This is a genomic window from Sphingomonas sp. SORGH_AS_0438, from assembly GCF_031453475.1.
In the GTDB taxonomy this organism is placed as follows: Bacteria; Pseudomonadota; Alphaproteobacteria; order Sphingomonadales; family Sphingomonadaceae; genus Sphingomonas.
In genome coordinates, this window is sequence record NZ_JAVIZS010000001.1 from 3,067,222 (window position 1) to 3,181,286 (window position 114,065).

The 114,065-nt window shown below is 67.5% G+C and carries 110 protein-coding genes, 2 tRNA genes and 3 pseudogenes (2 of these 115 only partly in view); 59 read left to right on the forward strand and 56 right to left on the reverse strand.

The genetic code is table 11. The features are described from left to right. The 6 genes in view from QE452_RS14390 to QE452_RS14415 are tightly spaced (at most 55 nt apart) and all read right to left on the reverse strand, a layout consistent with a single transcriptional unit that may run on beyond the window. A protein-coding gene (locus QE452_RS14390) for a glycosyltransferase family 2 protein (protein ID WP_309659556.1) crosses the window boundary here: on the reverse strand, positions 1-511 show its 5' portion. Its footprint begins 350 nt before the window's first position; 511 of the gene's 861 nt are visible here — the first part of the coding sequence; its start codon is at positions 509-511; its stop codon lies beyond the left edge, outside the window. Further along, positions 508-2,064: a hypothetical protein gene (locus QE452_RS14395; RefSeq protein ID WP_309659555.1), complete on the reverse strand. Its 1,557-nt coding sequence runs from the start codon at positions 2,062-2,064 to the stop codon at positions 508-510. Before QE452_RS14395 ends, QE452_RS14390 begins: the two co-directional genes overlap by 4 nt. A 55-nt stretch (positions 2,065-2,119) precedes the next feature. Then, positions 2,120-3,712 carry a right-handed parallel beta-helix repeat-containing protein gene (locus tag QE452_RS14400; protein ID WP_309659554.1) on the reverse strand — a complete coding sequence of 531 codons (1,593 nt, stop codon included), beginning with the start codon at positions 3,710-3,712 and terminating at the stop codon, positions 2,120-2,122. 24 nt (positions 3,713-3,736) lie between these two features. Further along, positions 3,737-4,819 carry a glycosyltransferase gene (locus QE452_RS14405; protein WP_309659553.1) on the reverse strand — a complete coding sequence of 361 codons (1,083 nt, stop codon included), beginning with the start codon at positions 4,817-4,819 and terminating at the stop codon, positions 3,737-3,739. Positions 4,820-4,868: 49 nt separating this feature from the next. After that, positions 4,869-5,855, reverse strand: a complete 987-nt coding sequence (locus QE452_RS14410; RefSeq protein ID WP_309659552.1) for an NAD-dependent epimerase/dehydratase family protein — start codon at positions 5,853-5,855, stop codon at positions 4,869-4,871. A 50-nt stretch (positions 5,856-5,905) separates the two neighbouring features. Further along, the gene (locus tag QE452_RS14415) at positions 5,906-7,021 is read right to left on the reverse strand and encodes a hypothetical protein (protein ID WP_309659551.1); all 1,116 of its coding nucleotides are present in this window, start codon (positions 7,019-7,021) and stop codon (positions 5,906-5,908) included. A 248-nt stretch (positions 7,022-7,269) separates the two neighbouring features. Between QE452_RS14415 and QE452_RS14420 the strand changes: the two genes are divergently transcribed. From QE452_RS14420 to QE452_RS14430, 3 genes are read left to right on the forward strand one after another with little or no spacing between them, the layout of a single operon-like run. After that, positions 7,270-8,346, forward strand: a complete 1,077-nt coding sequence (locus tag QE452_RS14420) for a glycosyltransferase (protein ID WP_309730311.1) — start codon at positions 7,270-7,272, stop codon at positions 8,344-8,346. A gap of 4 nt (positions 8,347-8,350) precedes the next feature. Then, positions 8,351-8,914, forward strand: a complete 564-nt coding sequence (locus tag QE452_RS14425) for a DapH/DapD/GlmU-related protein (protein ID WP_309659549.1) — start codon at positions 8,351-8,353, stop codon at positions 8,912-8,914. Between the two features lie 8 nt (positions 8,915-8,922). Next, on the forward strand, positions 8,923-10,068 hold the full coding sequence (locus QE452_RS14430; protein ID WP_309659548.1) for a glycosyltransferase: 1,146 nt from the start codon (positions 8,923-8,925) through the stop codon (positions 10,066-10,068). On the opposite strand, the gene QE452_RS14435 is transcribed toward QE452_RS14430, so the two are convergent. The 9 genes and pseudogenes from QE452_RS14435 to QE452_RS14475 form a co-directional block, all read right to left on the reverse strand. After that, positions 10,058-11,281 (reverse strand): hypothetical protein, encoded by a 1,224-nt coding sequence (locus QE452_RS14435; RefSeq protein WP_309659547.1) that lies wholly within the window; start codon positions 11,279-11,281, stop codon positions 10,058-10,060. The genes QE452_RS14430 and QE452_RS14435 overlap by 11 nt on opposite strands. Positions 11,282-11,287: 6 nt before the next feature. Then, positions 11,288-13,387, reverse strand: a complete 2,100-nt coding sequence (locus QE452_RS14440; RefSeq protein ID WP_309659546.1) for a polysaccharide biosynthesis tyrosine autokinase — start codon at positions 13,385-13,387, stop codon at positions 11,288-11,290. Between the two features lie 119 nt (positions 13,388-13,506). Beyond that, positions 13,507-14,214 carry a polysaccharide biosynthesis/export family protein gene (locus QE452_RS14445; protein WP_309659545.1) on the reverse strand — a complete coding sequence of 236 codons (708 nt, stop codon included), beginning with the start codon at positions 14,212-14,214 and terminating at the stop codon, positions 13,507-13,509. Continuing rightward, complete coding sequence (locus tag QE452_RS14450) at positions 14,211-15,680, reverse strand: O-antigen ligase family protein (protein ID WP_309659544.1); 1,470 nt, start codon at positions 15,678-15,680, stop codon at positions 14,211-14,213. The genes QE452_RS14445 and QE452_RS14450 overlap by 4 nt, the downstream gene beginning before the upstream one ends. A 96-nt stretch (positions 15,681-15,776) precedes the next feature. Beyond that, positions 15,777-16,007, reverse strand: coding sequence for a hypothetical protein (locus QE452_RS14455; RefSeq protein ID WP_309659543.1), 231 nt, complete (start codon positions 16,005-16,007; stop codon positions 15,777-15,779). Between the two features lie 119 nt (positions 16,008-16,126). Next, positions 16,127-16,577: pseudogene (locus QE452_RS14460) on the reverse strand (IS701 family transposase); the annotation flags it as partial. A gap of 302 nt (positions 16,578-16,879) precedes the next feature. Further along, the gene (locus QE452_RS14465; RefSeq protein ID WP_309659542.1) at positions 16,880-17,260 is read right to left on the reverse strand and encodes a hypothetical protein; all 381 of its coding nucleotides are present in this window, start codon (positions 17,258-17,260) and stop codon (positions 16,880-16,882) included. Between the two features lie 31 nt (positions 17,261-17,291). Next, positions 17,292-17,894 carry a hypothetical protein gene (locus QE452_RS14470; RefSeq protein ID WP_309659541.1) on the reverse strand — a complete coding sequence of 201 codons (603 nt, stop codon included), beginning with the start codon at positions 17,892-17,894 and terminating at the stop codon, positions 17,292-17,294. Beyond that, on the reverse strand, positions 17,895-18,032 hold the full coding sequence (locus QE452_RS14475) for a hypothetical protein (protein ID WP_309659540.1): 138 nt from the start codon (positions 18,030-18,032) through the stop codon (positions 17,895-17,897). Positions 18,033-18,111: 79 nt separating this feature from the next. Between QE452_RS14475 and QE452_RS14480 the strand changes: the two genes are divergently transcribed. Further along, a complete protein-coding gene (locus QE452_RS14480) occupies positions 18,112-18,567 on the forward strand; it encodes a hypothetical protein (RefSeq protein ID WP_309659539.1) in 456 nt (151 codons plus the stop codon). Positions 18,568-18,719: 152 nt separating this feature from the next. On the opposite strand, the gene QE452_RS14485 is transcribed toward QE452_RS14480, so the two are convergent. Then, positions 18,720-19,313: a hypothetical protein gene (locus QE452_RS14485; RefSeq protein WP_309659538.1), complete on the reverse strand. Its 594-nt coding sequence runs from the start codon at positions 19,311-19,313 to the stop codon at positions 18,720-18,722. 513 nt (positions 19,314-19,826) lie between these two features. Here QE452_RS14485 and QE452_RS14490 point away from each other — a divergent pair. From QE452_RS14490 to QE452_RS14510, 5 genes are all read left to right on the forward strand, one after another. Beyond that, on the forward strand, positions 19,827-20,141 hold the full coding sequence (locus QE452_RS14490; RefSeq protein WP_309659537.1) for a hypothetical protein: 315 nt from the start codon (positions 19,827-19,829) through the stop codon (positions 20,139-20,141). A 594-nt stretch (positions 20,142-20,735) separates the two neighbouring features. After that, positions 20,736-21,128 (forward strand): hypothetical protein, encoded by a 393-nt coding sequence (locus QE452_RS14495; protein ID WP_309659536.1) that lies wholly within the window; start codon positions 20,736-20,738, stop codon positions 21,126-21,128. A 166-nt stretch (positions 21,129-21,294) separates the two neighbouring features. Continuing rightward, a complete protein-coding gene (locus QE452_RS14500) occupies positions 21,295-22,920 on the forward strand; it encodes an RNA-directed DNA polymerase (protein WP_309730314.1) in 1,626 nt (541 codons plus the stop codon). A 300-nt stretch (positions 22,921-23,220) separates the two neighbouring features. Next, positions 23,221-23,294, forward strand: a tRNA-Gly gene (locus QE452_RS14505). 63 nt (positions 23,295-23,357) lie between these two features. Next, positions 23,358-24,326 (forward strand): cell wall hydrolase, encoded by a 969-nt coding sequence (locus tag QE452_RS14510; RefSeq protein ID WP_309659534.1) that lies wholly within the window; start codon positions 23,358-23,360, stop codon positions 24,324-24,326. A 1-nt stretch (position 24,327) separates the two neighbouring features. On the opposite strand, the gene QE452_RS14515 is transcribed toward QE452_RS14510, so the two are convergent. The 3 genes from QE452_RS14515 to QE452_RS14525 all read right to left on the reverse strand — a co-directional run bounded on the left by QE452_RS14515 (position 24,328) and on the right by QE452_RS14525 (position 25,926). Further along, on the reverse strand, positions 24,328-24,561 hold the full coding sequence (locus QE452_RS14515) for a hypothetical protein (protein WP_164523622.1): 234 nt from the start codon (positions 24,559-24,561) through the stop codon (positions 24,328-24,330). Positions 24,562-24,717: 156 nt separating this feature from the next. Continuing rightward, entirely contained in the window at positions 24,718-25,359 is a 642-nt protein-coding gene (locus QE452_RS14520) for a PEPxxWA-CTERM sorting domain-containing protein (protein WP_309659533.1), read from the reverse strand. A 481-nt stretch (positions 25,360-25,840) separates the two neighbouring features. After that, positions 25,841-25,926 (reverse strand) — tRNA-Tyr (locus QE452_RS14525). A 179-nt stretch (positions 25,927-26,105) separates the two neighbouring features. Between QE452_RS14525 and rlmB the strand changes: the two are divergent. The 5 genes and pseudogenes from rlmB (at position 26,106) to QE452_RS14550 (ending at position 32,978) form a co-directional block, all read left to right on the forward strand. After that, a pseudogene (gene rlmB, locus QE452_RS14530) lies at positions 26,106-26,871 on the forward strand (23S rRNA (guanosine(2251)-2'-O)-methyltransferase RlmB). A gap of 92 nt (positions 26,872-26,963) precedes the next feature. Further along, positions 26,964-29,681, forward strand: a complete 2,718-nt coding sequence (locus tag QE452_RS14535; RefSeq protein WP_309659694.1) for an ATP-dependent DNA helicase — start codon at positions 26,964-26,966, stop codon at positions 29,679-29,681. After that, entirely contained in the window at positions 29,678-30,214 is a 537-nt protein-coding gene (locus tag QE452_RS14540) for a histidine phosphatase family protein (protein ID WP_309659531.1), read from the forward strand. Before QE452_RS14535 ends, QE452_RS14540 begins: the two co-directional genes overlap by 4 nt. Before the next feature lie 52 nt (positions 30,215-30,266). After that, positions 30,267-32,405 carry a PBP1A family penicillin-binding protein gene (locus QE452_RS14545; protein WP_309659530.1) on the forward strand — a complete coding sequence of 713 codons (2,139 nt, stop codon included), beginning with the start codon at positions 30,267-30,269 and terminating at the stop codon, positions 32,403-32,405. A gap of 252 nt (positions 32,406-32,657) precedes the next feature. Beyond that, positions 32,658-32,978, forward strand: a complete 321-nt coding sequence (locus tag QE452_RS14550) for an SMR family transporter (RefSeq protein WP_309659529.1) — start codon at positions 32,658-32,660, stop codon at positions 32,976-32,978. 123 nt (positions 32,979-33,101) lie between these two features. Here the strand turns inward: QE452_RS14550 and map are convergent, their stop codons facing one another. Together map and QE452_RS14560 are read right to left on the reverse strand one after the other, a co-directional pair. Beyond that, entirely contained in the window at positions 33,102-33,881 is a 780-nt protein-coding gene (gene map / locus QE452_RS14555) for a type I methionyl aminopeptidase (RefSeq protein ID WP_309659528.1), read from the reverse strand. A gap of 1 nt (position 33,882) precedes the next feature. Then, entirely contained in the window at positions 33,883-34,086 is a 204-nt protein-coding gene (locus QE452_RS14560) for a ParD-like family protein (RefSeq protein WP_125995821.1), read from the reverse strand. Between the two features lie 119 nt (positions 34,087-34,205). Between QE452_RS14560 and QE452_RS14565 the strand changes: the two genes are divergently transcribed. After that, complete coding sequence (locus QE452_RS14565) at positions 34,206-35,207, forward strand: beta-eliminating lyase-related protein (RefSeq protein WP_309659527.1); 1,002 nt, start codon at positions 34,206-34,208, stop codon at positions 35,205-35,207. Continuing rightward, a complete protein-coding gene (locus tag QE452_RS14570; protein ID WP_309659526.1) occupies positions 35,204-36,115 on the forward strand; it encodes an EamA family transporter in 912 nt (303 codons plus the stop codon). Before QE452_RS14565 ends, QE452_RS14570 begins: the two co-directional genes overlap by 4 nt. On the opposite strand, the gene QE452_RS14575 is transcribed toward QE452_RS14570, so the two are convergent. Continuing rightward, positions 36,025-36,864 carry an NAD(P)-dependent oxidoreductase gene (locus QE452_RS14575; RefSeq protein ID WP_309659525.1) on the reverse strand — a complete coding sequence of 280 codons (840 nt, stop codon included), beginning with the start codon at positions 36,862-36,864 and terminating at the stop codon, positions 36,025-36,027. The genes QE452_RS14570 and QE452_RS14575 overlap by 91 nt on opposite strands. After that, entirely contained in the window at positions 36,861-39,455 is a 2,595-nt protein-coding gene (pepN, locus tag QE452_RS14580; RefSeq protein ID WP_309659693.1) for an aminopeptidase N, read from the reverse strand. The genes QE452_RS14575 and pepN overlap by 4 nt, the downstream gene beginning before the upstream one ends. A gap of 105 nt (positions 39,456-39,560) precedes the next feature. Between pepN and QE452_RS14585 the strand changes: the two genes are divergently transcribed. Further along, positions 39,561-41,294: a M28 family metallopeptidase gene (locus tag QE452_RS14585; RefSeq protein WP_309730317.1), complete on the forward strand. Its 1,734-nt coding sequence runs from the start codon at positions 39,561-39,563 to the stop codon at positions 41,292-41,294. A 306-nt stretch (positions 41,295-41,600) separates the two neighbouring features. Here QE452_RS14585 and QE452_RS14590 read toward each other — a convergent pair whose 3' ends face one another. Beyond that, entirely contained in the window at positions 41,601-42,407 is an 807-nt protein-coding gene (locus QE452_RS14590; protein WP_309659523.1) for a crotonase/enoyl-CoA hydratase family protein, read from the reverse strand. A gap of 110 nt (positions 42,408-42,517) precedes the next feature. On the opposite strand from QE452_RS14590, the gene QE452_RS14595 reads away from it, so the two are divergent. Further along, positions 42,518-42,958 (forward strand): PaaI family thioesterase, encoded by a 441-nt coding sequence (locus QE452_RS14595; protein ID WP_309659522.1) that lies wholly within the window; start codon positions 42,518-42,520, stop codon positions 42,956-42,958. Next, complete coding sequence (locus tag QE452_RS14600) at positions 42,955-43,338, forward strand: PaaI family thioesterase (RefSeq protein WP_309659521.1); 384 nt, start codon at positions 42,955-42,957, stop codon at positions 43,336-43,338. The genes QE452_RS14595 and QE452_RS14600 overlap by 4 nt, the downstream gene beginning before the upstream one ends. Positions 43,339-43,347: 9 nt before the next feature. Here QE452_RS14600 and mscL read toward each other — a convergent pair whose 3' ends face one another. Further along, positions 43,348-43,779 (reverse strand): large conductance mechanosensitive channel protein MscL, encoded by a 432-nt coding sequence (mscL, locus tag QE452_RS14605; protein WP_309659520.1) that lies wholly within the window; start codon positions 43,777-43,779, stop codon positions 43,348-43,350. Positions 43,780-43,885: 106 nt separating this feature from the next. Here mscL and QE452_RS14610 point away from each other — a divergent pair, with 106 nt between their 5' ends. The 4 genes from QE452_RS14610 to QE452_RS14625 are packed head-to-tail and all read left to right on the forward strand — an operon-like array spanning position 43,886 to position 46,549. Further along, the gene (locus tag QE452_RS14610) at positions 43,886-44,479 is read left to right on the forward strand and encodes a LemA family protein (RefSeq protein WP_309659519.1); all 594 of its coding nucleotides are present in this window, start codon (positions 43,886-43,888) and stop codon (positions 44,477-44,479) included. Positions 44,480-44,484: 5 nt separating this feature from the next. Further along, positions 44,485-45,378: a TPM domain-containing protein gene (locus QE452_RS14615; protein WP_309659518.1), complete on the forward strand. Its 894-nt coding sequence runs from the start codon at positions 44,485-44,487 to the stop codon at positions 45,376-45,378. Next, entirely contained in the window at positions 45,378-46,049 is a 672-nt protein-coding gene (locus QE452_RS14620; RefSeq protein ID WP_309659517.1) for a hypothetical protein, read from the forward strand. Before QE452_RS14615 ends, QE452_RS14620 begins: the two co-directional genes overlap by 1 nt. Beyond that, complete coding sequence (locus QE452_RS14625) at positions 46,043-46,549, forward strand: NUDIX hydrolase (protein ID WP_405052804.1); 507 nt, start codon at positions 46,043-46,045, stop codon at positions 46,547-46,549. Before QE452_RS14620 ends, QE452_RS14625 begins: the two co-directional genes overlap by 7 nt. A gap of 132 nt (positions 46,550-46,681) precedes the next feature. On the opposite strand, the gene QE452_RS14630 is transcribed toward QE452_RS14625, so the two are convergent. Both QE452_RS14630 and hrpB read right to left on the reverse strand, forming a co-directional pair. After that, positions 46,682-46,963 carry an ETC complex I subunit gene (locus QE452_RS14630; RefSeq protein ID WP_309659515.1) on the reverse strand — a complete coding sequence of 94 codons (282 nt, stop codon included), beginning with the start codon at positions 46,961-46,963 and terminating at the stop codon, positions 46,682-46,684. Positions 46,964-46,973: 10 nt separating this feature from the next. After that, on the reverse strand, positions 46,974-49,412 hold the full coding sequence (gene hrpB, locus QE452_RS14635) for an ATP-dependent helicase HrpB (protein ID WP_309730320.1): 2,439 nt from the start codon (positions 49,410-49,412) through the stop codon (positions 46,974-46,976). A gap of 754 nt (positions 49,413-50,166) precedes the next feature. Here hrpB and QE452_RS19120 point away from each other — a divergent pair. Next, positions 50,167-50,277 (forward strand): annotated as a pseudogene (locus tag QE452_RS19120) (PEPxxWA-CTERM sorting domain-containing protein); the annotation flags it as partial. Between the two features lie 128 nt (positions 50,278-50,405). Further along, entirely contained in the window at positions 50,406-51,344 is a 939-nt protein-coding gene (locus tag QE452_RS14645; RefSeq protein ID WP_309659512.1) for a cation diffusion facilitator family transporter, read from the forward strand. Positions 51,345-51,374: 30 nt separating this feature from the next. On the opposite strand, the gene QE452_RS14650 is transcribed toward QE452_RS14645, so the two are convergent. Both QE452_RS14650 and QE452_RS14655 read right to left on the reverse strand, forming a co-directional pair. Next, positions 51,375-52,046 (reverse strand): thymidylate kinase, encoded by a 672-nt coding sequence (locus QE452_RS14650; RefSeq protein WP_309659511.1) that lies wholly within the window; start codon positions 52,044-52,046, stop codon positions 51,375-51,377. Then, the gene (locus QE452_RS14655; protein WP_309659510.1) at positions 52,043-52,345 is read right to left on the reverse strand and encodes a chorismate mutase; all 303 of its coding nucleotides are present in this window, start codon (positions 52,343-52,345) and stop codon (positions 52,043-52,045) included. Before QE452_RS14655 ends, QE452_RS14650 begins: the two co-directional genes overlap by 4 nt. A 109-nt stretch (positions 52,346-52,454) precedes the next feature. On the opposite strand from QE452_RS14655, the gene QE452_RS14660 reads away from it, so the two are divergent. Next, complete coding sequence (locus tag QE452_RS14660; protein WP_309659509.1) at positions 52,455-53,465, forward strand: polyprenyl synthetase family protein; 1,011 nt, start codon at positions 52,455-52,457, stop codon at positions 53,463-53,465. Between the two features lie 194 nt (positions 53,466-53,659). Then, on the forward strand, positions 53,660-55,027 hold the full coding sequence (gene mgtE / locus QE452_RS14665; protein ID WP_125995950.1) for a magnesium transporter: 1,368 nt from the start codon (positions 53,660-53,662) through the stop codon (positions 55,025-55,027). Positions 55,028-55,046: 19 nt separating this feature from the next. On the opposite strand, the gene QE452_RS14670 is transcribed toward mgtE, so the two are convergent. Next, positions 55,047-55,364 carry a 2Fe-2S iron-sulfur cluster-binding protein gene (locus QE452_RS14670; protein ID WP_309659692.1) on the reverse strand — a complete coding sequence of 106 codons (318 nt, stop codon included), beginning with the start codon at positions 55,362-55,364 and terminating at the stop codon, positions 55,047-55,049. Positions 55,365-55,424: 60 nt separating this feature from the next. On the opposite strand from QE452_RS14670, the gene QE452_RS14675 reads away from it, so the two are divergent. Further along, positions 55,425-56,054, forward strand: coding sequence for a DNA-3-methyladenine glycosylase 2 family protein (locus tag QE452_RS14675; protein ID WP_309659508.1), 630 nt, complete (start codon positions 55,425-55,427; stop codon positions 56,052-56,054). Between the two features lie 30 nt (positions 56,055-56,084). Here the strand turns inward: QE452_RS14675 and QE452_RS14680 are convergent, their stop codons facing one another. The 4 genes from QE452_RS14680 to QE452_RS14695 all read right to left on the reverse strand — a co-directional run bounded on the left by QE452_RS14680 (position 56,085) and on the right by QE452_RS14695 (position 60,054). Next, the gene (locus tag QE452_RS14680; protein ID WP_309659507.1) at positions 56,085-56,765 is read right to left on the reverse strand and encodes a PEPxxWA-CTERM sorting domain-containing protein; all 681 of its coding nucleotides are present in this window, start codon (positions 56,763-56,765) and stop codon (positions 56,085-56,087) included. Between the two features lie 75 nt (positions 56,766-56,840). Beyond that, on the reverse strand, positions 56,841-57,692 hold the full coding sequence (nudC, locus tag QE452_RS14685) for an NAD(+) diphosphatase (RefSeq protein ID WP_309659506.1): 852 nt from the start codon (positions 57,690-57,692) through the stop codon (positions 56,841-56,843). Further along, positions 57,689-58,987: a serine hydrolase domain-containing protein gene (locus tag QE452_RS14690; protein ID WP_309659691.1), complete on the reverse strand. Its 1,299-nt coding sequence runs from the start codon at positions 58,985-58,987 to the stop codon at positions 57,689-57,691. Before QE452_RS14690 ends, nudC begins: the two co-directional genes overlap by 4 nt. Positions 58,988-58,992: 5 nt before the next feature. After that, complete coding sequence (locus QE452_RS14695; RefSeq protein WP_309659505.1) at positions 58,993-60,054, reverse strand: A/G-specific adenine glycosylase; 1,062 nt, start codon at positions 60,052-60,054, stop codon at positions 58,993-58,995. A gap of 26 nt (positions 60,055-60,080) precedes the next feature. Here QE452_RS14695 and QE452_RS14700 point away from each other — a divergent pair, with 26 nt between their 5' ends. From QE452_RS14700 to QE452_RS14715, 4 genes are all read left to right on the forward strand, one after another. Further along, positions 60,081-60,650 (forward strand): DciA family protein, encoded by a 570-nt coding sequence (locus QE452_RS14700; RefSeq protein WP_309659504.1) that lies wholly within the window; start codon positions 60,081-60,083, stop codon positions 60,648-60,650. Continuing rightward, positions 60,650-61,327: a thioredoxin domain-containing protein gene (locus QE452_RS14705; RefSeq protein ID WP_309659503.1), complete on the forward strand. Its 678-nt coding sequence runs from the start codon at positions 60,650-60,652 to the stop codon at positions 61,325-61,327. The genes QE452_RS14700 and QE452_RS14705 overlap by 1 nt, the downstream gene beginning before the upstream one ends. A 15-nt stretch (positions 61,328-61,342) precedes the next feature. Further along, positions 61,343-62,086, forward strand: coding sequence for a thioredoxin domain-containing protein (locus QE452_RS14710; protein WP_309659502.1), 744 nt, complete (start codon positions 61,343-61,345; stop codon positions 62,084-62,086). A gap of 97 nt (positions 62,087-62,183) precedes the next feature. After that, entirely contained in the window at positions 62,184-63,929 is a 1,746-nt protein-coding gene (locus QE452_RS14715) for a chloride channel protein (protein WP_405052805.1), read from the forward strand. Between the two features lie 25 nt (positions 63,930-63,954). On the opposite strand, the gene QE452_RS14720 is transcribed toward QE452_RS14715, so the two are convergent. After that, on the reverse strand, positions 63,955-65,205 hold the full coding sequence (locus QE452_RS14720) for a putative DNA modification/repair radical SAM protein (RefSeq protein ID WP_309659500.1): 1,251 nt from the start codon (positions 65,203-65,205) through the stop codon (positions 63,955-63,957). A gap of 234 nt (positions 65,206-65,439) precedes the next feature. Further along, entirely contained in the window at positions 65,440-68,826 is a 3,387-nt protein-coding gene (locus QE452_RS14725) for an AAA family ATPase (protein WP_309659499.1), read from the reverse strand. A 116-nt stretch (positions 68,827-68,942) separates the two neighbouring features. Here QE452_RS14725 and QE452_RS14730 point away from each other — a divergent pair, with 116 nt between their 5' ends. Continuing rightward, a complete protein-coding gene (locus QE452_RS14730) occupies positions 68,943-70,352 on the forward strand; it encodes a UdgX family uracil-DNA binding protein (protein ID WP_309659498.1) in 1,410 nt (469 codons plus the stop codon). Positions 70,353-70,500: 148 nt separating this feature from the next. Next, positions 70,501-71,049: a hypothetical protein gene (locus QE452_RS14735; RefSeq protein WP_309659497.1), complete on the forward strand. Its 549-nt coding sequence runs from the start codon at positions 70,501-70,503 to the stop codon at positions 71,047-71,049. Between the two features lie 7 nt (positions 71,050-71,056). Here the strand turns inward: QE452_RS14735 and QE452_RS14740 are convergent, their stop codons facing one another. Beyond that, on the reverse strand, positions 71,057-71,854 hold the full coding sequence (locus QE452_RS14740; protein WP_309659496.1) for an aldo/keto reductase: 798 nt from the start codon (positions 71,852-71,854) through the stop codon (positions 71,057-71,059). A gap of 88 nt (positions 71,855-71,942) precedes the next feature. On the opposite strand from QE452_RS14740, the gene QE452_RS14745 reads away from it, so the two are divergent. Further along, on the forward strand, positions 71,943-72,578 hold the full coding sequence (locus QE452_RS14745; RefSeq protein ID WP_125995961.1) for a DedA family protein: 636 nt from the start codon (positions 71,943-71,945) through the stop codon (positions 72,576-72,578). Here QE452_RS14745 and QE452_RS14750 read toward each other — a convergent pair. The 6 genes from QE452_RS14750 to QE452_RS14775 form a co-directional block, all read right to left on the reverse strand. Continuing rightward, positions 72,526-73,983, reverse strand: a complete 1,458-nt coding sequence (locus QE452_RS14750; RefSeq protein ID WP_309730323.1) for a hypothetical protein — start codon at positions 73,981-73,983, stop codon at positions 72,526-72,528. The two genes, QE452_RS14745 and QE452_RS14750, sit on opposite strands and share 53 nt — an antisense overlap. A 74-nt stretch (positions 73,984-74,057) precedes the next feature. Next, positions 74,058-74,363, reverse strand: a complete 306-nt coding sequence (locus tag QE452_RS14755) for a flagellar protein FlgN (RefSeq protein ID WP_125995962.1) — start codon at positions 74,361-74,363, stop codon at positions 74,058-74,060. Then, the gene (gene flgM / locus QE452_RS14760) at positions 74,350-74,646 is read right to left on the reverse strand and encodes a flagellar biosynthesis anti-sigma factor FlgM (RefSeq protein WP_309659494.1); all 297 of its coding nucleotides are present in this window, start codon (positions 74,644-74,646) and stop codon (positions 74,350-74,352) included. The genes QE452_RS14755 and flgM overlap by 14 nt, the downstream gene beginning before the upstream one ends. A gap of 69 nt (positions 74,647-74,715) precedes the next feature. After that, positions 74,716-75,231 (reverse strand): flagella basal body P-ring formation protein FlgA, encoded by a 516-nt coding sequence (locus QE452_RS14765; protein WP_309659493.1) that lies wholly within the window; start codon positions 75,229-75,231, stop codon positions 74,716-74,718. Continuing rightward, entirely contained in the window at positions 75,228-75,719 is a 492-nt protein-coding gene (locus QE452_RS14770) for a flagellar motor protein MotB (RefSeq protein WP_309659492.1), read from the reverse strand. The genes QE452_RS14765 and QE452_RS14770 overlap by 4 nt, the downstream gene beginning before the upstream one ends. Further along, positions 75,716-76,348: a MotA/TolQ/ExbB proton channel family protein gene (locus QE452_RS14775; RefSeq protein WP_309659491.1), complete on the reverse strand. Its 633-nt coding sequence runs from the start codon at positions 76,346-76,348 to the stop codon at positions 75,716-75,718. Before QE452_RS14775 ends, QE452_RS14770 begins: the two co-directional genes overlap by 4 nt. 349 nt (positions 76,349-76,697) lie before the next feature. On the opposite strand from QE452_RS14775, the gene flgB reads away from it, so the two are divergent. The 13 genes from flgB to QE452_RS14840 all read left to right on the forward strand — a co-directional run bounded on the left by flgB (position 76,698) and on the right by QE452_RS14840 (position 87,374). Next, the gene (gene flgB, locus QE452_RS14780; protein WP_309659490.1) at positions 76,698-77,042 is read left to right on the forward strand and encodes a flagellar basal body rod protein FlgB; all 345 of its coding nucleotides are present in this window, start codon (positions 76,698-76,700) and stop codon (positions 77,040-77,042) included. Positions 77,043-77,045: 3 nt separating this feature from the next. Continuing rightward, on the forward strand, positions 77,046-77,453 hold the full coding sequence (gene flgC, locus QE452_RS14785) for a flagellar basal body rod protein FlgC (RefSeq protein ID WP_125995968.1): 408 nt from the start codon (positions 77,046-77,048) through the stop codon (positions 77,451-77,453). 2 nt (positions 77,454-77,455) lie between these two features. Continuing rightward, positions 77,456-78,139, forward strand: a complete 684-nt coding sequence (locus QE452_RS14790) for a flagellar hook capping FlgD N-terminal domain-containing protein (protein WP_309659489.1) — start codon at positions 77,456-77,458, stop codon at positions 78,137-78,139. Between the two features lie 23 nt (positions 78,140-78,162). Then, positions 78,163-79,431: a flagellar hook protein FlgE gene (locus tag QE452_RS14795; RefSeq protein ID WP_309659488.1), complete on the forward strand. Its 1,269-nt coding sequence runs from the start codon at positions 78,163-78,165 to the stop codon at positions 79,429-79,431. Positions 79,432-79,455: 24 nt separating this feature from the next. Beyond that, positions 79,456-80,205, forward strand: a complete 750-nt coding sequence (locus QE452_RS14800; protein ID WP_309659487.1) for a flagellar basal body rod protein FlgF — start codon at positions 79,456-79,458, stop codon at positions 80,203-80,205. 10 nt (positions 80,206-80,215) lie between these two features. Then, positions 80,216-81,004, forward strand: a complete 789-nt coding sequence (gene flgG / locus QE452_RS14805) for a flagellar basal-body rod protein FlgG (RefSeq protein WP_125995972.1) — start codon at positions 80,216-80,218, stop codon at positions 81,002-81,004. A 15-nt stretch (positions 81,005-81,019) separates the two neighbouring features. Further along, entirely contained in the window at positions 81,020-81,697 is a 678-nt protein-coding gene (locus QE452_RS14810) for a flagellar basal body L-ring protein FlgH (protein ID WP_309659486.1), read from the forward strand. Between the two features lie 56 nt (positions 81,698-81,753). Further along, entirely contained in the window at positions 81,754-82,848 is a 1,095-nt protein-coding gene (locus tag QE452_RS14815) for a flagellar basal body P-ring protein FlgI (RefSeq protein WP_125995974.1), read from the forward strand. After that, on the forward strand, positions 82,845-83,168 hold the full coding sequence (locus QE452_RS14820; protein WP_309659485.1) for a rod-binding protein: 324 nt from the start codon (positions 82,845-82,847) through the stop codon (positions 83,166-83,168). Before QE452_RS14815 ends, QE452_RS14820 begins: the two co-directional genes overlap by 4 nt. A 9-nt stretch (positions 83,169-83,177) precedes the next feature. Beyond that, positions 83,178-84,515 (forward strand): flagellar hook-associated protein FlgK, encoded by a 1,338-nt coding sequence (gene flgK, locus QE452_RS14825; protein ID WP_309659484.1) that lies wholly within the window; start codon positions 83,178-83,180, stop codon positions 84,513-84,515. Continuing rightward, on the forward strand, positions 84,515-85,417 hold the full coding sequence (locus tag QE452_RS14830; protein ID WP_309659483.1) for a flagellar hook-associated protein 3: 903 nt from the start codon (positions 84,515-84,517) through the stop codon (positions 85,415-85,417). The genes flgK and QE452_RS14830 overlap by 1 nt, the downstream gene beginning before the upstream one ends. A 183-nt stretch (positions 85,418-85,600) precedes the next feature. Further along, on the forward strand, positions 85,601-86,464 hold the full coding sequence (motA, locus tag QE452_RS14835; protein ID WP_125995976.1) for a flagellar motor stator protein MotA: 864 nt from the start codon (positions 85,601-85,603) through the stop codon (positions 86,462-86,464). A 1-nt stretch (position 86,465) separates the two neighbouring features. Next, the gene (locus QE452_RS14840) at positions 86,466-87,374 is read left to right on the forward strand and encodes a flagellar motor protein MotB (RefSeq protein ID WP_309659482.1); all 909 of its coding nucleotides are present in this window, start codon (positions 86,466-86,468) and stop codon (positions 87,372-87,374) included. A gap of 28 nt (positions 87,375-87,402) precedes the next feature. Here QE452_RS14840 and QE452_RS14845 read toward each other — a convergent pair whose 3' ends face one another. The 4 genes from QE452_RS14845 to QE452_RS14860 all read right to left on the reverse strand — a co-directional run bounded on the left by QE452_RS14845 (position 87,403) and on the right by QE452_RS14860 (position 92,153). Next, positions 87,403-89,394, reverse strand: a complete 1,992-nt coding sequence (locus QE452_RS14845; RefSeq protein ID WP_309659481.1) for a TonB-dependent receptor domain-containing protein — start codon at positions 89,392-89,394, stop codon at positions 87,403-87,405. Between the two features lie 140 nt (positions 89,395-89,534). Then, positions 89,535-89,663 (reverse strand): hypothetical protein, encoded by a 129-nt coding sequence (locus tag QE452_RS14850; RefSeq protein WP_309659480.1) that lies wholly within the window; start codon positions 89,661-89,663, stop codon positions 89,535-89,537. 362 nt (positions 89,664-90,025) lie between these two features. Next, the gene (locus QE452_RS14855; protein WP_184114550.1) at positions 90,026-90,439 is read right to left on the reverse strand and encodes a MerR family DNA-binding transcriptional regulator; all 414 of its coding nucleotides are present in this window, start codon (positions 90,437-90,439) and stop codon (positions 90,026-90,028) included. Then, positions 90,411-92,153, reverse strand: coding sequence for a long-chain fatty acid--CoA ligase (locus tag QE452_RS14860; RefSeq protein ID WP_309730326.1), 1,743 nt, complete (start codon positions 92,151-92,153; stop codon positions 90,411-90,413). Before QE452_RS14860 ends, QE452_RS14855 begins: the two co-directional genes overlap by 29 nt. 132 nt (positions 92,154-92,285) lie before the next feature. Here QE452_RS14860 and QE452_RS14865 point away from each other — a divergent pair, with 132 nt between their 5' ends. The 8 genes from QE452_RS14865 (at position 92,286) to QE452_RS14900 (ending at position 101,617) form a co-directional block, all read left to right on the forward strand. Then, positions 92,286-93,422 carry a thiolase family protein gene (locus tag QE452_RS14865; RefSeq protein ID WP_309659477.1) on the forward strand — a complete coding sequence of 379 codons (1,137 nt, stop codon included), beginning with the start codon at positions 92,286-92,288 and terminating at the stop codon, positions 93,420-93,422. Position 93,423: 1 nt separating this feature from the next. Beyond that, complete coding sequence (locus QE452_RS14870) at positions 93,424-95,751, forward strand: 3-hydroxyacyl-CoA dehydrogenase NAD-binding domain-containing protein (RefSeq protein ID WP_309659476.1); 2,328 nt, start codon at positions 93,424-93,426, stop codon at positions 95,749-95,751. Positions 95,752-95,762: 11 nt separating this feature from the next. Beyond that, complete coding sequence (locus QE452_RS14875; RefSeq protein WP_309659475.1) at positions 95,763-97,559, forward strand: acyl-CoA dehydrogenase C-terminal domain-containing protein; 1,797 nt, start codon at positions 95,763-95,765, stop codon at positions 97,557-97,559. Between the two features lie 230 nt (positions 97,560-97,789). Beyond that, positions 97,790-98,230, forward strand: coding sequence for a DUF2147 domain-containing protein (locus tag QE452_RS14880; protein ID WP_125995983.1), 441 nt, complete (start codon positions 97,790-97,792; stop codon positions 98,228-98,230). Positions 98,231-98,277: 47 nt separating this feature from the next. After that, on the forward strand, positions 98,278-99,579 hold the full coding sequence (locus QE452_RS14885; RefSeq protein ID WP_309659474.1) for a porin: 1,302 nt from the start codon (positions 98,278-98,280) through the stop codon (positions 99,577-99,579). Positions 99,580-99,750: 171 nt separating this feature from the next. Continuing rightward, entirely contained in the window at positions 99,751-100,116 is a 366-nt protein-coding gene (locus tag QE452_RS14890; protein WP_309659473.1) for a hypothetical protein, read from the forward strand. A gap of 75 nt (positions 100,117-100,191) precedes the next feature. Beyond that, positions 100,192-100,479 carry a DUF3297 family protein gene (locus QE452_RS14895; RefSeq protein ID WP_309659472.1) on the forward strand — a complete coding sequence of 96 codons (288 nt, stop codon included), beginning with the start codon at positions 100,192-100,194 and terminating at the stop codon, positions 100,477-100,479. A gap of 34 nt (positions 100,480-100,513) precedes the next feature. Next, a complete protein-coding gene (locus QE452_RS14900; protein WP_309730551.1) occupies positions 100,514-101,617 on the forward strand; it encodes a DUF1176 domain-containing protein in 1,104 nt (367 codons plus the stop codon). Positions 101,618-101,671: 54 nt separating this feature from the next. Here QE452_RS14900 and egtD read toward each other — a convergent pair whose 3' ends face one another. From egtD to gluQRS, 5 genes are read right to left on the reverse strand one after another with little or no spacing between them, the layout of a single operon-like run. Then, entirely contained in the window at positions 101,672-102,649 is a 978-nt protein-coding gene (egtD, locus tag QE452_RS14905; protein ID WP_309659471.1) for an L-histidine N(alpha)-methyltransferase, read from the reverse strand. Continuing rightward, a complete protein-coding gene (egtB, locus tag QE452_RS14910; RefSeq protein WP_309659470.1) occupies positions 102,650-103,900 on the reverse strand; it encodes an ergothioneine biosynthesis protein EgtB in 1,251 nt (416 codons plus the stop codon). A 37-nt stretch (positions 103,901-103,937) separates the two neighbouring features. Continuing rightward, complete coding sequence (locus tag QE452_RS14915) at positions 103,938-104,510, reverse strand: cob(I)yrinic acid a,c-diamide adenosyltransferase (RefSeq protein ID WP_125996024.1); 573 nt, start codon at positions 104,508-104,510, stop codon at positions 103,938-103,940. Position 104,511: 1 nt separating this feature from the next. Further along, on the reverse strand, positions 104,512-104,742 hold the full coding sequence (locus tag QE452_RS14920; protein WP_125996023.1) for a twin transmembrane helix small protein: 231 nt from the start codon (positions 104,740-104,742) through the stop codon (positions 104,512-104,514). Positions 104,743-104,751: 9 nt separating this feature from the next. After that, positions 104,752-105,603, reverse strand: a complete 852-nt coding sequence (gene gluQRS, locus QE452_RS14925) for a tRNA glutamyl-Q(34) synthetase GluQRS (protein ID WP_309659689.1) — start codon at positions 105,601-105,603, stop codon at positions 104,752-104,754. 86 nt (positions 105,604-105,689) lie between these two features. Between gluQRS and QE452_RS14930 the strand changes: the two genes are divergently transcribed. The 3 genes from QE452_RS14930 to ppc all read left to right on the forward strand — a co-directional run bounded on the left by QE452_RS14930 (position 105,690) and on the right by ppc (position 109,500). Beyond that, the gene (locus tag QE452_RS14930; protein ID WP_125996022.1) at positions 105,690-106,256 is read left to right on the forward strand and encodes an HNH endonuclease; all 567 of its coding nucleotides are present in this window, start codon (positions 105,690-105,692) and stop codon (positions 106,254-106,256) included. Between the two features lie 54 nt (positions 106,257-106,310). After that, positions 106,311-106,712, forward strand: coding sequence for a hypothetical protein (locus tag QE452_RS14935; RefSeq protein WP_309730329.1), 402 nt, complete (start codon positions 106,311-106,313; stop codon positions 106,710-106,712). Positions 106,713-106,821: 109 nt separating this feature from the next. After that, positions 106,822-109,500, forward strand: a complete 2,679-nt coding sequence (ppc, locus tag QE452_RS14940) for a phosphoenolpyruvate carboxylase (protein WP_309659468.1) — start codon at positions 106,822-106,824, stop codon at positions 109,498-109,500. Between the two features lie 318 nt (positions 109,501-109,818). Here ppc and QE452_RS14945 read toward each other — a convergent pair whose 3' ends face one another. The 4 genes in view from QE452_RS14945 to QE452_RS14960 are tightly spaced (at most 48 nt apart) and all read right to left on the reverse strand, a layout consistent with a single transcriptional unit that may run on beyond the window. Then, entirely contained in the window at positions 109,819-110,223 is a 405-nt protein-coding gene (locus tag QE452_RS14945) for an acyl-CoA thioesterase (protein ID WP_309659467.1), read from the reverse strand. Continuing rightward, positions 110,220-110,777, reverse strand: coding sequence for a DedA family protein (locus tag QE452_RS14950; RefSeq protein ID WP_309659466.1), 558 nt, complete (start codon positions 110,775-110,777; stop codon positions 110,220-110,222). The genes QE452_RS14945 and QE452_RS14950 overlap by 4 nt, the downstream gene beginning before the upstream one ends. Beyond that, the gene (locus QE452_RS14955) at positions 110,774-112,846 is read right to left on the reverse strand and encodes a S9 family peptidase (RefSeq protein WP_309659465.1); all 2,073 of its coding nucleotides are present in this window, start codon (positions 112,844-112,846) and stop codon (positions 110,774-110,776) included. The genes QE452_RS14950 and QE452_RS14955 overlap by 4 nt, the downstream gene beginning before the upstream one ends. Before the next feature lie 48 nt (positions 112,847-112,894). Beyond that, positions 112,895-114,065 carry the 3' portion of an ATP-binding protein gene (locus QE452_RS14960; RefSeq protein ID WP_405052806.1) on the reverse strand. The gene runs 467 nt beyond the window's last position, so the window shows 1,171 of its 1,638 coding nt (coding positions 468-1,638); the start codon falls outside the window, past its right edge; the stop codon is at positions 112,895-112,897.

Sequence of the window (114,065 nt, forward strand, 5' to 3'; positions counted from 1 at the left end):
CGTAATCGGTACAATCGATGAAATACCCCTCATCGAACAGGCCGATCTCTTCAACCGCCGCCAGGCTCAACGTCATCCCCGACGTCATCACCGCCTCTACCGGCCCATCGCCGATCCGGAGCAACGGAATTTCCTCCTGCGTCGAACGATCGATGTAGCGTGGTACGACCAGCGCCCGTTCGGCCTCACCGGCGAAGGTCGTGATCGCGTCGACGAAACCCGGCGCGATCCGGCTGTCCTGATCGAACAGACATACCCACTGACTCCCGCGTTCACGCACTTCGCGCAAGCCGGCATTCAGCGCCGCACCGAGGCCGGCATTGCGCCCGAGCTTGATGAGCGTCAATTCACCGGCGTTCGCCATTGCCTCGATCCCCGAAAGTTCGGCGGGAGACGATCCATTGTCGGCGACGACCACGTGGCCGCCCTCCGCTACGAGTGCGCGAAGATTACGTTCGACGTCGTCGTCGGGATGAAAGGTCACGACGATCGCACTGGTAACTCCGGTCATTCGCTACGCTCCGTGGGCGTTATTCGTCGGCGGAATTGCCGGATACCCGCCAGCGCCATGGAATGACCCGCCTGGCGCTCCGACGCCGTCAGATTGAAATAGACGACAAAGGATAGCGCTGCGCCGAGCACGACGATACCGATGCCCGCCGTGGCAGTGATCGACAGCGGATCATTCCAGAACAGGGTCGTCACTGCGATCATCGGCAGGATTGCCAGAAACGGACGACCGAGCGCCGCGGCGGTATAGGCCAGAGGCCGTGACATGATCGCTGTCGTTCGAGGCATGCTGATAAGGCACTGGCCCGCCACCCCGATCAGCGAGGCGAACAGGATCGCCATCGCTACGCCCGTGCCGCCCCACCAGCGCACCAGCACCAGGGACAGGATGATGCTGGTCACGCCTTCGATCAGGATGGCGGGGATGGTCTTCATGACCTGGCCAACCCCCAATACGGCAATTCGGTACGGATGCGTACTCAAGCCGACGAACTGAGCCAGCATTAGCAGCAATGCAGGTAGCCGAACCTGCTCGGCAAGTACCGGACCGATCCACAAGCGCAAGAAAAACGGGGTTATAATCATCAGCCCCGCCGTGAACAGCGCAAGGGAAATACTCGAGAACCGTGCGAAGCGAAGGAGCAGATCCCCCATCGCCACCGGATTATTGTCGACGCTGCGCCCCGATAACATTGGCAATGCCGCAGCCAGGATTGCGGCCTGCGGGATCAGCAACATGTTCGCATAAGCAAACGCCAATGAAAAAGCCGGCACAGCGGCAAAATCATAGATGCCGACGATCGGCAATGCGAGGCCGGACATGAGGATGCTCGACATCGTAACGAGGCCTACCGCACCGGAATAGCCGGCGAATTCACGCACGACCGTCGCCCGCACGGCCACCAGTCTTAATTTGACCGCGCCATGGAACCGGGACCAGAAACGAAGGTAGATCAGCGGCGCCATCAGCGTCGTCAGAGCGAAACACACAGCAAGACTGATCAGCGCGCCGCCAAATATAACCGCTAGGATCATCGCCACGCCATTGGCCAGTTTTGACAGCACAATGGCGACCGTGACGACATGGTTACGTTGATAGCCCAGAAACGCGCCCACGATCGTGACGCACGGAAGCGAAACGGCTAGTGCACCGACAATGATCACGGCGCTGAGTTGCGCGGTCGGCAGCAAAGCATGAGGGATGGATGGAAATACCACCCCCAGCATTGCCGCTGCCACCAGACCCAGCAGAAGGATGCTGAACGCCAGAATGATCAGGAATGCGAGAATACTCGACAGCGTGATACTCAGATCATCGCGATCCTCCCGCGCGACCGATCGCGCGGTGAAACGCGCCACCGTCGTCTGCATGTTGGTATCGACCATGGAATAATATGTGGCGATCTGCAGAAGCAGCATCCAGGTCGCATAGGCGTCGTTCGCCATATGATGAATCAGGAATGGCGGAACGACGAGCAATACCATCCAGTTGATGACATAGCGCGCCAGATTCCATGCCGCATTGGACGCGACCAGGCCTGCGGTGGCATGCACTTTCGAGGTCACGACAGTGTTTGCGTCCGGTGATGAGAGGCGACGTGGAATGTCGTCATTCGGCGAGCCCGATATTGCCGACGAACTGGGCACCCGATGTGTTGCCCAGCTTCAACACGCGGAGCGGCGCCCCGCGGACGATGTTGCCGCTGACGATGCCGCTGCCGCCATCGACCAGGCTCAGGCCGAAGCCGCGAACGTCCTTCAAATGATTGCCATCGATCAGATATTCGGAATTGCCCGCGCTTTCGATTCCTCCTTCGCACGAGCCGATGCTGTTCTGCCCCATTCGGACCGACGCACCCTGAACCGAAATGGCGAACCCCTTGGCACCGGAGATCCGGCACATCGCCACTTCGGCATCCGGACAGTCCTGGATACGGACTCCGTGCTGCCAGGGACCATCGATCCTATTGCCGACCAGTTGGACGTCACGGGCATTGGTAACCAGCAGGCCGCAGGGGGCGGCTTTTCCTACCGAACGGGTGATCGTGCAGACATTGTCGGAAATCACGACGCCCGACACATGGCCGCCCGCGCTTCGCACCTGGATGCCGTTAAAGTCACCCGAGGCCATGTCGATCATGTTGCCCGATACCAGCACATCGCGCAACGTGACCCCGCCTGTGGCATAAACCAGGATCGCGGCGCGGTCTGGTTGCCATTCGGCACCGGCACGGCTGTGACCGATCAGATCCTGCCGGAACGTGTTGCCGGAGACGATCGAATGGTCGCTCGAGCCCACCAGCCACAGTCCGTCCCACGTCCAGCCACGGCCATAGTTGCCGATGACCCGGCAATAGGGAATGCCTTCTACCGAATAACAGCGCCTGAACCGACCGGTGCCGTCTGGCGACGGTATCACCATATTGCCGATGATTTCCGATGCGGAATTGTTGTCCACGCCCGTGGCATCCAGTTCATAGCCCGGCAGTCGTTCGACATCGATACCGATCCGGCAGTCGTTCGGCACGCCGTTACGACCACTGGCCGCTTCGATCATGTTGGCGATGATCCGGGTACGTGCGCCGAAATCGGCAATGCCGTCGCCGCGATCCTCGCCCTTTCCTTCGCCGTACCGGCCCGCGCCGAGAACACGACAATGATTGAAGGCGAAGACATTGTCGTAGAATTCACCGGTCGGCGAAACCCCGACACACATCTGGAAATCGAGTATGGTGCAATTCAGCACGCGATTTCGATGGCCGAAGAGTTCGATGCCGAAACTCTGCAACCCATCCGCCGCGGCGATACGATCGGGGTTTTCCAGGTAGATCCCGTCGAGGATACAATCATTTGCCTCGACCGCCAGCAGCGTCTTGTTCACCAGCGCACCCGGGCGGGCGACAAGGCTTCCGCGCCCACTGATACGGGTGTTCGCCTGACGGACCGAGATGGTATCGGACACGGCAAATCGGCTGCCGGCTGGCAGGACCAACTCGCCGCCCTGTGCGAGCCAGCGCTGCAAGGCCTCGGTCGCGTCCCGCCGACCGGTGGGGTCTGCGCCGTGATCGACAGGTGACGCCCCTTTGGTCGCACCACCGGTACCGCTTGCCGCCGCAGGTTGAACCGATGCTCCCAACGCGCCGACCGTCGTCAGCATCGCGACCTTCTGCAGCATCGACCGCCGGGCCAAGGGATCGATCATGCGCCACACTCCGATTGAACCATCTCAGCCATGTAACACCTCGCTGTAGAGCCGGTCGAACGCATCAACCTGTCGATTGACCGAAAAGCGGGCCTCGAACGCCTGCCGCGCCCCCTGCCCCAGCGTGCGCAACCGCTCACGATCGAGCGTCGACAACAGCTTCGCGAACGCGTCTGGATCATTTGCATCGATGAGGATGCCGGTATCGGGCGTTACGATGTCGCGCATCAACTCGATATCGTTGGCAATGATCGGAAGGCCCGCGCGCATCGCCTCCAATGCGATCATCGGCATTCCTTCCCAGCGCGACGGCATCACCAGTGCATCGGCGGCCATCAGATAGGCGGTCAGGTCACTGCGTGTCGCCCAGCCCAACAGCCGGACGTTCGGCGGAACGCCATTAGCGGTCGGATCATAGTCGTCATCCGCCTCTCCCACGACATGGATGACGACCGCGGGATCGTCGCATCGCCGCGCCGCCTCAAGCAGCAGGTCCAGCCCCTTCTGGCGTGCGAAGCGACCGACGAACAGAAGATGCAGTCCATTTTCCTCACCCGGCGCGGCAAGTTCACGCGGAACGAACGCACCGGGTTCGGGGGCCATGCCGTTGGCGATTACGCGCAGCTTTTCCGGTGACAGACCAAAGGCCAGTGCGAGATCGCGCTCCTCGTTCGTCTCGTTCACCACCACATCGGTCACGCGCAGCAACATACGTTCCACCAGCGCATAGGCTCGACGCTTCCATGGCGCGACGTCCATCGCGAACGACCATGCGTGGGGGCAGTAGATCGTCGGTGTCCGACGGAATCCGATCCGGAAGGGCACACGGGTCGCCACTCCCCCGAAGGTACTGTGCGCATGGATAATGTCCGGCGAAAAATCGCGGACGGCATGCCTGACGGCGCCAGCCAGCCTCAGAGTCTTTCCTAGGCGTCCGACTTGCGCATCCTCGAAAGTTCGGCACACCGAGTTCGTCGTCGCGCTCAGATAGTTCATCTGGCTCGCAGGGGCGATGAGCCGGACATTGTCGCTGCCATAGCGCGCGATTTGGGCCGGGATGACTTCGTCGAGATGCGAAGCCAGCCCGCCCTTGACGATTTCCGTCACATGAAGAATTCTCATGCAGCCCTCAAAATAGGTTGGTTGTGCCGCTTGGTCAGTTGGACGCCGCGGTCGCCGGGGCAGCATCGATAAGGCCGATCGCGACGGCATAATCCCGAATGCCTTGCGGCAGCGGTCGGGATCGATGCAATCCCATGCCGCGCAGTCGATCGACGGCCAGCACCAGTCGCGGTACGTCGACGGCGCGTGGGGGACGGAAAGACAGTGGTATCTCGCGCCCGGTCACCTGCTCCACGATCCGGACCACGTCGAGGAGCGAATGCCCCTCCCCGCTACCGGCATTCACCGTTCCTTCGCAGCCACGCTCGATCAGGGCACGGGTAGTGGCAGTGAGATCATCGATATGAATATAATCGCGGACACTGGAACCGTCGCCCCAGACCTCCAATCCACGCTGTTCGGCAACGCGTCCGAACAGCACCGACACCAATCCCTGCGCGCCGTTCAGCGCCTGATGCGGTCCATAGGGGTTCGACGGCCGGATAATCAGGCTCCGCAACCCGCGTGTGCGTTGCAGAAAATGCAGATGTGTTTCCATCTCCAACTTGGACTGACCATAAAAGCTGATCGGTCCACACGGATCCGCCTCTGCGGCATTGTCGCCGGAGGGTATGCCGTAAACCGTGCCGCCAGAGGAGAAATACACCAGGCGGGTGCCTAGTCCCGCCAGCGCGTCCGCCAGACGCAATGCCGGGGTCAACACCGTTTCGCGCTCGACCAGATAGTCGGCGAGCGTACTGGACGGCTTCATGCCCGAAACGAGGTGGACCACTGCATCGATCCGTTGCTTCGTGATCAGGGCAACAAGATCATCCACATCGCCCAGCCCGATCGCGATCGGCCGCGTACCGGCAGGCACCCGATCGGGGCCAATCCTGCGACCAGCGATCAGAACGTCATGCCCCGCCGCCGTTAGCGCGTGCGAAAGATTGACTCCGATAAATCCCGTTCCGCCCAAAAGCAGCAGTCGTTGCGGCTCATTGTTCAGGGATGTGGCAGGCGTCTTTTCAATCAGTGTCATACGCCGCCAATGCTGCAACAGAAACGCAAGGGGCGCTACCGGCCCCGGTCTTACAATGTGGCATGCACCGTCGCAATCTTGCCTGCACGTGCGGAGTGTTCCAATCGTGATGGGGTCGGCGTGCCGCCACCGCCCGATCCCGACAGCGGCGACGCCTGCCACAACCTGTCCCACATCGCCAGGCTGGGCGCGAGGAACAACAGCGCCGTACTGAGGTGTCGTAGATAGCTGCCCAGATCCGGTTCGAAAATGTTCAATACCAACATATGGGCGCAGAACAACGCTGCTGGCCAGCTGACACGCGAGTTCCCACTGCGAAGACCACTGATCATGAGCAATGTATAGACGCACAGCATCACGAACAGATAAGCTTCCTTGAGTCCACCACCAACGAAGATAGGGAAATTAAGGCGCCATGCTGCGTATAGATAGTTTATAGGGAACGTCCTAAGCCCGTCCGGCTGAACCAAGTTCATGAACGCGGTGCGATTCCCTTGCCCACCAAGTCGCGAATAATTCACGATATCGCGCTGCATTTGCAATGTTTCATACAAATTGTCGGGCAGGAGCATCGCAAGCAGCGGCACGACAGCCAATATGATGATGCGCCAGTACCACTTGACTCTCAGCAGCACGAGAAGACCAAGCCAAACCGCAAGGATTATGATGAAATACTGCCGGAATATGACAGCATATAATAAATATAGTGCACTGGTCAGCCCGATACGAAGGCTGAGATTTCGCTGAAAGCCGGTCAGAACCAGCGTGCTGCCGATGATCACCGGGGTGACGAACGTGTCCTTGGTAAATAGCGGCAGGTAGAGCAGCCATGCGGGCACCAGACAGGCCAGCGCCAGTGTCAGCGTTCGCGGCAGACGCAGCCACCACAACAACAAGCCGATCGTCGCGACACCCAGAACGATCAGCATCGCCATACGTATCGCTTCATTGGTATGGGCGTAGATGAGCGATACAGCGGCATAGCCATCGAACGTCTCGGCCGAGGCAGTCATTGATGACATTTTGGCGACGGTTTCGGCGTCGTTCCCCTGACTGGGCAGGATCGCCGCCAGCACCGTCTGCGCCAGGAACACGAACACGACGAACGCCACGCAGGTCACGATGATGGTAAGGTTGCGCAGCCCCGTGGAAGGACGCTTAAGCATCCGCCACCGCACGGCGGCGCGCTTGATCGCCGTCCTTCATCATTTCGCTGAAATGCACGATACGCATGCGACCTTCCAAACACCTTCACTGCCGACCGAATAGCCTCGGAGTCTCACGCGGCACGGGCAGATAGCCATTCCGTACGGATTTCGCAATCGACCGCCGGGTGGGGCCAGGGCAGCTACTATCGTTGCCTAGCCCAAACTGTTAAGGCCGGCGTCATTCGAATTCAGTCCATAGGTGAATGATGAAGGTACTCGTCCTGGCCCCTCTGGTCCGGATTGCGATGCGGCTGTATCTTCAAAGTCTGCTCGACGACGCCAAAGCGGCCGGGGCTGAGGTGACGGTGATCGCACCCAGCCATGTCGATGTGGAAACAGACTATCCCATCGTCCGGATCGGCGGCGGCGGCAAGCTTTCCACCGCCTGGGCGCAAGTGAACCCGCTCACCTTCCTACGTATCACCTGGACGATGTTGCGCGGGCGGTTCGACATGTTGCATGTCATCAATGGCGAGAACCGCCCGTTGGTGGTCTGGGCGATGCTGTGGGCGCGATTGCTCGGGATGCGCGGTGTCGTGACCATTCACGATCCCCTGCCCCATCCCTGTGCCAAGTTGGAGGTCGCCACCTATAAGATCGGGTTGCTGTCACGTCGGCTCGCGAGCGAACTGAACATACACGACAAGGCCCATGTCGATATTGTGGCGGATGGTTCCGGCCGGCCGATCCACGTCTTCCCCCTTCCCAATCTCCCGAAATCCTTCGGTCGTGCCGAGACGCTGCGAAAGGCGCAGGAGGTGCTCTTCTTTGGTCGGATGGAGCCCTATAAGGGCATCGACAATTTCGTCGAACTGGGATTACGCATGCGGGGCGAGGCTCGGTTCACCCTGGCGGGCAAGGGCAAAGTTCCCGACACGCTACTCAAAACCATGGCCGAGCATCCGGACATCTTCACCGTCGAGCATCGCCATGTGACCGACGAGGAGATGATCGCGATGATGGACCGGGCGAAAGTGGCACTGTTGCCCTATCATTCCGCCACTCAGTCCGGCGTGCCGCCCGTCGCGGCGGCTCGCGGCACGCTGCCGGTGGGATTCGCCGTTGGTGGACTCGTGAACCAGTTGCCGGCGCTGGGCGGCATCGCCGTCCCGCCGGGCGATCTCGACGCGCTCGAGGCGGCCGTCCGTGTCGGGCTGGCGATGGACGAGACAGCGCTACAAAGGCTGACCGAACATCCCGACCCTTTCAAGACGGCGATCGCCCGCCTCTATGCACGGCCTGCGTTCGGCGTCGCGCCGATCGCGCCTGTCGTCATCGCCTGACCCGATGCCGAAGAACTGGCTCCGCCGCAAACTCGGCCTGATCGCCGGGTCACTCGAAACCTCCCTGTACCGCGTCGTTCAAGTGATCCCCGTCAATATCGTGCGAATTCTATGCCTGCGCATGATGGGCGCCCGGATCGGTGCCGGTGTGGCGATCAATCACGGGCTTCAGATCCGCGTGGCCCGGCGCATCGCCATGGGTGACGATATCTTCGTTGCCGAAGACGTCATCCTGGACGCGCGCGGCGGGATCACGATCGGAGCGCACACCAGCATCAACAGCCGCGTTCAGATCTGGACCGCACAACATGACTGGCAGTCCCCCGATTTCGCCTATGTACAGGCGCCCATCCGGATCGGTTCACATTGCTGGATCAGCGCCGGTGTGATCATTTTGCCGGGCGTCAGCATCGGCGAGGGTACGGTCGTCGCAGCGGGATCGGTCGTGACGAAGGATCTCGAGCCCTGGATCCTGGCTGGCGGCGTGCCTGCACGAAAGCTGCGCGATCGTCCTGTCGTGCGGGATTATCGACTGGACGCGGCGGCAAACAAGAATTGGTTCTGGTAGGTAGGATCATGAAAGATCAACAGGCCATCCTGTTTCTCTGCGACGATCCCGACGTGCTGGGCGGGCTTCAGCGCGTGATGGGCACGCTGATCGACGCATTCCGTGCACGGGGTTATCGCGTCGTCGTCACCGCGCTGCACTTGAACGGCGGCAAAGGATTCGTGGATCCCGCGGTCGAACGGCATCGTCTGTTCAGCGAAGGCCCGCTGTCCCGCCTGATACAAAAAATCAAATTCGGACCATTGCATCTTCAGGGTCGCCGTCTGTTACGCCTGCGTTGGCTGGCACAACGTCGCGCGCGGCGGTTCTTGCGCGAACAGGTCGAAACATTACGGCCAGCCGCCGTCATCGCGTTCGACTCCCTGACGGCAAAACTCGCCTCGGAAAGCCAATTGCGAGACACCAAGCTACTGATTCAATATCATAATTCCTTCGATTCCCTGACGGGAACCTCGGACCTCGATCGGTTACGTACCGTAAGCTCAGGCGCTTCCCGCTTTCTGGCCCTTACGGCCGCTGACGCCCAGCGGTTTGCGATGGATGGGTTTTCGCGCGTTTCCTATGTTTCGAACCCGGTTTCCTTCTTCCCCGCCCATCTTCCCGCCCATCGTGCGCAGCAGGTGGTGGCGCTTGGACGCTATCATCATCAAAAGGCATTCGACCACCTCGTGACGGCATGGGCCAAGGTGACGTCGCGTGAGGGATGGCATCTTCACATCTATGGTGACGGACCTGAGCGCGAGTTGATCGACGCGACGGTCACGCATCTGAATGTCGAAGACAGCGTCACGGTCCACGGACCGACCCAGGATGCGGAACAGGCCCTCAGCCATGCGTCCATCTATGCCTTATCTTCACGCTTCGAAGGATTGTGCATGGTCGCACTCGAAGCGATCGCCTGTGGCGTGCCCATCGTCACCACCGCATCCGGTCCCGGTACCCTGGAGATTGCCGAGGGCTGTGGTCTGATCTGCGATGTTGGCGATACGGCCGCCTTCGCGGCGCATCTTCAAACACTCATCAACGATAGGACATTGCGCGAAGACCTCGGCGCGGCGGGGCGTCAGAAGGCGCAGAATTACCGGGTCGACGCAATCGTCGACCGCTGGGAACAGGTCATCACCGAAAGTCCTGCCATACCGGTTAGCGCCTGATGAGGGACACCCGCGAGATCATATAGTCGCTGGGCGGTCCGTCCAAGCCGCCACGCACATCCAACGAAAGCAAGGCCGTGTCGCAACCGGAAGCCGGAACCACGATGTCGGTCGCGATCCGACCGTTCTTTTCCGGTTGCGAGACGAACGCCGCTCCCCCGGCGCAGGTCAACCGTGCGGTCAGGACGCTGCCGTTTGCCGCATCGTTGGCAACCGAGACGCCAAGCCGATAGGTGCCTGGATCGAGTAGCACGGTCTGTCGTGCCACCCACTCATCCGCGCTTGCGGGAACACTGACGCGTAGATGAGAGCCGCCGTTTTCCGCGGGCTCTCGCGATGCAATCAGTTCGTCATGGGCGTTGAACGACCAATCAAAAGGTGGTGGCCCAGGGTCGCGAGCGAAGTCGGAATTATTGACCCGTTCTCGCCCTTTGGCGGTAGGGGCGATCTGACGATAGAAGCGCAGCGCCATCGCGGGTTGCCCCAGAGCGACCATTTTTGAGATGGCCACGCCCAGATACGGGCGATCCACCCCGGAACGGGGATCGAGCAGGAACGACGGAAGCAATATCCCCAATGTGACCGGATTCTCGGCCTTGGGGAGATATGCGGCAATGAAGTCATATCGCCACGACGGATTGCGCGCGAGGAACGCGGCAAGCGGTCGTGCGATGGCTGGATCGTCCGCGGCTGACGTCAGAACCGGGATCAGCTGTTCCCGTAGATTGGGTTCGGCTCGCAATGCACGGTCATAATGCACGAGCGCCCCGATGATATCGCCGCGCTGCACATGGGATTCGATAAGCCAGAGCTGTGTCGGCCCGTCGTGCCGCGACAAAGTCTCACTATATTTAAGCAACCGGTCGGCCTGCGCACTTCGCTGCCCCCGTAGCGACCAACTGAGCGCAAGCGAACGTGCGGCAATCGGGTTGACGGGCTGGCGGTCCAAGGCGGCGGCCGCCAGTTGGCTGGCTTCCGCCAATCCCCTTGCATCGGTGTTGCTCAGAACAAGCTGTGAGCTTTTCGCGGCGGCGGCATCAGCCGACCAAGGCCACCAAGCGAGGACGACATCGGGGTTGCGACGGGCATAGATCCCGGACAGCGTTACCGCGATCGACAGCCAAAGAAGTGGCAGACCGAAGGCCACCGCGATCAGGATGCGACGCAAGTCGATCCGTGCGGACGTCCCCTTTATCGTCTCCTGCTGCGCCATGATCGATCAGGCTGCCTTTTCCCCGTAGCTATAGTCGTAGCCATAGCCATAGGTCCCGGTCTTATTATCATATTTGGTCAGAACCACGCCCAGCACATGCGTTTGCGATGCGAGCAGGCGGCCGATCGCCACGCGAGCGGTATTGCGGCCGGTGGACTTTATGTCGAACACGAACATCGTGCCTTCCACCGCACTGCCGATCAGCAATGCGTCGGCCAGTCCCATCACCGGCGGGGCATCGATCACGACATGATCGAAATCCGCCCCGGCGCGCTCCAGGAGTTGACCGAAGCGCTCGCCGGTCAGAAGTTCGGGCGCACTCGGCGGTTGCGGACCGGCGGTCATGATCACCAGCCCCTCGGTGCCGTCGCGATGGCACAGCCCCGCCAGATTGTCGTCGCCCGACAGATAGTTGCTCAACCCGTGCGTGTTCGGCAGTTCGAGCAGATGATGGATCGATGGCGAGCGCATATCTCCATCGATCAGCAGTACGCGCTTGCCGCTCCGTGCCAGAACGCGTGCCAGGACGTGGCTGGTCGTGGACTTGCCCTCCGCTGGTTGCGAACTGGTGATGGCCAAGCTCGCTGGAACACCATGATCGGATGAAAAGGCCAACCGCGCGCGCAACGAGATATACGCTTCGGATAGCGCAGACTTCGTGTCCATCACGGCACTGCCGACCTCGCCATTGCGCACCTTGGGGATGGTACCTAGCAAAGGCACATGGAGTATCGCCTCGACATCGGCAGGGTCCCGGACCCGATCGTCGATCTGTTCGGCAACAATGGCCATTACGCCGCCCAGGATCGTACCTGCGAGGATCGCGATGGCAAGATTGACTAACGGTCGCGGGCTTGAAGGACGGGTCGGCAGTTCGGACATGTCAACGACGGAGATGTTGTTCACCCCCACACCACCAGCGACACCGATCTCTTTGTAACGCTGCAGCAACGCATCGTAGAGCTGGCGGTTGGTATCCACGTCGCGCTGATAGATATTGTACTGAATGCTGCGACGGCGGAAATTCAGCACCTGCTTTTCCAAAGCGCTGACACGCTGCTTGAGTTGTTCTTCACGATCAAGTGCGGACTGATATGTTTTGCGCAGCGATCCCCCGACACGACCTTCCTCACCAGAAAGGATCTTGTCGATCTGAGCGATCTGCTGACGCAATGCCACGGCAGAGGGGTAGTTCGGTTCGAACTGTACCATCATGCGTGCGTAATCCGCCATCAGGCCGGCACGCTGGGTGCGAAGTTGCGAGATCGTCGGATTGGTCAGTGCTTCGCTGCTCTGACCCCCGCGAGCATTGTCAAGACGACTGGCTGCTTCGATGCGGTCCGCCGTGGCCTGTGCCAGAACACGGTTCAATGCCGACAGATTGTCCACCACGAGCGGACGTTCGCCACCGCTGGTGCCCGATTCGCCCGGAATATTTACGATCGCCTCACGCGAGGCATAATCGACCAGCTGACGTTCCGACTGGTCAATCCGTACACGCAACTGCGCAAGACGTTGCTCCAGGAAGCGCCGGGCATAAGCTGTCGTATCGAACCGGCGGGCGAGCGTCTGTTGGATGAACTGAGTGGCCCATGCGTCCACGACCTTCTTGGCGAAGGCTGGTTCGGGAGCGCTGAAGCTGAGACGCACCAGACGCGACATACGCTCAGGATCGATCGACAAATGCTTTAGAAGTGCATCGCCAGCGGCAATGGTACGCTCTTCGCGGTTGGACGCCCCAGCCACGACGCGTCCGTTTGCGAACCAGCGATCCGCATGGCCTTTGTCAAATGCCTGAAAGAAATTGGCATCTTCGGATAGTCGCAGCTGGTTTGCAACGCGTTGCGCCAGCGACTTGGATTCCAACAGCCCATATTGGGTCTGATAGAATTCCATGTCAGCGCCGCCGCTGTCGCTGTTTTCCGCGCCCTTCACCATGGTGAAATTGCGCGTCTCCCGCTGAATCTCGATGGTCGCACTTGCCGTATAACGCGGCGTCGCGAGCAGGGTGGCCAGGATACCGCCCACCACCGCGATCGCGATACACATGATGATCAACCACTTGCGGCGACGGAAGATGCTCAACGCCTCTGCCATCAGCGTCATGCGCTCGGACCGCCCTCCCTCGGCGTTAGCCTGTTTCTGCGGGAGCCATCGCGATACGGTCCCATCATCGGTTCCAGCCGACATTCCAGATACGTTCATGCGAATTTCGGAGCCTCGGCTTACTGCAAGATTCTGAGGAGAGGTACGGACAGTAGCGGCGACGCGGTAATCACGTCACGGAAAATCCGGCGACCACGCGACTCGCTTACCTCAATGACGTCGTTCGCGTATATTTCCGGATCAGCATAGGCTCCGGCACGGATCGCACGCACATCATACAACGCGGCCATGTCCTTGTTATTGACGCGCCTATACACGACAACTTCATTCTCTTTGCCGAATTCATTGATCCCCTCCGCACGCGCTAATGCCCGCAAGAGTGTCATCCGACCAATGACAGGATAAATACCGGGGGAACCCACCGCACCACCGACCGACATGTTCTGCGACACGGTGTCGGTGAGATTGACCGTAACCTGCGGATCGCGGACATAACGCCCCTTCAACCCATCGGCGTAGATTTGACCAACCTGAGCCGGGGTCTTGCCCGCGACCTGGATCGACCCAACCAGTGGAAGGGAAATCTGGCCCGAACTGTCCACCTGTACTGATCGGCTAAGTTCGGGCAAACCATATACTTCGACCGATACTTGATCCAGCGGGCCGATCACAAAGGCACGCTGCGGCAGGATAAGATCGGTCGTATCCGGTGGAGGCAGGTCGTGCGACTGCACGACCGTCAGATCAGGACGAGGCGCAACCGAATGGCTCGCGCACGCGCTCAGCACCAAGCTTAACAAGCCGGAAAGAAAAATTCTTATTTTCAAGGATTAAGCTCTTCGTAAGACTTGACGCTACTTGGCGTGCCTATCCCCGCTTCGCTTTTTTGTAAAGCAGAGGCTCTATCGGCAGCCCGATACAGCGCCTGTGCGACCCAGGCCGCGGCCACCGCAAAGATGAAACCCATCAGGGGCGGGCGCAGCGGATAGTCGACCGTACTCGCCAGCATCAAGATCAGCATGACGCTCCATCCGGCACGCCCCATCAGCCCGCTGGTCCCCACGCGGCCACGGCTTCGGAACAGCCGCCATCCGGCCATCAGCCACCATGCCAGTCCCGCGGCTATCAGGGCGATGCCTGCGACACCACCGGTCATGGCCACTTCGAAAAAGTCGTTATGTGCGTGATTATAGGTCGTTGGGCGCAGCAGGATGTCGGGTTCCAGGATACGGAACACCGGATCGAACGAACCAAGACCGCTGCCGAACGGAAAGAAGTCCCAAGTCATCTTCAGGACCTGAGGTGTGTTGCGTAGCCGCAGATCGTCCAGCGCATTGAGCTCGAACAGTCGATTAAGCGCCAGCGCACGACCAAAGAAGAACACCAAGGCAGCGATCGCCACGCCACCGATCAGAAGCCCCCAAGACAGGAGCTTCCCCCGGCGCCCACTCGCCAATGGGGCCATCATGGCGGCCATGACGATCCCGACCACCATCAGCCCCATTCCCGCACGCGACGCGGTGAGCATGATCAACGGGATGAGCGCCAGCGCGCATAACCCCGATGCAATCTGGCGGCGAAGGGCGACTTGCGGCGTGGTCGCGGGAAGCAGCGTCACGATACGAAGCAAGGGGAACATCGCCGCCAGCAGAGCCGCCTGATGGTTGCGGTTGGCGAGAAAGCCCACCGCATTGCCCTCGTAAGTCCGCTGGTACAAATACAGCGGACTGCCGACACCCTGTACCGCCTGCAACCCACCGAGCAGCGCGCTCACCATCCCCACGCCTAGCAAGACGAACAGGACGCGACGTCGACCGTCCGACGGCACGGCGGCCCATCCGACCAACGCACATGCTGGCGCGAGAAACCAGAGCAACGCCTGAACCGTCAGATCCGGGGTCAGCGAGATCGGGCGCCAGGGCTGAGCCACACCCTGCGCCTGTGCCGCCTCAACCATCAGCTCGCGTCCGGGAAGCGCCGTCCAAATCACGGGCGGCAGCGGGATGAGCTGGATCAGCGCCAGTGCGACACCGCATAGAAGAAACAGCAGCGGCACGCGCAGCGGTTTCAACTCCGCGCTAGGCACCAACAAAATCACGCCGACCAACACCAGCACCAGCGCCGGTCGGACATAGAGCAGCGAAAGAACATCGGTCCGGTTCGATCCACCACCCAGCGCCAGCACCACGAACGCCGCACAGAACAGCGCCAGCGGCAGCCAGCCCCCCTGCGATGCCGACAAAGGTAGCCGCCGACGTCGGCGGGAATGCCGGGATTGGACGTTCATCATCATGGCCCCCTCATTCCTGGAACCGGCTCGCTAAGCAAGCATCCATTCTATCGTATCCGACGATGGGATCGATGCCCTATCGGGCCGCATCCTTCGCCATCAAACATTGCTTCCCGTCAGCCGCTGCACGTCATTGGCACGGACAAAGGCTGGGTTCACGACAATTTCCGGATGATGCCAGGTCAGCTCTCCGGCCATGGCCAGCGTCACCAACCGAATGGGCCATCGCGGTATAGCGGTTGCGACATTGACGGGGCCGTCGCTATCCGCCGCATCGAGCGGATCGAACGACCCGACCTGCCTGACCGTGCGCGATAGCCTGATGAGCATGCCGCCAGCACGACCATGCGATAATGTGCCGGGGTTCGATGCGGTGCGGCGCCAGCTCGATGACGATGCGGCGGATGTCGCGGATGAAGCAGCGGATCGGGTCCGTGCTCTCGTTCAGGCTATTGGAAGGACGTAGCATTGGCGCGGGTGCGGATGGTCGCCAGCATCGCGAATGCGGGCACGACAAGCGAGACGGGGCGGGGCCAGCCATGCCACGAGCGGGTTTCGTTATGGTCCAGGCCGAGCTCGCTCTCGGCCATCGCGAAGCCGTCCTCGATCGCCCAGCGATGTCCTTCCACTCCGACACGGGTTCGATGGTCAAGCCGGCCGGGCACCAGGAACGAGTTTGCTCGCGATCTGTGCAGCCGCATCCGAGACCACGCGCGTATCGCTCCATGAGCCGAAGCGATGATCGCCTTTGGGCCCAATCCCATAGCCCTTGCCGGCACGACGCAACGCCTGCTCGATGTCGCCGCCACTGTAAACCGCGTCCGCCGCACCCCGGGCGAAGGGCATGTCAGCCGCTATTGCACGTTCGGTCATCTGCACCGCCAGCGCCGGCTTTGTCGCATCCGAGGGAACGCCCGAGTGCCTGATCTTGAGGCCCCTCTCCACTCGCGACCTGCTGGTGGGCGCGGATAACGGTGCCGTCGATCGTCCGATACGGGTTGTTTCGGTCAGCGGTGAGCGCCTTGAACACCCGCTCCCAGACGCTGGCATGGCCCCAACGGCCGACACGCGGGTGCACCGTCTTCCACCGGCCATGGCGATCCGTCAGGCCGCCAGCGCACACCCGACCATAGCACCGCCTCAACACGGATGCCGGTGGATCAGCCTTCAACCTGTTTGGAATTCCGAATGTCGATACGGCCTTAGCGAAGGCCCAGTTCCCCTTCTGCGAGCAGGATCCCGTTTTGATATTCGCCCAGTGCACCGGAAAAGGCCGTTGGCGACACACAACGCGGGTCGACGCCCTCCTGATCGGAAAATGCGCCTTTTTCTGATGTCTGGCTCATACCCAGGCGGCTTTCGCTGACCGACGCCTGACCGTTCCAAAACGAACCAAATCGCGCCTGATATGCCACTTGGACCCGGCCAAAGCGGGTGTCGAGCGCCTGGACCCGCACCAGACGAGATTGTTCGCCGCACAGGCGCTCCACCGCACCTCGGCGTCCCTGCCATGCTCGCCGGAGCGCCGCGTCGGCGCGAATCCCTGCTTCCGGCGAAAGACGGATTGCACCGGCCTGTGGCATCGAAGCCGTGCCAACAGCAATAACCCGAAAATCACGATCCGTTCACTCCGCTCATGCGCGGCGCACAACTGCCCTGATCCGCAGCTATTTTCAACCAGCCCACGCAAAGTCGGGCCAGACGAGGGCTACATGGCGGCAACTTCGATAAGTGCAGGAATGCGGTGCTTTCCAGCCAAACGGAAGCCGGCACCTTATGAACTCCGGTCCCGTTCAACCAATCCCCCCAAAGCGTCACGCCGATGCTCGCGGTTGGTTTCAACAAGGCTTTATTGTCGGGAGCGTCTTTCGACGCGTTGGATCGTCTGCACCTTTGTGTCCGACAGTCAATCGCTGTCGACAGCGTCTTACCCTGTGGAGCCTGCCTTTTCAGCCGCCGCTGCGCGCATAACAAGCTGATCCGCCGCATCCGGAGAAGCATCAACGAGCCGTCATACAGGCTCGACAGGTCGTTGCCGGGCGCGGCCGGGCCGGTACGGGTGGTGGGCGGGCCCTCCGCGTCGAACACCAGCGCGGGGGCGGCGTGCGGCCGTCGGCGGATGCGCAGCCGCGCGCCATTGTTGGCGGCCATGCGGGTGAGCGTGCCGCCGGCGTCGGTCTGCCCGCCGGTGACGAAGGAGTCCGCACCCAGCGCCAACTACTCGACCCGGCCGCCGGGAAGCAACCGCTCCAACACCGGATCGCCGGCGCTGCGAAAGCTGTAGGGTACGGAAAAGTGCATGGTGACGCTGTCTTCCAGATGGATCACGGTCGCGGACAGTGTAGTAACGGCCATTCGTCGTCGCCAAAGCGGATGTAGATCCGGGGGCGGTTTGCGGTACCGTCATCATCGGGCTCGACTTGATCGGTTCAGCATGTATCAGCGCGGCGATTGCGCTGCAATGTACGCGTTCGCCTATCGCACGGTGTGTGTGATTCGCCATTTAATCAGCACCGGAACGGCTGATGACGGCTTTCGACTGCGAGTACACGGCCGTTTGGGCAAGATTTTACTCTTCGTCTCTGTCGGTAAGACGTTCGTGGCAGGTGCCGGGTTCGGCATGGCTGCACTTGGCGTAGTCGATCTGGCGGGTACGCTGGGTATACAGTTACTCGTCGATTTCAGCCAGCATGAACATGTCGTGGAATATTTTTCGCTGGGGGATGGCGTCGTATCGACGATTTACGCCTTGGTGAAGATGGCGGGCGACACCTATGTGCCGATCCTGCTCGCCGGGATGGCAGGCAGCTTCATCGCGCTTCAGGATCTCCACCCCTACAAGCCGCCGGTGCCACCGGTGGAAGGACCGCCAGCGCCAGCGATCCCCTGACGACTTGAGCATGTTCATATGATGAACATCCAGTCCGCAATTTAATCTGATATCGGAGAACAGGAACCAGCGGTACCGAGGAAGCCTCCTCGATACCGCTGGCAGTCAAGCGGTCCGCTGAGCGCGATAGCGCCTCAACCGGATCGATCAGGTCATGCGGGGGCCAGGCGGAAGCCGAACCAACCGGAGATCCAAGAGCCGATCGCGTTGAACGTGGATGTGATGCTTTCCCAAGCGTTCTTGACCCATTCCACAAATTTGTTCACGATATCTTTTACAAAATCGACGATCTTGGTGACCAAGCTGTCCCAAAGATTCGACAGAACATCCATCGTCGATACAATGGCGCCTTGGGCAGAAGGATTTTCCTCGCCAATACGAATAGCTTCGTCGTATATTTTATCGATGTTCTTCGCGGCATTGTCTTTCGCCCTCTTTTTTTGCTCCTCCATTTGCTCTTTGAAGTTCTTTTGGGCTTCCGGAGTGTTGCCGGCCCCCTTCAATTCTTCGGTACGCGCTGCAATTGCCTGCTGATTGTAGTCAGCGTCCTCTTGCCCCGTATCCTGCCCTAATTTTTGCAACCCTTCGACGATCTGCTGGTCGTCCGCAGTCAAACCCACAAGGTTTCTTGCATGGAATTTTTTCGCAAAACGCTCCGAAGGAACATAGTGCGTTGACCGTCCTTCAGCGGCATTGGTTTTGTAGTGGTTTCTCATTTCGTTGAGGCAATCTGCAAAGTCGCTCATTATGATCTCCTTATGCGCCCTGCCAAAACACTTCTCTCGTGGACGCACGGCCAAATTGCATGACTCAATATTGATTCCAATGATTCGTTTTTCAAATTACGAAAGATAATAAATCAACTCGTTAACATTATCATCCCACTTCAGGTATTATCGAGGCCATACAATTCGTTACAGCACGCTGATTTTTTTCCATTATCATTGCCTCTGCAATCCATCTATTATGGACCTTTAAGAATATTGTCTTTTCGATACAACTGTCACAGCTTGTTATTCCTTGCGTCACACGAGGCGACAGCAGGAGAAGAGCATGCCCCATTTGAAGAATTACCCTGTCTATCAACAGGCGGTTGCCAACTCCTGCTGGGCCTGGGCAGCACGCTCGATGCTGAACTACAATTTTGGCGGAAAACCTCGGATGATCCAAAGCGATCAGGATTTGGCAAATGATTGGGCCAAAAGGACGCATGATCAGGCCCATTCAATATCAAGGTCCAACAATCCGCCAGCGCGGCCTTGGCCGACCTCGACGTTCCCAACAATATTGATTCCGCTCCGCTGCCCACCCTAGCTGAAATCATGACCGAAATTGCTGATGGGCAACCGATGCTTGCACTCATTGAGGCAGTCGATCCACATGGAAAACCGAATATATCTTATCGGGGAGGCCATTGGCCCGTCATCGTCGGCGTAGATACCGTAGCCGATACGGTCTCTGTATTCGATCCACAAACAGGAAAAATCGCAACGCTAGCCTATAATCCTGTAACCTATGGTGGCTATTCGACAGGCAACTTCTGGCAGAATACCTCGTATCTCGGTCCAGCATGACGTGGACTGCGGTGGAGGTACGCTTGCCGCAGTCGGGTCATGCCTCTCCTGCGATATTCGTGATCACCCTTACATCTCCTCATTGGGTCCTGCCCGCGTCACATCGCAGTCCGGCCCCCGCACCGGCGCAGCGTCCCCCGCCGACCAGCCGCTCACACTGCCCCGCTCCACCCGCGCGCACCCGCCTATCCCGGCCGTGCGGATAGTCCGGGCCCGCGATCCGCTGCCGCTGGTCTAAGAATTCCCGCTCCGCCGCCAGTCGCAAATACCGCGCGCCGCGCCAGCCATTTGCCAGCCCGATGGCGCGGGACGCGCTGGTCGCGGCCGCGCTGTGCCTCTGCCGGCCGAACATGGCCGCCGCGATGATCCTCACCTGGACGGTCGGCCAGCAGCAGGGGGACCTGCTCAAACTGGTCCAGACGCGCTACGACGAGATCAAGCCCTATGAGGCGGACGATCCCGCCGTCTACGCGCGCCTGGCGGCGCGGGAGCCGGACGGCCGGGTGATGGGCATCCGCCTGCGCCAGGGGAAGACGAACCGCTGGGTCGGCGTGCCGATCGTGAGCGAGGCGCGCCAGCAGCTGGAGGCGGCGGTTGCCGGCGCGCGGGCGCTGGACCTCACCACCATCCTCTACGACGAGGAGCGCGCCCGAACGGCGGACGCGCCAGGCGCATTTCCAACGCAGCTTCGCCGCGATCCGGGAGCGCGCGGCCACCGACCTGATTGCCGCCGGCGATACCGAACTGGCGGACGAGGTCGCGGACCTGGAGTTCCGCGACTTCCGCCGGACCTGCGTGGTGACGATGGGCCAGCGCGGCATCCCGGACCACCTGATCTCCGCGATCACCGGCCACCGGCTGGAGACGGTGAAGAAGATCCTGGAGACCTACCTGCCGCGCACCACCGGCATGGCGATGCTGGCGATGGACCTGACGCAGGAGCGGGCGCCAATGCGATCGTCTATTAGATCACAAAGAAAATCATAAATAGCCATTTCGGATCAAAAGGTGACATCTACCTTAAATCCGGGCGAACAAGGCCTTTTTAAGGTGGGCTATCTCGATGTATCACTACGTGCCGCTTAATCGATGATTTTCCACAGCTTTCTTTGCCATGGCTAGCTTGCGTGAGAGGAAGCTGTATATTAGTTGCATGACGATTTCTGCGATCGAACGACGTGCCATCGAAACGCGCCTGAGGAAGCTTCTCCGTCGCGGATACTTTCCGGCCGAACTACCTCCACCATTTTCCACCGATACCTTTGCAGACAACGCAGTCAAATTTGCAGCAAAGTGGAACGGCGCTGATATCAGAAAATTTTGGACTGCTGCCGAAATTTACAGCATTCCTCGTTATAGCGAAATTCGTCGCAAACTTTCAATAGTAAATCCTGTTAACCAACTTCATATTGCTCACCTTATTAGTACGAATTGGCGAGATATAAAGAAAAAGCTTTCTATGTCTAAGATAAGCGAATTCAAACCTGAGTTTGCGAATCACAACAGAGGTCGAGCAATTACAGGTGTCGATTTCGGTGGGGTTGCAAGGCAACGCGCTAGATTGCTGTCGACCTATGGACGATACGTAAAAACTGACATTGCGAGATTTTATCCCTCGATTTACACTCATTCTATTGCCTGGGCCATTACCGGAAAAGATCATGCAAAGAAAAATCACGGCACGAAGCCCTTTAAAGCCTCATATGCTAATCTTTTAGACAAGGCTGTAGGAGCTGGCCAAGAAGGTCAAACAATAGGCATTCCAATTGGACCTGACACATCTCGCATTATATCAGAATTAATAATCGTAGAAATTGAAAATATTGCCAAGAAAAACATAAATAACTTTGATACTAGAGCAGTTAGATATGTTGATGATATACTTATCGGACTAGAAGAAAACGAAACAGCGTCTGCTGTGCTCTCTGGAATATCACTCGCCCTCTACGATTATCAGCTTGAGCTTAGCGCCGAAAAAACAAGCACACTCGGACTTGAAAAAAGCCATTCTCCTGAGTGGATTCACTACGTAAGAACTTTTGAGCTAAGTGCAAACCCAAGTCGTCAGCGAGATGACCTAGATTCGTTTTTCGAGCAAGCAGCCTTTCTTGCAGATCAGAACAGTCGCGAAAACGTTCTTTTATTTTCTGTGAAAAGGGCCGCTAGCTTCATAGTGGATCCGCAAAATTTATATCACCTTGTGCAATGGATGCTTTATTGTGCACGGAGATCGCCAACTTGTTTGAGTTTTGTATCCGAGCACCTAGCAGCAATCAACAGCACAAGCAAATTGCCTACTGTCGAAATACAGGCGTATATTCTTCAACAGATCCCTATCAAAGCTGCAGCTGGACATACGGATGAACTAGCATGGCTGCTTTTCTGGTCACGGGAAATAAAACTCACCATACCTGCAATTTCCATGGCAAATGTGCTAACACTGAGAAGCTCAACGGTCGGCCTGCTGACACTAGATCTTCTACGGAGCAGTTTGATCGATGGCCCTTTAGACGTTTCTTTCTGGCAAAGTTTCGCCAATGAGAGTGGTTTGAAATCCGAAATGTGGCTAATAGCTTACGAAGCAACATGCAAAGGCTGGTGGCCCAAGCCACAGAGCAGTGATTTCATAAAAGATCACTCATTTTTTTCTGACTTGTTGGCGTCGAAAGTCGAATTTTACGACCATACAAAAAAGGCAAGAGAAAGGATAAAACCTTCTGTGCTGGCACTAAGCTTCTCCGCAGGTACTGGCTTTGGGCCATTAGAGTACCCAATTTGAAAATGGCGCTCACATGGCAAAAATGCTTAGCTTACATGTTAAGAATAAATCAAATTTATTCCTATTGCGTAAGTTCTTTATGTAAAAATGCTATCGTTCTATCAGCATCTTAGCCTCTTCATCAAAAATCTGAGAGCTGGCAATCGCAGCTGATTGATGCGGCATGAAGATTGCGTTGATCAGCCTTGCGCCACCCAGCCCATCTGCGTAAAGACAACGCCGTTCCGTTGGAATTCCAACGGAACGGCGTTGGAATGACGGTGTGAAAAAATCGGAGAAACCACATGGTTTCAACGGTATGCGGGTATAGCACAATGGTAGTGCAGCAGCCTTCCAAGCTGAATACACGGGTTCGATTCCCGTTACCCGCTCCACCGGCCCTTTCCCGTCACCCGATCGGTTAACCGGGCTTCAACCCTTCCCGCCTAGCAGGAGGCATGATCGCCGCCTCGCTTCGCGTGCCACTGCTCTGGGTCATGACGCTGGCCCTGGCGGCCTGTTCGCGACAGCCGGCATCCCAACATGCCGGCACGCCCATGCTTGCGGCGAAGGACACATCGCTGCTGCGGGCGCTCGCTTTGTCTCCGGCCAGCGCCGATGGTCGGGACGCCACCGCACCGCTGCGTCCGGCCCCGCCCCTGCTCCGCCCCGCGCCCGCCTTCCTCGCCCAGCCGCGCAGCCAGGACGATGCGACCCGCGCCGCCACCTGCCTGACCGCCGCCGTCTATTACGAGGCGCGGTCGGAGTCGCTCGACGGTCAGCGCGCGGTGGCGCAGGTGGTGCTCAACCGGGTGCGCGACCGCGCCTTTCCGGCGAGCGTGTGCGGCGTCGTCTATCAGGGCGGGGCGCGGCGCGATGGCCGGGGCATCGGCTGCCAGTTCAGCTTCGCCTGCGACGGCTCGACCAGCCGGCCGGTGGACGGCGCGGCGTGGCAGCGGGCGCGCGCGGTGGCGGAGGCCGCGCTGGCGGGGGCGGTCTATGCACCGATCGGCGCGGCGACCTATTATCACAGCAACGCCGTCTATCCCTGGTGGGCGCCCAGCCTGGCGCGGATCGGGCAGATCGGCGCGCATATCTTCTATGGCTGGCGCAGCGCCCTGGCGTCCGCCCTGTCCTTCCGCCGCGACTATGCAGGCGTGGAGCCGGTTTCCACGCCGCTGCTGGCGGCGACATCGTCGCCCGCGCCGGTGGTGATGGCGGCCGAGCCGACCGGCGTGACCGTCCATCGAGCCGCCGGACTGCCCGGCCCGGCATCGACCGTGCCGCCGGGGGACGCGGTGGCCGATGCACCGGCGACCGTCGCGGTGACGATGGGCGTGCGCGTCCATCGCAACCACGGCGCCGCCTCCAGCCCGATGATCGTCGCCATCGGCCCCGAGGAGGGACCGGGCGACGATCGGAGCTAGTTCAGCGCTTCGGCGCGGCGGCCGCCTTGCGCGCGGCGACCTTGGCGCGGTGATGGCCGACGGCGCAGCCCGCCGCCGCACCCAGCACCGCATGGCCCTTGCCGACGAAATGGCCGCCGACGCCGCCGACCGCCGCGCCCTTCAGGCATCCGGCCGCACTGGCGGGCCCGGCGAGCGCCACGCCCGCGGCGAGCATCAGCGCGGTGGCGGCGGAACGGATGGCAGTGCTGGTCATGATCCTACTCCTCTTTGCGAGGATGCCCGGATAGGCCAGCCCAGGTGGCGGCGATGTGTGCGACCCGTGACACTCCGGTCATCCTGCGGATCGGACACGAAAAAAGCCGCCGGTCACGGGGACCGGCGGCTGACAGATCATCCCTGGCGGGGGATATCAGGCGGTGACGACGCCGCCCCGGCCACGGCGATAGCGCGCGGTCGCGCCGATCATGCCGAAGCCCAGGAACATGAGCGCCCAGGTCGACGGCTCGGGCACCGAGAAGACGACATTGTCGACTTCGAGCGAGTTGCCGCCGCTGCCCAAGACGATGGCGCCGAAGGTCTCACCGGCCGAGGCGGTGAAGGTGATGCGACGGTTGCTGACCGCCGAACCCTGGCCGCCATTGGCGTTGGCCGAGAGGTCCGCACCGGTGTAGCTGGCAAGCACCGCACCCGTGGTGCTGAGCAGGCTGACCGTGTTGTAGCTGTCGATCGAGCCAATGAAGATGCTGATCGCCTGATAGGCCGCATCCGCCGCCAGCGTCGCCGTGCCGGTGCCATAGACGGCCAGGTAACGGCTGCCGTCGCTGAACGCGGGCTGCGCCGAGCTGGACGACGACCCCGTCGCATAGCCGAAGTTGCTGCCGGTCAGCGTCACGCCGGCGGGCAGGCTGCCGTTGAAGTCGACCACGGTGCCGGCGGGCGCGGCGAAGCTGGTGGTGCTGCCGGGCGTGGAAGTGAAGGTGACCGCAGCGGCGGGCGACGCCGCCAGCGTCAAACCAGCGGCCGCGAAAGCCATGGTGTACAGATTGCGCATGATAACCCCTATCGTCAATCGCCGTCGATCGGCGGTGGAGCCCCGCTGCAATTCGCGACCGGGACGGGCCGTTAACTATTTGAAAAGGATTAGGAGTCGGAATGCATTTTGTGCACCGCAACATGCACATGACGCAATCGACCCGGTTTGACGCGTAATTTTCAATGGAACTTTTTGCCGATCGGCAGTGCGCCCGAGGCAAGCGGGCCTCGCGCCTCCCGCTAGCGACCCAAACTAAACTGAATTTCTTATCAGCGCGTTAAACGCGATTGATGCGAAAATGGGTCAGAACACCGGTATAACATCCGGTATCATCGTTACCTAGAGCGAATCGGTCCGGGCGTCAGAATTGGCATGGGGCGCGCGACCTGATCCAGGTCCGGCGATATCGGGTCGCGCAGGGACGGACAGCGCGTCATCCGCGCTCCATATCGATCGGTGCTTTGGGGGAGGGACGACCGGCACTCGCCTGGTCGTGAAATGGTGGAAGGGACTGGATTCGAACCAGTGTACACTTGCGTGGGCAGATTTACAGTCTGCTGCCTTTAACCACTCGGCCACCCTTCCACGGGAGGCGCTCGGAAGCGAGGCGGCCTCTTGGCGAAGCGCGGCGCGGCTGTCAACGCCTTTGCGTGCTTTCGTGGCGGAAAGCTTGCACCCGCGCGGCATGACGCATAGCGGAGGCGCCATCCCGAACGCGCGCCCGCGTTCACCCGACGACGAACCGAAGATGAGGAATTTCGCTGATGGCACGTAAAGGCCACCGCCCCAGCACTGGCGTGGGCAACCGGCCGCGCTTCTGGGGCCGCCACGCGGTCACCGCCGCGCTCGCCAATCCGGAGCGCATCGTGCGCAAGCTGTGGCTGACGCGCGAGGCCGCCGCCCAGCTCGACGTGCCGCCGGTGATCCCGGGTGGTCTATGCCGATGTCGCCGATCTCGGCCGGCTGGTCCCCGCCGACGCCCCGCACCAGGGCGTGGTGGCGGAGGTCGACCCGCTGGAGGACATGTGGCTGGGCGACCTGCTCCAGCAGGCGCAGAACGATCCGCCCGAGCGCCAGCGGCCGCTGGTCGTGCTGGACCAGGTGACCGATCCGCACAATGTCGGCGCGATCCTGCGCTCGGCCGCCGCCTTCGACGCGCTGGGCATCGTGACCCAGGATCGCCACGCCCCGCCGGAATCGGGCACGGTGGCGCGCGCCGCCTCGGGTGCGCTGGAGACGGTGCCCTGGGTCCGCGTCGTCAATCTCGCCCGCGCGCTGGACGAGATCGCCGAGGCGGGTTTCTGGCGGATCGGCCTGACCGGCCATGCCAAGGGGACGCTGGCCGAGGTGATGGGGCCGCAGCGCATCTGCATCGTGCTGGGCGCGGAAGGCGAAGGGATGCGCCAGAATACCGAGGCGCATTGCGACGAGCTGGCCCGCCTGCCCATCTCCAGCCTGGTCGAGAGCCTGAACGTGTCGAACGCGGCGGCGGTCGCGCTCTACGCCGTGGCGGCGCGGCCCAAGGGGTAATTCCCCCACGCACCACCCCGGCGCAGGCCGGGGTGGCGGCTGGCCATGGCGATCTAACCCGCCCCCTTCTTGTTGCCGGTCCGTTCCGCTACATGGGCGATGTGATCCCCTATCCCGCCCTCCACGCCAGCCATGGCGGCATCTGGATCGCCGATGGCGAAGGCACGCGCCCGGTCGGGCGGGGCGAGGCGATCCGGGTGGTGGCGGACACGCCGGTCATCCTGCTCAACGCGCCGCTGATCGGGCAAAGGCTGGGCTATGCCGAGCTGTCGGGGCTCGACCTGCTCGAACTCTATGCCTTTCTCCATCCGGCGCGGTTCGCGGTGCCGACCCCGGCCGGGCTGGCCCGCTCGGTCGACCTGTCCGCGCCCGAGCGGGACGAGGATGTCGCCGCCTTCCTGCGCGAGGCGACCGCCGCGCTGCTCGCCGTGCCGGAGGGCGACTGGGCGGAGCGCGAAGGCGCCTGGTCCGGCGTCCAGTCGCTGACCCGGCTGCGCTGGCCCTGGGCGCCGGTGATCGGCCCCCGCCTCGCCAAGCCGCGCACCGACGAACGCTGGCTCTTCTCGCGCCTGCCCGAATGGGAGGAGGATGCCCCCCGCCCCGCCCCGCGCACCATATCGCTGGAACCGGGCGAGGCCGAGGAGCGGCTGGCGAAACTGACCGGCGGCGGCGCGGAGGAGCGGCCGGGCCAGCGCGCCTATGCCGCCGCCGCCACCGCCGCGTTCGAGCCGCGCGTGATGCGCGACGCGCCCAATCTGGTGCTGGCGGAGGCCGGCACCGGCATCGGCAAGACCCTGGGCTATCTCGCCCCCGCCTCGCTCTGGTCCGAACGGGCGGGCGGCGCGGTATGGATTTCCACCTTCACCAAGGCGCTGCAACGCCAGCTCGCGCAGGAGACGACGCGTCTCTATCCCGATCCGGTGCTGCGCCGCGAGCGGGTGGTGACGCGCAAGGGTCGCGAGAATTACCTCTGCCTGCTCAACCTGGAGGATGCGTTGCAGGGCGGCTTCGCCGGCCGCGCGGCGGTACTGGCGCATCTGGTCGCGCGCTGGGCCGCCTATAGCGCGGACGGCGACATGGTCGGCGGCGATCTGCCCGGCTGGCTGCCGACTTTGTTCCGGCGCAACGGCCCGGCGGCGCTGACCGACCGGCGCGGCGAATGCGTCTATGCCGGCTGCCCGCATTACCGGAAATGCTTCATCGAGCGCGCCGCGCGGGCGAGCGCGCAGGCCGATATCGTCATCGCCAACCATGCGCTGGTGATGGTCAATGCCGCGCGCGGCCGCGAAGTGGCGACGCGGCCGACCCGCTATGTCTTCGACGAGGGGCATCACCTGTTCGACGCCGCCGATTCGATGTTCGGCGTCGCGCTGACCGGGTCGGAGACGATCGAGCTGCGCCGCTGGATCCTGGGGCCGGAGGCGGGCGGGCGCGGCCGGCGGCGCGGGCTTCAAGCTCGGCTGTCCGACGTCGCCAGCTATGACGATGCCGGTGCGCAGGCGATCGCGGACGCGGTCCACGCCGCGCAGGGGCTGGCGGCCGATGGCTGGCTGGGCCGGCTGGCGGAGGGGCAGCCCTTCGGCCCGGTCGAGCATCTGCTCGCCGCCGTGCGCGGGCTGACCTATGCGCGCGCCGAACAGCCGGGCGATGCCGGCTATGGGCTGGAGACCGAGCTGGCCGAGCCGACGCCCGCGCTGATCGAGGCCGCCGCCCCCGCCGCGGTCGCGCTCGACTCGCTGGTCCGGCCGCTGACCGCGCTCGGCCGGCGGCTGGAGGCGGTGCTGGCGGAGGCGCCCGACTGGCTCGACACGGCGGCGCGCGCGCGGGTCGAGGGGGCGATCGCCTCGATCGGCTGGCGGGCGGAGACGGTGGCGGCGTGGCTGGCGCTGCTGGCGCGGATCGGCGGGCCGGCGAACCCCGATTATATCGACTGGATGGCGGTCGACCGGGCCGAGGGGCGCGAATATGACATCGGCCTGCACCGCCGCTGGCTCGACCCGACCCGGCCGTTCGCGGAGATCGTGCTGAAGCCGGCGCATGGCGCGCTCGTCACCTCGGCGACGCTGACCGGCGGCGGCGACTGGTCGGTGGCGGAGGCGCGCACCGGCGCGCCGCATCTCGCCCGCGCGCCCGCCCGGTTCCAGGCGGTCAGCCCGTTCGACTATCCCAACCGAGCCGAGGTGCTGATCGTCACCGACGTGAAGCGCGGCGATGCCGGGGCGCTGGCCAATGCCTATGCGCGGCTGATCGTCGCGGCGGGCGGCGGCACGCTGGGCCTGTTCACCGCGATCCGGCGGCTGCGCGCGGTGCATGGCCGCATCGCCGACCGGCTGGCGCGCGAGGGGCTGGCGCTCCACGCCCAGCATGTCGACCCGATCGACACCGGCACGCTGGTCGATATCTTCCGCGACGATCCCGCCGCCTCGCTGCTCGGCACCGATGCCCTGCGCGACGGCGTCGACGTGCCGGGCGATTCGCTGCGCATGGTGGTGATGGAGGGGGTGCCCTGGCCCAAGCCGACCGTGCTCCATGCCGCGCGCAAGCTGGCGGGCGGCGGCACCGCCTATGACGACCGGATCGTCCGCGCCCGCCTCGCCCAGGCGTTCGGCCGGCTGATCCGCCGCGCCGACGATCGCGGCGCGTTCGTGATGCTGTCGGCGGCGATGCCGTCGCGGCTGCTCACCGCCTTTCCGCCGGGCGTCGCGATCGTCCGGGTGACGCTGGACGAAGCGGTGGCGCGGGTCGCGGAGCGGCTTTCCAGACAGGCCCGGATCGGGCATGAGGCTCCAGCCCCCCTGGAGACGCCATGAAGACGCTGACGGTGCTGCGCCACGCCAAATCGGGATGGGACGATCATGTCGCACGCGATTTCGACCGGCCGCTCAACCCCAAGGGGCATCGCGCCGCGCAGGTGATGGGCCGTCACCTGCGCGACCGCCAGTATCGCTTCGACCGGATCGTCGCCTCGCCCGCGCAACGCGTGGTGGAGACTCTGGCCGGGGTGGCCGACGGCTATGGCGAAGCGCTGGCGATCGACTGGGACCGGCGGCTCTACCTCGCCTCGGCGGCGACCCTGCTGGACTGCATCCACGAACTCTCCGACGCCCATGAGCAGGTGCTGATGGTCGGCCATAATCCGGGCCTGGAGGATCTGGTGCTGTCGCTGGTGCCCGACGACGGCAGCGTGACGCGCGACGCGGTGGAGGCGAAATATCCGACCGCAACGATCGCGCGGATGAGCTGGGACGGCGACTGGACGACGATCCGCACCGGCGGCGCGACGCTGGAGTCCTTCGTCCGGCCCCGCGACCTGGACCCCAGCCTGGGGCCGGACGAATTCTAACGGCACCGCCGGCGACATTGCGCCGGGTGTCATAGTCGGATAGAACAGCCTGGTGTCCTGGAATCCTCCGTTGCGTCCCGACCATCACGACCCCGATCGTCCGCGATTCTGGCCCGATGCGCCCGCCGACCGTACCAGCCCCTTCGATCCCGCGCGTGACCGCGACGAGCCGGAATGGGCGCCCTATCACCGCGATCCCGACCCCGAACCGCGCCGCCGCACCATCCGCTGGGGCCGCTGGATCGTGCGCGGGATCGCGGCGGGGATCGTCTTGCTGGTCATCGCCATCGCATGGCTGGCGCTGACCGCCCCGCTCAACAAGTCGCTCAAGCCCCCGACGCCGCCCTCGATCACGCTGACCGCGGAGGACGGCACGCCGATCGCCCGGCGCGGTGCGATCATCGGAGCCCCCGTCGACGCGGCCAAGCTGCCGCCGCACGTCACCCAGGCCTTTCTGGCGATCGAGGATCGGCGCTTCTATTCGCATTGGGGCATCGACCCGCGCGGCATCCTGCGCGCGGCCTGGGCCAATGTCGGCTCGGGCGGCGTGCGCCAGGGCGGCAGCACGATCACCCAGCAGCTCGCCAAGAACGCCTTTCTCGATTCCGACCGCACCGCCGCGCGCAAGATCCGCGAAGTGCTGATCGCCTTCTGGCTGGAGGCGTGGCTGTCGAAGGACGAGATCCTGTCGCGCTATCTGTCCAACGTCTATTTCGGCGACAACACCTATGGCCTGACGGCGGCGGCGAAACATTATTTCGGGCGGTCGCCGGACCGGCTGAACGTCGGCCAGGCGGCGATGCTGGCGGGGCTGGTCAAGGCGCCGTCGCGCCTCGCCCCCACCTCCAACCTGAAGGGCGCCCGCGCGCGCGAGATGGTGGTGGTGCGCGCGATGGAGGATGCCGGCTTCCTCACGCCGCGCGAGGCGGACCGGGTGCAGCCGCAGCGCGTGCTGGCCAGCGCACCGGGCCAGATCCCGACCGGCACCTATTTCGCCGACTGGGTCTTGCCCGCCGCGCGCGACAAGGCGGGCGAGATCGCGACCGAGACGACGGTGAAGACCACGCTCGACCCGCGCCTGCAACGCTATGCCGAACGCGCAATCCGCTCGGCGGGCCTGCGCCAGGCGCAGGCGGCTTTGGTCGCGATGCGGCCGGACGGGCGCGTCGTGGCGATGGTCGGCGGGCGCGATTACAGCAAGAGCCCGTTCAACCGGGCGGTCCAGGCGCGGCGCCAGCCGGGCTCGACCTTCAAGCTGTTCGTCTATCTGGCGGCGATGCGCGCCGGCATGACGCCCGATTCGATGGTCGACGACAGCCCGGTCGAGATCGCCGGATGGAAGCCCAAGAATGATGACGGCCGCTATCTGGGCCAGATCAGCCTGATCCGCGCCTTCGCCCGCTCCTCCAACGTCGCCGCCGCGCGGCTGACGCAGGAGGTCGGGGTCAAGTCGGTGATCCAGGCGGCGCGCGACCTGGGCATCACCACCCCCATTCCCAACGAGGCGACGATCGGCCTGGGCACCGCCGAGGTCTCGCTGCTCGAACTGACCGCCGCCTATGCCGCGATCGCCAATGGCCGCTATCCGGTGACGCCGCGTGGCGTCGAGAAGGTCGACGACAAGCCCTGGTATCAGCAGATCACCGGCGGCACCCGCGCCATCCCCGAAAAGGTGCGGCAGGAGATGATGCGCCTGCTCAACTCCTCGCTGCGCGGCACGGGGCGCGAGGCGGTGCTGTCGGTCGACGCCTATGGCAAGACGGGCACGTCGCAGGACAGCCGCGACGCCTGGTTCATCGGCTTCGCGGGCGACCTGGTGGTGGGCGTCTGGGTCGGCAACGACGACAACAGCCCCAATCCGGGCCTGCATGGCGGCGGCGTGCCGGCGCGCATCTGGCGCGACTTCCTGCAATCCGCGCTCGACATCGCCCCCGTCGCGCGCGCCGCGCCGGTCGAGGCGGTCGCCCCCGTGGAGGAGGGGGTCGAGGGCTATATCGATAATGCGATTGGCCAGTACATTCCCGATGCCGAGATCTTGCAGGACCAGGCGGAGCGGATGGGTCTGGACATGCGCCGGGGCGAGGACGGCTCGATCACCGTCGGCCCCCGCCGCCCGCGCCCGCCGCGCGAGGAGGATCGTCGCGGCCCGGACGAGCGCTACGGGCCGCCGCCGGGGGATGAGGAAGAGTAAGGGCCGACCGCTCGCTGGAGCATCATCTCCACAAAGCCGACACGCCCCGAAAAAAACGGGACATGGCCCGATCCGGCAGCCACCCTGGCGAAGGCGGGGGCCACACGGTGCGGAAGCGCTTGATGAACCTTGCGTTTCCACCGCTGGACAGCGCCGCCGCCCATTCCTATCTGGACCGCCATCGCGTGCGCCTCTTTCGGGTTTCCGGCCGCCGCGCTTCCTTTCCGAGCCCGTGACGAACAGGAGTGCCGCATGGCGTGGCTCATCCTCGGCATTGCCGTGGTGACGGAAATCATCTGGGCGCTGAGCCTGAAATGGGCGGCGACGCAAGCGACCTGGGCCGCCTCGGCGGTGCCGATCACCTTGAGTTTCCTCAATATGGGGCTGCTGGCGCTGGCGATGCGCGGGCTGCCGGCGGGCACCGCCTATGCGGTGTGGACGGGTCTGGGCGCGGTGGGCGTGACGCTGTTCGGGGTCATCCTGTTCGGCGAGAAGATCAATCCGGTGCAGGTCGGCTTCATCGCGCTGATCATCGTCGGCGTCATGGGCACCAAGATCTTCGCCACCGCCTGACCGGATGTCACGCCAGGGCGCGAAGAGGTGACGGGCGCGACGGCGCCGTCCCTCTTTCCCCCCGGCGGCAGGATGGACAGCTGACATCTCGCTGCGCCTCCGCGCCGTCGCGTGAACCGATAATCAAGCCGCCCGCAGGCGCGGTGCCGCCTCGTCGCGGCGGAGGGTCAGCACTTCGACGCCGCCGCGCACCACCGCCACCGTATGCTCGAACTGGGCGGAGAGCTTGCCGTCCTGGGTCACCACCGTCCAGCCGTCCTCCTCGGTGACGACGCGGCGCGTGCCCTGGTTGATCATCGGCTCGACCGTGAAGACCATCCCCTCGACCAGGCGCGGGCCGCTGCCCGGCCGGCCGAAGTTCAGCACCTGCGGCGCTTCGTGCATCTCGCGGCCGATGCCGTGGCCGCAATATTCGCGCACCACCGAATAGCCATGCGCCTTGGCATGGCGCTCGATCGCCGCGCCGATATCGCCCAGATGCGCGCCGGGCCGGACCGCGCCGATCCCCTTCCACATCGCCTCCTGCGCCACGCGGACCAGCCGGCGCGTCGCCGGGGGTACGGTGCCGACCATATAGGTCTTGCTGGAATCGGCGATGAAGCCGTTCTTCTCCAGCGTGATGTCGAGGTTGATGATGTCGCCGTCGGCGATGATCGCCTCCGCATCGGGCACGCCGTGGCAGACGACCTGGTTGATCGAGCAGTTCAGCACATAGGCGAAGCCATATTGCCCCTTGCTTGCCGGCCGCGCGGCCAGGTCGTGCGTGATGAAGCGATCGACCATGTCGTTGACCTGCAAGGTCGACAGGCCGGCGAGCGACCGGTCGTCCAGCATCTCGAACACCGAGGCGAGCAGCCGGCCGGACTGCCGCATCAGGTCCAGTTCGTCGGGGGTCTTCACCATGTCAGGCCGCCACCGCCACCGGATGGACGTTCGCGGCGGCATATTCGGCTTGGACGATCTCGTTAAACGAGCGGGTCGGGTTCGCCTCCGCCAGCATCCCGATCTTCATCCAGAATTCGGCCTGCGCGTTGATCGAGCGGCACATCACGGTGCTCGCACGCCGCGCCTCCTCGTGCAGCGCATCGTCGATCTTCACGATTCCCATGTCGGGCGGTCCTTGCAGAACATATGATTCGTATATGCTTTATATGGCTTGGCGTCAAAGTCTTGGGGGCACGACAGAATCGTTGACGGAAACCCCGTGCCTGACCCAGAGCACCGGCCATGCGCTTCTTCTCCGACAACGCCGCCCCCGTTCACCCCGCCGTGATGGCCGCGATGGCGGCGGCGAACACGCTCGACACTGCCTATGACGGCGATCGCTGGTCGCAGGCGCTGGATGCGCGGCTGTCGGACCTGTTCGAGACGCCGGTGCGCGTGCTGTGGGTGCCCACCGGCACCGCCGCCAATTGCCTGGCGCTGGCGGCGCTGTGCCCGCCCTATGCCGGGGTGATCTGTCACCGCGACGCGCATATCCAGAATGACGAGGGCGGCGCGCCCGAATTCTACACGCACGGCGCCAAGCTGATGCTGGCCGAAGGCGACGGCGCGAAGCTGACGCCGGAGACGATCGCGACGCTGGCCGACAGCATCGCCAACGACGTCCACCGCGTCCAGCCCCAAGCGGTGTCGATCACCAACGCCACCGAATATGGCCTGGTCTACCAGCCGGACGAGGTCGCGGCGATCGGCGCGCTGTGCCGCGCGCGCGGCTGGCGCCTGCATATGGACGGGGCGCGCTTCGCCAATGCCGTGGCCAGCGCCGGCTGCACCCCGGCCGAGGTGACGTGGCGCGCGGGCGTCGAGGCGCTCTCCTTCGGCTTCGTCAAGAATGGCGCGATGTCGGCGGAGGCGCTGGTCTTCTTCGACCCGACTTTGGCCGACGCGACGCTGCGCCGCCGCAAGCGCGCCGGGCTGCTCATGTCCAAGGGGCGCTATCTCGCCGCGCAGATCCACGCGATGCTGGAGGATGACCTGTGGATCGCCAATGGCCGCGCCGCCAATGCGCGGGCCGCGACGATCGGCGCGGCGGCGGGCGAGCGGCTGGTCCATCCGGTGGAGGCGAACGAGGTGTTCCTGCGCGCCACCCCCGCCGAGGCCGCGACGCTGCGCGCCCAGGGCTTCGACTTCTACGACTGGGCGGCCGGCGAGATCCGGCTGGTCACCGCCTGGGACAGCGATGCGGGCCATGTCGCGCAGCTCGCCGAGGCGATCCGCGCCCTATGATCGCGCGGCCGCAATCGACGCGCGCGCGCATCCTGATCCCCTTCGCGATCGTCACGCTGATCTGGGGATCGACCTGGCTGGTGATCCGCGACCAGATCAGCGTGGTGCCGGCAAGCTGGTCGGTGACCTATCGCTTCCTGCTCGCCGGGCTTGCCATGCTCGCCTTCGCGCGCGCCAAGGGGGAGCGGGTGCGGCTGGACGCGGCGGGCTGGCTGTTCGCCGTGGCGGTCGGCACGCTGCAATTCGTCCTCAACTTCAACTTCGTCTACCGGGCGGAGGCGTTCATCACCTCCGGGCTGGTGGCGGTGGTGTTCGCGCTGCTGCTGGTGCCCAACGCCCTGCTCGCCCGCCTCTTCCTGGGCCAGAGGCTGGGGCGGCAATTGCTGGTCGGGTCGGGGATCGCGATGGCGGGCGTGGCCCTGCTGTTCGTGCACGAGGTGCGCAGCGACCCGCACGGTCCCGCCACCGCGCTGACCGGCATCGGCTGGACGCTGCTCGCCATCCTGTCCGCCTCCTGCGCCAATGTCCTCCAGGCGACGCGGACCGCGAAACGCTATCCGATGCTGCCGACGCTGGCCATGGCGATGCTGATCGGCGCGGGGCTGGACGCGGTGTTTGCGTTCCTCACGGTCGGGCCGCCGGTGGTGGAGATGCGGATCGGCTATCTGCTCGGCATCCTCTATCTGGCGCTCTTCGCCTCGGCGCTCGCCTTCCCGCTCTATTATGGCGTGCTGCGCGTGATCGGGCCGGCCAAGGCGGCCTATAGCAGCGTCATCGTACCGGTGATCGCGATGCTGTTGTCGACCCTGTTCGAGAATTACCGCTGGTCGCCGCTCGCCGCCGGCGGCGCGGCGCTGGCGGGGGCCGGGCTGGTCGTCGCGCTGACCGCGCGCAGGCCGGCGCGGTAATCGGGATAGGCGGGCGTCCAGCCGAGCACGCGCTTGGCCTTGCCGTTCGCCACCAGCCGCCGCTCCGCATAGAAGCCGCGCGCCATGCGCGGCAGCGCCTCGACCGGCCGCACCGGCGGCACCGGCATCCCCAGCAGGGCGGCGGCATATTCGGTGACGGCATTGGGCGAGACGGGAAGGTCGTCGGTCAGGTTATAGGCCCCCGGCGGCGCATCAAAGCCCGCGATCACGCCCGACACGATGTCGTCGACATGGATGCGGCTGAACAGATTGTCGGCATCGGTTCGATGCGCCGTGCCCGCCCGCACCCGGTCGAGCGGCGAGCGGCCGGGGCCGTAGATGCCGGGCAGGCGGAACACATGCGCGCCCCGCTCCAGCCACGCCGAGTCCGCCGCCGCGCGCGCCGAGCGCCGCCCGGTGCCGGTCGGCGCGGTCTCGTCCACCCAGCCGCCCTCCGCATCGCCATAGACGCCGGTCGAGGACAGATAGCCCAGCCACTTGCCGGCCAGCCCGTCGCCATATTGCGCCAGCACCGGATCGCCCGCTGCCTCGTCCGGCGGGATCGAGGCGAGCACATGGCTCGCCGCCGCCAGCGCCGACCGCACCGCCGCCGCATCGTCGAAGCGCAGGCTTCCGTCGCGGCCATCGCGGGTGGTGCCCATCACCACCCATCCCTCGGCGTCCAGCCGCGCCGCCAATCGTCCGGCGCTATAGCCCAGGCCGAAGACCAGCAGCCGCCGGCCGCTCATCCGGCCAGGCTCTTCGACGCCTGCTCGAACAGGTCCCTGGACAGGCCGGGTTGCGCGACGATCCGCTCCAGCTCGGCGCGCATGAGGGCGGCGCGCGACGCATCGAAGCGCCGCCAGCGGCCGAGCGGCGGCAGCAGCTTGGCGGCGGTCTGCGGGTTGAGCCGGTCGAGCTGGAGCAGCTGGTCGGCCAGGAAGCGATAGCCCGCGCCGTCCGCCCGGTTGAACGCGCGCTGGTTGACCCCGAACGCGCCGACCAGGGCGCGGGCGCGGTTAGGATTGGCGAGGGTGAAATCGGCATGCCGGGCCAGCGCCACCACCGCGTCGGCCGCATCGTCGCGGGTCGACAGCGCCTGGGTCTGGAACCATTTGTCGATGACCAGGCTGTTGCCGGCATAGCGGCGGTAAAAGGCCTCCAGCGCCGCCGGCCGCTCGGCGAAATCGCCATTGGCCAGCGTGTTGAGCGCCGCCTGCCGGTCGGTCATATTGTCCGCCGCCTCGAACTGCCGCCATGCCAAGGCGCCGATTTCCGCCGCGCCCGACGCCGCCAGATAGCCGAGCGCGACGTTACGCAGCCGCCGCCTGCCCTTGGCCTCGGGCGAATAGACATAGCCGCCCTGTTCGTTCGCCGTGTGGAGATGCGCCCAGCGATCGTGCAGCGCCTCGCCCAGGGTCCGGCGCAGCGCCTCGCGCGCCTGATGGATCGCCTCCGGGTCGACCTCGGCCAGCTGGTCGCCGACGAACGCCTCGGACGGCAGCAGCACCGCCTCCGCCACGAAGGCGCGGTCGAGTTCGGGATCGTCCAGCGTGTTGGCAACCGCGTCGACCACCGCCTTGAACCGGTCCTCGCCCGAGACGGTGGCCGCGACCAGCGTGTCGAGCATCAGCTGCTGCATCGCCTCGTAGCGGGCGAAGGGATCGTCGTCCTTGGCCGACAGGAAGGCGAGATCGGCGGCGCTGCGGTCGCTCTCCACCACCACGGGGGCGGAGAAGCCACGATTGATCGACAGCACCGGCCGCTCGGTCACCGCCTCGAACACCAGTGTCTCGTCCGCCTCGTCGAGCAGGACCAGCCGCTCCTCGGTCAGCGGCTTGCCCGTCTCCGCGCCGAACAGGCGGAGCTTGAGCGGCAGGACCATCGGCTCCTTGATCGGCTGGCCCGGGGTGGCGGGCACATGCTGCGCCAGCCGCAGCGTCGCGCGGCCGCCGCCGGCGCTGTGCGACAGGCTGGCGGAGATGCGCGGCGTGCCGGCCTGGCTGTACCACAGGCGGAAGCGCGACAGGTCGCGCCCGCTCGCCCGCTCCATGCAGCGCACGAAATCCTCGCAGGTCGCGGCGGTGCCGTCGAACTCGCGGAAATACAGGTCGGTGGCGGCGCGGAAGTCGGTCGGCCCCAATATGGTCGCCATCATCCGGATCAGCTCGGCGCCCTTGTTGTAGATGGTCGCCGTGTAAAAGTTGCTGATCTCCTGATAGGCGTCGGGCCGCACCGGATGCGCGAGCGGGCCGGCATCCTCGGGGAACTGGCTGGCGCGCAGGCCACGCACATCCTCGATCCGCTTGACCGCCGCCGAACCCTGGTCGGCGGAGAAATTCTGGTCGCGATAGACGGTGAAGCCCTCCTTCAGGGAGAGCTGGAACCAGTCGCGGCAGGTGATGCGGTTGCCCGACCAGTTGTGGAAATATTCATGCGCCACCACCGCCGCGATCGCGTCATAGTCGTAATCGGTGGCGGTGTCGGGATCGGCGAGGATGTAGCGGCTGTTGAAGATGTTCAGCCCCTTATTCTCCATCGCGCCGAAGTTGAAATCGTCGACCGCGACGATGTTGAACACGTCGAGGTCATATTCGCGGCCATAGATCCGCTCGTCCCAGGCCATCGACAGCTTCAGCGCGTGGAGCGCATGGTCGGTGCGCGGCAGGTCGGCGGCACGCACCCAGATGCCGAGTTCCACCTCGCGGCCCGACTGGGTGGTGAACGACCCGCGATTGACCGCCAGATCGCCCGCGACCAGCGCGAACAGATAGCTGGGCTTGGGAAAGGGATCGTTCCATTCGGCCCAGTGGCGGCCATCGTCCAGGTCGCCGCTCGCCACCGGATCGCCGTTCGACAGCAGCACCGGATAGCGCGCCTTGTCCGCCGTCATTCGCACTGAATAGCGGCTGAGCACGTCGGGGCGGTCGGGGAAATAGGTGATGCGGCGGAACCCCTCCGCCTCGCATTGCGTGCAGAGGATGCCGCCGCTGGCATAAAGGCCCATCAACTGCGTGTTGCGGTCGGGCGCGATCTCCACCTCGGTCTCGACGACATGCGCGTCGCCCGTCAGCGGCACGACCAGTGTCTCGCCCTCCAGCGCCCAGTCCTCGACCGCCACGCCATCGACGCGCACCGCCAGCACGCGCTGCCCCGCGCCGTCGAGCCGCAGCGGGCCGGCGTCCGCAGCGTTCCGCGTCACGGTCAGCGTGGCGTGGACGCGCGTCGCGGCGGGATCGAGGTCGAAGTCGAGCCGAGTCTCGGGCACCATCCAGGCCGGCGGGCGATAGTCGCCACGGTGGATCGTCTGGGGTGCGGCGAGGCTGTTGGGCATGTCCATGTCGCTAGTTATAGTCGGCGCGCGCAATGGTTCCATCGCCTTGCGTCGCGCTTGCGACGCCGGATCGCTGTGATAGTCACGCATGAGACCAGTTAAGGATTGAGGATGCACGCTTTTCCGGCCGCGCTCGTGGCCATGGCCCTTTCCACCAGCGCCATGGCGCAGACCGTGCCGCCCAGCGCGACCCAGGCCGCGCCCGCGCCGGCCGCCGCCGGCACCCAGCAACAGGGGGGCACGACCGCCCCGGCCAAGCCCGATCCGGCCGCGCTCAACGCCCGGCTCGCCGCGCCGCTGCCCGCCGACCAGGCGGCGATGAAGGCGCATGTCCTGTTCCTCGCCTCCGACGCGATGAAGGGGCGCGAGGCGGGCAGCCCGGAATTCGACATCGCCGCGCAATATGTCGCCGCGCAATTCTATGCGGCCGGCCTGCGCCCCGGCGGCGATCAGGGCGGCTATCTGCAACGCGTGCCGCTGGTCCGCTACAAGGCGGATGGCCAGGGCCGCTTCGTGCTGACCCCCGCCAAGGGCGCGGCGCAGCCGCTGGTGTTCGGCCAGGACTACATCCCCGCCCCCGACGCCACGCACCGGGAAGCCAGCCTGTCCGCGTCGGTCGTGTTCGTCGGCCATGGCATCGATGCGCCGCAATATGGCCATGACGATTTCAACGGCGTCGACGTGCGCGGCAAGATCGTGCTGTTCTTCGGCGGCGCGCCCGCGCGCTTCGACGGCGAGGAACGCGCCTTTTTCGGCTCGCCCCAGACCAAGCTGCGCACCGCCGCCGCGCATGGCGCGGTCGGTGCGATCCTGCTCGGCAGCGCGACGATGACGCCCGAGGCGATGGCCAGGATGGCCGAGACCTACGACCGGCCGCGCATGACCTGGGCCCGGCCCGACGGCACCGGCAATGGCGAGTCGATCGCGATGCTCGGCACGCTGAGCCCGGCCGGCGCGGCCAAGCTGTTCGCCGGCGCGCGCACCCCCTGGAGCAAGATCGTCGCCCAGGCCGCGAAGACGACCCCCCGTTACCGGCCGGTCGCGCTGCCCGGCACGCTGGCGGTGGCGACGAAGACCGGCATCACGCCCGTCGACAGCAGCAATGTCGTCGGCCTGATCCCCGGCAGCGATCCGGCACTGAAGGACCAGGTGGTGGTGCTGTCCGCGCATCTCGACCATATCGGCGTCGGCACGCCGGTGAACGGCGATGCGATCAACAACGGCGCGCTCGACAATGCGATCGGCATCGCCAGCCTGATCGAGGAGGCGCGCCGCTTCAAGACGGACGGCACCGCGCCCAAGCGTACGCTGATGTTCCTGGCGGTGACCGGCGAGGAGAAGGGGCTGGTCGGCTCCGACTATTTCACCAACCACCCGACCGTGCCGCTCGACCACATCGTCGCCGACGTCAATCTCGACATGCCGATCCTGCTCTATCCGTTCGAGGACATGATCGTGTACGGTGCCGACCGGTCGACGCTGGGGCCGATCGTGCGCCGCGCGGTGAACAGCGCGGGTGTCGACCTGTCGCCCGATCCGATGCCGGAACAGGGCATCTTCGTCCGCTCCGACCATTTCCGCTTCGTGCAGAAGGGCATCCCCTCGGTCTTCCTGTGGCCGGGGCAGAAGGGACCGGGCAAGGCGGCGGTCGAGCATTTCATGTCGACCAACTATCACAAGCCGTCCGACGACCTGACCCAGCCGATCCTGTGGGACCAGGGCGTCCGCTTCGTCGACGTCAACTATCGCATCGCACGCGAAATCGCCGATGGCGCGGAGCGGCCGCTGTGGAATCGCGGCGACTATTTCGGGCGACTGTACAAGGGCCCGACCACGGCGAAGTAAGGGGCGGTCGCCCTCTTCACCAACTCCGGTTCCCCGGCGGAGGCCGGGGCCCAGTTGGGGGACGCTGATTGGCGAGGTTCACGCTCCGTTACCCAAGCCCCCCCCAACTGGCATCGGCCGTCGCGAAACCTCTGCGGAAGTCCGGCAAGACAGCGCGTCGAGGCTTGTGCTTCTGCGGACGCAGGAGCCCAGGGCGAGGAAGAACAACGTCGTATGGCGGCGAAAAACCCCTGGGCTCCTGCCTTCGCAGGAGCACGGAAGCGACTTTTGTAAGGGTTTCGCTTCCGCCGGGGAACCGGACGGGGATCAACCGTCGCGGAACCGCGCCGCGCGCTTCTCCATATTCGCCATCACCTGCTCGCGCTGGTTGGCGGAGCCGAGCAGCCGCACCTGTTCGTCGCTTTCCGCCCGGAGGATCGCGGCCGGATCGCCATCCGCCGCGACCGCGAACAGCCGCTTGGCGGCGCGGATCGCGTCCGGGTTGCGGCCGGCAATGGCCTGGCACAGCGCCTGCGCCTCGGCCAGCGGATCGGCGGCGATGCGGGTCGCGAAGCCCATCGCCACCGCTTCCGCCCCGTCGAACTCGCGCGCGGTATAGGTGCATTCGCGCAGCACATCGTCGCGCACCGTGCCCCGCCACAGCGCGAAGCCGGCCATGTCCGGCACGATGCCCCAATGCAGCTCGCGCACCGACAGCCGCGCGTCCGCCGCAACCAGCCGGATGTCCGCACCGCTGGCGACCTGCAACCCGCCGCCCAGCACCGCGCCATGCAGCGCCGCGACCACGGGCTGCGGCAGCGTCCGCCAGCCCCAGGCGACCTGCTGCGCCAGATTGGCCAGGCCGTGCGTCCGCTCGGTGGTCAGCAATCCGCCGGTGCCGCCGGTCGCCATGCCGGCCATGCCCGCCATCGCCGCCATGTCGAGCCCCGCGCAAAAGCCGCGCCCCTCGCCCGACAGCAGGACACAGCGCACGTCGGTCGCCTCCGCCAGTCGCGCGATCACCGCCGCCATCGCCTCGAACATCGCCGGGTCGAGCGCGTTGAGCTTGTCGCCCCGCGTCAGCCGGACATGCGCGATCCCGTCCGCGATGGTCAGTGCGACCCGATCGGTCATGGCCTTGTCCTCTCCTGTTATCCCCCAAGTGTGACGCGGCGACCCGCCGGTGTCGAGGGGGCCGCCGGCGGTGCTTGCGCGTGACCGCCCGAGCCGCTTACCAAAGCGTCATGACCGCGTTCGACCCCGCCCGCTTCACCCGGCTGGACCATTATGGCCATGGCGGCCGACTGGGCATCCACTATCATGCCAAGGCGGATCGGTGGGTGGAGCTGGCGCTGCCCTATGCCGCCGATCAGGTCGGCGACCCCGCCACCGGCATCCTGGCGTCCGGCCCGATCGTCACGCTGATGGACATGGCGACCAGCATGGCGGTGTGGACCCGGCGCGGCGTCTTCGCGCCCCATGCCACGCTGGACCTGCGCGTCGACTATCTGCGCCCCGCCACGCCGGGCGAGACGGTGATCGGGCGCGGCGAATGCTATCGGCTGGCGCGCTCGGTCGCCTTCGTGCGCGGCATCGCCTATCATACCGATCCGGACGATCCGATCGCGCATGTCGCCGGCACCTTCATGCTGATGGACGCGCCGGCGAAGGGGGCGACGGCATGATCCTGCCACCCTATGCGGACCTGCTCGGCATGACCGTCGAGGAGCAGGCGGACGGCGCGCCGGTGCTGCTGCTGCCGTTCGGCGAGCCGGTGCTGGGCCGGCCCGGCTTCGTCCATGGCGGTGCGATCGCCGGCCTGTTGGAGATGGCGGCGATCGCCGCGCTCGACCAGGCCCTGCAGGCGGAGGGCGGCGGCCGGATCAAGCCGATCACGGTGACGGTCGACTATATGCGCGGCGGGCGCGAGCGGCCGACGCGCGGGATCGGCACGGTCACGCGGCTCGGCACCCGCATCGCCAATGTCGAGGCCGTCGCCTGGCAGGAGGACCGCGCCCGCCCGATCGCGGCGGCGCGGCTCAACTATCTGATCGAACGGCCCTGACGCCCCGACTCAGACGCGCGGCCGGCCCTTCAGCTCGTCGCGGATCTCGCGCAGCAGCGTGACGTCGGCCGGCTCGACGGGGGTCGCGACCTCGGGCTTGGGCATCAGCTTGTTCACCGAACGCACGATCAGGAAGATGATGAAGGCGACGATCACAAAATTGACCGCCTGGGTGATGAATTCGCCATAGCCGAGCAGCGGCACGCCCGCCTTCTTCAGCGCGGCATAGTCGGTCGATCCGGCGAGCGCGGCCGGCACCGGCCCCATGGTCAGGAAATAGCTGGAGAAGTCGAGGCCGCCAAAGACCTTGCCGATCACCGGCATCAGCACATCCTCGGTCAGCGAGGTCACGATCCGGCCGAAGGCCGCGCCGATGATGACCGCCACGGCGAGGTCGAGCACATTGCCGCGCGCAATGAACGTCTTGAATTCCTTGAGCATCTTTCTTCCCCTTGCAGCAAATCCCAATCTGGAGCGTAATCGCCGAAACCCTCTTCGCCAAGCGATACGGGTGTCCTATATGGCTAGGACAGATTGAGGAGGCTTCATGTCGCGTCGTTTCATGCCGGTCGTACCGGCCCTGATGGTGGTCGCTACCCTGTCGGGTTGCGGAATCAACAGCATCCCGACCGCCGAGGAAAATGCCAAGGCGCGTTGGGCGGACGTGCAGAACCAGTATCAGCGCCGCGCCGACCTGATCCCCAACCTGGTGTCGACGGTGAAGGCCGCCGGCGCGCAGGAAAAGGACATCCTGACCGAGGTGACGCGCGCCCGCGCCGCCGCCAACCAGGTGCAGCTGAGCGGCGACGACCTGACCGATCCCGCCAAGCTGGCCAATTTCGAGCGGGCGCAGAGCGCGGTGACGCTCAACCTGCAACGCCTGCAGGAGGCCTATCCCGAGCTGAAGAGCCAGGGCAACTACACCACGCTGATGAGCCAGCTGGAGGGGACGGAGAACCGCATCACCATCGCCCGCCAGGATTACAACAAGGCGGTGCAGGACTATAACACCCGCATCCGCACCTTCCCCGACGCGGTCGGCGCGCGCATCTTCTACGGCGCCAAGCCGATCGTGCCGTTCACCGCGACTTCGCAGAACGCCGACACCGCGCCGACGGTCAATTTCGGGAATGCGAGCTGACCGGCATGATCCGCTGGCTGGCGGCGCTGCTCCTGCTGCTCACCGCGCAGGTCGCGGTGGCACAGACCTTCCCGAAATTCACGGGGCTGGTCGTTGACCAAGCGAATGTCCTGTCGCCGGCCGAGCGGGCGGCGCTGACGCAGAAGCTGGAGGGGCTGCAACGCGATACCAAGCGGCAGCTGGTCGTGGTGACGGTACCCGACACGCAGGGCTATCCCCTGCCCGACTATGGCTATCGGCTCGGTCGGGCCTGGGGCGTCGGGCTGGAGGGCGCCAATAACGGCGCGATCCTGCTGCTCGCGCCGGGCAATCCCGCCGGCCAGCGCGGCCCGCGGATCGAGGTGGGGCGCGGGCTGGAGCCGATCCTGACCGACGCCCTGTCCAGCGTCATCGTCTACCAGACGATGCTGCCGCTGATCCGCGACGGCAAGGTGCCGCAGGCGATTGCAGCAGGCACCGACCAGATCGTCGCCCAGCTGCGCGCCAGTCCCGAGGAAGCCAAGGCCAAGACCGACGCCGCCATCGCCCAGTTCGATCGCGAGCATCGCCGCCGTCCGCAAGGCAGCGGCGGCGTGCCAGTGGCGTTGATCTTCTGGCTCATCATCCTGGCCTTCGTCGTCCTGCCGATGATCTTCCGGCGCGGCGGGCGCGGACAGCGCTACCGCCAGGGCCCGTGGGACGATCGGTCGGGCGGTTCCGGCTCCACCCTGCCCATCGTCCTGTGGGGCATCGCCAACGAGATCGGCCGCTCGCGCGGCGGCGGTTGGGGCGGCGGCTCCGGCTTCGGCGGCGGGGGCGGTGATGGCGGCGGCGGCCCCGATGGCAGTTGGGGCGGCGGCGGTTTTACCGGCGGCGGCGGTGGCGATTTCGGCGGCGGCGGCGCTTCGGGGGATTGGTGATGCGACTGAACGAGGCGGACCGCGCCAAGGTCGCGGCGGCGGTGACGGCGGCGGAGGCGCGGACCAATGGCGAGATCGTGCCGATCGTCGCGGCCCAGTCCGATGCCTATCATGACGTGGCCCTGCATTGGGCGGTACTGGCGATACTGCTGGTGCTCGCCCTGCTCGCCGCGATCCCAGGTGCGGCGGAGGCGATGCATGGCCTGATCGCCAGCCCGTGGGACGGACCGCCGCCCGCCGCCTCGCTGTTCCTGATCGGACTGATCGCGACGACCATCGCCTTTCTGATCGTGCGGCTGCTGCTGGCCGCCGCGCCCCTGCGGCTCGCCCTCACGCCCCATGCCACCAAGGCGCGACGGGTGCGGCGACGGGCGCTGTTGCTGTTCCGCACGGCGGTCGAATCGCGCACGCGGGGGGCGACCGGCGTGCTGCTCTATCTGTCGCTGGCCGAACATCGTGCCGAACTGGTCGCCGACGCGCCCATCCACAGCCGCGTCGCGCCGGAGGTGTGGGGCGAGGCGATGGCCGTGCTGATCGCGGCGGTGAAGGACGACCGCCCCGGCGACGGCATGGCGGCGGCGATCGAGCGGATCGGCGCGGTGCTGGCCGAGCATTTCCCCCGCGACGCCAATGACCTCAACGAACTGCCGGACCGGGTGATCGAATTATGAGCGAGTTGAAGTGGGAGGGCCGGTTCCTCACCGTCCGCCAGCAGGGCAGCTGGGAATATGCCGAGCGCAAGGGCGAAATCGGCGCGGCGGTGATCGTCGCGCTCGACGGCGAGGACATCATCCTGGTCGAGCAATATCGCATCCCGGTCGGCAAGCGCTGCCTGGAACTGCCCGCCGGGCTGGTCGGCGACGAGTCGGCCGGCGAATCGACCGCCGAGGCGGCGCGGCGCGAGCTGGAGGAGGAAACTGGCTATCGCGCCGACACGGTCGAGGATCTGGGGCTCTTCTATTCCTCGCCCGGCATGACGTCGGAGAGCTTCACCGTGGTGCGCGCCACCGGGCTGGTGCGGGTCGGGGATGGCGGCGGATCGCCGGAGGAGGACATCACCGTCCACCGCGTACCGCTCGCCTCGGTGCCGGGTTTCCTGCGCGAGAAGCGCGCGGAGGGGCTGGGGATCGACGCCAAGATCCTGTTGCTGCTCGATCTGGCGGCGCTGTAGCGGGAGGAGCGAGTCCTACGCCGTTCCCCGGCGAAGGCCGGGGTCCAGTTGGGAAAGTGGTCGTAACGGAGCGCCGTCCGTCGTCGCGAGCGTCCCCCAACTGGGCCCCGGCCTTCGCCGGGGAATAGGGGATCAGCGAAAATTGTCGGCGTAGGCCTGCAACTTCAACGTCTTCTTCGGTGCGGGCACGACCGTGTACCCATGCCCCTCGCGCTCGCAATGCGCGATCGCGGCCTCCAGCGTCGGGAAGAGCAGGCGGATCTGGTCGCGCGTGTCGCCGCTGCCCGCCCAGCCGGTCAGCGGATCGGGCTGCTTGGGCTCGGCCGGCTCGAATTCGAGCTGCCACTGGTCGGTCCGGGCCCGGCCGGACTGCATGGAGTTCTTCGGGCGCTGGAAGATGCGTGCGGTTGCCATGATGCGCCTCCTACCGTGAACCGGCGGCTCTTGCATCCGCCTTTTTGGTGCGCAGCGTCGCCGAGGCGGCGGCGGGTTCGTCGGGCCAGGGATGGCGCGGATAGCGGCCGCGCATCTCGCGCGCGACATCGGCCCAGCTTCCCGCCCAGAAGCCCGGCAGGTCGCGCGTCGTCTGGATCGGCCGGCCGGCGGGCGAGGTGAGCGACAGGACCAGCGGCACCCGCGCCTCGCCCACCGTCGGATGCACCGCCAGCCCGAACAACGCCTGCGGCCGCAGCTCGACGCGCGGGCCACCCTCGGCGGCATAGTCGATCGCGTGAGTCGAACCCGCCGGACTGGTGAAATGCGGCGGCGCGAGCCGGTCGATGCGGCGCAGTTCGTCCCAGCCGATCACGCCCCGGATCGCCTCGGTCAGCTCGCCCGGCAGGATCTGGTCGAGCCGGCGGCGACCGGCGAGCAGCGGCGGCAGCCATTCGTCCAGCCGCTCGATCAACCCCATCGACAGGTCCAGCCCGGCATAGGCGGCGCGATCGCGCAGCTGCAAGGCGCCCTCGCTCCATTGGAGCCGGTCGAGGCCATGGGTCCGTACCCCCTCGACCAGCGCGGCGACGATCGCCTGCGGGTCCGCGCCGCTGTCCGGGCCGGATTGCAGCCGCAGCGCCCCCAGCCGCCGTTCCCGCAGCGTCTGCACGCCGCCGGTGTCGGGATCGAAGCGGACGGTCCGCACCGTCTCGATCCGGTCGGCGAACAGCGTCTCGATCGTGGCGAGATCGGCGGCGGCGGCGGCGAGGATGCGCGCGCTCGATGCCGCGCCCTGCGTCTCCGCCACCGCCAGCCATTCGGCGCGCGCCAGGGGGCTGGTCGGATCGAGGCGGAAGCCGCGCCCCCCCACCGACGCCCAGAGTTCGCCCGTCGCGTCGCGCCGCCGCGCCACCCGGTCGGGAAAGGCGAGCGCGACGCAGGCCGCCTCCGCTCCCGGCGCGTCACCGCCCTTTCCACCACCGACCATCGCCGCCCAGCGCTGCGCCAGCTTGCGCGCCGCCTCCGCCTTGCTGCCGCGCTCGCTGCGCCAGCGGCGGCGGCGCACCTCCAGATCGGCATCGGGTCCGCCGATCCCGCGTTCGGACAGCAGCACCGCCACCTCCGCCGCGACGGAGCCCAGGCCATGTCCGCCCGCGACGACCAGCATATGCGCCAACCGCGGCGGCATCGGCATGGCGGCGAGGCGGCGGCCATGCGCGGTCGGCCGCCCGTCCGCATCGATCGCGTCGAGCGCCAGCAGCCGGTTGCGCGCTTCCTCGACGGCGGCGGCGGGTGGCGGGTCGAGCCACAACAGGTCGCGCGGATCGCGCACGCCCCAGATGCCACAGGCCAGCACCAGCCCGGACAGGTCCGCCTCGACGATCTCGGGCGGGTCGAAGCGCGGCAGGCCGGCGGTCGCCGCCTCCTCCCACAGGCGATAGGCGACGCCCGGCCCCTGGCGCGCGGCGCGGCCGGCGCGCTGCGTCACCGCCGCCTGGCTGGCGCGCTCGGTCACCAGCCGCGTCATCCCCGCCGCCCGGTCGTAACGGGGGCGGCGCGCCAGCCCCGAATCGACCACCACGCGGATGCCGTCGAGCGTCAGGCTGGTCTCCGCGATGCCGGTCGCCAGTACGACTTTGCGCGTGGACGACGGCCGGATCGCGGCGCGCTGTTCGGCGGGGTCGAGGCTGCCGTGCAGTCGGTGGAGCATCACCCCCTCGGACAGTCCCTCCAGCCGTTCCGCCACCCGCTCGATCTCGGCGACGCCGGGCAGGAAGGCGAGCACGCCCCCCTCCTCGTCGCGCAAGGCCTGGCGGATCGCGCTCGCCACCATGTCCTCGATCCGCCGGCTGGCGTCGCGGCCGAGATGGCGCAGCGTCAGCGGATGGCTGCGCCCCTCGCTCTCGATCACCGGCGCGCCGGCCAGCAGCGTGGCGAAGCGCGCGCCGTCCAGCGTCGCCGACATGGCGAGGATGCGCAGGTCCGGCCGCAGGCCCGCCTGCGCATCGAGCGCCAGCGCCAGGCCGAAATCGCCGTCCAGATTGCGTTCGTGCACCTCGTCGAACAGCACCGCCGAGATGCCGGCCAGTTCGGGATCGGCCTGGATACGCGCGACGAAGATCCCCTCCGTCACCACCGTCACGCGCGTCGCGGCGGAGCGGCGGCTGTCCATCCGCGTCGCATAGCCGAAACGCTGCCCGACCGGCTCGCCCGCCAAGTCCGCCATCCGTTCCGCCGCCGCCCGCGCCGCCAGGCGACGCGGCGACAGCAGCAGGATCTCGCCCGTGCACCATGGCTCGGTGAGCAGGGCGGGCGCGACCGCCGTGGTCTTGCCCGCGCCGGGCGGGGCGACCAGCACCGCGTTGGGGCCGTCGCGCAGGGCCTGGAGCAGGTCGGGCAGCACCGCCTCGATCGGCAGGGCGGTCATGCGGCGCGCTTTCGACGGCGGGAATCGAGTTGGCAGATGTGCGGCATTTCGGTCCCTTGCCACAAAGCGGCGCGACACGCGCCCCCGGGCGCTCCCCTGTCCCGGTGCCAATGCCGCCCCGAACATCCATTTCGGATATTATAAAGGTGTAAAATCAATGGTGAGGCACACCGCCAACAATGACTGATCGAGATTAAGTATAATACCGGATTTTACGATTAATCACACATTAGCTATCCGCCACTTCGGAATGCAGAAGCATCGCGAACGCAATGGGGGCATAGTGAAAAACTTCGTGAAACTGGCATTTGCCGGAGCGACCTTGGCTGTCTCGGCACCATCGATGGCCGCCGTTATTCCGGCAACCCTGACCGTTGATGGACCCACCATCAACAATTACAATCTTGCCAATGACGGCGTGTTTCCGCCCGTATGGAGCGAATGGGATGCACCGCAATCGACGCGGTTCGGTCCTTACGTAAACGGATACAACACCAAGTTCACCTTCAGCTTCGCCGGTCTGACCAATGTGGGTTCGGTGAACATGATCGCGGATGGCAATGACTATTACGAGCTGTCCTTCTACAATGGTGCCAGCCTCGTTCACTTCTTCCGCTTCCCGCCTCCGACCCTGGGCGCGATGCAGAGCTTCAAGGCCGATTTCTCCGGTGTCCAGGCCACGCGCGTGGTCGTGAACGGTGCGGGTGGCGATTATCGCTATGCGCTGGGCGAGGTGCAGTTCTCCGACACGCCGATCGCCGCCGTCCCGGAACCCGCCACCTGGGCGATGATGATGGTCGGCTTCGCCATGCTCGGCGCGTCGGCGCGCTATCGCCGCCGCACGACCCGGGCTGCGATCGCCTGATCCGTCTCTCCTCCGCATGGAACGACGCCGCCGCTCCCCGGAGCGGCGGCGTTTCGGTCCGTGATGATGACGCCCGGATGACGGAGCGGACAGTTTCGCCGCACCGCTTTCCACGATAAGAGACGGGCGTGAGCGGACACCATCATCACCACGGGCATGATCACGGCCATGGGCACGCCCATGGCCATGGCCATTCGCACGCCCCCGCCAATTTCGACCGCGCCTTCGCGATCGGCATCACCATCAACATCCTCTATGTCGTGGGCGAGGCGACAGCGGGCCTGTGGACCGGATCGGTCGCGCTGCTGGCCGATGCGGGGCACAACCTGTCCGACGTGCTGGGGCTGGCCGTCGCCTGGGGCGGGGCGACGCTGGCGCGGACACGGCCCACCAAGCGCTTCACCTATGGGCTGAAGGGATCGACGATCCTGGCGGCGCTGGCCAACGCCCTGCTGCTGATGATCGCGCTGGGCGCGATCGTGCTGGAGGCGGCGCAGCGGTTCAACGCGCCGCCGCCGCTTGCCGGCCTGACCGTGTCGGCGGTCGCGGGGCTCGGCATCGTGGTCAATGCGGTCACCGCCTGGCTGTTCGCGGGCGGGCGGCATGGCGACGTCAATATCCGGGGCGCCTATCTGCACATGCTGGCCGACGCGGCGGTCTCGGCCGGCGTTGTCGTGGCGGGCGTGGTGATCTGGTGGACCGGGATCGGCTGGATCGACCCGCTGGTCAGCATCGTCATCGCCGCGCTGATCTTCTGGCAGACCTGGGGCCTGTTGCGCGAGACGGTGGAGATGTCGCTGGCCGCCGTGCCGCGCGGCATTGATTACGACCGGGTCCAGGCGGCGCTGCTCGAACTCGACGGCGTGACGGCGGTGCACGACCTGCATATCTGGCCGATGTCGACCACCGAGCCGATCCTGACCGCGCATCTGGTGATGCCGGCCGGCCATCCCGGCGACGCGTTCCTCGACGGGGTGCACGAGCTGCTGCACGACCGGTTCGGGATCGGCCACGCGACGCTGCAGGTCGAATCCGGCGACGCGGTCCGCCACCACCACGTCTGCTAAGGCGTCATCAGTTCACCGGCTGCTGACGCGTCAGCCCTCCGCCAGCGCCAGCGCCGCGTCCGCGATCTCGCGGGGCGGGCGCAGCGCACCGTCCGTCATCGTCGGCAGCGTCGCCCAGCGGCCGATCAGCGCATCGCCGCCCGCCACCATCGCCGCATAATTGGCGCGCACCCGCTGTTGCAGCGCCTGGTCCGCCTCATAGGCGTCGAAGGTCGCATCGGTATAGCTGCGCTGGCGCTTGCGGCGGATCAGGTCGCGCGCGACATCGGCGGGCGTGTCGAGATAGATCGACAGGTCGGGGCGCGGCAGGCCGAACTGCTCGACCTCCAGCCGCGCGATCCAGTCCATCAGCGCGGGCGCCTCCTCGGCCGGCACCTGCGCCGCCTGATAGGCCATGTTGGAGGCGATATAGCGGTCGAACACCACCAGGTCGTGCGCCGCCGCCGCCGTGGCGATCGCCGCCGCCGACTCGAACCGGTCGAGCGCGTACAGCACCGCCGCCGCGCGCGGCGAGGCGGCATGGGGCAGCCGCCCGGCCAGATAGTCGCCCAGCACATGGCCGCCGATCGTGTCGGCATAGCGGGGAAAGGACAGGAGGGTGGCGCTGCGCCCGGCATCCCGCGCCAGCGCGACGATCTCCGCCGCCGTGGTCGCCTTGCCCGCGCCGTCGCCGCCCTCGATCGCCAGCAGGAAGCCGGTCATGACTGCATCCGGGCGTGGTGGCGGATCACCTCGTCGATGATGAAGCGCAGGAACTTCTCGGAGAATTCCGGGTCGAGCTGCGCTTCTTCGGCCAGGCGGCGGAGCCGGGCGATCTGCCGTTCCTCGCGCGCCGGATCGGCGGGGGGCAGGCCCTTTTCCGCCTTGTAGACGCCGACCGCCTGGGTGACGCGGAACCGCTCCGCCAGCATGCACACCAGCGCCGCGTCGATATTGTCGATCGACTGGCGATATCCGCTCAGCACATCGTCGCTGGTGGACGGGGTCGGGGCTGGGTTCATGGCTCGGGCTCCTTCCGCCGCCCTTTGCGATATGTGACCTCCGGATTCCATGTTTTTCGTGTGACGGTAAAACTTGCGTTCGTGCGCGCGGACGGCCACTTGGGCGGGGATGACCGCGACCGTCCACCGCCTCAAGACCACGGCCCCCTCGCTGGAGCCGATGCTGCAGCTCGTCGCCAGCGACATGGACGCCGTCAACGCGGTGATCGTCGGCCGGATGCAGTCCGACATTCCGCTGATCCCGGAGCTGGCCGGCCACCTGATCGCGGGCGGCGGCAAGCGGATGCGGCCGATGCTGACGCTCGCGAGCGCGCAGCTGATCGGCTATACCGGCACCCGCCACCACCGCCTCGCCGCCTCGGTGGAGTTCATCCATACCGCGACGCTGCTGCACGACGACGTGGTCGACGGGTCGGACCTGCGCCGCGGCCGGCGTACCGCCAACATCATCTGGGGCAATCCCGCCAGCGTGCTGGTCGGCGACTTCCTGTTCAGCCGTTCGTTCGAGCTGATGGTCGAGGACGGCAACCTGAAGGTGCTGAAGATCCTGTCCAACGCCTCCGCCGTGATCGCGGAGGGCGAGGTCAACCAGCTGACCGCCGCGCGGCGCGTCGACCTGGGCGAGGATCGCTATCTCGACATCATCGGCGCCAAGACCGCGGCGCTGTTCGCCGCCGCCTGCCGCATCGCGGCGGTGGTGGCGGAACGGTCGGAGGCGGAGGAGATGGCGCTCGACGCCTATGGCCGCAATCTCGGCATCGCCTTCCAGCTGGTCGACGACGCGATCGACTATGTCTCGGATGCGGGCACGATGGGCAAGGATGCCGGCGACGATTTCCGCGAGGGCAAGATGACGCTGCCCGTCATCCTGGCGCATGCGCGCGGATCGGCCGAGGACCGCAAGTTCTGGAAGGACGCGGTCGAGGGGCGGCGCGACACCGATGCCGACTTCGCCCATGCCGTCACCCTGATCCGCCAGACGCGCGCGGTCGACGACACGCTGGCCCGCGCCCGCCATTACGGCCAGCGCGCGATCGATTCGATCGCCGGCTTCGCCGACGGTCGCGCCAAGGATGCGATGATCGAGGCGGTCGAGTTCGCGGTCGCCCGCGCCTATTGATCGATCCCGCCCCGCCGGTTGACAGAGCCGGCCCGGGGGACCAGAGGCCGGCTTCGGAGTGACGGTCACTCCGTTTCGGAAGCGAGAACATGTCCAGCGACAGTTCCAGTAGAGCCGCACGCTCCTCGGTGGTCGCCCGGTAGCTTTCGTCCGGCTCGCCCGCCTGCGGATCGTGCGGTGGCGAGGTTGAGACGATGACGAACGATCCCATCGCCGGCGCGCGGGCCGGCATTGCCTTTCTCCAGGCGGCGAACGGTCCGGCCCCCTATCCGGCCGATATCGCCGAGCATCTGAGCCGCGAGACGCCGCAGGCCGCCGCCGCCATGCTGCGCACGCTCGACCCCGCCGATGCGGTGCGGGTGCTGGAACAGCCCGAATATCATGGCGCGGCACGCACGCTCGCCGCCCTGTCCTTCGCCGAGAGCGCGACGCTGATCGCCGCCATGGCCGAGGATCGCGCCGCCGACCTGCTCGCCGACCTGCCGCCCGGCGATGCGGAGGCGGTGCTGGCGCTGCTGCCGCCGCCGGTCCGCCAGTCGCTGCGCCGGTTGCTGGCCTGGCCGACCGACAGCGCGGGCGGGCTGATGACGACCGAGTTCGTCGCCGTGGCGGAGGGGATCACCGTCGCCCAGGCGCTGGACCATATCCGCACCGTCGAGCGCAGCCGCGAGACCATCTATGCGCTCTACCTGCTCGACCCCGCCGGCCGGCTGACCGGCGCGCTGTCGCTGCGCCGGCTGATCGCGGCCGAGCCCGATTCGATCGTCCACGACCTCGCCCCGCCCGATCCGGTGACGATCGCGCCCGATGCGGACCGCGAGGACGTGGCGCGCCAGATCGCGCGGCACGACCTGCTGGCGGTGCCGGTGGTGGACGCGCATCGCCGGCTGCTCGGCATCGTCACGGTCGACGACGTGCTCGACGTGATCGTCGCCGAGGCGACCGAGGATAGCGAGCGGTTCGGCGGCGTCGCCGCGCTCGGCCGCCCCTATCTCGACACCGGCTTCGTCGCGATGATCCGCAAGCGCGCCGGCTGGCTGTGCGCGCTGTTCCTGTCGGAGATGCTGACCGCCAGCGCGATGCAGCATTTCGAAAGCGAGCTGGAACGCGCGATCGTGCTGACCCTGTTCATCCCCCTCATCATGAGCTCGGGCGGCAATAGCGGCAGCCAGGCGACCTCGCTCATCATCCGCGCGCTGGCGCTGCATCAGGTGCGCCTGCGCGACTGGTGGCGCGTGGCGTTCCGCGAACTGCCGACCGGGCTGGTGCTGGGCGCGATCCTTGGGCTGGTCGGCATGGCGCGGATCGCGCTGTGGCAGGGGCTGGGATTCTATGACTACGGGCCGCACTGGCCGCTGATCGCCGCGACGGTGGGAGCCGGGCTGATCGGCATCGTCACCTTCGGCTCGCTGGCCGGATCGATGCTGCCCTTCGCGCTGCAACGGCTGGGCTTCGACCCCGCCAGCGCCTCCGCGCCGTTCGTCGCGACGCTGGTCGATGTCACGGGGCTGGTGATCTATTTCTCGATCGCGCTGGTCATCCTGCACGGCACGCTGCTGTAGCGTGCCGTGCCGGGGGTAATCAGTCCTCCGCCGCGATGCGGATGCGCAGGCCGTCGAGCGCATCGGTGAAGGGGATCTGGCAGGACAGGCGCGAGGTGGCGTCGCGGTCGCTGGTCGAATCGAGCAGGTCGTCCTCGTCCATGCTCATCTTGGGCAGGCGGTCGGTGAAAGCGGGGTCGACATGGACGTGGCAGGTCGCGCACGAACAGCAGCCGCCGCACAGCGCCAGCAGCTCGTCGATGCCGCCGTCGCGGATCACCTCCATCACCGAAAGGCCCGATTCGCCAACCAGTTCGCGTTCTTCCCCTTCGCGCGTCGTGACGATAAGCGTGGGCATCATGCAGTCTCCAGATCTTCGCCGCCGTCATGGCGTCCGCATCGCCAGCGATCAAGCGTCATGGGGCTGAGCGCCGAGCAGCTTCGCACCGGACTGGACGCGCTGGGCGCGGTCGAGCCGGCGATCGCGGCGGCGCTGGCGCGCATCGGCTATCCGGAACCGCGGATCCGCGAGCGCGGCTATGCGACGCTGCTGCGCACGATCGTCGGGCAACAGGTCAGCGTCGCCTCCGCCAATGCGGTGTGGCGGCGGCTGGACGAAATGCTGGGCGATGCCGGCGACCCGGCGCGGGTGATGGCGGCCAGCGACGAAGACCTTCGCGCCGCCGGCCTGTCGCGGCAGAAGAGCGGCTATGCGCGCAGCCTGGCGGATGAGGTGACGAGCGGCCGGCTCGATCTCGCCAACCTGCCCCAGGATGACGAGGCGGCAATCGCGGCGCTGGTCCGGGTAAAGGGGATCGGCCGCTGGTCGGCCGAGGTCTATCTGCTGTTCGCGGAGGGGCGACCGGATATCTGGCCGGCGGGCGACCTGGCGGTGCAGATCGAGATCGGCCGAATCCTGGGCCATGACGCACGGCCGAGCGAGGCGCTGACCCGGTCGCTGGCGGAGGCGTGGCGGCCGCATCGCGGCGCGCTGGCGATCTTCACCTGGCACCATTATGGCGCCGGCCCGGACGCCGCCCCCGTCTGATCGGGCAGGCGGCGCGCCGGGGGATGCGGTTCAGCCAAAGGCGACGGTGGCGTGGCGGCGGCGATAGCGGGCGCAGGCGCCCAGCATCGCGAAGCCGACCAGCATCATCGCCCAGCTCGACGGCTCGGGCACGGCGGTGGCATAGCCGATGACATTGTCGATGCCGAAGGCGGTGCTGGCATCCGCGCCGCCCCCATTGTCGAGGCGGTAGAAGCCCAGTGCCTCGATCGGCGTATCGAAGCTGAAGCCCAGGAAGCCGGCCTCGTTCAGGCTGCTCAGCGTGAAGCTGCCCATCTCGCCCGTGTCGGTCAGGAAGCCGACGGTTTCGCCCGCATCGTTGTTCGTGCCCAAGAAATAGGGACGCAGGTCGAAGCCGAGTGCCTGGGTGGTCGAGGTGAAGCTGAAGACCGTGGTGACCGCCATATCCGCCAGCACTTGGACGAAGGCGGAGCCATCGACGCTGCCGATCGTGCCGGCATCGAAACCGGTCACCGGTGCGATCTGATCGACATTCTCGCCGTTCTCGCCCGACACCTGGAAGATCATCAGCGGCGCGGTGCCGCCGGAGAAATCGGTGGTGTAGGCCGGCGTGCCGGCCAGACCGACGAACTGCGCGCGATCGGTGAAGATGGTGGCGGCCTGCGCCGTCGCGGGCGCGATCATCGCCGCCGCACCGATGGCGGCGATCGCCCATGGCTTGAAATTCGTCATGTCCGACTCCCGTGTTGCTGGAGCCGTTAATGCCGGGGAAAGGTTAAGTACCTGTTACCCATCTGGAACGATTGGCTATTCCGCCGCCCAGCGGGTCAGCAGGCTATGCGCGATCGCATAGGGCGGCGGCGGCACGAACGGACCGGGCGCGCCCGCCAGCACCGCCCGCACGACCGCGCGGGGAACCCAGATCGCGTCCTCCAGCTCGGTCGTGTCGATCGCCAGCCGGTCGCTGGTGGCGGTGGCGATGCAGGCGATCATCAGCGATGACGGGAAGGGCCAGGGCTGGCTGGCGACATAGCGGACATCGGTGACGGCGATGCCCGCCTCCTCCGCCACTTCGCGCGCCACCGCCTCCTCGATCGATTCGCCCGGTTCCAGGAAGCCGGCCAGCGCCGAATAGCGGCCGGGCGGAAAGGCGGGCTGGCGGCCGAGCAGCGCGCGGCCGTCATGCTCGGCGATCATGATGACGACCGGGTCGACGCGCGGGAAATGCTCCGTCCCGCAATGCGGGCAATGCCGTCCCCAGCCGGCGCGGAACGGTGCGGTGGCATGGCCGCAGACCGCGCAGAAGCCATGGCGCGCATGCCAGTCGAGCACCGAGCGCGCCGCCGCATAGGTCGCCGCCTCGCCCGCCACCAGCGCGTGGAGCGCGGCGATCATCTCGAACGAACGGCCCCGCGCGGGCCGGCCGGTGATCGCGGCGAAATGCGGCACACCCGCCTCGTCCAGCCCGAGCAGCACCAGCGGCTCCGCCGCCCGGTCGCCCAGCGTCGTCCAGCCGAGCCGCCCGCCGTCCATCGCGGGGGCGTAATCGTCCAGGACCAGCAATCGCGCGCGCGGATCGGCCATCGCCGCCGCGAAGCGGGCCGGATCGTGGCGGATCGGATCGGCGCGGTCGAGCAGACCGCCGGTGAAGCCGATCATTCGCCGTGCAACCGCTTGGCATCGCGGAGCAACGCCGCGCCGACCTGTTCCGCCAGCGGCACGTCGCCGCCCATGATATTGACCATCACCGTTCCTCTGATTCCCCGGGTCGGATCGACCCAGCCGATCGATCCCGCCGCCCCGGCCCAGCCGAATGCGCCCTTGCGCGGCCCTCTGGCTTCGTCGGTCAACCGCACCGATCCGCCCGCGCCGAAGCCCTGGGCCGCGCCCGGCCTGTCGCCGGCGACCATGCCCGCGCCGCCGAAGACGACGCCCGCCGGCAGCAGGTTGGACAGGGCGAGCCGCACCGTCTCCGCCTTCATCACCCGCACGCCGTCCAGCGTGCCGCCATTCTGGAGCATGTGGAGGAAGCGGTCGTAATCGCGCGCCGAGGAGACGAGGCCGGCCCCGCCATAGGGGAAGCTGGGAGGCGTCAGGAACACCGAGGTCCGGCCGGGATCGAGCGGTGCCAGCGTCGCACCGATCACGGCGTAATTGGTCGCCAGCCGGCCGGCATCCCCGGCCGGCACGGTGAAGACGGTCGAGTCCATCTTCAGCGGCGTGAAGAAGCGGGTCTGGAGGAAGCGGTCGAACGGCATCCCGCTCGCCACCTCGATCACCCGGCCCAGCACGTCGAACCCGATCGAATAGCGCCAGCGCGTGCCCGGCTCGGCGATCAGCGGCACGGTCGCGACCCGGTCGGCGAATTCGGCGAGCGTCGCGGGGCGGGTCGCGCGCATCTTGGCCTCGGCCGTCGCGTTGATCGCCAGCGGCACCAGGCCCAGCCGCTCATATTCGCGCAGCAGCGGCCCATGCGCGTTGATCGAATAGCCCAGTCCCGATGTATGGGTCAGCAAGTGGCGGATGGTGATCGCCCGCCTGGCCGGCACCGACTCGAGGCTGGTGTCGGGATGGGTCAGGACGCGCATCTTCGCGAAGGCCGGGATGTACTTCGCCACCGGATCGTCGAGGCCGATCCGCCCCTCCTCGACCAGCTTCATCACCGCCATTCCGGTGATCGGCTTGGTCATCGAATAGATGCGCCAGAGTGTGTCCGGACCGGCGGCGGGCGCAGCGGACGTATCGGCGATCCGCCCCGCGGTCACGAACAGGGTGGCCGAGTCGCCGCGCCCGAACGCGCCGACGATCCCCGGCATCCGACCCTCGCGGACATAGGAATCGAACAGGGCCTGCGTATCGGCGAGCAGCGGCCGGGCCGGGTCCTGGGTGACCGGCGGGGTCTGTGCCACCGCCGGCGCAGCGAGCGTCAGCCACAGGGGAAGCAGGCGGATCATCCTGGTCACGTCATGCTCCCATCGTCCAAGGCCTCCGCCGCCATGACCGCCTGCGCCGCCTTGGCGAACAGCGTCGGCAGGCCGGCGGCGGCGAGGTCGGCGACCGGCCACCATTCGCCTGCGCCCTGCGCCTCGCCGCGTCCGACCGCAAGCGCCAGTGTCAGGTCGAAATGGGTGAAGCCATGTTCGACCTTGCCCCCCAGCATCCGCCAGTTGATCGCGGCGGGCGCCTCCGCCAGCGCGGGCGCCGGGTCGGTCCAAGGGCCGGTCGGCAGCGCGCGCATCCCGCCGAGCAGGCCCCTGTCGGGCCGCCGCACCAGCCAGACCGAGCGCGCGCCCTCCCGCCGTTCCAGCCAGAAGATCGTGCCCTGGCGGCGCGGCTTGGCCTTCTTCGCGGCCTTGACCGGCAGGCGCGCGGGATCGCCCGCCGCAAAGGCCTCGCAGGATTCGCGCAACGGGCAGAGCAGGCAGCGCGGCTTGCGCACGGTGCAGAGCGTCGCGCCCAGGTCCATCATCGCTTGCGCGAAGTCGCCGGCGCGCGCGTCCGGGGTGCTCCGGTCGGTCGCCACCCGGATCGCCGGCCGCGCCGCCGGCAGCGGCGTTTCGATCGCGAACAGCCGCGCCACCACCCGCTCGACATTGGCGTCGACCACCACCGCCCGTTCGCCGAACGCGATCGACGCCACCGCCGCCGCCGTATAGGCGCCCAGCCCCGGCAGTCCGAGCAGCCCCGCCTCGGTGCGCGGGAACCCGCCCGCCGCCGCCACCGCCCGCGCCGCCTTCACCAAGTTGCGGGCGCGGGCATAATAGCCGAGCCCCGCCCAGGCGGCCATGATCGCCTCGTCCGGCGCGGCGGCCAGCGCCTCGACGCTGGGCCAGCGCTCGGTCCATTCGCGGAAGCGCGGGGCGACCGCCGCGACCGTCGTCTGCTGGAGCATCACCTCCGACAGCCAGACGCGATAAGGGTCGGGCGTCTCGCCCGGTTTCGCGCGCCACGGCAGGTCGCGGGCATGGGCATCATACCAGTCGAGCAACCGGTCGGCGATCGAAGAGCGCTTGGCGTTCACCGCCCGCCTATGGCATGGGACACGCCATGAGCAAGCATCCCGGCACGCCCCCGGCCGGAAGTCCCCCGAAAACCGCCAAGCCTCCCAAGGCCATAAAGGCCAGGCCGGAGGCCGAACGGTCCAACCGCTCGCGCGCGGTGTCCGAACTGCTGCCCGCGATCGGCGGCGCGGCGTTCCGCCGCTTCGGCTTCGTCCAGTCCTCGATCGTCAGCCGCTGGCCGGAGATCGTCGGCGAGCGACTCGCCCGCGCCTCGATGCCCGAATCGATCCGCTTCCCCGTCGGGCAGAAGCAGGACGGCACGCTGACCCTGTGCGTGCGCGGCGCGCATGCGCCGATGATGCAGCATGTCATTCCCGAGATCGTCGAGCGGGTGAACCGCTTCTTCGGCTATGCCGCCATCGCTAGGGTGACGATCCGCCAGGGCGAGATCGCCGCGCCCGTGCCGCGCCGCGCCCCCGCCTCGCTCCAGCCGCGCGCCGTGCCGGTGGAGATGGGCGAGGGGCTGAAGGCGATCGCCGATCCCGAATTGCGTGCCGTGCTCGAATCGCTTGCCGCCGGAGTCGCCGCGACCCGGGGCCTACCAAGGGTGTCCTGATGCGTCTGTTGCCCGTTGCGCTTGCCTTGCTCGCCCTGCCCCTGACGCTCGCCGGTGCCGCGCCGGTGCGTAACTGGCCGGCGACCGCGACGATGAACGCAGACGGCGCCTATGTGATCGGCAATCCCGCCGCCAGGGTGAAGCTGCGCGAATGGGCCAGCTATACCTGCCCGCATTGCGCGCATTTCAGCGCCGAGTCGGAGCCGGTGCTGGCGAACCGCATGATCCGCTCGGGCTCGACCAGTCTGGAGGTGCGCCACCTGGTCCGCGACCCGCTCGACCTGGGCGCGGCGATCCTGACGCGCTGCGCCGGGCCGCGCGGCTTCGCGGGCGCGCACCGGGCGGTGTTCGCCGCGCAGGACCAGTGGTTCAAGAAGGGCGCGGACTATGCCCAGGCCAATGCCGAGCGGCTGGAGAAGCTGCCCAATCTGGTCGCGGTGCGCCAGCTGGCCGATGGGGCCGGGCTGACTGCGATCCTGACCGCGCGCGGGCTGACCCCCGGCGCGATCAACGCCTGTTTCGCCGACCAGAAGGCGGTCGACCGGCTGCTGGCGCTGAGCAATGCCGTCCCGGCCGAGGTGACCGGCACGCCCAGTTTCTACATCAACGGCAAGCTGATCCCCAACGCCACCTGGGTCCAGCTGGAACCCGCCCTTCGCGCCGCCGGCGCCAAGTAAATGCCAGGAGCCATCATGAAGTTCGCGCCCCTTCTTCTCGCCCCCCTTCTCGCGGCCGCCGCGCTCTCCGCCTGTTCGGGCCAGAGCGGCTCGGGTAATGACAGCGCGCCCGCAGCCCCCGTCGCCGCCACCGCGCCGCCCGCCGGCAAGCAATGGACCGACGTCGTGTCGAAGACGCCCGAGGGCTATGTCGTCGGCAACCCCAATGCGCCGATCAAGGTGGTGGAATATGGCTCGCGCCTGTGCCCGGCCTGCCGCGCGCTGGCGACCGAGGGCTTCGCGCCGCTGATGAAGAACTATGTCGCGCCGGGCAAGATCAGCTTCGAATTCCGCGAGTTCCTGATCCACGGGGCGTCGGACCTGCCGCCGGCGCTGATCGGCGGTTGCGGCGGCCCTGCCCCCTTCTTCCCGATGCTGGAGCAGATGTACGCCAACCAGAACGCCTTCCTCGACAAGTTGCAGGCGCTGCCCAAGCCGGTGCAGGACCAGATCCAGGCGGCCAAGCCGCAGGACGCGATCCGGATGCTGGGCGAGCAGATGGGGATCATCGACTTCGCCAAGCAGCGCGGCATCCCCGAGGCGAAGGCGCGCCAGTGCCTGTCCGACATGACCCGGATCGACGCGCTGACCAAGCAGACCCAGGACAAGGGCGCGGACGGCACCGTCACCGGCACGCCGACCGTGATCGTCAACGGCACCAAGGTCGAGGGCTTCGGCTGGGCCGATGTCGAAAAGGCGCTGAAGCGCGCGGGAGCCTGATCGACCCATCCGGTCCTGCCGCCCGTGCGGCAGGGCCGACGCCCGACGCCATGACCTCGACCCGACATCGTCCGCACGGCGCGGCGCGCGCGTGAGCATCGGTGCGCCCTCCCATTGGGCGGCGCGCCTGCACGCCTTTGGCGCGCGCGTCCGCGCCACCGAATTGCTGTTCGTGCTGGTCGCGGTCGTCATCGGCATGGGCGCGGGCCTCCTCACCGTCCTGCAAGGCGCGCTGGCGCGGACGGTGCAGCATCTTCTCTACCGGATGCCCGGCCCGATGCGGCTGAGCGGCATGCCCCAGCTCGCCTGGTGGCAGTTGCTGATCCTGCCCGTCGGCGGATGCGTGCTGGTCGGGTTCAACCGGCTGGTCGGGGCGCAGCGCCGGGCGCTGGTCGACACGGTGGAGGCCAATGCGCTGCATGGCGGCGTGCTGTCCAGCCGCGACAGCGCCATCGTGTCGGGGCAGACCATCCTGTCGAACGGCTTCGGCGCGTCGGTGGGGCTGGAGGCGGCCTATGCACAGCTCGGCGGCCTGATCGCCTCGCTGGCCGGGCGGTGGCTGCGGTTGCGGCGGATCGACATCCGCACGCTGGTCGGGGCCGGCGCGGGCGGCGCGATCGCGGCGGCGTTCGGCGCGCCGCTGGCGGGCGCCTTCTACGCGTTCGAGGTGGTGATCGGCGCCTATACGCCCGCCACGATCGCCCCGGTCGTCGCGGCGTCGCTGGCCGGCGCGCAGGTTGCCCAGCGTCTGGGTGTCGTTCCCTATATCGTCGATGTCGGTCGGGGTCCGGCGATCCAGACCTTCGGCTATCTCGTCTACGGGTCGCTCGGCGTGCTGTGCGCGGCGATCGGCATCGCGCTGATGCGCATGGTCGGGGCGACCGAGGCGCGCACGCGCGCGCATCTGCCCGGCTGGTCGCGGCCGATCGTCGGCGGCGTGCTGATGGCGGGGCTGGCGGCGATCTCGCCACAGGTGCTGTCCGCCGGGCATAGCGCCTTGCATATCGATCTGGTCCAGGCGCTGCCGCTGGCGGTCGTCGCGACGCTGCTGGCGACCAAGGCGCTGGCGTCGATCGTGTCGCTGGGCTTCGGCTTTCGCGGCGGCCTGTTCTTCGCCTCCCTGTTCCTGGGGACGCTGGTCGGGCATTTCTATGCCGACGCGCTCGCGGCGATCGCCGGCGTGGAGGTCCTGGACGCAGGCAATGCCGCGATGGTCGGCATGGCCGCACTGGCGGTGGCGGTGATCGGCGCACCGTTCACGATGACGATGCTGGTGCTGGAGGCGACCGGCAATTTCAGCCTGACCGGCGCGGTGCTGGCCGCGTCGCTGGTGTCCTCGACGATCGTGCGGCAGTTCTTCGGCTATTCCTTCTCCACCTGGCGGCTGCACCTGCGCGGGGAGACGATCCGCAGCCTGCGCGACGTGGGATGGGTCAAGTCGCTGACGGCGGGGCGGATGATGCGGCGTCAGCCGAACATGATCGCCGGCAGCGCCACCGTCGCCGAATTCCGCCGCCGCTTTCCGCTGGGGGCGACCAAGCGCGTCATCCTGCTCGACGCCACCGACCATTATGCGGGCATCGTCGACCCGGTCGCGGTGCATGACGGCATGGTCGGCGCGGACCGGCCGGTCATCGACCTGGCGCAGGGGCGCGACCAGGTCCTGCGACCGGACATGGACATCCGGGCCGTCATGGCGCTGTTCGACGCGACCCGGCGCGAGGAACTGGCGGTGGTCGACGATCAGGGCAATGTGCTGGGCCTGGTGACCGAGGCGCATGTCCGCCGCCGCTATGGCGAGGAGGTGGAGAAGAGCCAGCGCGAACTGTTCGGCGAGGCCTGACGCCCCGCCCGGCCGGTCCGCCCGGCTATGCCGCGAACAATTCCAGCTGCTGCTTCTTCTTCGGCGCGACCAGCGGCTTCAGATCCTCACGCTCGGCCAGCGACACCGGCCGCCAGTCCTCGGCGATCAGGAACGGGCGCAGCTTGGCGATCGACACGGTCAGCCGCGCGACATCGTCCAGCCGCAGCCGCCGCCAGCGCCGGCTCGCCAGGATCGCGTCGACCGCCTTCACCCCCAGGCCCGGCACGCGCAGCAAGGCCTCGCGCGGGGCGCGGTTGACGTCGACCGGGAAACGGTCGCGGAACTTGAGCGCCCAGGCCAGCTTGGGATCGATGTCGAGCGGCAACATGCCCGTCTCCGCATCCGCCGCCGCGACCACCTCATGCGGCTGATAGTCGTAGAAACGCATCAGCCAGTCCGACTGGTAGAGGCGATGCTCGCGCATCAGCGGCGGCCGTTGCAGCGGCAGCACCGCCGACGCGTCGGGGATCGGGCTGAACGCCGAATAATAGACGCGGCGCAGGCCGAACCGGTCGTAGAGCGTCGACGCGCGCAACACGATATCGCCATCGGTCGCGGCATCCGCGCCGACGATCATCTGGGTCGACTGCCCGGCCGGGGCGAATTTCGGCGCATTGCGATATTTCTTGCCCGCATCGCGCTGGTCGGCGATCGCGCCCTTCACCTCGGCCATCGCGCCCTCGATCCGGGCGCCGTCCTTCTCGGGCGCGAGCCGCTTCAACCCGCCCGCCGTCGGCAGCTCGACATTGATCGAGACTCGGTCGGCATGGAGCCCGGCCTGGTGGATCAGCTCGGGATCGGCGTCGGGAATGGTCTTAAGATGGATATAGCCGCGGAAGTGATGATCCTCGCGCAGCGACCGCGCGACCTCGACCATCTGTTCCATCGTATAGTTAGGCGACCGGATGATCCCCGAGGACAGGAACAGCCCCTCGATATAGTTGCGCTTGTAGAAGGAGATGGTGAGGTTCACCACCTCCTGCGCGGAGAAGCGGGCGCGGCGGACGTTCGACGACTTGCGGTTGATGCAATAATGGCAGTCGAAGATGCAGCTGTTGGTCAGCAGGATCTTGAGCAACGAGATGCAGCGGCCATCGGGCGCATAGGCATGGCAGATGCCCATTCCCTCGGTCGAGCCCAGCCCCTTGCCGTCGCGGCTGTTGCGCTTGGCGGTGCCGGACGACGCGCAGGACGCGTCATACTTTGCGGCATCGGCGAGAATCGCCAGCTTTTCACGGGTGTCGAGCTGCGCCATCCCGTTCCAAATATGTTCTGACGCCCCCGGTCGCAAGGCGCGACCCGCCCGCCCGGTAACCTGCTTTACCGCAGGGGAAGGCGGAAAAAAGGGGGGCGACCCGTGGGGCCGCCCCGTAGTTCAGGGAATGTGTCGCGCGGACAAAAGGGGGAGAACCGCGGCGACCGTCTCCTTCTGACAGCCAGATGTTGCGAAACTATGTCCGTGGCGCGAGAAAGTGTAACCGGATGTATCCTATTCGGCGGCGAGCAGCGTTTCCGCCGCCTGGAGATCGACCGAGACCAGCCGGCTGACCCCGCGCTCGATCATCGTCACGCCGAACAGGCGGTGCATCCGGCTCATCGTCACCGCATTATGGGTGACGATCAGGTAGCGCGTATCGGTATCCTGGACCATGCGGTCGAGCAGCCCGCAGAACCGGTCGATATTGGCATCGTCCAGCGGCGCGTCGACCTCGTCCAGCACGCAGATCGGCGCGGGGTTGGTCAGGAACAATGCGAAGATCAGCGCGACGGCGGTCAGCGCCTGTTCGCCGCCCGACAACAGGGTCAGCGATTGCAGCCGCTTGCCGGGTGGCTGCGCCAATATCTCCAGCCCCGCCTCCAGCGGATCGTCCGAGTCGACCAGCGCCAGATGCGCCGCGCCGCCATCGAACAGGGTCGCGAACAGCCGCCGGAAATGCGCGTCCACCGCCTCGAACGCGGCGCGCAGCCGTTGCCGCCCCTCGCGGTTCAGCGTTGCGATCGACCCGCGCAGCGCCGCCACCGCCTCGCCCAGTTCGACGCGTTCCGCCGCGGCGCTGGCCCCCGCCGCGTCCAGTTCGGCCAGTTCGCGCTCGGCGACCAGATTGACCGGGCCGATCCGCTCGCGCTCCTGCACCAGCCGCTCGTGCATGGCGGTCTCCGCCGCCGGATCGCCCACCTCCGCGCCGGCGAACCCAAGTCGCTCGGGCAGCACCGGGGCGGGGCATTGGAAACGCTCACCCGACAGGCGACCGATCTCGACCCGGCGCTGCTCCTGGCTCTCCACCCGCGCCGTCGCCGCCGCCCGCGCCTCGCGCGCCGTGCCCAGCCGGTCGATCGCCTGGCGGTGCGCCACCTCCGCCGCGTGGAGCGCCGCCTCCGCCGTCGCCTCGGCGGTGGCGAGCAGGTCGGCCGCGCGGCGGTCATCGTCATGCGTGGCGGTCAGCGTGGCGATCCGTCCGGCCAGGGCGGCCGGCTGGTCGGCGAGCGACTCGGCTTCGGCGGCGATCTCGGCATCGCGGTGATCCATCGCGACGATCCGCTTCGCCGCCTCGCCCGCGCGGGTGCGCCAGTCGCGCGCCTCCGCCTGTGCCGCGACCAGCCGCTCGCGATCGGCCGCCAGCCGCCGGTCGAGCGCCTGGCGCGCGGCCTGCGCCTCCATCACCGCCATGCGCCGCTGCGTGGCCGTATGGCGCAGCGCCTCGACCTCGGCGGCGATGGCGCGCCCGTCCGGCAGGGCGGCGACGGTGGTTTCGGCCGCCGCCTGTTCCGCCGCCGCCTCCGCCCGCTCCCCGGCGATGCGCGCGGCACGCTGGTCCAAATCGGCGCGCTGCCCGGCGAGCCGATCGAGCGCGGCGGCGGCGCTGTCCTCCGCCCGCCCCGCCTCGCGCATCGCCTGCTCGGCGCGCGCCAGCGCATCGCGGGCGGTGCGCGCCGCGATCCGCGCGGCCTCGATCGCCGCGTCCACCTGCGCCCGCGCCGTCGTCGCCCGGTCGAGCGCCTCGACCGCCGCCGGACGCGCGTCGCGGAGCCTGGTCAGCCGGTTCAACCGTTCCAGCCGTTCCGCCGCCGTCGCGCCCTGCCCGCTGGCGCGATAGCCGTCCCAGCGGCGCAAGGCCCCGTCGCGCGTCACCAGCCGCTGCCCGACCGCCAGCGCCTGTCCGGCATCCGTCGCCGCCACCAGCACCTGGCGCAACCGGCGGGCGAGCAGCGGGGGCGCGGCGACATGATCCGCCAGCGGCTCGCTACCCGGCGCGGGCCCCGGATCACCCGGCTCGACCGCCATCGGCATCCACACATCGGGACTGGATTCCAGATCGTCGCCCAGCGCCGCGCCCAGGGCACGCTCATAGCCGGGGGCCGGCACCAGCTGGTCGATCAGCCGGACGCCGCCGCTGCGCCTGGTCGCCCGCTCCAGCGCCGCCACTTCGCTGTCGAGCGCCGCCAGATCGGCCCGCGCGGTCGCACGCGCCGTCTCCGCCGAATCGCGATCGGCCATGCCCGCCCGCTCGGCCGCCTCCGCCGCCGCCTGCGCCTCGCGTGCCGTCTCCGCCGCCAGTCCCGCTGCCGCGCGACGCTCGGCCGCCGCCTCGCGCTGCGCGGTCAACGGCGCGGGCAAGGGCAAGGCAGCCAGCGCCGCCGCCGCCTGGACCGCCTCGCGCTCGACGCGCGCCAGCCGGGTCGCCGCGGCCTCGCTGGCGGCGCGCGCCACCCGCGCCTCCGCCACTTCGCCCGCCTGCCGGCTCATGCCCTGCGCCAGCGCCACCTCGGCATCGCGCGCGGCCCGCTCCGCATCTTCCAGCGCGGCGACCCGGTGCGGCGCATCCTGCTCGCCAGCGGCGATGGCGGCGGCCAGCGCCTCCCCCTCCGCCGCCAGCCGGGCGAGCGCCGCCGCCGCATCGCCGGCCAGCGATCCCTCGCGCGCGCGGTCCTCGGCCAATCGCATGGCCGCCGCCGCCAGATCGGCGATGCGGCGCTCGACCGTCTGCCGTTCGCCGGTCAGCGCCGCCAGCGCATGCGCCGCCTCCGTCACCCGCTCCCGCGCCGCCAGCGCCGCGCCGCGCGCCGCCGCCACCTCGGTCGCCGCGCGACGCTGGGCCGCGGCGTCGGACTGTTCCGCCGCCGCCGCCGCCTCCACCGCCGCCGTACAGGCCCGCGCCGCCGCCTTGGCCGCGTCCGCCTCGGCCGCGGCGGCGCGCCAGCGGGCGAAGATCATCCGCGCCTCCGCCAGCCGGATGCGGTCGGACAGCTGGCGATAGCGTTCGGCGGCGCGCGCCTGTCGCCGCAGCACGGCGGCGCGCGCCGCCTGGTCGGCGAGCACCGTGTCGAGCCGCTCCAGATTGGCCTCGGTCTGGCGCAACCGCGACTCCGCCTCGCGCCGGCGGACGTGCAGGCCGGCGATCCCGGCCGCTTCCTCCAGCATCGCGCGACGCTCGGCCGGCTTGGCGGCGATCACCGCGCCGATCCGGTTCTGGCTGACCAAAGCGGGCGAATGCGCACCGGTCGCGGCATCGGCGAACAACAGGCCGACATCGCGCGCCCGCACGTCGCGCCCGTCGATCCGATAGGCGGAGCCCGCGCCGCGTTCGATCCGCCGCACCACCTCCGTCTCGCGGCCGTCGACCTCGGCCAGGATCGATACTTCGGCGAAGTCGCGCGGCGGGCGCGTCGCGGTGCCGGCGAAGATCACGTCCTCCATGCCGGACCCGCGCATCGACCGGGCGCTGTTCTCGCCCATCGCCCAGCGCAGCGCCTCCAGCAGGTTCGACTTGCCACAGCCATTGGGTCCGACCACGCCGGTCAACCCGTCGCGGATCACCAGATCGGCGGGTTCGACGAAGCTCTTGAAGCCGGCCAGGCGAAGGCGGGTGATCCGCATGGGATGCGGATGTGGCGCATCGGCCGCCGGCCGTCGACCGCTTCTTTCACGGCGATACTGCAACCTCCCGTCGCGGCGCGCGATTCTGTCCGCACCAGCAAGCGCAAAGGCCCCGGATGCGAGTCGTCACCCTGCCCGAACCCGACGATTTCGACGCCTGGCGCGCCGCCGCGCGCGATCTGGCCGCCGCCGACGTGCCCGCCGATGCGATCGTCTGGCAGGTGGGATCGCAACCGACCGACCTGTTCGGCAGCGCGGAACCGACCCCGGCGCCGGCCAGTCCCGCGCCCGGCGGCTTCTCCGTGCCGCGCGCGTTCCTCGACCTGGGCCGGCATGTCGTGATGGCGAACGATCCCGCCCGCTTCTCGCTGCTCTACACGTTGCTCACCCGCCTGCGCCGCGAGCCGCGGCTGATCGAGGATCAGGCCGACCCGCTGGTCCGCAAGTTGGAGACGCTGGCCAAGGGGGTGCGCCGCGACATCCACAAGATGCGCGCCTTCCTCCGCTTCCGCGAAGTGGCGGACGAGGACGGCACGCCGCGCTTCGTCGCCTGGTTCGAGCCGGAGCATCATATCGTCCGCGCCAACGCCGCCTTCTTCGTCAATCGCTTCGCCTCGATGCGCTGGTCGATCCTGACGCCGGAGGTGTCGCTCCACTGGGACGGACAGTCGCTGAGCGAAGGTCCGCCCGCGACCAAGGCCGATGCGCCGGACGGCGACCCGACCGAGGAGGTGTGGAAGACCTATTACAGCAGCATCTTCAACCCCGCCCGGCTGAAGGTCGGCGCGATGCTGAAGGAGATGCCGCGCAAATATTGGAAGAACATGCCGGAAACCGCGCTGGTGCCGCAATTGCTGGCCGGCGCGCAGGCGCGGGAGGCGAAGATGATCGAGACGGCCCCACGGACCGAAGGGCGCGGCATCACCGGCGACAATCGCCGGCTGGCCTGGGAGGCGCTGCGCGAGGAGGCGGCGGGCTGCACCCGCTGCCCGCTCTACAAGCCGGCAACGCAGACCGTGTTCGGCGAGGGGCCGGTCGATGCCGCATTGATGTTCGTCGGCGAGCAGCCGGGCGACCAGGAGGATCTGGCCGGCCGCCCCTTTGTCGGTCCCGCCGGACAGATGTTCGACCGCGCGCTGGCGGAAGCGGCGATCGACCGGTCCACCGTCTACGTCACCAATGCGGTCAAGCATTTCAAGTTCGAGCCGCGCGGCAAGCGCCGCATCCACGCCAAGCCCGGCGCCGGCGAGATCGATGCCTGCCGCTGGTGGGTCGAGCAGGAGCAGATGCTGGTCCGCCCGCGCGTCACCGTGGCGCTGGGCGCGACGGCGGCGCGCTCGCTGTTCGGGCGGGTGATGACGATCGGCAAGGAGCGCGGCCGCGAGCTGCGGCTGGCGGATGGCGGATCGGCCTGGATCACCATCCATCCCAGCTATCTGCTCCGCCTACCCGACCCGGCCCAGGCGGAGGTGGAATATGCGCGCTTCGTCGAGGATTTGAAGCTGGCGGCGGCGGCCTTGGCGTAGGGCAACCGGCCTGCTGCGGAACAGCCGTCGGCATGGCCCCTGAACCTTGATGCGACAGGCCCGTTGATCACCGTCCAAGGGAAATCCGGCGTGGCTGCCCCCGCACCATCATTGCCGGTCCCGATCGGGAGCAGGTGACATGCGGCCATTGTCGCTTCTTTTCATCAGCGCCACGCTGGGCGCGGCGATGCCGGCACAGGCCGGGCCGAAGCCGGCGAACATCAGCTGGGCCAAAGCCGGCGTTTCGTTCGAGGCCTATCGGCAGGATACGCTGGACTGCGCCAACCGCACCTATGGCCTGGATGTGAGCATGAAGCCGCAGACGGCCTCGGCCCTGTCGGCGCTGAACAACGCGCAGCTCACTGCCGTCGTCACCGGCCTGACTCCCGGCTCGCGGACCGGCACGCCGGACTATCGGGGGGGCGCGGACGGCTATCGCGCGGTGATGAACGTGGTGGCGCCCAACCGGACGCTGCTGCGCACCTCCACCTATACCGAGACGTTCCGCCACGCCGCCTATCGCGACGTGGTCGACCAACTGCAAGCCGTGCTCGATTACTGCCTCGTCTCGCGCGGCTACCACCGATTCGCACTACGCCGGTCGGAGACGGCCGCTCTGCGCCGCCTGCCCGCCGGGTCCGAGGAACGCGCCCGCTATCTCCATTCGCTGGCGGCCGCGCCCTCGCGCCCGTCCTGACGGGCGTTCACATCTCGCGCGGGTCGGGCCCCAGCCGGCCGTCCGGCGTGTCGAGTTCGTCGATCGCGGCGATGTCGTCCGCGCTCAACTGCCAGTCGGCCGCCGCCAGATTGTCGCTCAGATGCTCGGCGCTCGACGCCTTGGGGATCACCGAATAGCCCTTGGCCAGATGCCAGGCGATCACGACCTGCGCCGCCGACCGGTGGTGACGATCGGCGATGGCGGTGATGCGCGGGTCGGTGAGCAGCGCCTTGCCCTGACCGATCGGGCTCCAGCTCTGCGTCACGATGCCATGCGCCTGATGATAGGCGACGTTCTCGCGCTGCTGGAAGGTCGGGTGCAGCTCGATCTGATTGACCGCCGGGGTGACGCCGGTCGCCGCGACGATCGCGTCGAGATGCTCGGGCAGGAAGTTGGACACGCCGATCGACAGCGCCTTGCCCGCGTCGCGCAGGCGCACCATCGCCGCCCAGGCCTCGACGAACTGCCCCGCCCCCGGCACCGGCCAGTGCATCAGGTAGAGATCCACCGAATCGCGCCCCAGCAGCGCCAGGCTCTCGTCCAGCGCGGCCTCGGCCGCGTCCTGCCGGTCGTTCCACAATTTGGTGGTGACCCACACGTCGCTGGCCTTCACGCCGTCGCCGACGCCACGCTCGTTGCGATAGATGGCGGCGGTGTCGACCAGGCGATAGCCCAGGTCGATGCCCTGGCGGACGATGGCCGCCGCCTGGGAGTCGGAAATCTGCCACGTGCCCATGCCCAATTGGGGCATGGCGCGGCCGTCGTTCAGGGTCAGATCGGTCATGCCCGCGCCAACCCGCGGGCGCACTGGCCAGTTCCCGATGCCCGGATGCGGATTGACCCCTTGGGCGCGCTCGGCCAAGCGGCGGGCCATGGTCGAAAAGATATTGGGGACGCTCGCCGCGTTCGTCATCGCGGTGATCTCGGGCGGCGGCTATTGGGGCATCGCGCTGCTGATGGCGATCGAGAGCGCGTGCATCCCGCTCCCCTCCGAACTCATCATGCCGTTCGCCGGCTATCTGGTGTCGACCGGACGGTTCGACCTGTTCCTGGCCGCGACGGCGGGCGCGATCGGCTGCAATCTCGGCTCGATCGTCGCCTATGAAGTCGGCAAGCGCGGCGGCCGGCCGGTGGCGGAACGCTGGGGCCGCTACCTGCTGATCGGCGCGGACGAACTGGATGCGGCCGACCGTTTCTTCCGCCGCTGGGGCCCGGCGGCGGTGCTGATCGGCCGGTTGCTGCCGGTGATCCGTACCTTCATCGCCTTTCCGGCCGGGGTCGCGCGGATGCCGCTGATCCCCTTCCACCTTTATACCTTCATCGGCTCCTGGCCCTTCTGCCTGGGACTGGCCTGGGTCGGCATGACGCTGGGCGACAAGTGGAACAGCGATCCGCGCCTGAAGGCCGCCTTCCACCAGGCGGACCTCGCCATCGGGCTGGTGCTGGTCGCGGCGATCAGCCTCTATGTCTGGCACCGGGTGCGGGGGATCCGCAAGAACCGCGCCTGACCCGCCAGAGCAGCACCGCCATCAGCGGCAGCGCGACCGCCAGATAGGCGGACAGGCCGCTCCACGCCGACCAGCCCAGCCATTCGCCGGGCCAGGTCTGCAACGCGCCGGGGCGGAAGCGCTGCTCGATCACATAGGTCCAGACGGGCCAGCGATAGTCCGGCGGCGCGAAGATGTCGGCAGCGGCGATGACGAGGTTGACCGCCATCGACAGCGCCAGCAGCGCGGCGGTCGCGACCCGCCCCCACCGCCCCCGCTCCGCCCAGAAGGGCGCCAGCCCCAGCGCGAGCATCCCGATCGCCGGCACGGCATGGCGCGGCCCGGTGGAATTGCCGCCGTCCCAATAGAAATAGGCGGCGTTGACCAGCAGCACGATCGCCACCACGCCACCCGCCATGGCGGCGAGCCCGCGCGTCCGCCCATCGTCCGCCAGCCGCGCCAGCCCCGGCACGCCAAGCACCAGGATCGGCGCGACCCAGACCAGGCCGCGTCGGTCGCCCAGCACGATCTCCAGCAGCACCTTGGGCCGGGGCCAGGTCAGGCCGAACAGCCCCTGCTGCATGCCCGCGAAACCGGTCACCCCGGCATAGGCGATTCGGAACGGCGTCCCGAAGGCGAGCAGGTTGTAGAGGGCCAGCGGCACCAGCATCGCCACGCCGCCCAGCGCCGCGAGCCCCAGCACGCGCCAGCGATCGGCGCGTGGCCAGGCGCGCGCCGCCGCCCAGAGCGCGATCGCGCCGCCCGCCAGCACCGCCTGATACTCGACTACCACCGCCCAGCCCAGCGCCATGCCGCCGGCCAGCGCCAGTCCGACGCGGCGCTCGCCCGGCCCGGTCGCGCGCCACAGGCACCATCCGGCGATGACATAGAGCGCCGCCACCACCGCATGGCCGGTGATCGTGCCCGACCATCCCCAGATCGGCGTGCCCAGCGCATAGCCCAAAGCCGCGACCAGTCCCGCCCCCGCCTGGCCGGTCAGCGCCATGCCCCAGTCGAACAGCAGCACCGCCGCCAATGCGGTCAGCCATGCCGGCCCCGTCGCCACCGCGACGCGCATCCGGAGGCGCAGGAAGCGGGCGAGGGTCGGATCGTAGAAGGAGAGATTCTGTCCGGCGGCGGTCGTGCCGCTCCACCGGTCGACGATCGCGACGGCGGGCAGCGCCGTCAGCGTCATGCCGGGCGCCTTGTCGAGATAGGCGTGGGGGCCGAACTGCGCCTTGTCGATCGTCAGCGGCGCATATTCGTCGATCGTCGCATCGCCCTGTTCGACCAGGCTGAGCGCGGCGAACATCCGCGTGGCGTTATTGGGATTGAGCTCCCACGATCCGAACCAGGCGACCGACAGCCAGACCAGCAGGAACAGCAGCGCCCGGACGCCGCGCGGTGCCGTCGTTCCTCGATCCACCACGCCCTGCCCCCGCGATTTCGCTCGGCAGCATGGCTATCCGCCCGGCCGGCGAGGGTAAAGGGCGGTGCCGCCTATGCGAAGGCGGACATGCGGTGGCCGGCGAAGCTGTCGCCGGTCAGGCCTTGCAGGCGGCGGCGGGTATTGGCCGCCAGCAGGTTGACATAGATGCGGCACGTCTCGTTCAGCCGCTGCGCTTCCTCGGCCAGCTCGCGCAGGTCGATGCCGGCCGGACCGGTGCCCGCCGCGGCGACCGCGTCGATGCCGGACAGCTTGTCGGCGGTCGCCCGCTCCAGCGCGCGCGCGTCGTTCGCCTTCAGCGCGGCGATCTCGGCATGAAGGGCCTCGATCACCCGGACGAGCGCGTCACGCCTGTTCATTGGACTTCCACTCCAGCTTGAGCGCGATCAGCCGATCGGCGATGGTCGAGGGGGATAGCGGGAACTTGCCGTCCGCGATCGCCCGGCGGATCTGGGCGACGCGGTCGGTATCGACCGGCGGCGTGGCGGCCATCGACTTGGCGAGGCGCGTCGATTCCGTGGCGACGGGCACGGCGGCGGGTTCGGGCGACGCACTGGTCACCACCTTCGCGACGGGCGCGATGGGGGCCGAAGCGGTGATCCGCGACGTCCCACCTGCCTTCCAACCAATCGAGTCCACCATGTCCAGCCTTTCGGGTTACACCGACAAGCCAGGAAACGGCCGGTCGCGCGCCGGCTTTAGCGAAAAGATTCAGTCACCCCAGCCCGGCAGCGTCGCCCGGCCGGCCGCAAGCGCCATCGCCTGCACGGGCGCCTTGGCGTCCTCCACCCGGACCAGGAAGCGCGCGCCGGGCGCGGCATCGGCCATCGCCACGCCCTCGCGGCTGATCGCGAAGCCCTCCGACCCCGCCTCGATCACCACCGGGTCGCCGCGCCGGATCACCGGCTCCGCCTTGACCGGAGGGACGACGCGCGGCGCGGCGGCGGCGGCGGCGACGTTCGCCACCGGCACGCTGCGACGGACCGGCACGAACAGCCGCCAGTCGGGACCGGTGCAGGAGATCGTCACCGCGTCATGCGCATCGCTGCGCCAGGCGATCGCCGCCATCGGGCAGGCGCGCAGCCGCAGGCGCGCGTCGATCGGGGTGCGTGCGCCGCCCTCCTCGCCCAGCGCATGTCCGGTGAAGCCGGCGACCGCGCGGTCGAGCGCGGCGATATCCTGAAAGGCGGCGGGAGCGGCGGCGGCGAGCAGCAGGGCGACGATCATGGGTGGGTCCTTTCGCCGGTGAAGGCGAGGGTGAGGGTGACGGCGGCGGGCCCGGTCGCGGTGGCGACCGACACGCGGGCGGGATCGAGCGGGGCGACTTGCGCGGCGACGGCGCGGGCGCGATCGGCGGCGAGGAGCGCGGGCGAACCGGTCGCGGGATCGACATCGGTGGCGGCCGCCCCCGCCCCGCCGGTGACGGTGATCGACACGCGCGGATCGGCCAACGCCGCGCGGGCCCATTCGCGCACCCCGCGCGCGGCACCGGGCAGCGCCGCCGAGCGGGGCGCGAAGCCATCGATCCGCATCGCCGCGACGGGCAGTGGCGGCGCCTCGGCGTCGAAGCCGGCGCGGACGCCATGCGCCAGTCGCGCGGGATCGACCTTTCCGGCCTGCAGCAGCACGAAGAAGCCGAGCAGCAACAGCGCCAGATCGGCCAGCGTCACCAGCCAGAGCGGCCGGCCGGGGATTCGTTCGGGAAAGTCGGTCATGCCACGCTCGCCAGCGCCAGCGGGGCCTCGCGCCGGGCGAGCGCCACCAGCGGCGCCTCCAGTCGGGCGCGTTCGAACGCCTCGGCCCGTGCCGCGCCGCGCAGACGGCCGGCGATCGGTTGCAGCACCAGATTGGCGAGCACCGCGCCATAGAGCGTGGCGAGCAGCGCCACCGCCATGCCGGCGCCGATCGTCGCGACATCGTCCATGGCGGCGAACATGCGCGCCAGGCCGATCAGCGTGCCGACCATGCCCATCGCCGGTGCCGCTTCCGCCGCCGCCGCCCAGAGTTCCGCCGCCGCGCAATGCCGCTCGGCCCGGGTGCGGCGGCGATCCGCGACCAGCAGCGCCACCGCCTCGCTGTCCGCGCCGTCGACGATCGCGGCGACGGCGGCGGCGACATCGGGGTCGGTCAGCACCGAACGGTCGAGCGCCATCACCCCATGCCGCCGCGCGATCCGCGACAGGGCGGCGACCTGCTGGAGCAGCGGCTCGGCGGCGAACGGCGTGCGCGCCAGCGTGGCGAGCGCGCGTATCCCGCGCGCGGCGTCGCGAAGCGGCGTACGCAGCAGGGCGGCAAGGGTCGTGCCGCCGCCGACGATCGCCAGGGCGACCGGATCGAAGAACATCGCGAATTCCATCGCGGGTGGATCAGCAAGGATCGGGCCAAGCGGGGTTTCCGATTATGTGACCGTGACTTGCCTGCCCACCGGCAATGCTGCCGCCCCGCCGATTGCCGCCGACCGGCAAATTCCTGCCGCTCCGTCCGCCAACCCGCCCCTGCCGTTCCTCGACGAAGGCCGGGGCCCGATTGGGAAGGTCGTTGTCACGGAGCGCCGAGCGTCGTCACCATCGTTCCCCAACCGGGCCCCGGCCTGCGCCGGGGAACCAGAAGGGAAAAAGCGGCCGCCTCCACAAACTGGCACGACCATTGCTTAGTCCGTCCCAAACGCCAATCCGGGCGTGAGGGAGGCCATCGTGGCAGCAGACACATTGTTCGGCGTACATGGAGCCGCGCTCCAGATACGGTCGCAGCGCATGGGCGTGCTGGCGTCGAACATCGCCAACGCCTCCACCCCCGGCTTCAAGGCGCGCGACATCGATTTCGGCGCGGCGCTGTCGTCGATGGAGGGCGGCAACCAGGGCGGGGTCGCGGGCGCGATGAAATATCGCGTGCCGCTCCAGACCTCGATGGACGGCAACACGGTCGAACTGAACGAGGAACAGACCGCCTTCGCCGAGAATGCCGTCCAGTATCAGACGACGCTCTCCTTCCTGAACGGCCGCATCGCCCAGGTCACCCGCGCGCTGAAGGGCGAATAAGCCATGTCCAACCCGCTCTCCATCTTCCAGGTCTCGGGCCGCGCCATGTCGGCGCAGCTCGTGCGGATGAACACCACCGCGTCGAACCTGGCCAATGTCGGCAATGCCGCCGGCTCCGCCGAGGCGGCCTATCGCACGATGAAGCCGGTGTTCCGCACCAGCTTCGACGCCGCCAGCGGCATGGCGACCGTCGATGTCGAGAAGGTCGTGACCGCGGGCGAAGCGCCGACCAAGCGCTACGACCCCGCCAATCCGATGGCCGACAAGGACGGCAACGTCTTCGACGCGGCGGTCGATGAATCGCGCGAACTGGTCGACATGATGGAGACCGCGCGCAGCTACCAGAACAATGTCGAGGTGATGCAGACCGCCAAGTCGCTGATCATCGACACCCTCAAGCTCGGGCGCTGACGATGACGACCTCCACCGCTTTCGACTCCACGCTCGCCGGCCTCGGCATCTCGCGCAGCAGCAGCGCCGCGACCGTCAAGCCCAACGCCTCCACCGCGCTCGGCCAGTCGGACTTCCTGAAGCTGATGACCGCGCAGATGCAGAACCAGGACCCGTTCAACCCGGTCGACAATACCCAGATGGTCGCGCAGATGGCGCAATTCTCCTCGCTCGCCGGCATTTCCGAGATGTCGACGACGCTGAAGGCGATCCAGGACAAGCTGGGCGCGACCACCGCCTCGGACGCCATGGCCTATATCGGCAAGACCGTGCAGACGCCGGGCGCCACTGCCTATGGCCGCACCGGCGGCGGGCTGACCGGCGCGGTCGAGCTGGGCGACGCCGCCTCGCGCGTCACCGTCAGCATCGCCGACCCGAGCGGCAACGTGCTGAAGCAGATGGACCTGGGGGCAAGCCCCAAGGGCACCGTCGCCTATGACTGGGACGGCAAGACGCAGGACGGCGGCGAGGCGGGCAGCGGCCCCTTCACCGTCACCGTCGCGGCCCAGTCGGCGGGCAAGACCGTGCCCGCCACCAACCTCGTCTGGGCGCCGGTCGGTTCGGTCTCGACCACCAGCGGTACCACCGTCCTCACGCTTCCCGGTCTCGGCGAAGTCCCCGTCAGCGCCGTTCGCCAGATCGGCTGAGCCCCTTTTCCAGGAGCAATCCCATGTCCTTCTACACCTCGCTCTCCGGTCTCCAGGCGTCGCAGTCGGAGATGTCGACCATCTCGCACAACCTGGCGAACGTCGCGACCAACGGCTTCAAGAAGAGCCGCACCGAATTCGCCGACGTCATCGCCTCCTCGGTGTCGCTCAACCCGGCGCAGCAGGTCGGCTCGGGCACCGTGGTCAAGGCGAACCGCCAGCAGTTCGGCCAGGGCAACCTGATCCAGTCGGCCAATTCGCTCGACCTCGCCGTGTCCGGCGACGGCTTCTTCGTGGTGAAGCCGGAGGTCGGCGGCGCGAAGGTGAACTTCACGCGCAATGGCGGCTTCTTCGTCGATTCCAGCCGCTATGTCGTCGACTCGCAGGGCGGGCATCTCCAGGTCTATCCGGTCGACGGGTCGGGCGCGGTGGTCGCGACCGGCATCGACTCCGCGACCAGCCTCCAGCTGCCCGCCACCAGCGGCGTCGCGGTGCCGACCAAGAACGTCACCATGTCGCTCAACCTCAACGCCAATGCGTCGATCCCGACCGCCAAGGCGTTCGATCGGTTCGATCCGTCTAGCTACAACCAGTCGGCGCAGACCACCATCTACGACACCGCCGGCAACGCGATGACGCTGACCAACTATTTCGTGCGCGAGACGACGCCGCAGACCGCCAATGACGGCTCCACCTGGAAGGTCTACAGCTTCGTCGGCGACAAGCAGCTGACCAGCAAGGGCGCGGAGGCCACGACGCTGAGCTTCAACGCGTCGGGCGCGATCACCGACCCGGTGACGCAGATCCCCTATGACGAGTTCACCACGGCGGGCGCGACCGCGCCGCAGCAGTTCGGCTTCCAGTTCGGCGTCGACACGACGCAGCTGTCGCAGCCCTTCAACGTCACCGATCGCGGCCAGGACGGCAAGCCGGTCGGCCAGATCCAGGGCGTGTCGATCGACGAGACCGGGCTGGTCAAGGCCAGCTTCTCGAACGGCGACACCCAGGCGCTGGGCCAGGTGATGCTCGCCAATTTCTCCAACCCCGAGGGGTTGCGCCAGCTCGGCTCCAGCTATTGGCAGTCGACCGGCGTGTCGGGCGAGGCGAAGCTGGGCGCGGCCGGGGCCAATGGTTTCGGCAACCTGATGAGCGGCACGATCGAGCGGTCGAACGTCGACATCACCGAGGAACTGGTCAACCTGATCGCGGCGCAGCGCGACTTCCAGGCGAACGCCAAGGCGCTCGATACCGCCAGCCAGATCTCGCAGACGATCTTCAACATCCGCACCTGATCGGACGCGTAAGGGAGGTACGGGGTGGACAAGCTGGTCTATACCGCGGCGACGGGCCTGCGCGCGCACATGGCGGCGCAGGCGGCGATCGCCAACAATATGGCGAACGGCTCCACCACCGGCTTCCGCGCCGACCGGGTGGTGTTCGACCGCATCGAGCTGAAGGGCGGCGGCGCGCAGATCGCGGCGCGGATGCCGAGCGCCGAGGAAGTGACCGATGCCGATCGCACCGCCGGCGCGATCCAGCAGACCGGCCGCCCGCTCGACGTGGCGGTGTCGGGCGATGCCTGGATCGCGGTGCAGGCCGCCGACGGGCAGGAAGCCTATACGCGGCGCGGCGACCTGGAGATCGCGCCCTCGGGCGTGCTCCAGACCGGCGACGGCCATATCGTCATGGGCCAGTCCGGGCCGATCACGCTGCCGCCCGCCTCCTCCGTGTCGATCGGCGCGGATGGCAGCATCACGATCGTGCCGCAGGGCGCGGACGCCACGCAGACGCAGATCGTCGACAAGCTCAAACTGGCGTCGGCCAAGGGCACCGACACGGTCAAGGGGCTGGACAATCTGCTCTATGTCCGGGGCGGCGGCACGCTGCCCGAGGATCTCGACGCGCGCGTGCAGGGCGGTGCGCTGGAGGGGTCCAACGTCAACATGACCCAGGCGCTGGTCGACATGATCGAGAACCAGCGGAGCTACGAAGTCACCGCCAATCTGATGAAGTCCACCAAGGACATGGACGAGAGCAGCACCTCGCTGCTGCGTCTGCCGAGCTGAGGGAAGAACCATGACCAACGCCGCCATGCACATCGCGCGCACCGGGCTCGACGCCCAGGACATGCGGATGCGCGTCATCTCGAACAACCTGGCCAACGTCAACACGACCGGCTTCAAGCGCGACCGCGCCAATTTCGAGACGCTCTCCTATCAGGTGGTGACGACGCCGGGTGCGCAGTCTACCGCCGAGACGCGCTATGCCACCGGCCTCAACCTCGGCACCGGCGTGAAGGTGCAGGGGACCGCGCGGATCGACACGCAGGGGTCGATGCAGCAGACCGGCAACAGCCTGGACCTGGCGCTGGACGGCGACGGCTATTTCCAGGTGCAGCTGCCCGGCGGCACGCTCGGCTATACGCGCGCCGGCAATTTCTCCCGCTCGGCGGAGGGGCTGCTGGTGACCAGCGAGGGCTATCAGGTCCAGCCCGGCATCACGATCCCGGAGAACGCCACCGCGATCACGATCGGCACCGACGGCACCGTCTCGGCCACCGTGCCGGGGCAGAACGAGCCGACCCAGCTCGGGCAGATCCAGGTCGCCAGCTTCCCCAATGCCAGCGGCCTGCAGGCAACCGGCGACAATTACCTGACCGAGACCGCCGCGTCCGGTGCGGCGAACCTGGGCGTCGCCGGCCTGGATGGGCGCGGCAAGGTGCGCCAGGGGTCGCTGGAGGCCTCGAACGTCAATGTCGTCGAGGAACTGGTCGACATGATCGAGACTCAGCGCGCCTATGAGGTCAACAGCAAGATGATCTCGGCGGCCGACGACATGCTGAAATACGTCAACCAGAACCTCTGATCGGGACGCCAGCCCATGTCACCTCGCCTCGCGCTCGTGCCGATCGTCGTGCTCGCCCTCGCGCCCGCGCCCTCGCAGGCCGGGCTGTTCGGCAAGAAGGCCCCGCCGGAGGATTTCTCCGCCGCGCGCGCGGCCCCGCCCGTCGTGCTGGAGCCGGCGACCGGCTCGATCTTCGCCGCGTCGCAGGGCTATGCCGCGCTGTACGAGGGCTGGCGCGCGCGCCGGGTCGGCGATCCGCTGACCATCGTGCTGGTCGAGCAGACGGCGGCGTCCAAATCCGCCTCCTCCAAGCTCGACAGCCAGGGATCGGGCCGGATCACGCCGCCGGCCACCGGCCTGCTCAACCTGTTCCCGCCCTCCTCCGCCACCGCCAGCGGCGCCCGCGCCTTCAACGGCACGGGCGCGGCCGACCAGGCCAATTCGCTGTCGGGCGAGGTGTCGGTGACGGTGGCCGAGGTCTATCCCAACGGCACGATGCTGGTGCAGGGGCAGAAGCGCCTGACGCTCAACCGCGGCGACGAATATGTCCGGATCAAGGGGATCGTCCGCACCGCCGATGTCGATCGCGAGAACCGCGTGCTGTCGACGCGCGTGGCGGATGCGCAGATCGCCTATACCGGCAAGGGCGACGTGGCCCGCGCCAGCCGCCAGGGCTGGCTGTCGCGCTTCTTCTCGGTGGTGAGTCCGTTCTGATGCGGCCGCCGATCGCTAACGCTTTGATAACCAAGCACCCGGCAAAACTTGCCGCCATGCTCCGAGTCTTTTTCGCCGCGCTCGCCGCGCTCATCCTCGCCACCCCGGCGACCGCCGACCGGATCAAGGATCTGGGCGGGTTCCAGGGGATCCGCTCGAACCAGTTGACCGGTTACGGCGTGGTCGTCGGCCTGCCCGGCACCGGCGACGACAATCTGGACTATACGGTCCAGTCGCTGAAGGCGGTCGCCTCGCGCTTCGGCCTGCAACTGCCGCCCAACGCCAATCCGGGGATGAAGAATGCGGCGGTGGTGATGATCACCGCCGAGCTGCCGCCCTTCGCCAAGCCGGGCCAGCGGCTGGACATCACCGTCGCCTCGATGGGCAAGGCCAAGAGCCTGCGCGGCGGCAGTCTGATCCTGACGCCGCTGCTAGGTGCCGACGGACAGATCTATGCGATGGCGCAGGGCAATCTGGCGGTCGGGGGCCTCGGCGCGGAGGGCGCGGACGGGTCGAAGATCGTCGTCAACGTCCCCTCGACCGGCCGCATTCCCGAGGGCGCGACCGTCGAGCGCGCGGTCGCCACCGGCTTCGACACCGCCCCCACCCTCACCTTCAACCTGGCGCGCGCCGATTTCACCACCGCGCAGAATGTCGCGGGCGCGATCAACCAGAAGCTGGGCTTGGGCGTGGCCGAGGCGATCGACGCGGTGTCGATCGCGGTGCGCGCGCCGACCGGCGCGGACCGGCGCGCAACGCTGATGTCGATGATCGAGAATCTCGACGTCGTCTCCGCCGAGCCGCCCGCCAAGGTGATCGTCAACGCGCGCACCGGCACCGTCGTCATCAATTCCGCCGTCCGCGTCGGCCCCGCCGCCGTCACCCATGGCAAGCTGACGGTGCGGATCGACGAGAATCAGCGGATCAGCCAGCCCGCCCCCTTCAGCCAGGGCCAGACCGCGCTGGAGCGCAAGTCCAACGTCGCGATCGACGAGGAGAAGAAGCCGATGTTCCTGCTCGCCCCCGGTCCGCGTCTCGCCGATGTGGTGAAGGCGGTGAACGCGATCGGCGCATCGCCCGCCGACCTGGTCGCCATCCTGGAGGCGCTGAAGGAAGCCGGCGCGCTCAAGGCGGAGCTGATCGTCCTGTGACCGACATCACCACGCCCGCACCGCTCGCCACCACCGCCTCGACCGGCCCCGCCGATGCGCGGCGGCTGGCGACGGGCGCCAATCTCGACAAGGCGGCCAAGCAGTTCGAATCGGTCTTCACCGGCATGATGCTGAAGTCGATGCGCCAGGCCAAGCTGGCCGACCCGCTGTTCGACAGCAAGGCGCTCGACACCTTCCGCGACATGCAGGACCAGATGACCGTCAAGGCGATGGCCGAGCATACGCCCTTGGGAATTGGTAAAGCGATGCGCGAGTTCCTGGCGAAATCGCAAGCCGATCTTAAGACTCCCGAACGATAAGGGCGGGTCATGAGCGACCTCCTGTCCATCGGCGCCTCGGGCGTCCGCGCCTATCAGAGCGCGCTGTCCGTGACCGGCGAGAACATCGCCAATTCGGGCGCGGCCGGCTATGTCCGGCGCAGCGTGCGGCTGACCGAAATGGGCGCGGGCGCCGGGCTGGTCGATGTACCGGCGGCGGGCAATGGCGTGCTGATGACCGGCATCGTCCGTTCCACCGACGTCTATGCCAGCCAGGCGGTGCGGAGCGCCTCCGCCGACCTGTCGCGCACCACGGCGGGCGTGCAATGGCTCGACCGGATCGAGAAGACGCTGACCGGCAACGAATTGTCGGCGCGCATGACCGGCTTCTTCGGCAGCGCCAATACGCTGGCCGCCGAACCCGACTCCACCGCGCTGCGCCAGGGGATGCTGAGCGCCGCCGAGTCGCTCGGCATCGCCTTCACCGCCACCGGCCAGTCGTTCGACCAGATCGACCAGGACATGGACGCGGCCGGCCGCCAGGCGACGACGCAGCTCAACGCGCTGGGCCGCGCGCTGGTCCAGATCAATGACGGCCTGGGCCGCACCACGCCCAACACCGCCGCCGCCGCGCAGCTGACCGACCAGCGCGACCAGATCCTCGACCAGATGAGCGCGATCGTCGATATCGACGTGACCACCGACTCGCTCGGCCGCACCAACGTCAAGCTGGGCGGTGCGAACGGCCAGGCCTTCGTCAACCAGAACCTGTCCGGGGCGGTCGCCTATCAACGGGCCAAGGGCGAGGTCGTGCTGGCCGTGTCGATGAACGGCGGGGTCGGCATCCTGTCGCCCAGCGGCGGCGCGCTCGCCGGCATCGTCGACGGGGCGCAGCGCGTCTCGGCCGCGCGCGAGAAGGTGGAGGATGTCGCCGCCGACTTCGTGGCCCGGGTCAACGCCAACCAGAAGGCGGGCGAGGACCAGACCGGCACCGCCGGGCAGGCGATGTTCACGGTCGGCGGCCGGCCCACCGACATCGCCGTCGCCCTGACCAGCGGCGCGCAGATCGCGGCGGCCGATCCGGGCGGGGGCAGGCGCGACTCGAGCAAGCTGACCGATTTGGAGGGGCTTCGCGGGGCGAAGGGCTGGGAAGCCTCGCTGACCGCGACGATCACCAACAATGCCAGCACGCTCGACCAGCGCAACACCATCGCCGCCGCGCAGGGCGCGATCCGCGACGGCGCGATGTCGGCGCTGACCAGCACCACCGGCGTCAATCTGGACAGCGAGGCGGTGGAGTTGATGCGCTATCAACAGGCGTATCAGGCCTCCAGCCGCGTCATCCAGATCGCGCGCGACACCCTCCAGACCATATTGGATATTCGCTGATGGGCGTGCAGCTTTCCACCGCCAGCTTTTACGACAGCAATGCGCGACGCCTGTCGTCCATGTCGGCGCGCGCGCAGACGTTGCAGACCGAGATCGCCACCGGCAAGCGGATCACCACCCCGTCGCAGGACCCGGCGGTGGCGCAGCAGCTCGCCGAACTGACGCGCAAGGACAGCGACGCCGCCGCCTACGGCGCGAACATGACGCTTGCCGGATCGCTCCTGACCCAGGCGGACGGCGTGCTGGGCCAGATCGCCACCCAGCTCCAGCGCGCGCGCGAACTGACCACCCAGGCGGCGACCGGCACCCAGAATTCCGAGACGCGCAAGATCATCGGCACCGAGCTGGAGTCGATCGTCGGCGCGATCGCCGGCCTGGCCAATACGCGCAACGTGCGCGGCCAGCCGTTGTTCGGCACGCCGGACGGCACGCCCGCCGTGGTGCAGAATACCGGCGGCGGCTTCACCTATGCGCCGATCAACGTGTCCGAAGTGCCGATCGCCGATGGCCAGAGCGTGCAGGCGACCGAGAGCGCCGCGCGCATCTTCACCCAGGCCGACGGCACCGACACGCTGAAGATGCTGTCCGATCTCGCCGCCGCGCTAAAGGACAATGCCACCGACGGCAGCGCCGCCAATGCCGCGCTCGACAAGATCAGCGCCGCGACCGACCAGGTGTCGCTGGTCCAGGCGTCGATCGGCGCGCGATCGGCGCGGGTCGAGCTGCAACAGTCGCTGGCAACCACCGCCAATACCGATCGCGGCGACCTGCGCTCCAAGCTGGAGGATACCGACGTGACCTCGGCGGTGATCGAATTGCAGCAGCTGATGACCGCGCTGTCGGCGACCCAGGCCAGCTTCACCAAATTGTCCGGCCTGTCGCTGTTCGATTATCTGCGCTGAGTCATTTGGCACCAGCATGACGGTCCCCTGACCCCGGATCGTCATCGCGCGCGCCGCGTCGAAGGGGAATTGGGTGCCGGGCACCCGGCAAATTTTTCCGGGCGGTAACGGATTGGCGAGGAAGTCCGGTTAACCCGTTGAACATCAAGCCGGCCTTGGCCGGATACCGGGGGTGTCGCGTTCATGTTTCCAGCCATCGGCCTCGTGGTCCTGCTCGTCATGGTGTTCGGCGGCTTCGCCTTCACGGGCGGCGCGCTCGGCCCCGTCATGGAGGCGATCCCGCACGAGATGCTCATCATCGGCGGCGCGGCGGCGGGCGCGCTCATCATCGGCAATTCGGGCGCCGAGCTGAAGGCGATGGGCGGCGGCCTGGCCAAGGTGTTCAAGGGCCCGAAATACAAGAAGCAGGATTATCTCGACACCATCTTCCTGGTGTCGAAGCTGATGAAGATGCTGCGCATGGAGGGGCCGATCGCGGTGGAGCCGCATGTCGAGGACCCCGCCTCCTCCGCCGTCTTCGCCGAATATCCCAAGCTGTTGAAGGACCATACGCTGATCGCGATGATCGCCGACACGCTGCGGCTGGTGGTGGTGTCGTCGGGCACGCTCGACGTCCATGCGGTCGAGGACGTGATGGACCATGCGATCAAGACCCACCACCACGAGGTGGAGGGGCCGCAGCACACGCTGACCAGCCTGGCCGATTCGCTGCCCGCGCTCGGCATCGTCGCGGCGGTGCTGGGCATCGTGAAGACGATGGGCTCGATCGACAAGCCGCCCTCGGTGCTGGGCGGGATGATCGGGTCGGCGCTGGTCGGCACCTTCATGGGCGTGCTGCTCGCCTATGGCATCGTCTCGCCGCTGGCGGGCCGGCTGAAGCAGGTGATCGACGCCGACGCCGCCATCTATGACGTGGTGAAGCAGATCATCATCGCCTCGCTCCACGGCCATCCGCAGCCCCTGGTGATCGAGGCGGCGCGCGCCGGCATCGCGCACAAGAACCAGCCCGGCTTCGCCGAGGTGTTCGACGGGCTGAGGGGCAAGTAACATGGCGAAAGCGGCACCGCACGGCCACAACATCCCGCCCAAGATCATCGTCAAGAAGATCTATATCGAGGGCGGCGGCGGCCATCATGGCGGCGCGTGGAAGGTCGCCTATGCCGATTTCGTGACCGCGATGATGGCGTTCTTCCTGCTGCTCTGGCTGCTCGGCGCCACGACCGAGAAGCAGCGCAAGGGCATCGCCGACTATTTCGCGCCGACCTTGATCGACACGCATGCGATCGGCATCGGCGGCTCGGGCCTGCTCGGCGGCGAATCGCTGATGTCGAACAACAAGCTGGGACCCAAGGCCGCCGCCGCGCGCGTCGCGTCGATGGGCCTGGCCGCGCCGATCGAGCAGCAGGGGCCGGAAAGCGGCCTGGGCAAGAAGGGCTCGCTGCGCAGCACGCCGGCCAGCCGCGCCGAGGATCTGAAATCCTTCGAGGCGATGCGCCGCCAGGTGATGGCCAAGATCGCCGGGTCGAAGCAGCTCGCCAGGCTCGCCAACCATATCCGCTTCGTCCGCACCGCCGACGGCCTGCGCATCGACCTGGTCGACGATGCGGATTATTCGATGTTCGGCAGCGGCACGACGGTGCTGGACGGGCGCGCGGGCGATCTGATCGGCATGATCGCCCAGTCGATCGCGCCGATGGGCAACCCGATCATGATCCGCGGCCATACCGACAGCGTGCCCTATGGCGACCCGCGCGCGATGAACAACTGGATGCTCGCCACCGGCCGCGCCGAGGCGACCCGCCGCCGCCTGGCGCTGGGCGGCATCCCCGAGGCGCGGTTCGACCGGATCGAGGGCGTCGCCGACCGCGAGCCGATGATCGCCAACAACCCCGCCGACCCCCGCAACCGCCGGGTGGCGATCACCTTGCTCTATCGACGGGGCGTGTTCGGGCAGTGAGCGGGGCCCGATCGACGTCCGGTGCGCCTCAGAAGTTGGCGGACACGCCCATCCAGAAGGTCCGGCCGTAATTGACGGTGCCATAGGTCGCATCGTCCAACCGCTTGTCGCCGACATTGTAGATGCCGCCCTGGACCCGGAACCCGCGGCCCAGGTCATGGCTGCCCAGCAGGTCCGCCGTCAGATAGGCGGGGGCGGACCCGCCGGTGATCAGCGCCTGATATTCGCGACCATAATAGTTGATCGAGGTCCACAGCCGCGTCGCCTGGCTGAGGTCCCAGTCGCCGCGCACATTGCCCTTCCATTTCGGCGTCAGGGCCAGCGGCGCACCCTTGTTCGGGCCGCTCTTCTGCTCGGAATCGAGATAGGTCATGTTGCCGCGCACCGAGAAGGCGGGATCGATCCGCCAGCGTCCGCTCACCTCGACGCCCAGGATCGACGCGCGGTTGACATTGATTCGGTCGAGCACCTGCAACCCCTCCCAGCGCCGGCTGGTGGTCACCGTCGACAGCTGGTCGCGGAAATCATTGTAGAAGATCGTCGCGCCCGCCGAAATACCGCTTCGATTCGACCACATGGCGGTCGCTTCGTAATTGGTGCTGCTCTCCGGCTTCAGGTCGGGATTGCCGAACTGAACGAAGCGGTTGCGCCGGACCACGGCATAGTCGGGGATGACCGCGCGCAGCTCGGGCGCCTTGAAGCCGCGGGCGACGCCGCCCTTCAGCGTCCAGCGGTCGGTGACATGCCACACGGCATAGGCGCGCGGATTGACGTGCTGGCCATATTTCTGGTGATCGTCCAGCCGGATGCCGCCGGTCAGGCTCAGCCCCGGCAGGACCCGCCATTCCGTCTCCGCGAAGATGCCGCGCTGGACCACGGAATAGCGCTCATATTCCCGCTCGTTGGGCTTGCCGCGATTGGCCTGGTTCCAGTCGCGCAGGCCGGTGCGCAGCCATTGCACGCCGATGGTGGTGGTGTTGCGGGTGGTCGGCAGGACCAGCTTGGCGTCGAACACCTGGTTGCGCACCTCCGGCCGGCGTCCGAAGACATCGGTCTGGGCGGGGGTCGCCAGTCCTTCGCGGCTCGACGTCTCGTCCAGATAGGACAGGAAGGAGGCGAGCCGGCCCCAGCGGCCATTGTGCATCAGCGACCAATAGTCGCGGTTATTGTCCTGCTGGCGCGTCGACCAATTGGGGCTGATGCCCTGCCCGTTGCGCAGGCGCGACACGCCGCCCTCCAGGATCAGTTCCTGGTTCGCCGCCGGGGTCAGCACCGCGCGTCCGGTCGCGCTGCGGTTGCGCGCGCGGGCGAAGCCATTGGTGACCAGGACATTGTCGTCCGCCGCGCGGCCCAGATAGCTGCTCCAGGCCTGTACGCCCAGCAGCCCGCCGATCACTGGCCCGCTGATATAGCCCTGTACGAAACCTTCATTGCCCTGGTCGCCATGCTGGCGCAGCGAATAGTCGTAGGACAGGGTGCCGCTCCACACCGGCGTCGGTCGGCGGGTGATGACGTTGATGACGCCGCCGATCGCGTCCGAGCCGTAGAGCGACGACATCGGTCCGCGCACCACCTCGATCCGCTCGATCGCGGCGGCGGGCGGGGTCAGGCTCTGCTCATAGCCGCGATTGCCGTTGACCCGCGATTCGCGCGCGCTCTGCCGCCGGCCGTCGACCAGGATCAGCGTATAGTCGCCCGGCATGCCGCGCATCTGGATGTCGCGTTCGTTGGCGTTGCCGTTGACGACAACACCCTCCACGTCGCGCACGGCGTCGGCCAGGTTATGGATCGCGCGGCGGCGCAGGTCCGCGCCGTCGATGACCGTGACCGAGGCCGGCGCATCCTCCTGCTTCTGTTGAAAGCCGGTGGCGGTCACGACGATATCGTCGCCGCCGCCGGTCTCGGACGCGGTCGGCGTGGTGCTTTGCGCCTGTGCCGACGTCGCGACGATCATGGCCGCCAGCGACAGGACAGCAGAATAGGACCGCGTCGACGGACGCGGGAAACGGTTAGGCAGCATGAATTCCCCCTACGGAATGAGCCTCTCCCAACGCGTTCCCGCTAATGCGGATGCGAACCGGTATCAACTACAAAATAACGTAGATTTCATCTCCGGGTTGGCATGGGGCCGCGCTCGGGACGCGAGCGCGGCCTACACGATCAGAGCGATGCCTGGAGGCGCTGTGTAATGGTTTGATATTTTTGCGGGGTCGTGTCGCGCATCGCCGCATCGCGCGACGACGGAATGTCGTCGAACGGGATGGGCTCGGCAAACTGACTGACCGTCAAATCCCACCGCGTACCGTCAATGCGATTGTAGAAGTGCGTGCCGCCAACGGTCTTGGTTAGCGAGGATATCTCCCCCGAAATGATCCTGCACGATCAACGCCGTAACGCTGCAATGGTTTTTCGCAGGGTTTTCAGCGGACCAGCTTTCCGGAGGGCTGGCGGTTTCGGCGGACCATAATGCTCGGAGTTTGCGATACAGGTCGATCGGCGTGTCGAAGGATTTTGTTAGTATATCGTTCATACCGTATCCGATGGGGTCCAGGCCGCCCCCTCTACCCTCGGGTGATGCGACGCGATAGCCGGACACAGCGTTTGCCGATGCCGTTCGAACCGGCATCGCGCCTTTCCAGTACAGGCGCCCCTCACCCCCCGGCCACCGGCTCCTCGATCCGCGCCAGCGCCTCGCGCTCGATCGTCGCCAGTTCGACCAGCGTCTGGTCGATGGCGTGGCGTTGCGCCTCCAGTTCGTCGATGCGCTCGCGACAGCGGCCGGCCAGGCGGCGCATCTGCTCCACATGCTGCGGATCGGCATCGTACAGGTCGAGGAACTCCTCGATCTCGCGCAGCGAGAAGCCCAGCCGCTTGCCGCGCAGGATCAACTGCATCCGCGCCGTGTCGCGCCGCGTATAGACGCGGGTCGAACCGATGCGCAGCGGCTGGATCAGCCCGCGATCCTCGTAGAAGCGCAGGGTGCGCTGCGTCACGCCCAGGCTGGTCGCCACCTCCTGGATGCCGCGCAGGTCCCGATCATCTTGGCTCACCGGCCGCTCCCCCATTGTCCCCCGACCGCGCCGCCCGCGCGACCTCTTCCTCGACCAGCTCCTTCTTGGACAGCTTGCCGATCAACGTCTTGGGCAGGCTTTCGCGGATTTCCACCTCGCGCGGAAGCTCGATCTTGCTGATCTTGTCGCGCAGGAAGTCGCGCAACCCCTCCGCCGTCGCGGATGCGCCGGGGGTCAGCGTCACGAACGCCTTGGGCGCCTGGCCGCGATAGCGGTCGGCGACGCCGATCACCACCGCCTCGGCGACCTCGGGATGCTCGTACAGCGCCTCCTCGATCACGCGCGGATAGACATTGTAGCCGCCGCACAGGATCATGTCCTTGATCCGGTCGACGATGAACAGATAGCCGTCGGCGTCGAGATAGCCGACATCGCCGGTGCGCAGCGCGCCGTCGGCGAACACCGCCTCGGTCTCGGCGGGCTTGTGCCAATAGCCGGCCATCACCTGAGGCCCGCGCGCGCAAATCTCGCCCTTCTCGCCGGTCGCGACGATGCGCGTCGGATTCTCGCGGTCGCGAATCTCGATCGTCGTGCCGGGAAAGGGCAGGCCGGCCGAGCCCTCCTTGTTCACGCCCTCGAACGGGTTGCAAGTGATGATCGGCGACGCCTCCGACAGGCCGTACCCCTCGACCAGCTTGGCGCGGGTATGATGTTCGAAGGCGTGGCGCACCTCGATCGGCAGCGGCGCGCCGCCCGAGATGCAGACCTTGATCGCCGACAGGTCGGGCCGCTCGCCCTCGGGCAGATTGGCGAGCGCGTTGTAGATGGTCGGCACCGCCGGGAAATAGGTCGGCCGCGTCCGCTTCAGCGTGGCGAGCAGCTGCTTCAGCTCGAACCGGGGCAGCAGGATCATCTCCGCCCCCGTTCGCGCCGAGAAGGTGAGGACGTTGGTCAGCGCGAAGACGTGGAACAGCGGCAGCACGCCCAGCACCCGGTCCTGCTCCGCCGCCTCGCCGCCGACATGCGCGACCATCGCATCGGCGTTCGACACCAGATTGGCGTGGCTCAGCATCGCCGCTTTGGGCACGCCGGTGGTGCCGCCGGTATATTGCAGCACCGCCACTTCGTCGGGCGCGACCGCGACCGGGCTGGGGGTCGCGCCGCGCGCCATCAGGTCGCGAAAGTAGAGGTGCCGCGCGTCGCGGGGCGCGCGGCCGATCTCGCGGCGCTTGACCAGCCGATAGCCGATCCGCTTCGCGAACGGCAGCGCGTCGGCGATCGGGCAGCTGACGACATGGCGCAGCATCGTCTCGCCCGCCACCTTGAGCACGCGCGCCTGGATCTCGGCCAGGTCGCAGGTGACGATGATCTCCGCGCCCGAATCCGCGATCAGATGGTGCAGCTCGCGCTCGACATAGAGCGGGTTGACGTTGACGACGATGCCGCCGACCTTGAGCGTCGCGAAGAACAGGATGGGGTAATAGGGCGTGTTGGGCAGGCAGAGCGCGACGCGCGTTCCCTTCACCACTCCCAAGGATTGCAGCCCCGCCGCCGCCCGGTCGACCGCCGCGCCCAGTTCGCCCCAGCGGGTGATCCGGCCCATGAAGTCGATCGCCGCGCGGTCGCCGAAACGCCGGACCGAATCGTCGAGCAGGGCGCCCAGCAATCGCGGTCGCACGTCGAGCGGCGCGCCCTGCTTGATCGCGGGTGCAAGACCCCCGTTCAGGCCATTCCCCGCATCCGCCGTGCCTGTCGCGATTCCGTTCATCCTCGCATCCTCTCCATCCCGAGCATCGGACATATTGTCCGTCTGCACCACTTGACGTAATGGGAAGCTATCGCACCTATAGGACATACCGCAAGCCCAAGCGGCTGCGGCCGGAGCATCAGAGAGGATTTCATGACCAACGTCGTCATCGCCGGTTATGCCCGTTCGCCCTTCCACCTCGCCGGCAAGGGCGCGCTGGCGCGGGTCCGTCCCGACGACCTGGCCGCGCAGACGATCCGGGGGTTGATCGACAAGTCCGGCGTCGATCCGGCGCTGATCGAGGATATCGTGCTGGGCTGCGCCTTTCCGGAGGGCGAGCAGGGGCTGAACGTCGCACGGATGATCGGCCTGCTCGCCGACCTGCCGCTGTCGGTCGGCGGCATGACGGTGAACCGCTTCTGCGGATCGTCGATGAGCGCGATCCATATCGCGGTCGGCCAGATCCAGATCGGCGCGGGCGAGGCGTTCATCTGCGCCGGGCTGGAATCGATGAGCCGCATCCCGATGGGCGGCTACAACCCCCTGCCCAATCCCGCGCTCGCCAAGGCCAAGCCCGGTGCGTACATGGGCATGGGCGACACCGCCGAGAATGTCGCGCAGAAATACCAGATCACCCGCGCCGAGCAGGACCGGTTCGCGGTGACGAGCCAGAAAAAGGCCGCCGCCGCGCGCGAGGCCGGCAGGCTGGCCGATGAGATCGTGCCGATCGTCACCAAGGCCGGCACGGTCAGCGAGGACGGCACGATCCGTCCCGACACCGACGAGGCGGCGCTCGCCGGCCTCAAGCCCGCCTTCCACCAGGACGGCTCGGTGACCGCCGGCACCTCCTCGCCGCTGACCGATGGCGCGAGCGCGGTGCTGGTCACCTCGGAGGCATTCGCGAAGACGCACGGCCTGACCATTTTGGCGCGGATCAAGTCGGTCGGCATTTCGGGCTGCGAACCGGAGACGATGGGTTTGGGCCCGATCGGCGCGTCGAAAAAGGCGCTGGAGCGCGCCGGCCTGTCCGCCAGCGACCTGGACGTGGTCGAGATCAACGAGGCCTTTGCGAGCCAGGCCATCGCCTGCATCCGCGACCTGGGGCTGAAGGACGAGACGATCAACCTGGACGGCGGCGCGATCGCGATCGGCCATCCGCTGGGCGCGACTGGCGCGCGCATCGTCGGCAAGGCAGCGGCGCTGCTGGCGCGGGAGGGCGGCCGCTATGCGCTCGCCACCCAGTGCATCGGCGGCGGCCAGGGCATCGCGACCGTGCTGGAGCGCGCATAACATGACGGACCAGGTCAAGAAGGTCTGCGTGATCGGCGCGGGCGTGATGGGCGCCGGCATCGCGGCGCATGTCGCCAATGCCGGCGTGCCGGTGCTGCTGCTCGACATCGTGCCCAGGGACGGTGGTGATCGCGACGCGGTCGCCAAGGGCGCGGTGGCGAAGATGCTCAAGACCGATCCCGCCCCCTTCATGTCCAAGGGCGCGGCGAAGCTGGTCGAGACCGGCAATATCGAGGATCATCTCGACCGGGTCGCCGAATGCGACTGGGTGGTCGAGGCGATCGTCGAGCGGCTCGACATCAAGCAGGCGCTCTATGCGCGGCTGGAGCAGGTGAAGCGGCCGGGCACCGCCGTGTCGTCCAACACCTCGACCATCCCGCTGGAGAAGCTGGTCGAGGGCCGGTCGGACCAGTTCAAGGCCGACTTCCTCATCACCCATTTCTTCAATCCGCCGCGCTACATGCGGCTGATCGAGATCGTGCGCGGCCAGCACAGCGACGCCGCCGTGGCCGGCAAGGTCGAGGATTTCGTCGACCGGTTCCTGGGCAAGCGGATCGTCCGCGCCAAGGATACGCCCGGCTTCATCGCCAATCGCATCGGCACCTATTGGCTGGCGGTCGCGATCAACGCCGCGATGGATCAGGGGCTGACCGTCGAGGAGGCCGACCAGATCGGCGGCCGGCCGATGGGCGTGCCCAAGACCGGCATCTTCGGCCTGATCGACCTGGTCGGCGTCGACCTGATGCCGCTGCTGGCGAAGAGCCTGTCCTCGACCCTGCCGGCGGGCGACCCCTATTTCGACACGGTGCGGCCGCTGCCGCTGGTCGACCGGATGATCGCCGAGGGATTCACGGGCCGCAAGGGCAAGGGCGGCTTCTACCGGCTCGACAAGGGCGCGGACGGCACGCGCACCAAGCTGGCGCTCGACCTCGCCACCGGCGAATACCGCCCGCAGGTCACGCCCGAGAAACTGCCCGGCAAGGCGGAGCGCGACCTGGCGGCGCTGGTGACGGCGCCGGGCAAGACAGGGGCCTATGCCTGGGAGATACTGGGCAAGGTGCTGTCCTATGCCGCGATGCTGGTCGGCGAGGCGGCCGATGACATCGTCGCGATCGATGACGCGATGAAGCTCGGCTATAACTGGAAGTTCGGGCCGTTCGAGCTGATCGACCGCATGGGGCCGGGCCAGCTGGCCGCGCGGCTCAAGGCCGAGGGTCGGCCGGTGCCGGCGATCCTGGAGGCGGTGGGCGACCGCCCCTTCTACCGGATCGAGGACGGCAAGCGGCAATATTGGACGCTGGCCGGCGATTATGCCGATGTGGTGCGGCCCGCGGGCGTGCTGCTGCTGGAGGATATCAAACTGCGCGGGCAGCCGCTGGCCAAGACCGGCTCCGCGGCCCTGTGGGATATCGGCGACGGCGTCGTGGCGCTGGAATTCACCGGCAAGATGAACGCCCTGGACGAAGAGGTGACCAAGCTGATCCAGCAGGCGATTCCGCTGGTGAAGGCGAAGTACAAGGCGCTGGTCATCTATAACGAGGGATCGAACTTCTCGGCCGGGGCCAATCTGGGCCTGGCGATGTTCGCGGTGAACATCGCCGCGTGGAGCGAGATCGACAAGCTGATCGCCGCCGGGCAACAGGCGTTCAAGGCGCTGAAATACGCCCCCTTCCCGGTCGTGTCGGCCCCGGCCGGCATGGCGCTGGGCGGCGGGTGCGAGGTGCTGCTGCACTCGGATGCGGTGCAGGCCCATGCCGAAAGCTATATCGGCCTGGTCGAATGCGGCGTCGGCCTGCTGCCCGGCTGGGGCGGCAATGGCGAGATGCTGGACCGCTTCGCCAAGGCGCCGATGATGCCCAAGGGGCCGATGCCGGCGGTCGCCAAGGCGTTCGAGACGATCTCGACCGCCAAGGTGTCCAAGTCGGCGGCGGAGGCGAAGGAGCTGATGTTCCTGCGCCCCTCCGACGGCATCACCATGAACCGCGACCGGCTGCTGGCGGATGCCAAGGCGCGCGCATTGGCCCTGGTCGAGGGCTATGCCCCGCCGGAGAAGCCGACCTTCCGCCTGCCGGGCGAGAGCGGCCGGGTCGGCATTGCCGGCGTCGTCGCCGACTTCCGCAAGAAGGGCGTGGCGACCGATTATGATGTGGTGGTCGCCGAGCGCCTGGCGAACGTGCTGACCGGCGGCGAGGCCGATCTGGTCGACACCGTCACCGAGGACCAACTGCTCAAGCTGGAACGCCAGGCCTTCCTGGCGGGCGTCAAGGACAGCCGCACCCAGGCGCGGGTCGAACAGATGCTGACGACCGGCAAGCCGCTGCGCAACTGAGGATCAGGACGATGCAAGTCTATACCGCCCCGTTGCGCGACATGCGCTTCGTGCTGCACGAACTCTTCGCCGACCAGCCCTTCGGGCCGCTGGCGCTCTCCGACGACTTCACCCCCGACCTGTACGACGCGATCCTCGAAGAGGCGGCGCGGATGGCGCAGGAGGTGCTGCTGCCGCTCAACGCCAGCGGCGACCTGGAGGGCTGCACCTATGAGAATGGCGTGGTGCGCACGCCCAAGGGCTTTCCGGAGGCCTATGCCCGCTTCCGCGAGGGCGGCTGGGCGGCGCTGTCGTCCGATCCGCGCTGGGGCGGACAGGGCCTGCCGGAGACGGTGAACAAGCTGGTCGAGGAGATGACCTGCTCGGCCAACCTGTCCTTCGGCCTCTATCCCGGCCTGACCCACGGCGCGACCACCGCGATCGAGGGCCATGGCAGCGACGCGCTGAAACAGGCCTATCTGCCCAAGATGGTCAGCGGCGAATGGGCGGGCACCATGTGCCTGACCGAGTCGCATTGCGGCACCGATCTTGGCCTGCTCCGCACCCGCGCGGTGCCGCAGGCGGACGGCAGCTATGCGGTGACCGGATCGAAGATCTTCATCTCGTCCGGCGACCATGACCTGACCGACAATATCGTCCATCTGGTCCTGGCCCGCCTGCCCGACGCGCCGGCCGGCGTGAAGGGGATCAGCCTGTTCCTGGTGCCGAAGTTCCTGCCCAAGGACGATGGCAGCCCGGGCGCGCGCAACGGCGTCGCGGTCGCCGGCATCGAGCATAAGATGGGCCTCAAGGCCTCGGCCACCTGCCAGATGAACTTCGACGGGGCGACCGGCTGGCTGGTCGGTGAGCCGAACCGGGGCCTGGCGGCGATGTTCACGATGATGAACACCGAGCGCGTCTCGGTCGGCGTGCAGGGGCTGGGCGTGGGCGAGATCGCCTATCAGTCCGCCGTCGCCTATGCGCGCGACCGGTTGCAGGGCCGCGCGCTGACCGGCCCGGCGCGACCGGACCTGCCCGCCGACCCGATCATCGTCCACCCGGACGTACGCCGGATGCTGATGACGATGCGCGTCTATGCGGAGGGGTGCCGCGCGCTCGGGCAATGGACCTCGCAGGCGCTGGATGCCGAGAAGCACGGCACCGATCCCGAGGGCCGCGCCCGCGCGACCGACTTCGTCGCGCTGATGACGCCGGTGGTGAAAGCGCTGTTCACCGACCTCGCCTCCGAGGCGGCAAACCTGGCGGTGCAGACCTATGGCGGCCATGGCTATATCCGCGAGCATGGCGTCGAGCAGTTCGTCCGCGATGCGCGCATCTGCCAGATCTATGAGGGGACGAACGGCGTCCAGGCGCTCGACCTGCTCGGCCGCAAGATGCCGGCAAACATGGGCCGCGCGCTCCGCCCCTTCTTCCACAGCGTCTCCGGCCTGCTGGAGGAGCTGACCGGCACCGCCGACAAGGTGCTGGGCATCCACGCCACCGCGCTCCACCAGGCGTTCGGTGCGTTGCAGCTCACGACCGGAATGCTCGCGCAGAAGGGGTTGAAGGACCCGGACGAGATCGGCGCGGCGGCGACCGACTACCTGCGGATGCTGGGGCTGGTCGGCATCGGCTATTGCTTCCTCAAGGCCGAGCGGATCGCGCAGGACCGGCTGGCCGAGGGAACGGAGGACGAGGCCTTCTACCGCGCCAAGCTGGCCACCGCCGGCTTCTTCTTCGACCGCATCCTGCCACAGGCGACGACCGGCTTCCTGGTCATCAAGTCGGGCAAGCGATCGACCATGGCGCTGCCCGCCGACGCTTTCTGATGCTCGTGCTCCTGCGGATGCAGGAGCACGGCCACCCGATGCGTCGCGCACGCCCGTAAAAGACAGCCCTGCTGACCTTGACAGATCAATAGAAAAACATAGGGTCAGCAGGCTTCCCCATGCGTCAGGCAACACCCCTTTAAGTCAAGCCCGGCGCACTGGTGCAACCGGCCGATCGTACATATACGGCGGCCACCAAACGGCCCTGATAGGGCCAAGAGGAGAGGATGATGTCGGCACCTGCCCTGTTCGCCACCCTGATCGCATCGGTCGTGGCGCTCGCGCCCGTGGCGGCGTCGGCGCAAGCCGGGCCCAATGCCGCGATCGGCATGTGGAAGACTGAGACGCGCGGCGGCGTGGTCGAGATCCAGCGCTGCGGCGCATCGATCTGCGGCCGGCTGGTCACGTCCGAACTGCTGCGCACCCAGCCCAATCTGAAGGACGCCAACAACAAGGACGCGTCGCTGCGCAACCGTCCGTTGAAGGGCCTGATGCTGCTCAGCGGCTTCAAGGGCGATGGCGATGCCTGGTCGGGCGGCACCATCTACAATGCCGATGACGGCAAGACCTACAACGCCAAGCTGACGCCCATCGGCAACGACCGGCTGAAGGTGCGCGGCTGCGTGTTCGTGCCGCTCTGCAAGACCCAGACCTGGACGCGCGTGCGCTGATCCAGACTGCGGATTTCCATCACTGAACTGACCAAAGGAACTGCTTCATGTCGCTGCGCCTGAAGGTGTCGCTCGCCACCTCCGCTGCCCTGTCCCTGTTCGCCTTCGCCGGCGTCGCGCAGGGTCAGGCCTTCTACCTCCAGGAACAGTCGGCACGCGGCGCCGGTCGCGCCTTTTCGGGCGAGGCGGCCGATACCGGCGCACAGTCGCTGTGGTGGAACCCGGCCGCGATCGGCGGGCTGGACCAGGGCGATGCGGCGATCGCCGCCTCCGCCATCCTGCCCAGGGGCAAGGTCGTCGACAATGGCACGCTGATCCGCCGGCCGGGCCAGCCCGCCGCCGCGATCGGTGGCCAGTCGGTGTCGAAGAACCCGATCAACAATGGCGTGCTGCCGTCCGGCGCGATCGCCTATCCGCTGACCGACCGCGTCTCGATCGGCCTGGCGGTGACCTCGCCCTACAGCTTCACCACCGATTACGACGCCAATAGCTGGGCGCGCTATTCGGCCGATCGCACCAAGCTGCTGACCGTCGACATCCAGCCCTCGATCGGCGTCGCGCTGACCGACTGGCTGCGCGTCGGCGGCGCGGTGAACGTCGAATATACCGATGCCAGCCTGGGCAACGCCCTGCCCAACCTGTCCGCCGCGCTGCCGGACGGCGCGCAGAAGCTGGAAGGCCATGGCTGGGACCTGGGCTGGACCGCCGGCGTGCAGATGCACAACGACTTCATCACCGTCGGCATCGCCTATAAGTCGCGCATCCAACACAATCTGAAGGGCAATCTGGAAGTCAGCGGCCTGGTCGGCCCGCTCGCCGCGCAGAACCGCACGATCGACGGCGCGACCGCGGAGTTCTACACGCCCGCCCAGACCATCGTCGGCGCCCGGCTGCGCGCCACCAATGCGCTGACGCTGAACGCGCAGGCGGTCCGCTACAATTGGAGCAAGTTCGACGCGATCCGGCTGGGCGCGCCGATCAACCAGGCGCTGCCCGAAAACTATCGCGACAGCTGGAGCCTGGCGGGCGGCGTCGACTACGCCGTATCGCCGGCGCTGACGCTGCGCGCAGGCGTGCAGCATGCCACCACCCCGACCCGCAACGGCCAGCGCGATGCACGCGTGCCCGACTCGAACCGCTGGAACTATGGCGCGGGCGCGACCTTCAACCTCACCTCGCGCTTCTCGATCGACGCCGCCGGCAATTATGTCGACTTCAAGAACGCGCCGATCGACCGGATCACCGCCGCCTATGCCGGCACCGCCGCGCAGACGCCGATCCTGACCAACGGCCGACTGCAGGACGCGCACGCCTTCATCGCGTCGCTGGGTGGCCGCTTCCGCTTCTGATCCCCCCGGGGCGGCGGCTGGCCCAGGGCCGCCGCCGCCCATGTCCCTGAACCGCCGCTAAATATTGCATTCCGGATGCATTCAGCGCGACTCGCCTAGACCCGGAACCACGATCGCACCTTCGCGCGTTTGTCTCACAGCGGACCGGGCGTATCGAGTAGGAGGTTCGGGATGAACAATTGGATCAAGACAGCAGGATTGAGCATCGCCTTGGCGGCGACCGCCGTGACCGCGGCGGCCCCGGCGGAGGCACAGCGGTGGCGCGGGGACTATGGCTGGCGGCATCGCGGTGGCGGCGGCAATGCCGCGGCGGGCGCGTTGCTCGGCGGCATCGTCGGCCTGGGCGTCGGCGCGGCCATCGCCAGCAGCAACCGGGGCTATAACCGCAATTATTATTACTATGACGCGCCGCCGCCACCCCCGCCGCCGCCCGTCTATCGCGACTATTACTACGACAACTACTACCAGCCGCAATGCTGGACGCAGTGGCGTTACGACCAATATGGCTATCGCGTCCCCGTACGCGTCTGCCAGTAAGGCGATCGGCGGCGTGGGTCTTCCCACGCCGCTTTTTTGTGGCCGAGCCGGCGGTGGTTGCGCTAAGCGCCGGGCATGACCGATACGCCTCCCGACCATCTCGCGATCAACCCCGACAGCCCCTTCTTCGATCAGGCCGCGCTGGAGCGTGGCGTCGGCATCCGCTTCAAGGGTGCGGAGCGCCGCGACGTCGAGGAATACTCGATCTCCGAGGGCTGGATCCGGGTCGGGCTCGGCAAGAAGGTCGACCGCCAGGGCCGGCCGCTGACGATCAAGCTGAACGGTCCGGTCGAGGCATGGTTCGAACGCCCCGCCGACGGGGCCGAGACGGGCGAGGATACGGCCGAGTCGACGGCCGACTGATCCTCCGAAATACTGGGAGGCCGACCTGAAGCGCATTCTTCTTCTCACGGTCGGCCTCGCTGCCTGCACGCAGGCGAGCGCACCGGACGGCGTCGCCGCCACGCCGGACCATGGCGCCAAGCCGGCCGCCACCGCGCCGGCGCCCAAGGCGACGCGCGACGCGCCGGGGACGCCGCATCCCGGCGCCCTCAAGACCTTTGGCGACTGGGCGGTCGGCTGCGACAATGTCCGCCGTTGCGCGATGACCTCGCTGGGCGAGGATTTCGGCGTCGACTGGCCCAAAGTAACGATGACCGTCACCCGCGCGCCCGGCCCCCGGGGCGGGTTCGACCTCGCCTTCGACGCGCTGGCGGACCGGAGCCCGGCCCCCGATGCGGTGTCGATCGACGGCCGCCGCCTGTCGCTCACCGGCGGGCTGACCGGTGCGCCCGCCGCCGCGATCGTGACCGCCATGGCCGATGCCAAGCGACTGGCGATCCTGTCGGGCCAGCGCACATTGTCCACCGTGTCGTTGCGCGGCGCGGCAGCGGCGCTGCGCTACATCGATGCCGAGCAGGGCCGCGCCGGCACCGTCACCGCCGTGATGGCCAAGGGCGATGCGCCAGCGACCAACGTCCCCGTCGCCGCGCCGTTGCCGGTCGTCCGCATGGTCCGCCCGGTCGGGCGGCCCGCCGCGATCGATACGCCGACGCTCGACCGGCTGCGCAAGCAGGCCGGGTGCGCGATGGACGTGCCCGCCGACAATCCCGCCGGCACGATGCCGCCCGAGGCCCATGCGCTAGGTGGCGGCCGCACGCTGTTGATCGTGCCCTGTTCGATGGGGGCGTATAATCTGCTGGCGGCGCTCTTCGTCTCGCAAGGCCGGGATTGGGTGCCCGTCCGGGTGGATGCACCGATCGGCTTCGCGGAAACCGGCGCGGAGGGCGATGGCCCGGTGCCCGAACTGGTCAACGGCGTTTGGAAGGACGGCGTGCTCACCGGCTATGCCAAGGGTCGCGGCCTGGGCGACTGCGGCCTGGTGCAGAGCCTGGCATGGAACGGCACCCGCCTGCGCCTGACCGAACAGAGCGAGATGCGCGAGTGCCGGGGCAATCCGAACTATCTCACCACCTGGCGGACGCGGGTGGTGCGGGACTGATCGTTGGCGGGGAAACATGGAACTCCGTTCCACGCTTCCCCGCGTACACCGATCCTAGGGCGCGACCCGCTCCGCCTGCGCTTCCGCCAGATAGACCGCGAACAGCCCATCGGGATCGGTCCATTCCGCCACCGGCGTCCAGCCGCCGGTGCGCAACAGGATGCGTGCGTCGCGGGGGCCGTATTTGTGGCTGTTCTCGGTATGGATCGTCTCCCCCGCCGCCATGGCGAAGGATCGGCCGTCAACCGTGAAGGCGATGTCGCGCACCGCCTCCAGATGCATCTCGATCCGCGCGCGGTCGTCGTTCCAGATCGCACGGTGGCGGAAGCCGTCCACCGGCATGGTGCCGTCCAGCTCGCGGTTGATCCGCTCGATCAGGTTCAAGTTGAACGCCGCCGTCACGCCCGCCGCATCGTCATAGGCGGGGACCAGCACCGCCGGGTCCTTGATCCGGTCCATGCCGATCAGCAGCATCGCCCCCTCGCCCAGCGACGAGCGCATCGCGCGCAGCAGGTCGCAGGCCATGGCCGGCGTCATGTTGCCGATCGTCGAGCCGGGGAAGAAGCCCAGCTTCGGCCGGTCCGCCACCGCCGCCGGCAGCGTCAGCGGCTTCAGGAAATCCGCCTCGAACGGCAATACCGTCAGATCGGGGAACTGCGCCGCCAGCGCGCGCGACGATTCGCGTAGAAAATCGCCGGAAATGTCGATCGGCACATAGGCCGAAGGTTCGACGCAGCGCAGCACCACCGGTGTCTTGGTCGAGGAGCCGGAGCCGAACTCCACCACCGCCCGGCCCGTCCCGACCAGATCGTGCAGGGTCGGGCAGATCGTCTCCAGGATCGCCGTCTCGGTGCGGGTGGGGTAATATTCGGGCAGGTCGGTGATTGCCTCGAACAGTTCCGACCCGCGCCGGTCGTAGAACCAGCGCGCCGGGATCGCGCGCGGGCGACGCTCCAGCCCGGCGAGCACATCGGCGCGGAATGCGGGGTCGGTCAGGCTGCGCAGACCATCCTCACCCTCGGGTTTCAGCATCTAGAGATCCTTTGCCAGGCGCAGGCCGGTGAATTGCCAGCGTTGATGGGGGTAGAAGAAGTTGCGGTAACAGGCGCGGACATGGCCGCGCGGCGTCGCGCAGGAACCACCGCGCAACACGAACTGTCCGCTCATGAACTTGCCATTATATTCGCCGACCGCGCCTTCGGCGGCGTGGAAGCCCGGATAGGGGCGATAGGCGCTGCCGGTCCATTCCCAGACATTGCCGAACATCGGCGCGCCGGCGGCGGCGGCCGGCTCGATCACCCCGGCGGCGTCCAGTTGCCGTCCGCCGAGCGAGTCCTGCGTGGCGGCATGCGCCTCCCACTCCGCCTCGGTCGGCAGGCGGGCGCCGGCCCAGGCGGCATAGGCGTCCGCCTCGAAGAAGCTGATATGAGTCACGGGCGCGGCGGGATCGACCGGACGGCGGCCATCCAGCCCGAATTGCGTCCAGCCCTCCGCGCCCTGCTGCCAGTAGAGCGGCGCCTCGATCGCCTCCGCCTTCACCCAGGCCCAGCCATCGGCCAGCCACCAGCGCGGTTCGCGATAGCCGCCATCGGCGATGAAGGCGGCCCATTCGCCATTGGTGACGGTGCGGTCGGCGAGCTTGTGCGGCGCGAGCAACGTCTCGTGCCGGGGCCCCTCGCAGTCGAAGGCGAAGCCGTCGCCGGCATGGCCGATCCGTACAATGCCGCCGGGATGTGTCCACCAGCCGGTCTCGGCGGGCAAGGCCGAGGGGCCGCGCCGGGCGGGCGGATAGAGCGCCGGTTCCAGCGGGTTCTCGCTGAACAGGTGGATCAGGTCGGTGACCAGCAGCTCCTGATGCTGCTCCTCATGATGGCAGCCGAGCGCGACCAAGTCCCGCGCCGCCGCCGACAGAGTCGGCAGCGCCTGGGTCAGGGCGGCGTCGACATGCGCGCGATAGGCCCGCACCTCGGCCAAGTCGGGACGGGTAATCATCCCGCGCCGGTGGCGGGCGTGGCGTCGTCCCTCGGCCTCGTAATAGCTGTTGAACAGGAAGGGCCAGCGATCGTCGTGCAGCCGATAGCCGGGCACATGATCACGCAAGACGAAGGTCTCGAAGAACCAGGTGGTATGCGCCAGATGCCATTTGGCCGGCGAGGCGTCGGGCATCGACTGGACCGTGGCGTCCGCGTCGGACAGGCGATCGGTCAGGGCCAGGCTTAGGGCGCGGACATGCGCGAAACGCGCCTCCAGCCTTGTATCGATTGCCGAAACCGCCGTCGCCATCCACCTGCTCCTGTCCAGGCGCACGGCCGATGATCGATCAGCGCGCTCCCCCCGGAACCCAAAGAACGTCCCCTGATCCGTTTTGGTTCAGCGCCCGGGCGGCCACGAACAGGAAATCCGACAAACGGTTGATGTAGGATAGCGCCGCCGGATTGATCGGCGCGTCGACCGCCACCATCGCCCGCTCCGCGCGGCGCGTGATCGCACGCGCCAGATGCAGCGCCGCCGCCGCCGGCGAACCACCGGGCAGGATGAAGCTGCGAAGCGGCGACAGATCGGCATTGGCGGCATCGATCGCCGCCTCCAGCCGGTCGACCTGCGCCGGCACGATGCGCAGCACCATCGCCGATGGGGCGAAATCCTCACCCTCCCCGGCCGGGGTGGCGAGGTCCGCGCCCAGGTCGAACAGGTCGTTCTGGATCAGCAGCAGCGCGTCGCGGATCGGCCCGGCGGGCACCGGCACCAGCGCCACGCCGATCGCGCTGTTCGCCTCGTCGACATCGCCGATCGCTTCCATGCGCGCGTCGCACTTGCGCACGCGGCTGCCATCGACCAGCCCGGTGGTGCCGTCGTCGCCGGTGCGCGTGTAGATTTTCGTCAGCTTGACCAGATCAGGTCCGCCCGGCCGCGAACAGGATCACGACCACGATCAGGATGGCCAGCGCCTGGAAGAAGACGCGCTGCTGCATCATCCGGTTGGATTTCAGCGACGCCTGGCTCGGCCCCTCGCCCTTCTTCACCTGCGCGGTCGATTCCTGGAGGAAGGCGATCACCCCGCGCACGAGCGCCACCACCGTCGCGATCATCGCGGCGATGAGCAGCAGGGTGAGGAAGGTGTTCATGCGGGTAACTTAAGGCTTTGCCGGCGAAAGACCAGCGGGCAATTCACCCTTGCGCAACGCCTCCGCCAGCGCCCGCCCGTCCCGCCCGGCGGCGCGCATCGCGGCGAGGCTGGGGGCGCCGTCGCGCTTGGCCAGCCGCCGCCCGTCCGGGCCGGTCAGCAGTGGATGGTGGTGGTAACGGGGCGTCGGCAGGCCGAGCAATGCCTGGAGCAGCCGGTGGACATGCGTCGCGTCGAACAGGTCGAGCCCGCGCACGATATCGGTGACGCCTTGCGCGGCATCGTCCAGCATCACCGCCAGATGATAGCTGGCCGGCGCATCCTTGCGCGCCAGCACCACATCGCCCTGGGGGCCGGGATCGGTGGCGATGCGCCGGCCGTGATCGGACCAGTCGAGCGGCCCCGCCAGCGCCGTCGCGCGCGCCATGTCCAGCCGCCAGCAATGCGGCTCGCCCATCCGCGCCCGCGCCTCGGTCGGGGTCAGGCGGCGGCAGGTGCCGGGATAGGCGGCGGTCGCCCCGTGCGGCGCGGACAGGCTGGCGGCGATCTCCGCGCGCGTGCAGAAACAGGGATAGACCAGGTCCATCGCCTTCAGCCGGTCGAGCGCGGCGGCATAGCTGGCCAGCCGTTCCGACTGGAAGACCGGCCCGTCATACCGCAACCCCAGCCAGGCGAGGTCGTCCAATATGCCCGCGACATGTTCGGGCCGCGAACGGGTGCCGTCGATATCCTCGATCCGCAACAAGAACGCGCCCTGGTGCGTTACGGCAAAGTCATGGGACAGGATCGCGGACCAGGCATGGCCGAGATGCAGCGACCCGGTAGGGGAAGGGGCAAATCGTGTCCGCACTTGACCCGGCATCACGGTCCGTGCTGTCTTGTCGTCCATTGTCATGACTGTGTCACGCCGGTCGGCCAAAGCACTTCCGGTTTTGCTTGGGAGGGCCCGTGTTTCATCCCGACCTGATCCGACATCCCGATAGTTGCCCCACGCTCGTGCTCAATGCGGACTATACGCCGCTGTCCTATTATCCGCTCAGCCTCTGGCCGTGGCAGACGGCGGTCAAGGCGGTGTTCCTGGACCGCGTCGACATCGTCGCCCATTATGAGCGCGAGGTGCGCAGCGCCAATTTCGCGTTGAAGCTGCCATCGGTGATCGCGCTGAAGCAATATGTGAAGCCGTCGCAATTCCCCGCCTTCACCCGCTTCAACCTGTTCCTGCGCGACCGCTTCGCCTGCCAATATTGCGGGGTCGGCCGCGACCTGACCTTCGACCATGTCATCCCCCGCGCCTATGGCGGGCGGACGACCTGGGAGAATGTCGTGACCGCCTGCGCGCCGTGCAACCTGAAAAAGGGCGGCCGCACCCCGCGCGAGGCGGCCATGCCGCTGCATGTCGAGCCGATCCGACCGACCAACTGGCATCTCCAGGAACATGGCCGCGCCTTCCCGCCCAACTACCTGCACGAGACATGGCACGACTGGCTCTATTGGGACGTTGAGTTGCAGGCCTAACAGGAACGGGAGCCATTGATGCGGGTGACGAACGGGGGATTGGCGGCGGCCACGATGCTGGCAGCGCTGGCTTTGGGTGGATGCGGCAAGGACCCGGAACACAAGATGGCACAGGCCGATCACCAGGCTGCCGCCGCCGGCTTCACCCCGCCCTCGGTCACGTCGCGGCTCGATTTCGGCGGGATGATGGAGCGCCGCTTCCATGCGCTCGACCGCGACGGCGACGGCGTGATCGACCGGACGGAGATGCCGCGCAACAATTCGCGCCTTCTGGAGCTCGACCGCAATCACGACGGCAAGATCACCGCGACTGAATTTTCCGAAGGGATGCTGGCGCGGTTCGATCGGATGGACTTGAACCGCGACGGCACGGTGACGTCGGAGGAGCGCGAAACCTATCGCCGCAACCCGCAACCGGCTCCCACGCCCACTGGGTCGGTGATTCCAGTTCCCTAAGCACAACCGAACGAATCTGTCACTGGTGCATAGGTATGCGTAACAATTGTTCGTGTGAGCGGGCGATCGTGGCTTGACCTGACTTTCACCGCAGCGCAGCAGAGGCGCCATGGCCAGTCTTCCCTCGATTGCGAACAACCCCGACATCCGCTATCTCGGCACGCTGCTCGGCGACGTGATCCGCGACTATGGCGGCGAGGCGCTGTTCGAGGCGACGGAGACGATCCGCCGCGCCTCGGTCGAGCGGCACCGCAACGGCGGCGACGGCGCGACGGTCGACCTCCAGCTCGAACGGCTCGACCTGGACGAAACGATCGACTTCGTGCGCGGCTTCATGCTCTTCTCGATGCTCGCCAATCTGGCCGAGGATCGCCAGGGCATCGCCGCCGAACAGGGGGCCGATGTCGCCGCCGCGCTGGAGCGGCTGGCCGGCCGGGGCATCGACCGCGCGCAGGTGACCGCGCTCCTGTCCGAAGCCCTGGTGATGCCGGTGCTGACCGCGCATCCGACCGAGGTGCGGCGCAAGAGCATGATCGACCATCGCAACCGCATCGCCGAGCTGATGGCGATGCGCGATGCCGGCCGTACCGAGACACCGGACGGCGATGCGGTGGACGAGGCGATCCAGCGCCAAGTCGCGCTGCTCTGGCAGACGCGGGCGCTGCGCCGCGAACGGCTGGGCGTGGCGGACGAGGTGGAGACGACGCTCTCCTATCTGCGCGACGTGTTCCTGCCGGCGATGCCCGCGCTCTACCAGCGCTGGGACCGGGCGCTGGGCGGCCGGGTGCCGAGCTTCCTGAAGCCGGGCAGCTGGATCGGCGGCGACCGCGACGGCAATCCCAACGTCACCGCCGACAGCCTGACGCTGGCGCTGGCCCGCGCCGCCGAGACGGTGATCGGCCATTATCTCGACACGCTCCACGCGCTCGGCGCAGAACTGTCCATCTCCTCGCTCCGCGCGCAGGTCGACCCGGCCGTGCTGGCGCTGGCCGATGCCAGCGGCGACACCGCCGCCAGCCGCCAGGACGAGCCGTTCCGCCGCGCCATTTCCGGCATCTACGCCCGCCTCGCCGCCACCTATCAGGCGCTGACCGGCAAGGCCCCGCCCCGCCCTGGCGCATTGAAGGGCGAACGCTATCCCGATCCGCAGGCGTTCCGCGCCGATCTGGTCGCGATCGCGCGGGCGCTGGCGACGCGCGGCGGCGGCACGCTGGGGTCGAGCGGCGCGCTCGGCCGGCTGATCCGTGCGGTCGACATCTTCGGCTTCCACCTCGCCACGCTCGACCTGCGCCAGAACAGCGCCGTGCACGAGCGCGTCGTCGCCGAACTGCTGTCGGTCGCGGGGGTGGAGCGCGACTATGCCGCGCTGGACGAGGACGCGCGCGTCGCATTGCTCCGCCGCGAGCTCGCCTCGCCTCGGCCGCTGGTCGATCCCTATCACGGCTATTCGGACGAGACCGCGTCCGAACTGGGCGTGGTGCGCGCCGCCGGGGCGGCGCATGCCCGCTACGGCGCGGCCTGCATCGCGCGCTATATCTGCTCGATGGGCAAGTCGGTGTCCGACCTGCTCGAAATCCACCTGCTGCTCAAGGAGGCCGGCCTCTACCGCCCCGGCGCGGCGGGCGAGGCCCCGCAGGCGGCGGTGATGGCGGTCCCGCTGTTCGAGACGATCGAGGATCTGGAGGCCGCGCCCGGCATCATGGCCGGCTGGTTCGCTTTGCCCGAGGTCGCCGCGCTGGCCCGCCAGCGCGGCAACCAGGAGGTGATGATCGGCTATTCGGACAGCAACAAGGACGGTGGTTATCTGACCTCGACCTGGAGCCTGTCCAAGGCGTCAACCGCGCTGGCCCCCGTCTTCGCCGAGGCCGGCGTGCGGATGCAGCTGTTCCACGGGCGCGGCGGCGCGGTGGGGCGTGGCGGCGGCTCCTCCTTCTCCGCGATCCGCGCGCAGCCGCACGGCACGGTGCAGGGCCGCATCCGCATCACCGAACAGGGCGAGGTGATCGCCGCCAAATATGGCACGCGCGAAAGTGCCATGACCAATCTAGAGGCGATGGCCTCTGCCGCGATCCTCGCCAGCCTGGAGCCGCCGCAGCTTTCGGAGCGCGAAAGCGCGACCTTCGCCGACGCGATGGACCGCCTGTCGGGCGCGGCGTTCCGCCACTATCGCGACCTGGTCTATGGATCGGACGATTTCCGCACCTTCTTCCGCCAGATGACGCCGATCGCGGAGATCGCCAACCTCAAGATCGGCAGCCGCCCGGCCAGCCGCACCAAGTCGGACCGGATCGAGGATCTGCGCGCCATCCCCTGGGTGTTCAGCTGGGCGCAGGCGCGGGTGATGCTGCCCGGCTGGTACGGCGTCGGCCAGGCGATCGCGGCGTTCGAGGACAAGGGGCTGCTCGCCGAGATGGCGGCGGGCTGGCCCTTCTTCGCGGCGACGCTCGCCAATCTGGAGATGGTGCTCGCCAAGTCCGACATGGCGGTGGCGGCGCGCTATGCCGATCTGGTCGAGCCGGGCCTGCGCCGCCATTTCGACACGATCCGCGACGCCTGGAGCCTGACCGAGGCGGGGCTGCTCGCCGCCACCGGCCAGTCGCGCCTGCTGGAGAAGAGCCCGGCGCTAGAGGCCTCGATCCGGCTGCGCCTGCCCTATATCGAGCCGCTCAACCTGCTCCAGATCGAACTGATGAAGCGCCATCGCGCGGGCGAGCAGGACGAGCGGATCGGCGAGGGCATCCTGCTGTCGATCAACGCCATCGCCACGGGGTTGCGCAATTCGGGGTGAAGGATTTCACCCTCTTCTCGTTCCCCGGCGGAGGCCGGGGCCTAGTTGGGGGACGATGGTGACGAGGTGCAGCGCTCCGTTACCAAAACTTTCCCAACTGGGCCCCGGCTTTCGCCGGGGAACAGGTTGGAAGAAGAGGCACGGTGCTGCTTCGAAACCCTTCGCCCCTTCGCGAAAACCGCTGCCGCACTACCCCGGACAAACCACGGGCGACGCCTGCCGGATGCAGACGTCGCCCGTAGCCCGTAGTGACACAATGAATGTGTACAGCAGCGGTTGCTGACTGCAAGCCGGCCCTACACCATCCGCATTGCCACATTATGTCCCTGATGTGTCCGACAGGAACCGTTCGGCGATTTCGGGACGGACGCGCAGCAGCCGGCCGGTGGCGCGGTCGATCAGGGCCCAAGTGGTCACGGCCTCGACCTTCACCCGCCCGTCCATGCCGGTGAAGCGGACGTGCCGGTCGAACCGCGCGCCGCGCGGCGAAGCGACCCAGGTCTCGGCCGTCACCGACTCGCCCGCCGCCAGATTGCCGCGATAGTCGATCTCGTGCCGGGTCACGACCCAGATATAGGCCGCCTGCTGGTCGGGCGGGGCCACCGCCGCCCAATGCGCGCCCGCCAGATCCTGGATCCAGCGCACCCAGACCGCATTGTTGACATGGCCGAGGATGTCGATGTCGGCGTCTTGCGCGGTAATGACCTGGGTGAAGCGGCTCATGCCTGTCGTCCTTTCCGCCAGCGGAACCAAGCGAACGTGATCGCGGCCACCGCCAGCGCCGCCACCGCCCAGGGCCAGTGCGCCGTGATCCGCCCGACCAACCGCTCGAACGCATGGCCGAACAGATAGCCGATGCCGGTGAAGACCACGCCCCAGATCGCCGCCGACGCCGCATTGACCAGCACGAAGGTATGGGCGGGAACCCGCGTGGTGCCGATCGCGATCGGGCTGACGGTGCGTAAGCCGTAGAGGAAGCGGAAGGCGAAGATGAAGCCGATCGGATAGCGTTCCAGCCATTCGATCGCCTTGGCGAAGGCGGGCTTGGCGCGCGCCTGTTGCACGCGGCGATGATCGCGGAAATGCCGCCCCGCCGCGAACCAGGCCTGGTCGGCGGCGAAGCTGCCGGTGGCGGTGGCGATCATCGCGCCGACCAGCGGCAACAGCCCCTGATGCGCCGCCACCCCGCCGGCGACCACCACCGTCTCGCCCTCGACCGCCGCGCCGACGAACAGCGCGGGCAGGCCGTAATGGGCGATCAGTTCGGGCAGCGTCACCCTTCGATCCCGAGCTGCCACAGGACGAAGGCATGTTCCTCCGCGCCCTCGCGCAGCGATTCGAACCGGCCCGACTTGCCGCCATGGCCCGCGCCCATATTGGTCTTGAGCAGCAGGATATGGTCGTCGGTCTTGGTGGCGCGCAGCCGCGCCGCCCATTTCGCCGGCTCCCAATAGGTGACGCGGGGGTCGTTCAGTCCGCCCGAGATGAACAGCGGCGGATAGTCCTGCGCCCGGACATTGTCATAGGGGCTGTAGCTGCGGATCAGGTCGAACGCCGCCTTGTCCTCGATCGGATTGCCCCATTCGGGCCATTCGCCCGGCGTCAGCGGCAGGTCGGCATCGAGCATGGTGTTGAGCACGTCGACGAACGGCACGTCGGCGATCACCGCGCCCCACAGCTCCGGGTCCGAATTGACGATCGCACCCATCAGCTCGCCGCCCGCCGACCGGCCGGCGGTGGCGATCCGCCCGGCGCTGGTCCAGCCGTCCGCGATCAGGCCCCGGGCCACGTCGACGAAGTCGTTGAAGGTGTTGGTGCGCTTTTCCAGCTTGCCGTCATGATACCATTGCTGGCCCAGATCGTCGCCGCCCCGGATATGCGCGATGGCATAGGCGAAGCCCCGGTCGAGCAGGCTCAACCGCCCGGTCGAGAAGCCCGGCGGAATGGCATGGCCGTAGGCGCCATAGGCATAGAGGAACAGCGGCTGCGACCCGTCGCGGACGAAGCCGGCCGGATAGACGATCGACACGGGGATTTCGGTGCCGTCGCGCGCCGCGATCTTCAGCCGCTCGGTCCGGTATTTGGCCGCGTCATAGCCGCAGGGGATTTCCTGCACCTTCAGCGTGGTCAGCGCGCCGGTCGCGACGTCATAGTCCTGGACGGTGCCGGGCGTGACCATCGACTCATAGCCCAGCCGCAGCCGGTCGACCGCATATTCGGGATTGTCGCCGAGCCCTGCGGCATAGCTCGCCTCCGGAAAGACGATACGCTGCGGCGTGGTGGGGTCGTCGTAGCGGTGGATCGCAATCTGATCGAGCCCGTCCTCGCGCCCCTCGACCACGAAGAAGTCGCGATAGCATTCCACCCCGGTCATGTAGAAGCGCGCGTCCGGTGCGATCAGCTCCTGCCACTCGCCCGGCGCGTCGATGCGCGCGGTGCACAGCCGCCACATCGGATCGGTGTCGTTGGTGTGGATGAACAGCGTGCCGTCATGCGCGTCGACATCATATTCGCGGCCCGGCTGGCGCGGCGCGACCAGGATCGGCGCGGCCAGGGGATCGTTCGCGGGCAGCAGCCGCACCTCGCTGGTCACATGGTCGCCGGTGCCGATCACCAGCCATTGCCGGTCGCTCGTCTCCGCCACCGCGACGCGATATCCTTCGTCCGCCTCGCGATAGAGTTCGACATCCTGCGCGACCGGCGTGCCCAGCCGGTGGAAGCGGGCATTGTCGGTGCGCCACTGCTCGTTCGCCAGGCCATAGAGGAAGCCGCTGTCGTCGGCGGTCCAGACGATGTCGGACAACATGCCGGGGATCGTCTCCGGCAGCAGCGCGCCGCTGGCCAGGTCCTTGACGTAGATGGTGAAGCGTTCCGACCCGTTGTCGTCGATCGCATAGGCCAGATGGCGGCCGTCGTTCGACACGGCGAAGGCGCCCAGGCTGAAATATTCCTTGCCCTCCGCCAGCGCGGGTTCGTCGAGCAGCAACTGGTCCGCGCCGCCCGCGACCGGCTTGCGCCACCATTTGCGATATTGCCCGCCGGTCTCGAACGCCGCCCAGTAGAGCCAGTCGCCATCCTTTTGCGGCACGGAGGATTCATCCTCCTTGATGCGCGCCTTCATCTCTTCGTACAGCCGGTCGACCAGCGGCCGGTGCGGCGCCATCACCGCCTCGAAATAGGCGTTCTCCGCCTCCAGATAGGCGAGGATGTCGGGATCGCCGACCTCCGGATAGTCCGGGTCCTTCAGCCAGGCATAGGGGTCGTCGACGGTGACGCCGTGCCGGGTGAAGCTGTGCGGGCGCTGCGCGGCGACGGGCGGCTGGGGAGTCGGCTGGGGATCGGTCATGCGACTGCCATAACGCCCGAAACCGCGAAGTCGACGGGGGGTGCCTTTCTATCCCCGCCCCTGCGCGCGCCAGCGCTGGATGGTGCGGGCGACGATCCCCTCCTCGCCACCGACATCGCGCCACAATTCGGAGAAGAGCGGGTCGCCCGAGGCCGGGCGGCGCGGCTCCTCCAGCGCGTCGAAGGCGACGCGCAAGGGGATGGTCACACCCTCGCCGCAGATGATCGCCTCGCGGTTGCGCAGCGCCGGGATCGAATCGAGGAAGCCGCGCGCGCCCTCCGGCATCGCCGCGCGGACAAAGGCCTGGTCGCGCTCGTTGTTCAGCCGCATCGCGATGATCGTGCCGCATTGCGACAGCACGCCTTCCGCCAGGTCGGACGGCCGCTGGGTCACCAGCCCCAGGCTGACGCCATATTTGCGCCCCTCCTTGGCGATCCGCCCCAAGATGCGCCCGACCGACGAGGCGGTGTCGGCCCCGGCGGGGACGTAGCGATGCGCCTCCTCGCACATCAACAGGATCGGGCGGCGCGGCTCGGCGCGCGACCAGATCGCATAGTCGAAGGTCATCCGCGCCAGCACCGCCACCACCACCGCGGTGATGTCCGACGGCACGCCCGACACGTCGATGATCGCGATCGGCTTGCCGTCGCCCGGCAGGCGGAACACTCGCGCCAGGAACGCCGCCATCGTATCCGCCACTAACAGGCCGGAGAACATGAAGCCGTAGCGCGGATCGGCCTTGATCTCGTCGATCTTCGCCTTCAGCCGCAGATAGGGGGCGGTGTCGCCCGCCCGGTCCATCTTGCCCATTTCCTGCGACAGGATCGCCGTCAGGTCGGACAGCAGATAGGGCACCGGCGCGTCGACCGTCAGCTTGCCGATCTCCTGCCCCAGCCGGCTCTTGGCGCGGGCGGCGAGCAGGCATTTGGCGAGGATATCGGCATCGACCTGCCGGTCCGCCCCGGCGGCGGTCAGGAACACCTCGCAATGTTCCTCGAAGTTCATCAGCCAATAGGGCAGCTGCAGATTGCCGACGTCCAGGATCGCGCCATTGCCGCGAAAGGCGGCGGCATATTCGCCATGCGGGTCGATCATCAGGATATGGCCGTGCGGGGCCATGTCGCAGATGCGGTGGAGGATCAGCGCGGTCGCGGTCGACTTGCCGGTGCCGGTCGAGCCGACCAGCGCGAAATGCTTGCCCAGCATCGCATCGACCGAC

Coding starts and splice junctions, on each gene's coding strand:
- QE452_RS14400 (WP_309659554.1), bottom strand. CDS start 3,712: ATGATCGATCCCTTGGCCCGGCGGTCGATGCTGCAGAAGGTCGCGATG.
- QE452_RS14410 (WP_309659552.1), bottom strand. CDS start 5,855: ATGACACTGATTGAAAAGACGCCTGCCACATCCCTGAACAATGAGCCG.
- QE452_RS14415 (WP_309659551.1), bottom strand. CDS start 7,021: ATGCTTAAGCGTCCTTCCACGGGGCTGCGCAACCTTACCATCATCGTG.
- QE452_RS14420 (WP_309730311.1), top strand. CDS start 7,270: ATGAAGGTACTCGTCCTGGCCCCTCTGGTCCGGATTGCGATGCGGCTG.
- QE452_RS14425 (WP_309659549.1), top strand. CDS start 8,351: ATGCCGAAGAACTGGCTCCGCCGCAAACTCGGCCTGATCGCCGGGTCA.
- QE452_RS14430 (WP_309659548.1), top strand. CDS start 8,923: ATGAAAGATCAACAGGCCATCCTGTTTCTCTGCGACGATCCCGACGTG.
- QE452_RS14435 (WP_309659547.1), bottom strand. CDS start 11,281: ATGGCGCAGCAGGAGACGATAAAGGGGACGTCCGCACGGATCGACTTG.
- QE452_RS14440 (WP_309659546.1), bottom strand. CDS start 13,387: ATGACGCTGATGGCAGAGGCGTTGAGCATCTTCCGTCGCCGCAAGTGG.
- QE452_RS14450 (WP_309659544.1), bottom strand. CDS start 15,680: ATGATGATGAACGTCCAATCCCGGCATTCCCGCCGACGTCGGCGGCTA.
- QE452_RS14455 (WP_309659543.1), bottom strand. CDS start 16,007: ATGCTCATCAGGCTATCGCGCACGGTCAGGCAGGTCGGGTCGTTCGAT.
- QE452_RS14465 (WP_309659542.1), bottom strand. CDS start 17,260: ATGCCACAGGCCGGTGCAATCCGTCTTTCGCCGGAAGCAGGGATTCGC.
- QE452_RS14475 (WP_309659540.1), bottom strand. CDS start 18,032: ATGGCCGTTACTACACTGTCCGCGACCGTGATCCATCTGGAAGACAGC.
- QE452_RS14480 (WP_309659539.1), top strand. CDS start 18,112: ATGTATCAGCGCGGCGATTGCGCTGCAATGTACGCGTTCGCCTATCGC.
- QE452_RS14485 (WP_309659538.1), bottom strand. CDS start 19,313: ATGAGCGACTTTGCAGATTGCCTCAACGAAATGAGAAACCACTACAAA.
- QE452_RS14500 (WP_309730314.1), top strand. CDS start 21,295: ATGACGATTTCTGCGATCGAACGACGTGCCATCGAAACGCGCCTGAGG.
- QE452_RS14510 (WP_309659534.1), top strand. CDS start 23,358: ATGATCGCCGCCTCGCTTCGCGTGCCACTGCTCTGGGTCATGACGCTG.
- QE452_RS14515 (WP_164523622.1), bottom strand. CDS start 24,561: ATGACCAGCACTGCCATCCGTTCCGCCGCCACCGCGCTGATGCTCGCC.
- QE452_RS14520 (WP_309659533.1), bottom strand. CDS start 25,359: ATGCGCAATCTGTACACCATGGCTTTCGCGGCCGCTGGTTTGACGCTG.
- QE452_RS14535 (WP_309659694.1), top strand. CDS start 26,964: ATGGGCGATGTGATCCCCTATCCCGCCCTCCACGCCAGCCATGGCGGC.
- QE452_RS14540 (WP_309659531.1), top strand. CDS start 29,678: ATGAAGACGCTGACGGTGCTGCGCCACGCCAAATCGGGATGGGACGAT.
- QE452_RS14550 (WP_309659529.1), top strand. CDS start 32,658: ATGGCGTGGCTCATCCTCGGCATTGCCGTGGTGACGGAAATCATCTGG.
- map (WP_309659528.1), bottom strand. CDS start 33,881: ATGGTGAAGACCCCCGACGAACTGGACCTGATGCGGCAGTCCGGCCGG.
- QE452_RS14560 (WP_125995821.1), bottom strand. CDS start 34,086: ATGGGAATCGTGAAGATCGACGATGCGCTGCACGAGGAGGCGCGGCGT.
- QE452_RS14565 (WP_309659527.1), top strand. CDS start 34,206: ATGCGCTTCTTCTCCGACAACGCCGCCCCCGTTCACCCCGCCGTGATG.
- QE452_RS14570 (WP_309659526.1), top strand. CDS start 35,204: ATGATCGCGCGGCCGCAATCGACGCGCGCGCGCATCCTGATCCCCTTC.
- QE452_RS14575 (WP_309659525.1), bottom strand. CDS start 36,864: ATGAGCGGCCGGCGGCTGCTGGTCTTCGGCCTGGGCTATAGCGCCGGA.
- pepN (WP_309659693.1), bottom strand. CDS start 39,455: ATGGACATGCCCAACAGCCTCGCCGCACCCCAGACGATCCACCGTGGC.
- QE452_RS14585 (WP_309730317.1), top strand. CDS start 39,561: ATGCACGCTTTTCCGGCCGCGCTCGTGGCCATGGCCCTTTCCACCAGC.
- QE452_RS14590 (WP_309659523.1), bottom strand. CDS start 42,407: ATGACCGATCGGGTCGCACTGACCATCGCGGACGGGATCGCGCATGTC.
- QE452_RS14595 (WP_309659522.1), top strand. CDS start 42,518: ATGACCGCGTTCGACCCCGCCCGCTTCACCCGGCTGGACCATTATGGC.
- QE452_RS14600 (WP_309659521.1), top strand. CDS start 42,955: ATGATCCTGCCACCCTATGCGGACCTGCTCGGCATGACCGTCGAGGAG.
- mscL (WP_309659520.1), bottom strand. CDS start 43,779: ATGCTCAAGGAATTCAAGACGTTCATTGCGCGCGGCAATGTGCTCGAC.
- QE452_RS14610 (WP_309659519.1), top strand. CDS start 43,886: ATGTCGCGTCGTTTCATGCCGGTCGTACCGGCCCTGATGGTGGTCGCT.
- QE452_RS14615 (WP_309659518.1), top strand. CDS start 44,485: ATGATCCGCTGGCTGGCGGCGCTGCTCCTGCTGCTCACCGCGCAGGTC.
- QE452_RS14620 (WP_309659517.1), top strand. CDS start 45,378: ATGCGACTGAACGAGGCGGACCGCGCCAAGGTCGCGGCGGCGGTGACG.
- QE452_RS14630 (WP_309659515.1), bottom strand. CDS start 46,963: ATGGCAACCGCACGCATCTTCCAGCGCCCGAAGAACTCCATGCAGTCC.
- hrpB (WP_309730320.1), bottom strand. CDS start 49,412: ATGACCGCCCTGCCGATCGAGGCGGTGCTGCCCGACCTGCTCCAGGCC.
- QE452_RS14650 (WP_309659511.1), bottom strand. CDS start 52,046: ATGACCGGCTTCCTGCTGGCGATCGAGGGCGGCGACGGCGCGGGCAAG.
- QE452_RS14655 (WP_309659510.1), bottom strand. CDS start 52,345: ATGAACCCAGCCCCGACCCCGTCCACCAGCGACGATGTGCTGAGCGGA.
- QE452_RS14660 (WP_309659509.1), top strand. CDS start 52,455: ATGACCGCGACCGTCCACCGCCTCAAGACCACGGCCCCCTCGCTGGAG.
- mgtE (WP_125995950.1), top strand. CDS start 53,660: ATGACGAACGATCCCATCGCCGGCGCGCGGGCCGGCATTGCCTTTCTC.
- QE452_RS14670 (WP_309659692.1), bottom strand. CDS start 55,364: ATGCCCACGCTTATCGTCACGACGCGCGAAGGGGAAGAACGCGAACTG.
- QE452_RS14675 (WP_309659508.1), top strand. CDS start 55,425: ATGGGGCTGAGCGCCGAGCAGCTTCGCACCGGACTGGACGCGCTGGGC.
- QE452_RS14680 (WP_309659507.1), bottom strand. CDS start 56,765: ATGACGAATTTCAAGCCATGGGCGATCGCCGCCATCGGTGCGGCGGCG.
- nudC (WP_309659506.1), bottom strand. CDS start 57,692: ATGATCGGCTTCACCGGCGGTCTGCTCGACCGCGCCGATCCGATCCGC.
- QE452_RS14690 (WP_309659691.1), bottom strand. CDS start 58,987: ATGATCCGCCTGCTTCCCCTGTGGCTGACGCTCGCTGCGCCGGCGGTG.
- QE452_RS14700 (WP_309659504.1), top strand. CDS start 60,081: ATGAGCAAGCATCCCGGCACGCCCCCGGCCGGAAGTCCCCCGAAAACC.
- QE452_RS14705 (WP_309659503.1), top strand. CDS start 60,650: ATGCGTCTGTTGCCCGTTGCGCTTGCCTTGCTCGCCCTGCCCCTGACG.
- QE452_RS14710 (WP_309659502.1), top strand. CDS start 61,343: ATGAAGTTCGCGCCCCTTCTTCTCGCCCCCCTTCTCGCGGCCGCCGCG.
- QE452_RS14720 (WP_309659500.1), bottom strand. CDS start 65,205: ATGGCGCAGCTCGACACCCGTGAAAAGCTGGCGATTCTCGCCGATGCC.
- QE452_RS14725 (WP_309659499.1), bottom strand. CDS start 68,826: ATGCGGATCACCCGCCTTCGCCTGGCCGGCTTCAAGAGCTTCGTCGAA.
- QE452_RS14730 (WP_309659498.1), top strand. CDS start 68,943: ATGCGAGTCGTCACCCTGCCCGAACCCGACGATTTCGACGCCTGGCGC.
- QE452_RS14740 (WP_309659496.1), bottom strand. CDS start 71,854: ATGACCGATCTGACCCTGAACGACGGCCGCGCCATGCCCCAATTGGGC.
- QE452_RS14745 (WP_125995961.1), top strand. CDS start 71,943: ATGGTCGAAAAGATATTGGGGACGCTCGCCGCGTTCGTCATCGCGGTG.
- QE452_RS14755 (WP_125995962.1), bottom strand. CDS start 74,363: ATGAACAGGCGTGACGCGCTCGTCCGGGTGATCGAGGCCCTTCATGCC.
- flgM (WP_309659494.1), bottom strand. CDS start 74,646: ATGGTGGACTCGATTGGTTGGAAGGCAGGTGGGACGTCGCGGATCACC.
- QE452_RS14765 (WP_309659493.1), bottom strand. CDS start 75,231: ATGATCGTCGCCCTGCTGCTCGCCGCCGCCGCTCCCGCCGCCTTTCAG.
- QE452_RS14770 (WP_309659492.1), bottom strand. CDS start 75,719: ATGACCGACTTTCCCGAACGAATCCCCGGCCGGCCGCTCTGGCTGGTG.
- QE452_RS14775 (WP_309659491.1), bottom strand. CDS start 76,348: ATGTTCTTCGATCCGGTCGCCCTGGCGATCGTCGGCGGCGGCACGACC.
- flgC (WP_125995968.1), top strand. CDS start 77,046: ATGTCCAACCCGCTCTCCATCTTCCAGGTCTCGGGCCGCGCCATGTCG.
- QE452_RS14790 (WP_309659489.1), top strand. CDS start 77,456: ATGACGACCTCCACCGCTTTCGACTCCACGCTCGCCGGCCTCGGCATC.
- QE452_RS14795 (WP_309659488.1), top strand. CDS start 78,163: ATGTCCTTCTACACCTCGCTCTCCGGTCTCCAGGCGTCGCAGTCGGAG.
- flgG (WP_125995972.1), top strand. CDS start 80,216: ATGACCAACGCCGCCATGCACATCGCGCGCACCGGGCTCGACGCCCAG.
- QE452_RS14810 (WP_309659486.1), top strand. CDS start 81,020: ATGTCACCTCGCCTCGCGCTCGTGCCGATCGTCGTGCTCGCCCTCGCG.
- QE452_RS14815 (WP_125995974.1), top strand. CDS start 81,754: ATGCTCCGAGTCTTTTTCGCCGCGCTCGCCGCGCTCATCCTCGCCACC.
- flgK (WP_309659484.1), top strand. CDS start 83,178: ATGAGCGACCTCCTGTCCATCGGCGCCTCGGGCGTCCGCGCCTATCAG.
- QE452_RS14830 (WP_309659483.1), top strand. CDS start 84,515: ATGGGCGTGCAGCTTTCCACCGCCAGCTTTTACGACAGCAATGCGCGA.
- motA (WP_125995976.1), top strand. CDS start 85,601: ATGTTTCCAGCCATCGGCCTCGTGGTCCTGCTCGTCATGGTGTTCGGC.
- QE452_RS14840 (WP_309659482.1), top strand. CDS start 86,466: ATGGCGAAAGCGGCACCGCACGGCCACAACATCCCGCCCAAGATCATC.
- QE452_RS14845 (WP_309659481.1), bottom strand. CDS start 89,394: ATGCTGCCTAACCGTTTCCCGCGTCCGTCGACGCGGTCCTATTCTGCT.
- QE452_RS14855 (WP_184114550.1), bottom strand. CDS start 90,439: ATGGGGGAGCGGCCGGTGAGCCAAGATGATCGGGACCTGCGCGGCATC.
- QE452_RS14860 (WP_309730326.1), bottom strand. CDS start 92,153: ATGAACGGAATCGCGACAGGCACGGCGGATGCGGGGAATGGCCTGAAC.
- QE452_RS14865 (WP_309659477.1), top strand. CDS start 92,286: ATGACCAACGTCGTCATCGCCGGTTATGCCCGTTCGCCCTTCCACCTC.
- QE452_RS14870 (WP_309659476.1), top strand. CDS start 93,424: ATGACGGACCAGGTCAAGAAGGTCTGCGTGATCGGCGCGGGCGTGATG.
- QE452_RS14875 (WP_309659475.1), top strand. CDS start 95,763: ATGCAAGTCTATACCGCCCCGTTGCGCGACATGCGCTTCGTGCTGCAC.
- QE452_RS14880 (WP_125995983.1), top strand. CDS start 97,790: ATGTCGGCACCTGCCCTGTTCGCCACCCTGATCGCATCGGTCGTGGCG.
- QE452_RS14885 (WP_309659474.1), top strand. CDS start 98,278: ATGTCGCTGCGCCTGAAGGTGTCGCTCGCCACCTCCGCTGCCCTGTCC.
- QE452_RS14890 (WP_309659473.1), top strand. CDS start 99,751: ATGAACAATTGGATCAAGACAGCAGGATTGAGCATCGCCTTGGCGGCG.
- QE452_RS14895 (WP_309659472.1), top strand. CDS start 100,192: ATGACCGATACGCCTCCCGACCATCTCGCGATCAACCCCGACAGCCCC.
- egtD (WP_309659471.1), bottom strand. CDS start 102,649: ATGCTGAAACCCGAGGGTGAGGATGGTCTGCGCAGCCTGACCGACCCC.
- egtB (WP_309659470.1), bottom strand. CDS start 103,900: ATGGCGACGGCGGTTTCGGCAATCGATACAAGGCTGGAGGCGCGTTTC.
- QE452_RS14920 (WP_125996023.1), bottom strand. CDS start 104,742: ATGAACACCTTCCTCACCCTGCTGCTCATCGCCGCGATGATCGCGACG.
- gluQRS (WP_309659689.1), bottom strand. CDS start 105,603: ATGCCGGGTCAAGTGCGGACACGATTTGCCCCTTCCCCTACCGGGTCG.
- QE452_RS14935 (WP_309730329.1), top strand. CDS start 106,311: ATGCTGGCAGCGCTGGCTTTGGGTGGATGCGGCAAGGACCCGGAACAC.
- ppc (WP_309659468.1), top strand. CDS start 106,822: ATGGCCAGTCTTCCCTCGATTGCGAACAACCCCGACATCCGCTATCTC.
- QE452_RS14945 (WP_309659467.1), bottom strand. CDS start 110,223: ATGAGCCGCTTCACCCAGGTCATTACCGCGCAAGACGCCGACATCGAC.
- QE452_RS14955 (WP_309659465.1), bottom strand. CDS start 112,846: ATGACCGATCCCCAGCCGACTCCCCAGCCGCCCGTCGCCGCGCAGCGC.